We start from the raw sequence: 114,752 nt of genomic DNA, 5'->3' as shown, positions 1-114,752 counted from the left end.
TTGTCCGGCCAGAAAAGCCAATAAATTCTCGGTGGCCATGTTGCCCGTCAGCTCATCGGCCGCCATGGGGCAGCCCCCTATGCCGCCAATCGCGCCATCGAAACGGCGGCAGCCGGCCGCGTAGGCGGCGGCCACTTTCTCGCGCCAGGAGGTGGGCGTGGTGTGCAAATGCGCCCCAAACTCAATGCCGGGGAAAGCCGGAATCAGCGCCGAAAACAGGGGTTCAATCGTCGCCGCCGTGCTGGCCCCGATGGTATCGGACAACGCCACGATGCGAATGCCCAACGCCGCCAGCTTAGCCGTGAAATCGGTTACGATTTCCGGGTTCCAGGCATCGCCGTAGGGGTTGCCGAAACCCATGGAGAGGTAAGTAACCAGCGTTTTGCCGTGCTGCTCGCAGCGCTCGTGCATGGCGGCTACCTCGGCCAGTGCTTCGGCTGGGCTCTGGTTGGTATTGCGCCGCTGGAAGGTTTCGGAAACCGAGAGGGGGAAGCCCAGGTAGCTGATTTCGGGATGTTGCAGGGCGGCTTCGGCCCCACGCAGGTTGGCCACGATGGCCAGTAGCTTGGTGCGGGTAGTGCCGAGGTCGAGGCCGGCCAGCACTTCGGCGGTGTCGCGCAGCTGCGGAATGGCTTTGGGCGACACGAAGGAACCAAAGTCCAGCGTATCAAACCCCACCTGCAGCAGCGAGTTGAGGTAGGCAGTTTTGACGGCGGTGGGAATGAAGTCGGGCAGGCCCTGCATGGCGTCGCGCGGGCATTCAATAAGCTTCATGGGCAGCAGGAGTGAGGGGGCGGGTTTGGGAGGCCCCAAAGGTAGCAGCCCGCGCCGTGGGCCGTGCGCTAGCGCATCTTGCTCAGCACCCGGCTTTGCAGCAGATGGCCGTTGCTATCGTAATAATCGGTTTTGATAAGGCCGACAGTGGGGTCGTAATAATCAACCTGCTTGCCGCCGCTTTTCACCATCGGACCGGGCCGGAGCGTGGCAGCATGTGTGGATTGACTCTCAATTGGGTAGCAGCTGAAAGTGCCAGCCGGAACGGTTACCAGCGTTGGAGCCGCGCCCGCCCGGCATTGTTTCAGCAGGGGCTCCAGCTCATTCTTTGCCCGCGCAGTGCTGCCAGCCAAGGCAATTGCCCCGGTCGGGCCTGCCATGGTCTTGCCCTGAGCATCAAGCAGCACATATTTCAGATTTGAGCCTTCGTGCACTCCCATCGTAGCGGCCTGGCTGGCAAATGGACCACTGGGCTCAAAAGCAAGGTCTGAAATGTCGGCAACGCGGGGAGCATGAGCAGATTCGGCAGAAAGCTGGGCCTGTGCAGGAACCGAAATCAACAGGAGAAAGGCTGCCGCGTGAAGCGGGCGGATAGTGGGGAAATGCATCGAACGATAAATAACAACAGCGGTCGGAGGTACTCTACGCAGGTTTCCTGCGTGGCGGATGAAACAGCAACTCTGGCCTGCGCGTTGCGTTAGCAGGGGCAAAGGTCGTACTTTGCGGCCGGTTGGCCCGCGCTGACGGGCGTTTTGACCCCTCGTTTTTCACCACCCATTTGCTGTTTTATGCCTGATTCTTCCTCTCCCAACTGGGCCGATATGGCCGCCTCGCTGCTCGGCAAGCTTTCGGGCGGTGTGGAGCTAAGCTGTGCCTTCGACCAAATGGAGCTGCAAGTGCCCAACCCGCAAAACCCCAACGCCCCGGCCGCCACCTGGAAGCTGAACGGCTCGCTGCGCATCCGCACGCGGGGCGAGCAGCCTGCCTCGACGCCCCAATTGCCCACCAGCAGCACCCCCAACCCCGGTGCCTAGCACGCTCGAAATCGAGGCTCAGCTGGTCATCAACTGGAATGGCCACGCGCTGCAGCTGGCCGCCGCCGGGACCTACCTTATTTTGAATATCCCCAGCCAGCAGGTGCTCGACGAGCTCACGGCCGGCCCGCCCAAGCCGCCGGGCACCCCCAAAGCTCCTAAATCCAGCGGCCCCGACCCGCTCCAGCAAATCAACGACCTGGCCCGGCAGCTGGGCTGGGTGCTCGACCTGCGCGTAGGCGGCAAAACCTACGTCACGTTTGGCATGCAGCGCACCCCCAAAATCACGCTCAATGCCGTGCTGGGCAAGATTGGCTCGTTCTTCAAGTAGAGCGCAACTTTCGGGCAAATCCGGGCCGGTGTGCAACTAATTATCACCGCGTTAGTTTTGGTAGTATCTCCCTTGGTGCTACCCCATGAACTCCGAATTCGAACGTGATAATCAGGTTGGAGCGCGGCGAAACTCGTCGTCGTTTGGCCGTATCGAACGCCTGCCTCCGCTCCTGGTGGCAGGCTATCTGGCCATGGTTGCCATTGCCATTATGTTCTTAATGCTTGTAGCGGCCTACGTTACCACCCGCCTGCGGAGTGGGGTGCCCACCGGGCTGCATCCGCTGCCCCGCTACTTTTCCCTCAGCACCATTGTGCTGCTCCTGAGCAGCTATACCATCGGCCAGGCCCGGCGCCTCTACACTCAGGACGACCTGGGCAGCCTGGCCCGATGCCTGGGAGCCACCCTGCTGCTGGGCTGCGTATTTGCCGGTCTGCAAGTGCTGGGCTGGCGCGAGTTGATGACGCAGGGCGTGTTTTTTCAGGGCCGCACCAGCACCAGTAGCGGCCAGTTCATCTACCTGATATCGGCGCTGCACGTAGCCCATTTGTTGGGCGGGATGCTGTTTTTGCTGGCGTTGCTGCTACGCGTAACCCACGCTGACCGCGACGCCGTGCGCTCGCTCGTGTTCATCCGAAACCCGTATTACCGGCGCCAATTACAGCTCATGAACACCTATTGGCATTTCATCGACGTGCTGTGGGTTGCGTTATTTGCCGTCTTTCTGTTTATGTATTAAAATTGGAATTTCGGGCTATATAATATTGGTTTTCAGCAAGAAGTCCCGCTACAGTTGTAGCGGGACTTCTTGCTGAAAATGGAGCGAGTCTAAATCAGATTAAGGCTTCACTTCCAGCCAGCCTTTGAAAGTGCGGCCGTCGGTGTAAGTCACCAAATAATAGTACAGGCTGCCGCTTCCTTCCCCGGGCCACCGGAATTCCCGGTCGTGCGACTCGAACAGCTGCTGGCCCCAGCGCGAGAAAATCCGGATGCTGGCAAATTGCTCATCGCAGAAGTTGAGCGGCAGCTCCGGCAAGCGGAACTCGTCGTTCACCCGGTCGCCGTTCGGAGTGATGATGTTGTAAAGCTTCAGCTCCGGCGACTCGGGCCGAATGACTTCGAAGCGCACAGTCTGTGTCTGGGGAACGGGCCGGCAGGTGGCGTCCACCAGCCGGAAGGTCACATCCAGGGGGCGATGCAACACCACGGCATCGCAGCTCACGTCCCAGCGAAAAGTGCCGGCCGCCACGCCCTCGCCGTTCTGAGCCGTGAAGCTCATGCCAGCTTCGGCCAGGGCAAAATTCTCGCTGGTGGCCGTCAACGTCAGGCCGTCGCGGTCGGCATCGGCCCCGGCCAGCGCGGTGGTGAACGTAGCGCCCAGCGGCAGGCGCACCACGGGCAGCACTCCAGGGCTGGCAGGCAGCGGAAAAAGCGGACTGGCCGTGAGCACCGGCGGGGTATTGGCGTAGCGCACCACAACGGGCACCGAAATCATAGCGGCCTGCCGCTCGGTACACGGCGAAGTTGCCGCCGCGAACTGAAATACCAGCAGCGAATCTGGCCCCACGGCCCGGCAGTCCACTCGCCAGGAAAAGCGCCCCTGCTGCTGGTTGCCCGCCGGGGCCTGCGTGAGGGTGGCCCCCAGGCTGGCAGGATTGAAGCCCTGGCCGGTCATTTCCAGCTGGATGGGGTCGTTGTCGGGGTCGTTTCCGGTCAGGTTGAAGGTGACCAGGTCGCCCACCCGCACATGCAAAGGCAGGCCCGGCCCGGCCGTGGTGGTGAGCGTAGGCGGCGAGTTGGGCGGTGGCACCGACGTGAAAGCCACGCGCACGGTATCGCGCTTGGGCAGGCTACAGCCGTCGTCGCCCACCACCACATCCAGTAGGAAAACCCGGCCCCGGGTATTGATGCAGTCAGGAAAACAAAGGGTGGCCGTGAGCGTATCGGGCTGGCCGGGGCTACGCACCGCGCCGCTGGTGGCGGTGGTGAAAGCCGGCAGCAGACCCGAAAAATTGACCGGGCTAAGCGACAGCGTTAGGCGCGAGTTCGGGTCGGGGTCGGTGAAGCGCAGGCGCACGCAGTGGTTACTGCCCGGCACCAGATGCAGGGTGTCGCGGCCCGGCCGGTAGGGGGTATTGCCGGTAGTAGCCGGCAGCAGTACCATGCTGGGCTTGGTGTTGGTGGGGCAGTTGAGCACCATCAACTGGAAATCGCGGCGCGACTCGCCGATTTTTTCGCCCTTTCGGTATTCCGAGCAGCTCACGCCAAACACAAACAGCCCCAGATTGCTGGGGCGCACCGTGAGCCGCCCCGTGAAGCGGTTGATTTGCAGCGTGGGCGTGCCCGGAATCTGGTTGAGCGTGCCCAATGGCGGCAGTGCCGGCTGGCCCGGCAGCGCTGGGGCGGGCGGCTGCCAGGTGATAGGGGCGTAGGGTGCTGGCGAAGCCGAAGCCGGCTTTGGCTGGTTGGCGGTGGAGTGCCCGTTGAGCGGGGTCACCAACTCGTACACCAGCGAGTCCTTATCGGCGTCCTGGCCGCCAAAATCGTAATAGAACAGCTCGTCGCGGCAGGCGTAGTCGGCCAGGGGTGGAAAGATGCGCGGCGTGGAATCGTAGAAAGTCTGGCCGCGCCGCACCACCGATGGAAATTCGAGGTAAAAGGTTTGGGCCGCCGCACCGGGGTCCACGATGTTGCTGATGGAGTTGTTGCGACAGCAGCGTTCCACAGCCGCGTAGTAGCCCTGCGGGCCGTTGTAAACACTCGCCGGGAGCGAAATTACCTTGCTATACACCAGCTTGCGGGTGCTGAGCGTGGGCTTGGCGCAGGCCGGGTTGGTGTAGCTGACGAAGGTGTTGCTGGTGAGGGGCAGCAGCACGTTCAGCATCCGGGCGTTGGTAGCCTTGTCGAAAATGCTGGCTGTCAGGTCGGCATCGAGGGCGCTGGGACTGCCGTTGTAGGCATCAAAGTAGAGGTTGAGCAGGAGGGTGTAAGAATCACCGGAATTGTGCACCAGCTCCATTTCGCCCCCCACAATGTGCGTAGCGCGCGCCGGCTCTGCCAAACCCATCCAAGTTGCTATAAACAGCAGGAAACCAAGCGGGCACGGGTGGAGCAGGCGGGAGCGGTAGAGCATGCCAAAAGGAAAAAAGCAAATTAAATCCTGATAAAGCCGAAATATACGTCTGCCCAGGGCAATAGTAAGCCGGACAATGGCCGAGACCAATAAAGCCATTTTTACCTTAGCCAACGTACCTTCGAATGCTTGATTCGTAACCGACCCAAACCGGCTTTTATTTCTCCGCATTTCCACGTTTTTTCCTTATGCGTCGTCATCTCTACGCTCTCTTTACCAGTGCCTTGCTTGGTGCTCCCGGGCTGTTGCTGGCCCAATCTACGCTCACGGCGCCCCGCCAGATTGCGGTGGGGCCGGATGCCGGTCTGGTGTGCGCGGCGGGCCGCATCGCCAACGCCCAGCGCACGGCCACTTCCTCGGTGGCCCACCGCGCCAAAATGAACCGCTACGATGTCAAATACTACAAGCTCGACTTGGCATTGGAGAATACCTCGCTGAACGTGTCCGGTTCGGTACTAATGCGCGTGCGGGTGGGCAGCCAGGCGCTTGATTCGCTGGCGTTTGAGCTGTACCAGGCTCCAGTGGGCTCGCCCGCTGGCACTGCCACGCTGCTCATCGACTCGGTGGTGGTGAACGGGAGACGCTCGCCCGGCATCCGGCGGGTGGGGCAGGACGTGAACGTGAAGCTGGCCCAGGTGGCCCCCGCCAATGCCTTGGCCGATGCCCGCATCTACTACCACGGCACGGCCCCGAGCGGCAATTCGGCCGCCATCGGCAACGGCCTCAGCAACCGCACCGAGGGCCAGATTGGCTATACCAACATCATCCCGTACAACATCACCTACAGCCTGTCGGAGCCGTTTTCGGCCCATGAATGGTTTCCCTGTAAGCAGGTGCTAACCGATAAGGCCGATTCCAGCGACGTGTGGGTGACCACCACGCTGCCCAACAAAGTGGGCTCCAACGGCGTGCTCGCACGCACTGTGAGCCTGCCCAATAATAAGGTGCGCTACGAATGGAAATCGCGCCATCCAATTGATTATTACCTGATTTCGGTATCGGTAGCGCCCTACGTGGAGTATGTGAACTACGCCCACCCGACGGGCGGCCCTACGGTGACCATCGTCAACTACCTGTATAATCAGGATGCCCTGACCTACTACCAGAGCGAAGTTGACCGCACGCCCGGCTTCATCGAAAACTACTCCAATCTGGTCGGCCTCTACCCGTTCGCCAACGAGAAATACGGCCACAGCATGGCCCCGCTGGGCCTGGGCGGCGGCATGGAGCACCAGACCATGACCACGCAGGACGGGTTTTTCTTCAACCTCACGGCCCACGAGCTGTTCCACCAGTGGTTCGGCGACAACGTAACCTGCGCTTCCTGGGAAGACATCTGGCTGAATGAGGGCTTCGCTTCTTACGGCGAATACATTTCGTATCAAACCTTTACTACCCCCGCCACGGCCCGCACCTGGATGGACAATGCCCACGCCACGGCCCAGCAGAACTCCGGCAGTGTGTACGTGGCCGATACCACCAACGTCAATCGCATTTTCAGCACCGCCCTGACGTATAAGAAGGGCGCGGCAGTCATCCACATGCTGCGCTATCTGTTGAACGACGATACGAAGTTTTTCCGGGCGCTGCGCACCTACCAGACCACGTACCGCGGCTCCACCGCGCACACCGCCGACCTGCAGCGCATCTTCGAGGCCGAAGCCGGTTTCTCGCTCACTTATTTCTTTCAGCAATGGTTTCGGGGCAATGGCTACCCCACCTTCAACGGCCGGTGGAACCAGGTGGGCAATACCGTTGTGCTTCGCGTGACCGAAACGGCCTCGGTGCCCACCGTCACGCCGTTCTTCGACACCCAGGTTGACTACCGCCTCACCTTCACCAACGGCACCACGCAAACCGTGCGCCTGCGCCAGTCGCAAGCCGTCCAAACGTTTCAGTTCGTGGCGGCCGGCACGGTATCCAGCATCGCCGTCGACCCCGACCAGTGGATTCTGGACCTGCCAGCCGCTGCGCCTGTGCGCGACAACAGCCTCGCCCTGGCCACCCGCGCCACCGTCGGCGTGGCCCCGCTCACCCTGTTCCCCGTGCCCTGCCACGACCAGCTGCAGCTCGCCGCCGTGCCCGCCACCACCGCCCGCGCCGAGGTAGTGGATGCTACCGGCCGCGTGGTGCTGCGCCAGGCCCTGCGCACCGCCCAGCCGCAACTCGATACCCATGCCCTCGCCCCGGGCCTGTACTACCTGCGCCTGCTTGGCTCCGAAGGCGACATGCTGGGCCGGGGGCAGTTCGTGCGGGAGTAGTTTTTCGCTTGCGCATGAAAAAAGCCGCTCCCAATGCGGGAGCGGCTTTTTTGTGTTTGAAACAGTCGCACTGAGCCGTCAGAACTGACTGTGGTACTCGGCTATCAAAGCCTGAGTGGCCGGTGTGGGCGGCGGGGCATCGAGCAGGTGCTGGAGCAGCTCATCGAACGAGCTGGCGGGCGTGAAGCCGGGTTGCAGTACCGCGTTGCTGCTGAGGCGGATGAACATGGGGTTTCCATTCACCGCCACTAAATCAATGGTAACCAGGCCGAAGCGCTGGTTGCAGTTGCCGGTTTCGGGGCAGTCGGTGGGGTTGGGTTTGAAGAGCTGCTTGAGGACGGTTTCGCGCAGGTGCTGCTTGCGCTGGGTGCATTGGTCGGCGCAGGCACGGTGGTAGCCCAGCCCGAGCAGACGCTCGCCCAAGTACTCATAGAAGTGCCGAAAGTTGCCCGGCCCGATGGTGGGGTCGAAGAAAAACATGGCCCCCTGGCGGCCCGCCTCGTGCAGGATTTGCACTTGCAGGCCCCGGCTGCCGCCGGCCCCGCCTTTGCGCAGGTGGTAGGCTTTATAGTAAGGCTCCAGCCAGTTCAGAAACACGCGCTGCTCTACCCAGCGGGCGTGGCGCCGGGCCTGCGCCGCCGTGAGGGCTACGGCGTGCCAGGCCGCCGGGGCGGCCGCTTTGGGGCGAAACAACTGCTGAATGAAATCGAACAAAACAGGGGGCGTTAGTGGAGTCGAAACACCGGCTTGGGCAAATAGTTTAGGCGCGGCGGGCGGCTTGAACCTTCAAATATGCTCAAATAAGCCCAATCAGACGCCGCAATACCGATACCGTGCCACAAAAAACGGCCGGCCTTCTGGAGAGAAAGCCGGCCGTAGCACAAACGAGGCAGCAGTGAAGTTACCGGGACTATTTCACCCGTGTCCAGGTCTGCGATTTGCCGATGAGCGAGAAGCCGATGTAGCCTTTCACTTCCATCGTGTTCTGGCTTTCCATCTTCATGTAGCAGGAGTAGGTTTTGCCGCTTTCGGGGTCGTAGATTTTGCCATCGTCCCACTTGTTGTCGCTGTCGTACTTGAAGCCCTGCATAAACACCAGGCCCAGGCGGGGCCGGCTACGCAGCTTGGGGTCGGGGTTTTGCGAGTCGGTTTTGGGCTTGCCGGTGGTGGGGTCGTTGGGAATGGTCAGGCTCACAATTTTACCGCACAGCTTGTCGCCGCACTTGTAGATTTCAAAGGTGGCTTTCTTCTCCGAATTGGTCCAGATGCCCAGCGGCGACATGGTTTGGGCGGAGGCCATGCCAGCGAGGCCCAGCACAAGGGCAACCAGTAAGAGCAAGGTTTTTTTCATTTCTGAAGAATGGATGAGGTGGGTTTGAGGGGAAAAGGTAAGCAAAAAATTCAGAGGCCAAGCAGGCGGGTAGCCTATCAGCGATATGGCAAGTTTACGGCCAAGTTTATGCGCCGCGCTGCTTACAAGAAATTCAGTAGTTAATCGGAAAAATAATAAGGCTGTTAATCAGCCCTAAAGCCACTTTTTGAGCCGTGCCGCCCCAAAAAAGGCGGGCAAATTTTGAACCTTAGCCCCCGCTATTAACTTTACCGCTCAGTAGTGAGTGCTACGACCCCATTTGAGCGGCTCTAAGGTGCTGGGCTGCGAAATTGAGGCAATGTCGAACGTAAAGAAAGGAGGTACAAAATGTCTAGTAGTCCCAAACAAATCCTGCCAAGCCTGTCGAATGTCGTACGCTTCACCGCAGTACGCGCCTAACAACAGCTTCGTGGGGTAGCTCCTAAGGCTGCCCACATTCGGCCAGGTCTTATCTGAAGACGCCGGAACTGCACCCCAGTTTCGCCGCTTGGTAAGATTTGAAGGATTAGATGCCCGGTTTGCCCAGCCGCCCTTCAGTGGGACGGCAAAGGCAGGCCGGGCATCGCTGCGTTTAAGCAGTTTTGGGATTTAGTTAGCCTTGCTGGCCGTGCGCTTTTTAGCAGCGGTATGAGCAGCCCTGACTGGCGCCTTATGCTTGACGGAGGAAACCGATTTCTTTTTTGCCGTTACGGGGGCCCTGGTAGCTGCTTTCGTAGCCGCTGCTTTGGCAGGCGCTTTCTTCACCGCCGTCTTCCTCTTCACAATAGTTGAAGATGTTGAGTACTTCTTCGTCGCCAGCCGCTGGGGGAGCGCGGGGATGGGCGCGGCCACTTCCTGCACGGCCACTTGGCGGGGGAGCAGCGTGGCCACGCGCGGCGTGCTGGCTGGCACTGGCAATGCCTTCGGCCGTGCCGTAGCTACGATGCCCGTGCCCGGCCCCAGCACCCGCCGTACCTGCATAAAGCGCCGCTCATAGTCGGAGTTTTCTACCTGGCTTACCTTCACAAAGGGCTCGCGGCGCGAGGAGGAGGCGTGTACAAAGCGCAGCGGCAGCTCGCCCCGGTTCGAAATAACGATGCCGGCGTGGCCTGGCGTGGTGCTGGTAGCAGCCGTGCCGGTGAACACGACGATGTCGCCGGGCTGGGCCTCGGCGCGGGCCACGGGCCGGCCTACATCGATGAGCAGCGCGGTGGAATGCGGCACCGGCACCCCAAAGTGGGCGAAGGTGTACATGATGAACCCCGAGCAGTCGAACCCGGTGAGTGGCGAGGTGCCGGCGTACACGTAGGGCGTGCCGCGCTGGGCCAGCCCGAAGGCCACAATGCTGTCGGCACGGGGCGGGAGGGCGGTGCTGGTGGCGGTGCGCAGGGAGGCCGGCTGGACGCGCAATGTGGAGTCGGCCAGCGGGGTGTTTGTCGCAGGTTGAGCGGGCTGGTGCTTGCCCAGGCGTGGCAGAATAGCCACCATCGCCAGCAGCAGCCCCACAAAAATCATCCAGATATATCGCATATAAAATTCCGGCAAAAAGGGCGGGGCCGCCGGATAGGCGCCACGCTAGCTCCTAACGGCAGGGCCGTCCGCTAGGTTGGAGGCAACCCGTGGGGCTTACTTTGTGCCCTTGCTTCCAATTCATACATTTTCCGAATGCTTAGAAATTCAAACGTATTGATGAGTGCCGCTGTTTTGGCGGGGCTGCTGATGTTGACTACTGGTTTAAACGCCCGCCCGGCGGCCGTGGTGCCCACGTTGCGCTACACGCTGGCAATGCCGTTGCCGCAGTCCCATTACTTCGAGGTGAAAATGGAGTTGGGCGGTTTTCCGGCCGACTATACCGACGTGAAAATGCCCGTGTGGGCACCCGGCTCGTACTTGGTGCGTGAGTACGCCAAGAACGTGGAAGGCTTCCAGGCCCAAACCAGCGGCGGACAGGCCCTGACGGTGGAGAAAATCAACAAGAATACCTGGCGGGTGCGCCACCCCAAGCAGGCCAATTTTCGGGTGAGCTACCGGGTGTACGCGTTTGAGCTGAGCGTGCGTACCTCGTTTATTGACGGCGACCACGGCTACCTCAACGGCAGCAGCGTGTTTATGTATCCGGCCGATAACAAGATGCTGAGCAGCTCGCTCACCGTGCAGCCCGCTGCCGGCTGGGAGAAGGTCAGCACCGCCCTACGCCCCGGCCCCGGCAAGTTCACCTACAAAGCCGCGAGCTACGACGAGCTGGCCGATTCGCCGATTGAAATCGGCAACCAGAAGGTGTTGGAATTCACCGCCAACGGCACCCCGCACCAGGTGGCCATGTACGGCACCTACACCGCCGACGACACCAAGCTGGTGGCTGATATGAAGCGCGTATGCGAAGAAGCGCACCGCGTGGTGGGCCAGAATCCGCTCGACCATTATGTGTTCATCGTGCACAACCTGGAGCGCGGCGGCGGCGGCCTGGAGCACCTGTACTCGACTACCCTGGAAGTGGGCCGCACCACCTACGGTACCGATGCCGGAATGAAGTCTTTCCTGGGCCTGGTGGCGCACGAGTATTTCCATCTCTGGAACGTGAAGCGCATCCGGCCAGTGGCACTGGGGCCGTTCAATTACGACCAGGAAAACTACACCCACATGCTGTGGGTGAGCGAGGGCATGACCGAATACTACTCCAAGCAGATTCTGGAACGCGCTGGCGTGTTGACCCGCGACGAGTACCTGGGCAAGCTGGGCAACGCCATTACGGAGGTGGAAAATACGCCTGGCAACCGCATTCAGTCGGCCGCCGAGTCCAGCTTTGACGCCTGGATTAAGTATTACCGGCCCAATGAAAACGCCAACAATACCCAAATCAGCTACTACTCGAAAGGCGACCTGATTGGCACCTGGCTCGACCTGAATATCGCCCAGGCCACCAATGGCGCGAAGCACCTCGACGACGTGATGCGCCTGCTCTACGACACGTATTATGTGAAAGCCAAGCGCGGCTTCACCGACCAGGAATACCAGGACGCCGTGGCCACCGTGGCCGGCCGCCGCTTCGATGAGTTCTTCCAGAACAGCGTGTACGGCACCAAGCCCATCGACTTCAGCACTGCTCTCGGCTATGCCGGCCTCACCCTGACCAGCGCCCCGCTGAGCACCGACGGCACGCTCGGGGCTAACTTCTCGAACCGCACCGGCAAGCTGCTCGTGGCCAGCGTAGTGCGCGATGGGGCCGCTTGGAACACCGGCCTCAGCGCCACCGACGAAGTGCTGCTCATCAATGGTGCCGCGCCCAGCGACGAAACGGTGAAGGCCCTCGTCAACAGCCCCGTGGGCACCGACGTGAAGCTGCAAGTGCGCCGCGACGGCCTCACCCGCGACATTACGTTGAAGGCGCAGCCGAACCCGGACCGCAAGTTCACGGTGCAGCCCGTGGCCAGCCCCACCGCCGCCCAGCAGAAAGTGCTGGCGAAGTGGCTGGGCAAGTAGTGGTTACCGGCTAATGATTAGCATTTAACTCGTTGCCACTATCGGCAAAAGAAACGGCCCCGCGCGAATGCACGGGGCCGTTTCTTTTGCCGATAGTGGAGCCGGAATCAGGACATTACTTAATCCGTTTCAGCGCCACTTCTCGCACCGGCGCAATAACCAGCGGCACCTTTTCCACTTTCACCGATGAAGTGTCGAGACCAAAGTACTGGTCCTCAGACGCGATGAATTGGCGGATGTAGAAGTATGCCTGCATCACTAGCTTCTCCACGGTGGGGAAGTCGTTCTCGATGCTGAGGAATTTTTCCAGCACCACGAAGCGGAAATCACCTGTGACGTGCTGCTTGCTGAGCGACTCGTAGCGCGAGGTGATGTCCACTTCCTTGTTGCGCACCAGGTCCTCAATCACCTTGCGGAAGTAGAGGTTGATGCGCTGCTGCACCCGGAAACCCAGCCGGAAGTTGATGCGAAACACGTCGTCTTTAGCTACTTCCGTTACTTTGTATTCCATCGTGTACGGCTCGTCGGTGGTGTCCACGTGGATGAACCAATAGATATCTGCCCGCTTGGGCCGCTTCTGGAAGATGGAGTAGATGATTTTCTGCTCGATTTCGGTGCTGCGCTCGGCTGAGGTCAGGAACACGAGGTGGGTCGAGTATTTCGGGATGGAATCGTCGTCGCTGAGCTGCTTGAGAGCATCCACGTAAGGCTCCAGGCGCACGAATTCCGTGAGGCGGCGTTTGATGTAGAAGGCCTTGAGCCACACGTACATCACGGCCATGAGCGTGCCGCCGATGGCCAGCGAAACCCAGCCACCGTGCGGAAACTTAATCATGTTGGCAATCAGAAATGAGCCTTCAATAATGCCATACACCACCGCGAATAAAATGATGAGCGGCAGGGTCACTTTCTTCATCTTCAGCCACATGGTGAGCAATACGGTGGTCATCAGCATGGTGAGCGTGATGGCCAGGCCATAGGCCGCTTCCATGTTGGTCGACTCGCGGAAGTAGAGCACCACCCCGATGCAGCCTATTAGCAGCAGCCGGTTCATGCTGGGCACAAAGAGCTGGCCCTTCACGTCGGTGGGGTAGTTGAGCTTCACCTTGGGCCACATATTCAGGCGGATAGCCTCGGCCACCAGTGTGAACGAACCCGTGATAAGGGCCTGCGACGCGATGATGGCCGCAATCGTAGCTACGCTGATGCCGATGAGCAGAAACCACTGCGGCATGAGGGCATAGAACGGGTTTTTGCCGTTCAGCATCTGGCCCTGATGGGCCAGCAGCCACGCGCCCTGGCCCAGGTAGTTAAGCAGCAGCGTGGTCTTCACGAAAGTCCAGCTGATGCGGATGTTGCCCTTGCCGCAATGGCCCAAATCGGAGTACAGCGCCTCGGCCCCGGTGGTGCACAGAAAAACCGAGCCCAGCAGCCAGAAGCCGCCGGGGTAACGCACCAGCAGGTCGTAGGCGTAGTAGGGGTTGATGGCCTTCAGAATGACGGGGTTCTGGATAATCCAGCTCGTGCCCAGTACGCCCAGCATGGTAAACCACAGAAACATAATCGGCCCAAATGCTTTGCCCACAATCTGAGTGCCAAAGCTTTGCAGTAGAAATAGCCCCGCGATGATGCCGATAACGATGTAAACGACAATGTCCTGCGTGAGCGTCGGAAATACGTTTTTGAGCCCTTCCACGGCCGACGATACCGAAATGGGCGGCGTAATTACACCATCGGCCAGCAGCGCCGAGCCACCGATGATGGCCACCGCCGAAAGCCAGGTCCCGCGCCGCCGCACCAGGGCGTAGAGCGAGAAAATGCCGCCTTCCCCGTTGTTGTCCGCATTCAGCGTGAGCAGCACGTACTTGACGGTGGTTTGCAGCGTGAGCGTCCAGATAACGCAGGAGATGCCGCCGAGCACCAGGTGGGCGTCAATCAAATCGGGTACCCGGCCGCTTTTGAGGATGGACGACATTACGTAGAGCGGCGAGGTGCCGATGTCGCCGTAGATGATGCCCAGGGCAATCAGCAGCCCCGCCCCGGAAATGGCGGTGTGCGAATGTTTCGAATCGGAACTCATAGTGGGGTAAGGGTCGGGTATCGGGGGCTACAATTGGTTTACGGGGCGCGAAGGTAGCAGATGCGCCCCAGCTAGCAGCCTTACGGGAGTGTGCCGGTAATCGGCTAAATCAGGCACCAGTATGATAATCGGTCGGGGCAGAAGGGCTCGCTGGATTAGCGGGAAGTGGCGCTTCAGACGCAGCGGCCGTTTCGGCGGCTTGCTGGGCGGCCAGGCGCATGGCTTCGTCGTGCGCAGCCAATGCAGCGGCAGCCTGGCGGGCATCGTAGTCGTGCACCCGGAAAATGCGGCGGTTCAGTTCGCCGGTGAGGCGCTGCCAGGGCGCGGTATCGCTGGGCAGGGCAAAATTGACGACTTCGCGGCCCAAGCGGTGCAGGCGCAGGCGGTTGGTGCCGCGGTGCCCGTAGGCCAGCAGGAGGGCCGTGGCCACCATGCCCAGCATGGCCGGGCCGGTGCGCAGCTGGTTTTGCAGGAAGGCAATCATGACAAAGGCCAGGCCCAGGCCGCCCAGCAGATACCACAATATCCACTTCACGGGCGTGATTTCGGCCCGCTCCAGCTCGCGCAGCGAGAACTGCCGGCCCCGCACCGTCACGCTGCTATCCGTGAGGATTACGCGGCCGTCGGCAGACCGCTCCTCGGGCAGGGGCGGTAGTTCCGGCAGTGGCTCGAGGGGCGGGGCTGGCTGGTAGTAGGGCGCGGCTGGTGCGGGAGTCGCTTCCGCGCCGGGTGTAGGCAGCAAAGAGGCCCCGGAAGGTTGTTCCGGGGCCACGTTGGGCTGGTCAGCGGGGGGCTGAGCTTGTAAGGGATTCATGGTCTTGGAAACAGCCGGGATGGTGCTGGTAGGGCGGCTCCAGGTGGGGGCCGCCGTGCGGGTAGCGGCGGGAGATGCTCCCGCCGGTACGCTCGCTCAGTTGTTCACTTTCAGTAGCTCCACGTCAAAAATCAACGCGGTATCGCCGGGGATGTCGCGGCCCGCGCCGCGCTTGCCGTAGGCCAGGTCGGAGGGGATGTAGAGGCGGTATTTCGAGCCTTCGTTCATCAGCTGCAGGGCTTCGGTCCAGCCGGCAATCACGCCGTTCACGGGGAAGGTGGCGGGCTGGCCGCGCTGGTAGCTGCTGTCGAACACAGTGCCGTTAATCAGGGTGCCGTGGTAGTGCGTGGTTACCGACGATTTCAGAGTGGGCTTGGCACCCGTGCCCTGGGTGATTACCTCGTACTGGAGGCCGCTGGGGAGGGTGGTGACGCCGGGCTTCTTGGCGTTTTCGGCGAGGAAGGCTTCGCCTTCGGCTTTGTTGTTCTTCATGGATTCGGGGTCTTGGTTATCGTCTTCGTCGGCGCCGCCCATTTGCTCCTGTAGTTGCTGCATGGCGGCCTGCATCTGCTCCTGGGTGAGGCGACTGGGGAGACCCTGGAGGCCTTCTTTCAGCGCGCCGGCCAGGGTATCAACGTCCAGTTCGAGGCCCTGCTGGGCGAAATTGCGGGCCAGGTCGCGGCCAATGATGTAGCTCACCTGAGCTTGGTGGGAATCGAGGTTCATAAAACCAGGAGGGGGATTGGTGAAGCTGCGGCGGGGGCAACAAGTGCGGCCACCGGCAGCCAGTGAAAAAAGTCTTGAACGGGTTACGCCGTTGCCGGGGCAAGGTTCCAAAAGCCGCGCCGAACCGCCCGGCCCCGCCGCTTTGGCCGGTGCGATAACAAAAAAGCCCGGCTAATGGGCCGGGCTTTTTGAGGTAATAACGCGGATAGGACGCTGCGTAACGATAAAATAAGGCTTAGCAGTAGTGGTGCTGGTCGTCGTCGCCGTCGAAGAAGAACGTCAGGTCCAGGTCGGCCAGTTTGGCAGCCAGGTAGGTCATGCCGCCCAGGAGCAGCAGCGAGGAAACCGAGAAAGCAGTGGTTTTTTTCATATCAATAGGGCATAGGGCTAGTGTCGAATGCTGGGGCAAAGATACGACACGTGTTGTTAAATGTTATGCATGCAGCATAAAATAATGATTTAATAATGGGAAAATGGTGGGGTACGACTCTGCTCCCTACAACCCGAAGTCCGGTACTTCCACTACTGCGCCCGGGGCCAGGTCGCCGAGCCAGATATCGCCCACCCGGACCCGAAACAGCCGCAGCGTTGGGAAGCCCACGGCGGCCGTCATTTTCCGAATCTGACGGAATTTGCCCTCAGTAAGGGTGATGCTGACCCAGGAAGTGGGGCCGTGCCGGTCGTCGCGGATTTTGCGGGTGCGCGGGGCGAAAGCCGGGGCGGGGTCGAGGCGGCGGGCGGCGCAGGGGCTGGTGATAAACTTCTCGCCGTGGATGCCGATTTCGACTCCGGCCTGCATCTGGTTTAACGCCGCTTCGGTCATCAGGCCATCGACCTGAGCAAAGTATTCCTTCTCGACCTTTTTGCTGCGTACATACTCGCTCATTTGGCCGTCGGTGGTGAGCAGGAGCAGGCCTTCGCTGTCCTCGTCGAGCCGGCCGATGGCCATGATGCCTTCGGGGAAGTCATGGAATTCGCCCAGCTTTTTCTTCTTGGCTTCGCCCACAAACTGGCTGAGGTAGCCGTAGGGCTTGTGGATAAGAAAGTGGCGATGAGGCATACGTAATGTTATTTTATTTCCTCCACCTCCACGCGCCGGTTGCGGGCATCGGGCGAGGGGTGGAGCGGGCGCGAGTCGCCGTAGCCGATGGTGCTGAGGCGCTCGGGCGCGATGCCGGCTTTTACCAGATAGGCTTTCACGGCCTCGGCGCGCTGCTCGGAGAGAAGCTGGTTTTTGTCGGGCTCGCCGATTTTATCGGTGTAGCCGGCAATGCGCAGGCGCAAGTTAGGGCGGGCTTTGAGCTCAGTGGCCAGCTGGTCGAGGGCCGGGGCGGCGGTGGGCATCAGCTCGGGCGTGCCCAGCTGGAATAGCACCGTGGGTAGCACCACCGGGCCAGGTGCGGCCGGCAGAATGGGAGCAGCCGGTGCCGGCGCTTTGGCAAGCGAGTCGGCCGGGGGCGTGGGTGGCGGTGGGGGCGTGGGGGCCGGAGTCGGTTTGGCCCCGCTCACCTGAATGGTGATGGGTACCACCGGGCTTTGCTCGGTGGGATAGTAGGCCTGCTTGAGGTAGAAAGTGGTGGTTTTGCTGAGCTTGGTGCGGTAAGTATTGCCGGCGGCCAGGGGCTGCTGCAGTTCGGCATCGGCGTACCAGAGCACGTTGCGCCCCGACACGCGGATGGTGCTTTCGGTGCCGGCGGGCACGGTGGCCGACGATTTCAGCTTGACGCGGTAGAAGGTGAACGTGCCTACGCTGCAGTCGCCCACGGGGCGGTAGGTGGCGTGGCCGGTCAGTTTTTCCAGGGCGGGGTCGTAGGTGAAGGTGATGGCGCCGTCGCACCAGTAGCTGGTGAGGCTGCGGCCGGTTTCGTTGAGCTTGCTCTGGTGGGCGAGGCGCAGGCCGGTGGCGCTGCCGCTGCCCTTCATCTGGAAGGTGACCGAAACGCCGGGGTTGCCGCCCACTTCTTGGTACAGCACTCCAAACACGTCGGTGCCCTTGCTTTTCTGCAGGCGCAGCACGGCGGGCCAGTACCCGTTGGGCTTGCCCGTTTCCGATTCGACTCCCTGCCATACGCCCGTCAGGGATTGGGCGTGCGCCGGGGCAGCCAGTAGCAGCGCCCCGAGGCCATACCAAAAGCGGCGTTTCATGCTCTCAGATAAGCTCAGAAGTTAGGTTTACTCCTGAAAAGACGCGCAGGCCGGGCTGAAAGTTGCCCGGCCTGGACTCGAAAAAATGCGTTCAGGATTTCCCGGCTACGCCTTATTTATTAACGTCCAGCAAGCGCCGGTGGTAATTAATCTGGCCCAGATGGTACGCTAGGTGCGTGGCCAGATGAATCAGAAAATATTCGGTGGTGGTGCGGGCCTCAAACACCTGCAGCGGGTATTCAGCGGCCAAAGCGCTGGCCGGCAGGCGGCTTAGGGCCTGGTCTACCTCGGCGCGGGTTTTTTCAATTTGCCGAATTAACTCGGTTCGGGGAAGGCCTTTTTGCGAAAACTCCCGGTCCCGGTCCCGGGTGTACGCCACGCCCCCCAGCTCCGCGCTGATGTAGGTGGTCAGGTTGCCCACCAGGTGCAGGCACAGGTTGCCCGCCGAGTTGGCAACGCTCTGCTCGACGTGCCAGATGCGGTGCTCGTCATTATACAGCTCAATTTCCTGTTGCAGGCGGTCTAGGTCGCGGGTGAAAAGCTGGCGGAGCGTATCAAGTAGCATGGTTTCGTGGGCTAATTCGGTCATAAAGCTAAATAAATCGAAAACGTCGTGCTGAGCGCAGTCGAAGCATCCCTACCGCAAAACAACTTGCACGGTAGGGATGCTTCGACTGCGCTCAGCACGACGTTATTTCATCCCATAAAATCTGCCTGATTACCCCAGGTACGCCATGTCCTCCGCGCTCAGCTTGATGTCGGCCGCTTTCATGTTTTCCTCGAAATGCGCCAGCGACGACGTGCCGGGAATGGGCAGAATCCAGGGCGACTTGTGCAGCAGCCAGGCAATGTTGAGCTGGGCTTCCGTGGCGTTGTGCTTGCGGGCGATTTCGGCCAGCTTATTGCCCGCGTTGGGCAGGCCGTGTACCAGCGAAAAGAAGGGAATGAGCGGAATGCCATGCTGCTCGCAGAGGGGCAGCACTTCCTCGCCGCCCCGGGTTTCGCCGTAGGGGGCGCTCAGGCTGGTGCGCTGGGCGTAGCCGTACATATTCTCGACAGTGGCAATTTCGCCCAGTTTCAGGCCGGCTTCCAGCTCTTCGCGGTTCACATTGCTCAGGCCTACGTGCAGGATTTTGCCTTCTTTTTGCATCTCAAACATGGCCCCGAGCTGCTCGTCGAGCGGCACCGCGCCGTGGCCCATCAGCCGCAGGTGCACCAGCTGAATCTGCTCGCGCCGCAGGGTGCGCAGGTTGTTGTCGATGCTGGTGCGCAGGTTTTCGGGGGTATTGAAGGCCACCCAGCTTTTATCGGGCTTGCGGGTGGCGCCCACTTTGGTGCAGATAACGAGGTCCGCCGGGTAGGGGTGCAGGGCTTCGGCGATGAGGCGGTTGGTCACGTCCTCGCCGTAGTAGTCGGCCGTATCGAGGAGGTTGACGCCCGATTCAACGGCTTTTTTGAGGATGGCCAGCGCCTGGGGGCGGTCGGCGGGCTCGCCCCAGATTTCGGGGCCGGTAAGGCGCATGGTGCCGTAGCCGAGGCGGTTGACGGTGAGCGGCTGCGCGGAATTTTGAGCGATGGTGATAGTGGGCATGAGCAGGGTTATGGGGTTAGCTAATCAGAAGACGGTTGATGGGCCGTGATGTTTGACCAATGCCAAAATGAAGTATTGGAAAGCACAATTCCTGCGTAATTCGCACTCTATGCATTCCAATTCTTCGCCCTGGCGGCGGCCATTGCAACGGTTCTACTGGCATTCGGTGCTGGCGCTCACGCTGTTTTTTGTGTTGGGCACGCTGCTGCTGGTGTTGCTGGTGCGCGGCACGCTGTCGGGCCTCGATGTGCGGCTGGCGCTGGAGGTGGGCGGGCCGGTGGGGCTGCTGGTGGCCGCACTGGAAGTGTACGTGTACCCGCAGCTGTTTGCGCGGGTGCGGCTGGTGGCGCGGTTGGGCCTGGGCATGCTGTTTTACCTGGCGGGCTTCTGGCTGCTGCTCTTCCTCGTCCGCCGCATCTTTGGCAATGCCGTCGACAATACCCTGCTGGCCGCCCTCGATGCCGAGGGGTTCCAGAGCTGGCGCGCCCTGGCCATCCGGCCCGAGGGAAAGGCCTTCGTGCGGCTGCTCACGGGCTACGGCATCCTGAGTTTGTTTACCTCCCTGCTCTATCAGCTCAGTAATAAAATAGGCCGACCCGCGCTGCTGCGCTTGTTTCTGGGCCGCTACCACCACCCGGTGGCCGAGCAGCGCATTTTCCTGTTTGTTGATGTGAAGGGCTCAACCGCGCTGGCCGAGGAGCTGGGCAACGAGCGGTACAGCCACCTTATCCGCGACTTTTTCTTCGACATGGGCGCGCCCATCGTGGCCCACCGGGGCGAGATTTATCAGTACGTGGGCGATGAAGTGGTGGTGACCTGGGAGTGGCGGCCCGGCATTGCACAGGCCCGCTGCGTGCGCTGCTTCTTCGCCATGCAAGAGGCCATCGACCGCCGCCGCGACTATTACCTGCGCACTTACGGAGCTGTGCCCGCCTTCAAAGCCGGCCTGCACGGCGGCCCCGTGATGGCCACCCAGGTGGGCGCGGTGAAAATCGAGCTGGTTTTTCACGGCGACGTGCTGAATACTACCGCCCGCATCGAGGCCCAGTGCAACGCCCTGCATAGCCGCCTGCTGCTCTCAGCAGCGCTCTACGAGGCCCTGCCGCACCCGCCCGAATTTCGGTTCCAGGCCCTGGGCGCGTTTCCGTTGCGGGGCAAGGCGGGCACCGTGGCGCTGTACTCGGCCGAAATAGCGTGAATGGTTTGTGGCCGGTTACCTGTTATTTTCGTCTTCGTGCCCCTTGGCACCGATTTTCTGAACCAGGCTTTTATGTCTACCTATTTCGATGATTTTGCGGAGCCCGATGCCGCTCTGCCTGTCCAAGGCAGCGAGCTGGAGGCAGCAGGCGCGAAGTCCCGCCGGGCCAGCCTCACCGGCGCGGTGGCCACTACTGCCACCAGGCTGCTGCCCCTGGTGGCGCTGCTCGATTCCATTCAGCCCTCCGTCAGCAAAGAGTCAGTGTGCCGCATCCGGCGCAAGAAAATCAAGCAGCACTTTGTCGAATTGTACGCCGAATTGCACGCCGAGCGCCCCCGCCGCGAGGCTATTGTGCACGCCTTCCAGGCGCTGGCCGAGCTGGTGCAGGAAGAAACCCGCGACATCAGCAAAGACGAACTGAAGCAGGCCGCCAAGGAAGTGGTGCTGGCCACGCTCCAAAATGCGCCCGCGCTTATCAACATCGCGCACCAGGCCCGGTTGCTGGCGTAATCTGCAATAAAATCGGAGGCCTGATGGCCTGATGTCTTTTTACTGGTAATAAGCAAACCAGCGGGCGGCGGCCTCCCGAAACTCAGCGGCCTGCACGGCGTCATCCGTGGCCCAGGCCACAAACCCATCGGGCCGCACCAGCACGGCGCACAAACCCAGTTGCTCCTGCGCCCGGCCCGCAACGTATTCGAAGCCGGCAAACTCAGAAGCCAGCGCTTGCAATGCCGCATTTCCCGCAAAATCGAGCAGCAGGCCGCCGCCAGCGCGCAGGCGCTCACCAACCGTGGTGCCGTCCTCCAACGCGAAATTGGGCACGCTGCGGCCCACCAACGGATGGGTACGTCCGAGGTCGTAGCGCAGGGCAATGCCCCACACCCGGCCGGCAAAGTACGTGGTGCCGTCGCGCGTGTCCAGCAAATCGCGGATGATGCCTTGCAGGGCGTGGGCCTGCGGGCCGGGGCGCATAATGGCCACCTGAGCGCGGGACCAGTCCAGCACCTGCGCGCCCACGGGGTGCCGCTCGGTGCCGTAGCTGTCGAGCAGGCCGGCCGGGGCCTGCCCCTGAACGGTGGCCGCCAGCTTCCAGCCCAGGTTCATCGCGTCGCCCAGGCCCAGGTTAAGGCCCTGGCCGCCCAGGGGCGAATGGATGTGCGCGGCGTCGCCGGCCAGCAGCAGCCGGCCGTGGCGGTAAGCGGTGGCCTGCCGGGCCCGGTCGGTCCAGGTGGTGGCCACGTGCAGGGCCTTGACGGTGACATCGGTGCCCGAGATGCGGCGCAGCACGGCCTGCACGTGCTCCCGCGTCGCGGGCTGGCCGGATTGGTGAAAAGCCCCGCCGTCAAAATCCTGGAGCATTACGTAGCCGGGCTGCGATTGCAGGTACATGCCGGTGGGGGTGAGGTTGCGGCCGGGCCGGAGCTTTTCCGGGTCGGCCAGCTCCAGCCAAGTGGTATAGCCGGTGAACTCCGGCTCCGTGCCGGCAAATTCAAACCCGCCCAGCTTGCGCACCACGCTCCGGCTGCCATCGCAGCCCACCAGCCACCGGCCGCTGAAAACCTGGCCGCCGGCCTGCACCGTCACCCCGTCATCGGTTTGCTGGAAGCCGCTAACGCCCAGCCCGCGCCGGATGGTCACGCCCAGTGTTTCGGCGCGCCGCGTTAGCACCGGTTCCAGCTCCGCCAGGGCCGTTAGCAGGCTGGTTGCGGTCGAGCTGGGCAACCGAAACGGCCATTGGGCAGCATCAATATGGCCTTCTTCAAACGGAATGCCGGCGAAGTGCCCCACCTGCCGGCGCGGCCCTTGCCCGGCATGTTGGTGCGGGTTGGTCAGGCGCTTGTGCAGTTCCAGCTCTTGCAGCAGCCCCCGGCGGTCCAGCGCTTCAATGGATACGGCATTGAGCCCACGAATGCCGAAAGGCAGCTGCTTCAGGGGCGAGGTCGGGTTCTCCGCTTGCTCCAGCACCAGCACGGTGCAGCGGGCCAGGGCCAGCTCGGCGGCCAGAAACAGGCCCACCGGCCCCGCGCCGGAAATAATAACATCGTAGGCCGGGGCAGATTTTTCGTTGTTCAGTGTCATGTTCATGCTGCAAAGCTCCGGCCGGCTTGCGCGTCAGGCTTGTACAAACGCGACAAAATCGGGGCCGGCCGCCTGCTGCCGGTTCCGGGCATTGCGGGCAAAGGCGGCGGGCGTGGTGCCGCTGTACCGCTTGAATTCCCGGCTCAGGTGGGCCTGGTCGGCGTAGCCGAAGTCCTGCGCCAGGCCGGCCAGGCTGGCCGCCGGATGCTGCCACAAGTGGTTGCGCACCTGCTCGAAGCGCATCAGGCCCGACACGTCCTTCACCGTGTGGCCCGCCGCCTGCTTAAACTTCCGCTCCAGCGTCCGCACCGTGGCATGGGCTGCTGCCGCCACCTCGCTTACCGGCAGGGTGCCGTGGGCGGCCCGCAGGGCATCGCCGGCTTTGCCGAGCAGTTGGTTAGGGGCCGTTTCCGGCAGGCCGTTCAGGAAATACTGCCTTACTGCCGCTATGGCTGCGGCAATGTTGCCCGCGGCCATGAGTGGCGTCAGGGTAGCTTGCAGCCGGGCAATGGGGTGTTCCACCACGCGCACGCCGTCCTTCCCGGCCGGCAAGCCAAGCAGCTCAAACACCGTCCAGGGAAAGCACCGGATGCCGATAATTTCGAGCCGGTGTTGCGCCTGAAAATGTATTGGCTGGTTGAGCAGGCCCACCAGAAACGGGGAGGGCAGGGGCTGCTGGCCGTTTGGGGTGGCCATGCTACACGCGCTGCCGAAACTGAAAATGATTTCCGCGTAGCCGTCCGGCTGCACCTCAAAGCTCGCGGGGGAGGCGCCGAACTCTATCCGGTCGTACCAAAAGCACTTGATGGTAGCCTGGAGCGCTTCCGGCGGTTCGAATTCCTGATGATGCATGCGGAAAGATAGCGCCCCGGCGGACGTGGGCGGACAGCTTGTCAATCGTGCAAACCCGAAGCCGGCCCTTCGAACACCAGCCAGTTCGACTGCCGGTTGGTGTCCGTGCGCCGGTGGCCCAGCTTCACCACCTGGCTGCTGGCTCGGTACCAGCCTTCGTCCCAGCCGCCCATGTCCAGGTTGATGGCATTGAGCGCGCCCAGTTCCAGCAGGTCGGCCGCAAATTGCTGCATCGTGAGGTCATCAGCCAGGCTTTCCACCACCGCAAACCGATGGTTTTTCAGTTCCACCAGGGCCCGGCGCTGGAAAAAGCTGCCCCCGGCCTCCCGCACATTCCGGCCCCGAAACACCAGTAGCTCTTGCAACAGCAGCGTTCCGTGCTGCCGCTGCACCCGCGCCAGCTCCGCGCCGGGCGGCGACTGCCCTCTGGGAATCCGGGCAATGCGCAGCGAGTCGCCGGTAATTGTCAGTACCCCATCCAAAAAGCCCACCGTGGCCTTCGGCTGCACAGCGCGGCCCGGGCTCACCAGCAGGTCGAGCGGCTGGTCGGTATCCAGGTCGGTGTAGGCTGCGGCCACGCTCAGCTGGACGCGAAGGCCGGTTACCGCGGGCCGGCTCGCCAGAATCTTAATGGACAGATTTTGAGGGTGAAACATCGAATACTGATTGCCTCTTGCCGTGGTTCGTCCTTCTAACTCCACCTCTTGTGGCGAGTGGCTACAAGCGAAGCAACCAGTTAGCAACCAAATGAACAGGCAGTATTTAAAGGCGTGCATTTGAGGTAATGGGTGAGGAATAAGCTTAAGTCCTTAAACCCTGTTCATCTGTATAAAATTGTGTTCACGCCCGCCACCGCCTGAGTGACTTATGATGCGACAGAAGCTGCTGAGAATAGCAACTCACTTTTTCTGGGTTCGCAAAGTGCGAACTTTTGCTGTAGATTTGGCGTACCTACTATGAAAGTTCACCTCATCAAGCGGCAAACCGTTGAAGACTATGCGGCCCGGCACGCCCGTAGCCGCGCCGCTTTCGCACTGTGGCTGACGGCCGTGAAATATGCCGACTGGAATACGCCCGCCGATATTCAGCAAACCTTCGGCGCTGCCGATTTGCTGGGCAACGGCAGCAACCGCGTAGTGTTTGACATTGGCGGGAACAACTACCGCCTTATCGCCAGCTACGCCTTCGGCCAGCATCAGGTGCATCTGTTTGTGTGCTGGCTGGGCACTCATGCCGAATACAGTAAGCTGTGCGCCAAGAACCAGCAGTACACCGTCATACTATTCTAATCCCGCTAATGGACACCCTGAAATACACCGTTATTAAGGACGCACAGCAGTACCAAGCCTACTGTGCGCAGCTAGAACAGCTCGTTATCCAGCCGGCGCCCTCCGTTGCCATCCAGGAGGAAATCGACTTGCTCACGCTGCTCATCGAAACCTGGGACCAGGCCCACGCCACCCTGCCCGAAACCGACCCCATCGACCTGCTGCGCTCCCTCATGGCCGGCCGCCAACTGCTGGCCAAAGACCTGGCCACCGCTCTTGGCATAGGCAAAGGTGCCGTTTCGGATATCCTCAACCGCCGCCGGGGCCTGTCGAAAGAAGTAATCCGGCGCCTCGCCAGCTACTTCCACGTCTCGCAGGAAGCATTTAATCGGCCGTATGAGTTGGCCGTATCGGCCGCTACGCTACCCTAGAATGCGCAGGTGGTTCACATAAACGGCGGCATAAGCTACAAAACACGCCCCCCGCGCCCGCGCCGCCTCTTGCGTGGCTGGAGAGGCAGCAGAAGCTATTGCAGCGGCTCCCGACATTGCGGCGCAGTTTTCAGGTGGCCCTTGTAGGACGCCGGGTGCCCTTAGCTCAGCGTATAATTAAGCCCTGGGCCGTTGCCGTGCCGTGCAATCAGGCCGCGGTCAACCAGAATAGCCAGTATCTTTTTCACCGTAGGCGCGGGAATGGCCAGCCGCTCGGCGATGACCCCAGACCGGCAGCCGGGATTGTTTTCCACGAATAGCAAAACTGCTTTTTCGCGGGGCTGCAGTTGGCTGTCTGCGCCTTCGGCCGTGAGCTTCTGCAACAGTTGCTGCTGCACGTTGCCTAACGCGCTGAAAAAGAACGTCAGCCACGACGAGATATTCTCGCCCGGCCGCTGCGACTGGCACCGCTGCAGCTCGCGGTAATACTCGGTTTTGCGGCTTTCTATTTCGTGCTCCAGGCTCACGTACTGAATCCAGACGTAGCCCTGCTTCAGCAGGAGCAGGGTGGCCAGCAGCCGGCTGAGCCGCCCGTTGCCGTCCTGAAACGGGTGGATGCTCAAAAACTCGTAGCAGAACAGGGCGCATTTCACCAGCGGGTGCGTAGCCGTGTCTTGCGCATACCAGGCCAGCAGCGCCCGCATGGCGTCCTCGGTGGCGAAGCCCGGCGCGGTGATGGCAAACACCAGCCGCTTGGTGCCGTCGGGCAGGTGGGCTTCCACCGAGTTCGGGTGCTGCTTGTAGTTGCCCCGGTGCCACTCGTCTTTGCGGCTGAAGCGCAGCAACTGGCTGTGCAGTCCTTTCAGGCTGTTTTCGGTGAGGTCGATGTCGGCGTAGGAATCCGCAATCAAATCCAGCGCCTGAAAATACCCCACCACCTCCTGCGAATCCCGGTCTTCGAGCTTGGTAATGTCGGTGTTGCGCAGCAGCACGTCCACCTCCGCGTCGCTCATCCGCGAGCCCTCAATGCGCGTTGAGGCCCCCACGCTCCGCACCGTGGCAATGGCTTTGAGTTGTTTCAGGCTCTGGCCTTCGCGCCGCTCAATGGCCGACCACGACGCATCAAACCTATCCAGCTTGCTCACCGCCGCCAACAACCCCCAATCCAGCGTCACCGTCACCGTATGTACCTGCGTTTCCACGCCGCAAAAGTACGCGCCGCCCGCCGCGCCAGATACGGTACGATACGATAGGAGCTAGTAGCGATACGATAGAATGGTGCTTACCCGACCACCCCGCGCGCCCCCGCCGCCTCTTGAGTGGCGGAAGAGGTGAAGGAAGCTGCTCAGAAGTTCCTTAATCCGAACAAGAAGCTGTAAAGGGTCGCTAGTCCAAATGTCCCTTGCAGCCCGTAATCTTCAATTTCTTTGGTTTGGCCGTTAGTATAGCGAATGGTTAGATAAGCAGTTTGCGAATCGGTATAATCGACTTGATAATTATCTTCTAGATATGGCAAGTTAAGGTTTGCCAATAGTTTATTTAAATAATTGAGTTCTGACTTTGTCATAATTAAATTAAAATCACCCTTTTTTTCGACGTACTCAATTCCCTTATAGCTAACCGAGCCGTCCTGTTTGATTACAAGTTGAAAAACAGGGCATGTCCCAAAACACTGTGTTGTCGAAAACTTGATTGATTCGATTATGAGTTTTGAAGGATGAGTGGCATGAATTATAGGTTTGGCATCTATCACAAAAAGTGTGTCATGAGTTACACTATATGCAAGTCGGTTTCCCCAACCTCCGGTCTTCAAACGAGGAATCTTTGATGTCAAGCAGTGCATAACTAGGTAATCCCGATTTGACTTCGAGTAGATTGCCCAAGAAGTTGTGCCTCCGTGCATCCAATAATCAAGTGGATGGCCAATATCTACTTTGGAGTAGTGCTTGTGGTCGCTTGCAAGTACGAGGAATAAGTCATGAACTCCTCGTTTGCCCTCGTCAACAGATGCAGCTACAAAGAGGTCTATTTTTTCATCATGATTGAAGTCGGCTTTTAACCAATACTTCGGGTCAGAAGCCGGCAAAGCGGTACTATCTTTTATGATGGAATTTACTTCTTTTAGTTGAATAGACTTGTAATGATATCTGTGCTTTAGGTAAGCTTCAATACCAACCTTACTGCGCAAGGTGTCAATCTGAGCATTTGCAGCTAAGTACAGAAGAATCAGTAAAAGTGTTAGTAGGGATTTCAGTTTCATAAATAACAAACTGCCTGTAAAAGAAAAGGAAGCTGCCTATACCTAGACAGCTTCCTTTCAGATGCCAAAGACTATAAGATTACATATTCCGCCGGTACTGGCCCCCAACCTCAAACAGCGCGTTCGTAATCTGGCCGAGCGAGCAGAATTTCACCGTTTCCATCAGCTCGGCGAAGAGGTTGCCGTTGGCCACGGCCACTTGCTGCAGGCGCTTGAGGCGGGCCTCGGTCTGGTCGGCGTTGCGGGTGTGCAGGTTTTGCAGCATCTCGATTTGGTACTGCTTTTCCTCCTCCGTGGCCCGAATGACCTCGGCCGGCACCACCGTGGGCGAGCCCTTCGACGAGAGGAAGGTGTTCACGCCGATGATGGGGTACTCGCCGGTGTGCTTCAGCATCTCGTAGTGCATGCTTTCCTCCTGGATTTTGCCGCGCTGGTACATGGTTTCCATGGCCCCGAGCACGCCGCCGCGCTCCGTGATGCGGTCAAATTCGGCCAATACGGCCTCTTCCACCAAGTCGGTGAGCTCCTCGATGATGAAGGAGCCTTGCAGCGGGTTTTCGTTCTTGGCCAGGCCCAGCTCCCGGTTGATGATGAGCTGAATGGCCATGGCCCGGCGCACCGATTCCTCGGTGGGCGTGGTGATGGCCTCGTCGTAGGCGTTGGTGTGCAGGGAGTTGCAGTTGTCGTAGATGGCGTACAGCGCCTGCAGCGTGGTGCGGATGTCGTTGAAGTCGATTTCTTGGGCGTGCAGGCTGCGGCCCGAGGTCTGGATGTGGTACTTCAGCATCTGGCTGCGGGCGTCGGCGCCGTACTTCAGCTTCATGGCCTTGGCCCAGATGCGGCGCGCCACCCGCCCAATCACGGCGTACTCCGGGTCGATACCGTTGGAGAAGAAGAAGCTCAGGTTCGGCGCGAAGTCGTTGACGCTCATGCCGCGGCTCACGTAGTACTCCACAAACGTGAAGCCGTTGGAGAGCGTCAGGGCCAGCTGGGTGATGGGGTTGGCGCCGGCCTCGGCAATGTGGTAGCCGGAGATGGACACGGAATAGAAATTCCTTACCCGCTGCTGGATGAAGTATTCCTGCACGTCGCCCATCAGGCGCAGCGCAAACTCGGTGCTGAAAATGCAGGTGTTCTGGGCCTGGTCTTCCTTCAGGATGTCGGCCTGCACGGTGCCGCGCACCTGCGTCAGGGTGCGGGCCTTGATGTCGGCGTACACGTCGGCGGGCAGTACCTGGTCGCCGGTCACGCCGAGCAGCATCAGGCCCAGGCCGTCGTTGCCGGCCGGCAGCTCGCCCTGGTAGCGGGGGCGGGAGAGGTTTTTCTCCGCGTAAATCTGGTCGATTTTGGCGTCGACCTCCGCTTCCAGGCCCTGCTCCTTAATATAGAGCTCGCACTGCTGGTCGATGGCCGCGTTCATGAAAAACGCCGCCAGCTGCGCCGCCGGGCCGTTGATGGTCATCGACACCGAGGTGCTGGGGTTGGCCAGGTTGAAGCCCGAATACAGCTTCTTGGCGTCGTCGAGGCAGCAAATGCTCACGCCCGCGTTGCCGATTTTGCCATAGATGTCGGGCCGGTGGTCGGGGTCCTCGCCGTACAGCGTCACCGAGTCAAACGCCGTGCTCAGGCGCTTGGCCGGCAGGCCCATGCTCACGTAGTGGAAGCGGCGGTTGGTGCGCTCCGGCCCGCCCTCGCCGGCAAACATGCGCGTCGGGTCCTCGCCCTCGCGCTTGAAGGGGAACACGCCGGCCGTGTAGGGGAATTCGCCGGGGAAGTTCTCCTGCATGGCCCAGCGCAGGCGGTCGCCCCAGCCCGAGTAGCGCGGCGTGGCCACCTTCGGAATGTCGTTGCCCGACAGCGACTTGGTGTGCGTCTTCACCCGGATTTCCTTGCCGCGCACCGAGTACACGTACTCCGGGTTGCGGTAGTTTTGCAGGGTGCTTTCCCAGTTTTCCAAGATGGCCTGGCTGTCGGCGTCGAGGCGGCGGAGCTGGGTTTGCTTGTTCTTGGCAAACTCCTCCACCATGCTATCACTGCTCTTCTTCTCGTCGCGGTAGTGCTCTTCGAGCTTGGCAAAGGCGCCGGCCACTTCCGCAATCTGGGCCTGCTCGCGCACGCGCTGGTCGTAGGCGCGGTTGGTCTCGGCAATCTCGGAGAGGTAGCGGGTGCGGTGCGGCGGGATGATGTAAATCTTCTCCGAGTCCTCGGCGCTGGTTTCCAGGTGCGAGGCGAAGGTGGCGCCGGTTTTGGTTTCCAGCATCTTCAGCACCGCCCGGTACAGCCGGTTCATGCCCGGGTCGTTGAACTGCGAGGCAATGGTGCCGAACACCGGCATCTGGTCTGTGGGCGTGTCCCAGAGGCCGTGGTTGCGCTGGTATTGCTTGCGCACGTCGCGCAGGGCATCTTGCGCCCCGCGCTTGTCAAACTTGTTCAGGGCAATGACGTCGGCGAAATCGAGCATGTCGATTTTCTCCAGCTGCGTGGCCGCTCCGTACTCGGGCGTCATCACGTAGAGGCTGGCGTCGGAGTGCTCAATGATTTCGGTATCGGACTGCCCAATGCCCGAAGTCTCCAGAATAATCAAATCGTAGTTGGCGGCGCGCACCACGTCCACGGCATCCTGCACGTAGCGCGAGAGGGCCAGGTTGCTCTGGCGCGTGGCCAGGCTGCGCATGTACACCCGCGGCGAGTTGATGGAGTTCATCCGAATCCGGTCGCCGAGCAGGGCGCCGCCCGTCTTGCGCTTGCTGGGGTCGACGGAGATAATGGCAATGGTCTTCTCCGGAAAGTCAAACAGGAAGCGCCGCACCAGCTCATCCACCAGCGACGACTTGCCCGCGCCGCCCGTGCCCGTGATGCCCAGAATAGGAGCGGAGGACTTGGAAGAAAGCGTTTGGTTTTGATTGGACTCGCTGTGCTGAAACTCCTGCACCAACTGGCCTTTCACCCGCTCAAACTCCTCGGGGAAGTTCTCAGCAGCCGAAATCAGGCGGCCGATGCTGCGGGCGTCCTTGTCCTGAATGTGGCCGGCCTCGCCATTGAGGTTTTGGCCAGTGGGGAAGTCGGCCTGCTCCAGCAGGTTGTTAATCATGCCCTGCAAGCCCATCGCGCGGCCATCGTCCGGCGAGTAGATGCGGGTAATGCCGTAGCCCATCAGCTCGGCAATCTCGGTGGGCAGAATCACGCCGCCGCCGCCGCCGAAGATTTTGATGTGGCCCGCGCCGCGCTCCTTCAGCAGGTCATACATGTACTTGAAATACTCGTTGTGCCCGCCTTGGTAGCTGGTAATGGCAATGGCCTGGGCATCTTCCTGAATGGCACAGTCCACGATTTCCTGCACCGAGCGGTTGTGCCCGAGGTGAATCACCTCCGCGCCACTGCTCTGAATAATGCGGCGCATGATGTTAATAGCAGCATCGTGGCCATCAAACAAAGCGGCGGCCGTGACGATGCGAACGTGGTTCTGGGGCTTATAAGGCGCGGTGGGAGCGGGGTGCATACTATAAGGAGTAGGGCGGGACTTTCAGTCCGCGGCCGTGAGGGTGGAAACCGTGGGCGAAGGTACGAAAAAGCCCCGGCGGGGTCGGCCGGGGCAGAGTTTACAGCTAGTGACAACCGTAATAGCTTAGGCAGCGGCGGCACGATAAGCTTCTAGTCGTAATGAGGCATCGGTTAGAACAAAGGGAAGCTGGCCGGCTTGCGAGAGGGCTGACTGAATAGCATCAAGGTCCTGCTCTCCAGCTTGGTCCGTGAGATGACGCGGAAATTCCACCCACTCAATTTCCCGATAATCATACCAGCCGCGCGGCTTACCAGTAATCATTGCTTCCATTGACTTGCAGTAATAATTGAACTGGTAATCGGTATACTCATTTATGAGAAGCCATCGACCAAGGTATTCCTGCTCCCAAATCAATTTGACCTGACATTCCCTAATTAAGTTGTGATTCTCGACCATTACATGAAGCAGCTTTACCCACTTCGGATTGCTCATGAGGCCGACCAATCTACGGTTGGTAACAACCCGTTCCAGGAAGGCATCATCTCGAAGGATTTCTTGGCTTTGCTTCCGTTGGAAGAAGGAATGTGACATTTGAAGTAGTGTAATATGGTAAGCAATATAAAAGGTGCGAAAAACGCCCCGGCGGGATGGCCGGGGCGTTTCGGTTTTGTATATCTCGCGCTCATTGCCTAAATCAGCCAAACGTCAGCGGCGGGCTCAGGGCCAGGCGCCAGACCACGGCCACTACAATAGCTAAGCCCACCAGGCCCCAGGCCACGCGCGTGGCCTGCGGGCGCTTCACGGTTTCCGAGAATACTTCGTTGAGGCAGCCCAGGGCCAGTGGGGTCACCAGCAGGCCCATCATGGCCAGGTGCAGGGTTTCCTGCACGGTGAGGTAAGGCATTTTGGTGAGGGCAATGAAGATGCCGCCCGCCACCCAGGGCACGATGAGCGTGCTTACTACCATCAGTTGGCGCTTATCGTAGCGCATCACGGTGTGCGAGTCGTGGGCCTGCAGGAAGGCGATGGCCCCGAAATAGCCCAGGCCCAGCTGCACCAGCCCGGCTAGCAGCGCCAGTATCACGTTCATCACATTGCCAAGGCCCAGGAGCCAGTCGGGAACGTACCAGAAACCCGATTGCGTGAACGTATCGGCCAGCAAGGCCCCGAATACCGCGTTGCAGGCGTGAAAAGCTACCCACAGCAGCAGCAGCTTGAACTGCCCCCGCCGGGCCCGCTCGCCCCGCCAATACCAGCGAAACGCCACCAGGCCCAGCACCAGGCAGACCACCGGCCCGCTGCCATACACCGCGATGATGGCCGTGCGCCACCACTCGTTATCGGCCAGGGTGTAGCGGATGGTGCTGGGGTCCCAGATGCCGCGCAGCTGGAAGTGATGCGACACGGCCAGCTTGGCCGCCTGGTGCAGCCCCCACACCAGATAATAGGCCAGCACATACAGCGCCGTGCCGTTGGCAGCCACGATGTAGAATTTGCGGCGGTCGGTTTTAAGGGAAGAAAGAGTAGCGGTTTCCGGTTGCATAGGCAGCTTTACTGAAGCGGGCAAAATTGGGGAATCAGCAAAACTAAGCAGTTGGGCTGCAATTGCGATGCCGCGCTATGCTGGCAAAGCGCAATATGCCTTCTGTAGCGCCACTTGGGTGGCGTGGGGTAGAGCCGCGGATGGGGTAATCAAAATCATAGAAATATATGATTGTTGTCACCGCGCCAGAGCGGCTGCAGGGTGCAACTTGCAGTAATTGGTAAACTACCGATTGACACTGTTCTGCTGGCCTTTAAATCGCACGGTTATGGTTACCTCCTCGCTTCTGTTTTCCCTGATGCTGGTGCTTGGCTTGCTGGCAATTAGCCTGCGCAAGGGCACCTCTTCCTCGTCACCTTCCCCGGCTTACTAAGCCGCCCGGCACGGCCCAATTGGTCGCGGCCGTGGGCGGCGCACCGAGCGCCTCCCGAGCACTCCTCCTTGTCTTTGTCTCTTCGCCATGAAAAGCCAACCCGCCACCCTCAGCACGGATGAGCATTTGGACGATGCCGACATCACGGCGGCCGTCGAGCTGCTGTTTATGCTCAAAAAGGGCGTCACCTCGCACCTGGTGGATGTGGCCACGCACGATGGCATTGTGGTGCTCAGCGGCTTCACCGACAACCTACTGGCGCGGGAGCGCGCGGCCGAAGTAGCCAAAGCCGTGCGCGGTGTGCGCGGCGTGGTGAACGAGTTGGTTATCCGCACGCCCGACGTGCCCAATGCCGAGCTTCAGCGCCGCGTGGTGCGGGCCCTGCAAAACGACCCGGCCGTGCGCCGCTACCAGGTGCGCAGCTACGCCAACGACGGCGAGGTCATCCTGGAAGGCAGCGTGCAAACCTGGGCCGAAGAACTGCTGGTACTGCGTGCCTTGCGCGGCGTGCCCGGCGTACGCCACGTGCACAACCGCCTGGTGGTGCAGGGCGGCCCGGTAACCGCGGCCGATGAGGACATTGCCGCCCATATCCGCAACTGCCTGGCCTGGGACCTGCGCGTGAAAAGCCCGCTGGTATCTGTCGATGCCGACCACGGCGCGGTGCGCCTGAACGGCACCGTGGGCACGGCGGCCGAGTTCGACCACGTGCTGGCCACTGCCCACCGCGCTGGGGCCACCAGCGTGGATGCCGCGCAGCTGCAAGTGGCCCCGTGGGCGCTGGACAAAGTGCTGCGGCACCAGCGCTACGCCCCGAAAGCCGACGAGGACGTGGCCCAGGCCGTGCGCGATGCCCTGCGCTACGACCCCCGCTGCCACCCCGATACGCCCACCGTGCAGGTCGACCACGGCACCGTGACCCTGACCGGCGCGGTGGGCAACCTGCGCGCCCGCCGCGCCGCCGGCCAGGATGCGCGCAACGTGCTGGGGGTGACAGATGTGCACAACCAGCTCGAAGTTCACCCCGCCAAATCCGTGGACGACGACGTGATTCGGCAGCAGGTGAAAGCGGCCCTGGCCGCCGATGCCTACCTGACCGGCTACAACCTGCTGGTGAGCGTGGACCAGGGCCGGGTGCAGGTGGGCGGCTCCGTCGATTCGCATTTTGACCAGCAGCGCACAGCGGAAGTGGCCAGCGGCATCAACGGGGTGGTGGGGCTGGAAAACCACGTGCGCGTAGCCCCGGCCCGCGCCGAGCCCGGCGATGACGACGACACGGCCAACCTCGAAGGCCCCGCCGCCGACCTGGCCCTGGAGCAGCGCATCCGGCTGCATTTCTACTGGTCGGCGCTGCTGCACGACCAGGAAATCGAGGTGCGCGTGGCCAACGGCCGCGCCACCCTCACCGGCACCGTGGACACATGGCTGGAGCGGCAGCGCGCCGCCGCCGATGCCCGCGACTGCGGGGCCCGCGATGTGAACAACCATTTGCAGCCCCTGCACTGAAGGTGGTGGGCTGATTATAAAACTATAATACCCATGATGATACAAGTACGGCTTGATAATCAATTTGCTGATAAGCCACTTTTTAAATTATGACCCAGCCAACTCAAAAAACCGCTTTCTCAACCATTTCCCAGTCCCCGCTCACTGCTGACTCACCCGCCATCGGCCGCACCGCCTTCCCGTATCATCCGGCCCCGGAGCGCTACTGGGAGCCCCGCCTGCTGACCGAGTTTGACTACCGACTCGACGATATGCTGACCGAGGAGGCTGGCATGGCCCGCAATCCGGGCGCGCTGGGCGCATACGCCGGCTCGTTTTGACGCGGCATAGCCGGGTTCTTTGAACAGCTTCCATAATTCATCCTGCAATGAAAACGGCCCGGAAACTCTCCTTCATTGTCCTGACCAGCTTTTACCCCGAGGCCCAGCGCGCCGTGCTCTACGCCGACGAGCTGGCCGGCGGCGTGAACGGCCGCCTGCTGCTGCTGCACGCCAACCGCATTTCTTTCTTTGACCCCTACATTTTCACGGGGGAAAGCTGGCGGCGGCAGGAGTTGGCCGATGAGCCGGGCATCAAGGCCATGCTGGCCCACCTGGCCGCGCAGCTGCACACGCCGGCCACGGTAGAGCTTATCACCGACCTGCTGCCCACGGCGGCCCAGGCCCTGACCCGGCAGCACAACCCCGCGCTGTTCGTGGTAGGCCGGCCCGCCGATGACGCCGCCACCCCCGACCAGGTGAGCCTGATGCTGCTGGAGCTGCTACGCGCCGTGCAGCTGCCGCTACTGCTGGTGCCCCAGCGCACGGCCGCCGCCACGCCGCCCCGGCGCGTGCTCATCGCCGCCGACAGCGAGCCGTTTACCCTGCCCCCGGCCATCGAGGGCGTGAAGCAGCTGCTCCACCAGCTGGCTCCGCACGTTACCATCGTGCACGTATCGGGCATCGAGGACGATGAAAACTGCGCCCGTGCCCGGCACGCCGTGGAGCTGAGCGGCCTGACCACGGACCTGGCCGATGTGGAGCCGCGCGGCTATCAGTACGCCCGCCCGGCCGATGGCATTCTGGCCGCCATCGACGACATGGGGGCCGATTTGGTGGTGCTGCTCACCCGCCAGCGCAGCTACCTCGGCGAGTTGTTCCATCACAGCGTGACGGCCGAAGTGCTGCGCCGCAGCCCCGTGCCGGTGCTGGCCGTGCCGGCCGCTGAGCCGCCGGCCGCTCAGCGCCGACAGGCCCATCACGTAGCCGATAATGTGCTGGCTTAGTGTATGGCTGATTGCGCGGCAATTAACTGGCTTTCATAAAATTGTGATAAATAGATTGCCATAGCTGGTATCAGCTGGATTCTTTCCCACTGCCGTCGTTATGCCCGAGCTCATCGAACCGCCACCGTCGCCGACCATTGCGGCCCGCGTGGTAGGCCTCACCGAAGCAGAGGCCCGGGCCCGGCTCCAGCAATACGGCCCCAACGCCGTGGAGCCCGTAGTGCCCGACAGTTGGTGGCAGGTGCTGCTACGCCAGTTTCGCAGCCTGATTGTGCTGGTGCTGGGGGCGGCGGCGGGGTTTTCGTTTGCCTTCCAGGACCACGCCGAGGGCATCGCCATTCTGGCCGTCATTGCCCTCAATGCCGGCATTGGCTTCTGGCTGGAATGGAGCGCTCAGGCTTCAATGACGGCACTGCGCCGCCTGGGCCTGACCACGGCCCGCGTGCTGCGCGACGGCCGGGTGTGCGCCGTGCCCACCCACCACGTCACCATCGGCGATGTGCTGCTGGTGGAAGCCGGCGAGGTAGTGGCAGCCGACGCGGCGCTGTTCGAAGCCCAGCAGCTCCAGGTAAACGAGTCGGCGCTGACCGGCGAGTCGATGCCCGCCGGGAAGGCCGTGGACCCGGCCATTGGGGAGGGATGCGATTTTAAAACCACCGAAGCGGCCTGCCAGCTGTTTAAGGGCACGGCCGTGGTCAATGGCACGGGGCGGGCCTATGTGACGGGGGTGGGCAGTGGCACGCAGCTGGGCGAAATCACCCAGCTGGTACAGCACGCCGCCCGCGCGGCCACCCCGCTCGAAGCCAAGCTCGACCGGCTGGCCCGGCAGCTGGTGTACATCACGGTGGGGCTGGCGGCGGCCTACGTAGCCATCGGGCTGCTGAAGGGCCAGCCGGCATTCGGGCTCCTGAAAATTGCCATTGTGCTGGCCGTGGCGGCCATTCCGGAGGGCATGTCCATTGTGGCCACGCTGGCTTTGGCCTTCGGGATGATGCGCCTGGCCCGTCACAACGTGCTGGTGAAGCGCCTGGCCGCCGTGGAAACCCTGGGCGGAACCGACGTCATTTTTACCGACAAAACCGGTACCCTCACCCAGAACCAGATGGCCGTGCACACTGTGTGGCTGCCCGAGGGCCAGCTCCGGTATCCGCTGGCCGCTGCGGGCGGCCCGCCGGCGGCCCTCACGGGCGCGGCCTACCAGTTGCTGCTGCGGGTGGCGGTGCTGTGCAACAACGCCACCTACTCGCCAGCCGCCGCCGATGCTGCTCTTGGCGACCCGCTCGAAGTGGCGCTGCTGGCGCTGGCCCACGGCGGGCCGTTTGATGTGCCGGCGGCCCAGGCCCACCAGCGCCTGGCCGAGCAGCCCTTCAACTCCGATACCCGCCTCATGGCCACCCTGCACCGGCAGCCCGATGGCCGGCCCTGGGTAGCCGTGAAGGGAGCTGCCGAAGCCGTGCTGCAGCATTGTACCGGGCAGCAGCTGGCCACGGGCCCCCAACCCTTTGGCGCGACCGAGCGGGCCGAATGGCTGAAGCGCGCCAATGAGCTGGCCGCCACCGGCCTGCGCGTGCTGGCCCTGGCCTGCCGCGAGCTGCCCGATGCGTGCCAGCCCGATTGGGCCGATGAGCTGACCTGGCTGGGCCTGGTGGCCTTCCTCGACCCGCCCCGCGCTGAAGTAGTGCCCGCCCTGGAGGCCTGCCAGCGCGCCGGCATCCGCGTACTGATGGTGACCGGCGACCATCCCGCCACGGCCCGCACCGTGGCCCACCAGGTGCACCTGATAAAGGATGCCGACACGACCGTGGTGACGGGCGACGAGTTGGAAAGCCTGCTCACACACCCCAACGGCGAAGGCCGGCACCGCTTGTGGCAAGCCAGCGTATTTGCCCGCGTGAGCCCGGCCCAGAAGCTGGACCTCATCAGCCTCTACCAGCAGGGCGGCCACGTGGTGGCCATGACCGGCGACGGCGTAAACGACGCCCCGGCCCTCAAAAAAGCCGACATCGGGGTGGCCATGGGCCGGCGCGGCACGCAGGTAGCCAGCGAAGCCGCCGCCCTGGTGCTGCGCGATGATTCGTTTGCCTCCATCGTGGTGGCTGTGGAGCAGGGGCGCATCATCTTCACCAACATCCGGCGCTTCGTGCTCTACCTGGTGTCGTGCAACCTGAGCGAAATCCTGGTGGTGACGGCTGCCGGCCTGCTGGGCCACGGCGCGGGCCTGCTGCCCCTGCAAATCCTGTTTCTGAACCTGCTCACCGACGTGTTTCCGGCCCTGGCGCTGGGCGTGGGCAAGGGTAGCCCCCGCGTGATGCAGCACCCCCCGCAGGACCCGCAAGGCCCCATCATGCGGCCCGGCGACTGGCGGCTGGCGGTGGCTTACGCCGCACTCATGACCGTGGCCCTGCTTGGGGCCGACTACCTGGCCCGTCACCAGCTGGGCCTAACCCCGGCCGCCGCCAATGCCGTGCTGTTTTTTGGGCTTTCGGCCGCCCAGCTGGTGCACGTTTTCAATATGGCGGGCGGGCGCACACCGCTGTGGCACAACGATGTGCTGCGCAACCGCTACGTGTGGCTGGCGCTGGCCCTGTGCTCCGGGCTGATAATTCTGGCGTATGTGGAGCCGTTGCTGCACCGCCTGCTGGGGCTGCAAAAGCTCACGTCGGTGGCCGTGCTGCTCATTGCCGGGCCGGCCGTGGCCACGCTGGTATTTGGCCAGTTGCTAGGCTGGCTGATGGCCGGCAAGCGACCTGCCAGTACAACGCTTCCGGCTGGCTAAGCGGGGGAGAGGCCCGTGCCGCAAAGCGGGCTAAGATTTCAGAGGCAATGTCGGCAATGATATAATTCATGCCTTGGATTGATAATTCTTATAGGGCCGGAGCGCCGGGCTGCTGAAATTGAAGACGAAGCTGTTCAGGATTTCGGTCTTCTAATCAGTTGTCATCCTGAGCGGAGCGAAGGACCTTATCACGCCAGCACGTTTCAAGTTCTACTTGATGCAAATTGATGCAAACATGAGAAGGTCCTTCGCTCCGCTCAGGATGACGAGCCTTGAAGAAACCGACATTATCCCGAATCCTCATCCATATCAACCCTAACTCTCCTGCGGAGCTAAGGCTGCTCCCCTGTATTCGGTTGCGCTCCCCGCCTGGCTCATTGCCGGAACCGGCGGGGCCAGCGCTCACCCATTCTTTCCGGCTTCCTGCTATGCAACCAACTTTCGTCGTTCTCTCCGACCTGAACAGCGCCACCGATGCGGTACTGCGCTACACCAGCCAGCTGGCCACGCAGCTGCCGGAAGGCCACCTCGTGCTCATGCACGTGTTTCAGGACCCGCTGCTGTTCCCCGAATCGGCCCTGATGGTGCCCGTGACCACGCCCAGCCGCCACGCAATGATGGCCGACCTGGCCCAACGCGCCGGGCAGCTGCCCGTGCCCGCCGAGCCGGAGGTCACCGTCGACACCCTGGGCTTGGCCCTGGCCGATGCCGTGCAGCGCCACCACCCGCTGCTGCTGGCCGCCGGCCGCGAGCAGCCCACCAATCTCATTGACCGCGTGCTGAGCAACATGGCGCTGCCCGTGTTGCAGGGTGCGCACTACCCGCTGCTGCTGGTGCCCGAAGAATGCCACGACCCCGAGCTGCCCCGCCGCGTGGTGGTGGCCGCCGACGACCAGCCCTTCTGGCTGACGCCTCCGTCGCTGGCCCTGGCCGACTTGTTTGAGGCCCTGAACCCCACCACCACGGTGGTGCACGTAGCCGCCGCACAAGGCCCCTCAAAAGCCGGCATCGGCCTCGATGCGGTGCGTCGCACGGGTTTGTTCGGGCCTATCGACAACAACAGCCTGTACGAAGTGCGCGAAGAAGCCCCCGCCGATGGCATCCTGCACGCGGCGGCCGAAGTCAACGCCCAGCTCATCGTGGTGATGGCCCGTCCGCACACGCTGCTCGGAGGCCTGTTCCATCGCAGCGTGACGGCCCAGCTGCTGCACCGCAGCCCCGTGCCGGTGCTGGTGCTGCCCACCACCGACTGAACGGGCTGCCTGACCGGTTCCGCTCGCTAATCTCCTCGCCAGCTCTTGCCCATGACTCCCGAACTCACAACCACCGCCGTGCCCCAGGCCACCCGCCTGGCCCGGCTGCACCGCTACTGGCTGGCTGCTAATTACCTTGGGGCGGCCCAGCTGTATTTGCGCGACAATTTCCTGCTGGAGCGACCCTTGCAGGCCGCTGACATCAAGCCGCGCCTGCTGGGGCACTGGGGCACACAGCCGGGTCTGAACCTGGTGTACGCCCACCTCAACCGCCTGGTGCAGGACACCGAGGCCAGCGTGCTGCTGGTGACGGGGCCGGGCCACGGCGCGCCCGCCATTCTGGCCAACCTGTTTCTGGAAGGCACCCTGGGCGAAGTAGACCCACAATACCCCCTCAACCGCACCGGGCTGGAGCAGCTCATTCGGCAGTTTTCGTGGCCCGGCGGCCTGCCCGCTCACCTGGGGCCCGGCACCCCCGGCCAGATTCAGGAGGGCGGCGAGCTGGGCCACTGCCTAGCCCACGCCTACGGCGCGGCCCTCGACACCCCCGACCTTATCGTGGCCTGCGTGGTGGGCGATGGCGAGGCCGAAACCGGCCCGCTGGCCGCCGCCTGGCATTCCAATAGATACCTGAACCCGGCCACTTCGGGAGCCGTGCTGCCCATCCTGCACGCGAACGGCTACAAGCTGTCGGGCCCCAGCATTTTTGGGCGGATGAGCGACGACGAGCTGCGCCACCTTTTCACCGGCTACGGCTACCAGGTGCGGTTTGTGAGCGGCAGCGAGCCCCACCAGGTGCACGCCGCCATGTGGCAGGCCCTGGACTGGGCACACGCCGAAATCCGGCGCATTCAGGAGCACGCCCGGCTGGGGCTGCTCGACGGGGTGCCGGCCTGGCCCATGCTCATCCTCCAAACGCCCAAGGGCTGGACCTGTCCGCTCGCGGTAGATGGTCAGGCCGTTGAAAACACCGCCCACGCCCACCAGCTGCCCGTGGCCGACCCAGCCGGCCAACTGCCCACCCTCGAAAGCTGGCTGCGCAGCTACCGTCCGCAGGACCTGTGCCGCCCCCTCACCGGCGCCCTGTGCGAGGAGCTGCTGAGCGGCTGCCCCACCGGCGAGCACCGCCTCGGGCTGAACCCCCACGCCAACGGCGGCCAGCTGCTGGTGCCCCTCAAGCTGCCCAACCTCTGCGATTATGGCGCGATGGTGTCTGTGCCGGGCGGCGCGACGGCGGTGGCCACCCACAAGCTGGCCACCTTCCTGCGCGATGTATTCCGGCGCAACGAGGACGCCCGCAACTTCCGCGTGGTTTGCCCCGACGAAACCACTGCCAGCCTCCTGATGCCGCTGTTCGAGGCCACCCAGCGGGCCTGGCTGGGGCCATTGCACGAAACCGACGAGGATTTGGCTCCCGAGGGCCGCGTGATGGAAATGCTGAGCGAGCAAACGTGCCAGGGCTGGCTCGAAGGTTATCTGCTCACCGGCCGGCACGGGGTGTTTTGCTGCTGCGAAGCCTTCATTCCCTTGGTCGATTCCATGCTGAATCAGTATGCCAAGTGGCTAAAAGTGAGCAAGGAAGTGCCTTGGCGGCAGCCTCTGGCTTCGCTCAACTACCTGCTCACCTCGCACGTGTGGCGGCCGGACCACAACGGCCACGCCCATCAGGTGCCCAGCTTCCTCGGCGCGGTGGCAGCCAAAAAAAGTTCGGTGGCGCGGGTCCACCTGCCGCCCGATGCCAACTGCCTGCTGGCCGTGATGGACTCCTGCCTGCGCAGCCGCGATGCCATCAACCTGGTGGTGGCCTCCCAGGCTCCGCAGCCCCAATGGCTGGGCATCGAGGCCGCCCGCGAGCATTGCAAGCGGGGAATTTCGGCCTGGCACTGGGCCGGCAACGAGAGCAGCAGCGACTCCCACCCGCACCCCGACCTAGTGCTGGCCGGCGCCGGCGACGTGCCCACCCAGGAAATCATCGCCGCCGCCGCTCTGCTCCGGCAGCACCTGCCCGCGCTCCGCCTGCGCGTGGTGAACGTGATGGATTTGCTTACCCTGATGGCGCCCGATACCAACCCGCACGGCCTGCCGGAAGCTGCATTCCTGGGCCTGTTCTCGGCCGATGCGCCGGTGGTTTTCGCCTTCCACGGCTACCCCGCGCTCATTCATGAGCTGCTGCACCATCGGCCCGCCCCGGCCCGCTTCCACGTGCGCGGCTACCTGGAGGAAAGCCAGGCCACCACTCCCTTCGATATGCTGGTGCTCAATAATATGAGCCGCTACCAGCTGGTGATGGCCGCCCTCGACCGCATCACGGCCCAACCCAACAGCCCGGCCCTGGCCCAGTTCTGCCAGCAAAAACTCACCGAGCACGCCGCCTACATCCGCGAACACGGAATTGATATGCCAGAAGTGCGAGGCGGATAAGGTGCCGCGGGGCCTCAGCCTCACTCCGCCGCCGCCCGCGCCTTATTCTTCCTGGCCTGCTTCCGGAAATACCCCCGCAGCAGAAAATTGTGCTTCAGCGCCTCCATGTTCTGGCTGAAGCCGGCCGTACCCAGCTCCACATTGCGCAGGCTCTGGCGCAGGTTGCGGGCCGTGGCCGTGTCGGCCAGCAAGGTATTGAGCGGGCCGTTGGGGGTCTGAATCTGGTGCTTGAGGCCGGCCAGGGTGTGGGCCAGGGTATCGGAAGTGCTGGCCAGCTGGCGCGTGGCGTGGCGCATGCGGCCGGCAAAAGCCGTATCCGTGAGCAGGTAGCCGGCCGGCCCGCGCCCCTGGCGCAGCCCGTGCGTGAGCTGTTGCATATCCGTCGCCGAGCCTTGCAGTTGGGCCGTGGCCACCGCCAGGTTTTGCAGGCTACGGTGCATCTCAACTGCCAGCTGCTGGTCGTTCAGTAGCTTCCAGAGCGCGTCGCTGCCGTTGAGCTTATGGGTAATCTCGCGCAGGTCTTTGGTGATGCCCACCAGGTTTTTGTTCGATACGTTGAGCGTGCCCAGCATGGCATCCAGGGCCAGCGGGGTGGTGGTGCGCAGCACATCGCCGTTTTCGATGGCCGGGGCCGGGGTGGGCACCGCCTTCAGGTTGATGATGGTATTGCCCACCAGGCCATCGGTGCCGATGGAGGCGATGGCGTTTTTCTTCACGTAGGGCTGCACCTCGCGGTCCAGGCTCAGGCCCACGCGCACGGTGCTGTCGTTCAAAATGCGAATTTGCTTCACCGTGCCCACGCTGATGCCGCCCAGGCGCACGTTGTTGCCCGTGAGCAGTCCCGACACGTTCCGAAAATCAGCCTGCACTTCCAGCGACGAGCCAAACAGATTCTGCTTGCGGCCCAGCATAAACAGCACGGTCACCAGGCAGCCCAGCCCGACGAGCACAAACAAGCCCAGGCGGAAATAAGTACTGGCGGGGCGCTGTGGCATGGCGGCGAGAGGTTAGAGGATGGTTATTCGGAGAAAAACTCGTGGATGGCTGGGTCAGTACTCGCTTTTAGCTCGGCGTAGGTACCCAGGGCGTAGCAGCGGCCCTCTACCAGTAGGGCCACGCGGTTGGCGGTGAGGCGCACGCAGTTCATGTCGTGCGAGATGATGAGCGAGGAGGTGCCGTATTTCTGCTGCACTTCCCGGATGAGCTGGTCGATTTCGCGGGCCGTCACGGGGTCGAGGCCGGTGGTGGGCTCGTCGTAGAGAATGATGTCGGGCTGCAGGATGAGGGTGCGGGCCAGGGCAATGCGCTTGCGCATGCCCCCGGACAGCTCGGCCGGCATCATGTCGATGGTGTGGCCCAAGCCCACGTCGTCGAGGGCCTGGCGTACCAACTGGTCCTCTTCGCCGGGGCCGTGCGTCAGCCAATGCCGCCGCAGCGGGAACAGCAGGTTTTCGCGCACCGTCATCGAGTCATACAGCGCGTTGCTCTGAAACAGAAAGCCCACCCGGGCCCGCAGCTGGTCGAGGGCGGCGTGGTCCAGCGTGGCCACGTCCTGGCCCAGCACCGTGATTTGGCCCGCATCCACCGGCAACAGCCCGATAATGCACTTGATAAGCACTGACTTGCCCGCGCCCGACTTGCCCAGCACCACCACGTTTTCGCCCCGGCGCACGTCCAGCGAGAAGTTGCGCAGCACCTGGTTGGTGCCAAACGCCTTGCTGACGTTGGCCACCGTGAGCACGATTTCGGCAGCGGCGGGGGCCGGCGCGGGCGCGGCCACGGGAGCAGGGGCGGGCAGCATCGGCAGCGGTTTAGTTGAGGCCCAGCAGGCCGGTGGTTTGCACGGCCAGCAAATCGAGAATGAAGATGACCAGCGACGAGGCCACTACCGCCGAGTTGGCGGCCTGGCCCACGCCCTCGGTGCCCTTGTCGGCATAGTAGCCCTTGTAGCAGCCGATTATGCCCACGGCAAAACCAAAAAAGAAGGTTTTGATAACCGCCGGCACCACGTCGCCAAAAGTCAGGGCCGACACAATGTTGTTGGTAAACAGGGCCAGACTGGTCACGCCCTTCAGGTTGATGCCGAGGAACGACGCAAACAGCCCAATGGCATCGGCCAGCACCGTGAGCACTGGCAGCATGAGCGTAGTGGCCAGCACCCGCGTGGCCACCAGGTACTTAAACGGGTTGGTGCCTGATACTTCCATGGCGTCAATCTGCTCGGTCACGCGCATCGAGCCCAGCTCGGCCCCAATGCTGGACCCGATTTTGCCCGCGAAAATCAGGGCCGTGATAATCGGCCCCATCTCGCGGATGATGGTGAGGCCCACCATGGTCGGAATCCACGACTCAGCCCCGAACTGGGCCATGGTGGGCCGGCTTTGCAGCGTGAGCACCATGCCCATGATGAACCCCGTGATGCCCACCAGCGGCAGCGACTGGTAGCCCACCACAAAGCACTGGTGCAGCAGTTCCTGCACCTCGTAGCGCGGCCGAAATCCCTCCTGAAAAAACCGCCCGGCAAACCGGGTAATGGCGCCGGTTTCGGCAACGGTGGTACTGGTGGCCATGGTGGGAAAATAGAGTAGAAATTACGCCTGATGCTGGGGCGAAAACTCCCTGCAAGGTGACAGCCAAATGAGGCCGGAACCCATGTGCAAAGTCATGGTACCGATTGATTTATGTCATGGATTGTGCGTCCGCCAACCGACAATTTTGGGTATCGGTTGGCGCCCCCGGCAACCGGCCTTCCGGCGCGCCGCTGCTGCCGGCTAAAACGCTTTATTACGGGCTTTTAAATGCCAACCTGCTCGGTTGTAGTTCGATGCAGGCCATAAGTTGGACGCTCTTTTCCCCTTCGGCGGGCCACCCGCGGGCCTGCTGTTCCACACAGCTTTCCATTTTATTCACCCCAAACTCTTAAAACGCCATGAGCAACATTCAAAAATCTCAGGATTCGTTTTTCGACGTAATGCCTGCCCGCTTCAGCACCCTGCTCGACCGGTTTTTTGACGATAACATGCCCATGCGGGGCCAGATGAACCGGTTCTTCCCCAAAGTCGACACCTACGAAACCGATTCGAGCTACGACATCGACGCCGCCCTGCCCGGCATGAAGGAAGACGACATCAACGTGAGCCTCGACCAGGGCCGACTCACCATCTCGGGCGAGCGCAAGTTTGAGAACGAGCGCAACGACCGCCGCTACCACGTCATCGAAAGCTCCTACGGCTCCTTCATGCGCACCTTCCAGCTGCCCGATGCCGCCGACGCCGCCAAAATTGACGCCAGCTTCCACAACGGCGTGCTGCACGTGCACGTGCCCAAAGGCGCGCCCAAAACCACCCAGCAGCGCATCCCTGTGCACAACGGCCAAGGCAAAAACGCTGACCAGGGAAAAACCATTGACCAGGGCCAAAACGCTAAAAAGTAAGCCCTGAAAATTTGCCTGCTACGTCCCATCCCCAGGCGCCACGAAAGCTCAAGGTTTCATAGCGCCTGCGGATAGGACGCCGCCGGTAGTTAGGAGGGTGGCCAGTCCCAAATGCAGGTGCCCAAAGATTGTGAATGATATAAATCAATTAATTGGGTGATTGTTGCCATGACAACCGAGGGCGGAAACGCCCAAATTTGCGCGCTTACCACCCGATTATTGAATCATGACCGCGCACCTCCCTTCTGATTTGGCTACTCCTTCGCAACGGCACCGCTTCGTCGAGCTATTCGTGGCCCGCATTGCCGAAGACGAGTTATTGGGGCCGATTTTCGGGCACGCAGGGCACGTCTCCCGGGGCGAGTACGCGTGGTGGGAGCAGGCCCTGACCGGCATGCGCTACTACGGCCGCCTCCTGGCCGATACCGCCGCCCAACTGCCGTGCAACACCTACTTTGAGCGCTGGTGCGCACTGCTGGAAAGCACCTTTCGGCAGTATTTCCACGGCCCTGGCGCGGCCGAGGCCCAGGGCCACGTGCGCAACGTGGCCACCATGCTGGGGCACTGGCACCTGGCCCAGCAGCGACACCCCGCCCTGGTTCAGCCTAATCGTACAGCGTCGAAATCTCAATTAGCCGCTTGATATCCAAGATGGTGATGATGCTGCCCTTGGTACTAAGCACGCCTTCCGCTTTGAGCTCGGCCATGAACCGGCTGGCGGTTTCGCGCACGGTGCCCACCAGCGCGGCTAGGTCATCGCGCGAAATCGTGAAGCTGGGCGGCCCGTCGGCCGGCGGCTGGTAGGTGCGCAGCAGTAGGAGCAGGGCTTCGGCCAGGCGCTCACGCACGGGCTTGTAGGCCAGGTGCAGCATCCGCTCCTCGGTCTCGGCCAGCTCGTTGGCCATCAGCTTCATCAGCGAAGTGGCAAACCCCGGGTTGTGCTCGATGAGCTGGAAAAACACCGATTTAGGGATAAAGCACACTTCGGCCTCGTCGAGGGCCAGGGCATTGGCCATGTGCCCACTCCCCGCCAACAACCCCCGGTAGCCCATAATATCGCCGGCTTTGGCCAGGCGGATGATTTGCTCCTTGCCGTCGCCGCCCACCTTCGTCACCTTAAAATGGCCGGAACTGACGCTGTACAGCCCGGCCGCATGGTCGCCTTCCCGGAACAGTATCTGCCCGCGCTGGTAGTGCTGAAACGTTTTTGCTGCGTCAATCAGCGCTACTTGCTGACTGCTGGCCAGCAGGGTATCGGACCAGCTGCGGTGCTCAGGCGGCTTAGTGGAGACAAATGATTTCACGACAGGACTTTTATAATTATAAATGCAATATATATTATTTTAACTATAATTATAAAATACTGTTGTTGGACCACCTGAAGACAAGTCGATAGAACGCGAATTCCTTATCCGCTGCCACTGCTAAAGCCCTCTGCCGGAGCTGCCTTTGCAGTGCGCGAAGTTGGAAATTGGGAAACCCGAATTAGCTCGCCACCTGCTAATCTTAGTCCCGCTGCCCGGCGAAGGCGGCATCACCGGCTCCGGTTGCAGGTGCCTTCCGGCGTTGGCTGAGGCTTGCCGGCATGCTGCGTTGGGCCGCTTTCTGCATATTCAGCAGCTGCCGGCGCAGGGTGGCATCCTGCCCATACACATCGGGGTAGAAGCGCAGCCGGCCCGCCTCCACCGCGCAGGTTGCGTAGCGCACGTGCAGCGGCAGGGGGCGTTTCAGGAAGATGGTGCGAGGTTGCGGGTTGGCTTCGCACTGGGCCTCGGTGGGCAGGGCGGCGCTGGTGCTGTCGGGCCCCAGCAGGTAGGCCGCCAGGTGCATGGGGCGCTCCAGGTTCATGCAGCCTTCTTCCAGGGCGCGGTAGGGGTGCGCAAACCGCTTGGGCTCGGGCGCATCGCTGAGGTACAGGCCGTAGGGGTTCGGAAACCGGAAGATGATGTTGCCCAACAGGTTGCCACACCCCGGGCTCTGGCGAATGGTGTACGGGAAGTTCTGAGCCGTGATGGCCTGCCAGTTCACAGAGGCCGGATTCACCGGCCGGTCCTGGGCGTCAAATAAGCGGTAGTTGTTATTGGCCAGAAAATCCTGCTCGGGCGAGTAGCGGGCGTTAACCTTGAGGTAGGGCAGAATATGACGCACCGCCACGCTACGGGGCACGTTCCATTCGGGCGCAATGGTGAAGGATGTAAGCCGACTGTTCAAGGTAGGAGTGGGCTGGCCCGGCCGGCCAATTATAATTCGCTGACTGAGCCGCACCCGGCCCCGGCGCACCACCTCCAGCCGATACGCCGGCAGGTTCACCAGCACGTATTCGCTCTCCGGGATGGCCTGCCAGCGCCACCGCTCCAACGTCAGGGCCATTTGCTGGGCACGCCGGTTGCGGGCCGATGGGTTGCGCCCGGCAGGCTGCCGCCGCCAGCGCGCCAGCGCCTGCTGCAGTTCCCGGTACTCGCGCTGCGGCGGCTGGCAGCGCAGCAGCGCAGCCGCAAAGCCGGGCGCGGCCAGCGCCCGGGCCACCCACACCGCTGGCTTGAACGGTGCCCCCGTTTTTTCCAGCGGCGAAGGCGTGAAAGCATGCAGCTGCCCCCGCCGCAAATGCAGCGCAAACTGCACCACCCCGTCAGTCAGCAATACTTCAAAGCGGGCCAGGCGGGCCACCTGCCCGGCCGCGTTAGCCGGATGAGCCAATGAATCGGCCAGCGCCCGGAGTTGCGGTACATGGTATCGGGCCGGCACCAGGCCGTAGTCGCCAGCCCGGGCCAGCAAAGCCAGTGCTGCCCGGCCTTTTGCCCCGGCCCCGGCTCCTGCGCACCAGGCAGCCGAGTAGCTGCGCTTGGCATAAAAGGCCCGCAGCGCGGGGCCATCGGCCAAAGCCAACGGCAGTGCCGGCCCGGTTGCTGGGCTGTTCAGCAGGCTCTTAATGCGGCTGGTCAACGAGTCCGTGGGGTAGTTATTTGCCAGCCCACCGGGCGCTACCGGGCAGTTGGCACTGCACAGACCAGAAAGGCTGGTTGTGAGTGAAATCGCCAGTAGCAGGGGCTTTAATGCACACATGGACAGGGTTTTTGGGTGAGGATAACAACTGGTAAAAGTGGCAGCCTCACCGCTGCAGTCCCGTGATGAAGGTCATGGCAATGGATGAGATTTCTCATCGACAGGCTGTTGCCGCCCGCCCCGCTCAGGGCAAGGACGCTGTAGCCTTCCTAGGTCAGAAATTATGGCTTACTGAATGAGCAACGCCGCGCAAAATCCCCGCTTCCAAATAACCACTGCCCGCCAAATCGCGCAGACTAGATATTCTGGTCGTAATTTGCAGGCTCAAGCTGGTAAAACGGGCACCAGGGTAGCAGTAGGTCGGCCATCGGCTCACCCAACTCCCTTCAATTCCAACCGCCCCGCCAGCAGCCCCGAAGAAGAAATACCCGTGAAGAACATCCGCAACTTTTGCATTATTGCCCACATCGACCACGGCAAAAGCACCCTGGCCGACCGCCTGCTGGAGTTCACCAGCACCGTGGCCAAGCGCGACATGCAGGCCCAGCTGCTCGATAACATGGACCTGGAGCGTGAGCGCGGCATCACCATCAAGAGCCACGCCATCCAGATGCAGTACCCCTACAAAGGGGAAATGTATACGCTGAACCTGATTGACACCCCCGGCCACGTCGACTTCAGCTACGAAGTAAGCCGCAGCATCGCCGCCTGCGAAGGCGCCCTGCTGATTGTGGACGCCTCCCAGGGCATCGAAGCCCAAACCATTTCCAACCTCTACCTCGCCATCGGGGCCGATTTGGAAATCATCCCCGTGCTCAATAAAATCGACCTCCCGCACGCCATGCCGGAGGAAGTGACCGACGAAATCGTGGACCTGATTGGGTGTAAACCTGATGACATCATCCACGCCTCGGGCAAGGCCGGCATCGGCATCGAGGAAATCCTGAATGCCATCTGCGAGCGGGTACCTGCGCCTTCCGGCGACCCCGAAGCGCCGCTTCAGGCCCTGATTTTCGACTCCGTATTCAATTCCTACCGCGGCATCGAAGTCCTGTTTCGCATCAAGAACGGGGTGATGAAGAAGGGCGACAAGCTGCGCTTCATGGCCACGGGCAAGGAATACGGCGCCGACGAAATCGGCATCCTGGGCCTGAACCAGGAGCCGCGTCAGGTGATGGAGGCCGGCAACGTGGGCTACCTCATCTCGGGCATCAAGGAAGCCCGCGAGGTGAAGGTGGGTGATACCATTACCCACGTCAACCGGCCCACGCCGGAAGCCATCCAGGGCTTTGCCGACGTGAAGCCGATGGTTTTCGCCGGCATTTACCCCGTCGATACCACCGAATACGAAGAGTTGCGCTCCAGCATGGAAAAGCTCCAGCTCAACGATGCCTCGTTGGTCTGGGAGCCCGAAACTTCCGTGGCCCTGGGCTTCGGTTTCCGCTGCGGTTTCCTGGGCATGCTGCACATGGAAATCGTGCAGGAGCGACTGGAGCGTGAGTTCAATATGACGGTTATTACCACGGTGCCCAGCGTGCAATTTCACGCCACCGGCACTAAGGACCAACTGCTGACTATCAACGCGCCGAGCGAAATGCCCGAGCCGAACCTGATTAAGCACATTGAAGAACCCTACATCAAGGCCCAGATTATCACGGCTTCGGAGTACGTGGGTGCCATCATCACGCTGTGCATGGACAAGCGCGGCATCATCAAAGGCCAGAGCTACCTGACTTCCGAGCGGGTAGAAATGAGCTTCGAGCTGCCGCTGTCCGAAATCGTGTTCGACTTCTTCGACAAGCTCAAGTCCATCAGCCGCGGCTACGCTTCGCTTGACTATGAGCTGATTGGTTTCCGCGAGTCGGATATGGTGAAGCTGGATGTGATGCTGAACGGCGAGAAGGTCGATGCCCTCTCGGCCATCGTGCACCGCTCCAAGAGCTACGAATGGGGCAAGCGCCTCTGCGAGAAGCTGCGCGAGCTGCTGCCCCGCCAGATGTTCGACATTGCCATTCAGGCCTCCATCGGCCAGAAAATCATTGCCCGCGAAACGGTGAAAGCCCTGCGCAAAAACGTAATTGCCAAGTGCTACGGCGGCGATATCAGCCGCAAGCGCAAACTGCTTGAAAAGCAGAAAGAAGGCAAAAAACGCATGCGCTCCGTGGGCTCCGTCGAAATCCCGCAAGAAGCCTTTCTGGCAGTGCTTAAAATTGATTGATTTGAAAAAGGCGGCTTTCGGGCCGCCTTTTTTTATGCGCCATTTCAACAGTCCTATGAACTCAACCACCACCTCCAACCTCATCGACGGCAAGCAAACCGCCGAGGACATCAAATCCGAAATTGCTATCGAAGTAGCCGTCCGCAAAGCTGCCGGCCAGAAGGTGCCGCACCTCGCCGCCATCCTCGTGGGCCACGACGGCGGCTCCGAAACCTACGTGCGCAACAAGGTGCTGGCCTGCGAGCGGGTCGGCTTCGCCTCCACGCTGCTGCGCTACGAGGACGACATTACCGAAGCCGATTTGCTGGCCAAAGTCGACGAGTTGAACCGCGACCCGGAGATTGACGGCTTCATCGTGCAACTCCCGCTGCCCGCCCACATCAACCCCGAAAAAGTCATTGAAGCCATCCGCCCCGAGAAGGACGTCGACGGTTTTCACCCCATGAACATCGGCCGGATGGTGGCTGGTTTGCCCGCCCTGTTGCCCGCCACCCCGTCCGGAATCGTGGAATTGCTGAGCCGCCAGGGCATCAAAACCAGCGGCAAGCACGCCGTGGTTATCGGGCGTTCCAATATTGTGGGAACCCCAGTTAGTATATTGCTAGCCAAGAATTTGGATACGGCCAATTGCACGGTTACTTTATGCCATTCGCGCACCGAAAACCTGGCTGAAATCTGCCGAACGGCCGACATCGTGGTAGCCGCCATCGGCCGCCCCGAATTTGTGACTGCCGACATGGTGCGGCCCGGCGCGGTGGTGATTGACGTGGGCACAACCCGCGTGCCCGACGCCTCCAAAAAGAGCGGCTACACCCTAAAAGGCGACGTAAATTTTGCCGAGGTAGCGCCCTTGGCCTCGGCCATTACCCCGGTTCCCGGCGGTGTGGGCCCCATGACCATCGCCATGCTTTTGCTGAACACCCTGCGGGCGGCGAAGGGCGAAATCTACCCGCACGCAGCCGGCTGATTTTTAGGAATATTTGGTTATGCATGCCTCAGACCGTACTTTTAAAGTCCGGCCTTGGGAACAGTGCGTCCCATAGTTGGTGTTCAGGTTGCTTCGCTTCCTGAGGCTTTTTTGTGATGATACCCGTGACGTTACTTACCCCCGAAATAATTGCATCTTCCGATGATGTGACGGCTGCCCCCGCCGGCACCTTTCTGCCCGTAATGGAACAATTCTATACCATTCAGGGCGAAGGGTATAACACCGGCCGGGCCGCCTACTTTATCCGATTGGGGGGCTGCGACGTGGGCTGCGTGTGGTGCGACGTGAAAGAGTCGTGGGATGCCGACGCGCACCCCCGCCAGTCCGTGGCGCAGTTGGTAGAAGCCGTTTTGGAGTACCCTGGCCGCGACGTGGTCATCACCGGCGGCGAGCCGCTGATGCACAACCTGGGCCCGCTCACAGCCGCTTTGCAGGCGGCCGGCTGCCGCACCTGGCTCGAGACCTCGGGCGCGCACCCGCTTTCCGGCACCTGGGATTGGGTGTGTTTATCACCCAAAAAATTCAAGGCCCCACTGCCCGAAGTGCTGGCGGCGGCGCACGAATTGAAAGTGGTCGTATTTAACGGGCACGATTTTGCGTGGGCCGAAGAGCACGCGGCATTGGTTCCGGCCACTACGCGCTTATACTTGCAACCCGAGTGGAGCCGTGCTGCGCGCATGACGCCCGAGTTGGTTGACTATGTGAAGCAGCACCCGCGCTGGCAGGTGTCGCTCCAAACCCATAAATACCTTGACATTCCCTAGCTTACCGTATGCGTCGCATTTCAGTGTTGGGGGCCCTGCGCCTCGGAATGATGTGTCTGCTGGGGCTGGCCTCTGCCGAAACGGCTTGGGCTCAGCTACCGCCCAAAGTGCAGACGCCCACCAACACCAAGGCCCGCAGCCTGCTCGAAAAGGCGCAGCAGCAAACCAAGGAGCGGGATTTTATCAAGGCCGTTGAGACGCTGAATCAGCTCAACCAGAAGTTTCCCTCCTTCGGTGAAGCCTTCCTGCTGAAGGGCTCGTTGATGAAAGCCATGGGCGACAACCGCGGCGCGCTGGCCGCCTACCGCGACGGCCTGGCCAAAGTCCCCGTCGAGGCCGTCCATGCCTCTGAATACCAACTGTTGGGCGACCTCGCCCTAAGCTACGGCGAATACCAGACCGCCCTCGAAGCTTACCAAAAGCTGATGAAGGTGGCTCCCAAAGCCCAGAAAAACCTGGCCAAATCGCAGCGGCAGCTCCTCACCTGCGAGTTTGCCATTGATGCCATGAAGCACCCGGTGGGCGAAGCGCCGATGCCGCTGCCCGCTCCGCTGAATAGCTTCAAGTTCCAATACTTTCCGGCCCTCACCGCTGATAACCGGTTCTTGCTTTTCACGGGCCGGCCGGCGGCCAGCAGCGGCGAAGACTTGTACGTGAGCCGCCAGAACAAAGACGGCTCGATGGGCGAGCCCGTGCCCATTTCGCCGGCCATCAATTCCAGCTACAACGAAGGCGCGGGCTCGATTTCGGGTGATGGCAAAACGCTGGTTTTTGCCTCCTGCGACCGGCCCAAGGCCATTGGCAACTGCGACTTGTACATCTCGCGCCGCACCGGCAACAACTGGAGCGCGCCCGTCAACCTGGGCCTCAACGTGAACTCCACGGAGTGGGACTCGCAGCCCTCGCTCTCGGCCGACGGCCGCACGCTGTACTTCACTTCGACCCGGCGCGGTGGTCAGGGTCAGGAAGACATTTACGTAACTACCCTGCAGCCCGATGGCAACTGGAGCCCCGCCCAAAACGTGGGCACGCCAGTGAACACCGCCGGCAAGGACATGGCCCCGTTTATTCACGCCAGCGGCACCACGCTCTACTACGTCACCGATGGTCTGGTGGGCATGGGTGGGCTCGACGTATTTCGCTGCGAAAAGCAGCCGGCCGGCACCTGGAGTGAGCCCCGCAACCTGGGCTACCCGTTGAACACCTTCGAAAACGAAGCCTCGCTATTCATCACTTCCGATAACCAAAAGGGCTTTTGCTCGCGCAGCCGCGCTTCGGAGGAGCCACCAGGGGGCTACCGGCTATCGCGCGAGCGGCCGGTGGAGCTATTTGGGTTTGCGGTACCGCCGCCCGTGAAGGCCCGCGAAACCAGCACGTACACCCAGGGCCGCGTGTTCGACGCCAACACCAAAAAGCCGCTCAAGGCTGATGTGAAGCTCTACGACCTGGATACTGATGTGCTTACTCAGTTCGTAACATCTGACCCCGAATACGGTGATTACACGGTAGTGCTCAACGAAGGCCACCACTATGCTATGTACGCGGCGGCCGATAAGTACCTGCTCAAAAGCCTCAGCTTCGACTACTCCAGTCAGCACAACTTCAATCCCACGGCGCTGGATATCTACCTGGAGCCCGTGCGCTCCGGCCGTAGCGTGGTGCTGAATAACCTGTTTTTCGACACCAATAAGTACGACTTGAAGCCGCAGTCGCGCACCGAGCTCAACCGCCTGATTGAGTTCCTGCGGCAGTACCGCGACGTGCAGATTGAAGTATCTGGCTATACCGACAATGTGGGGGCACCCGATGCCAACTTGCAGCTCTCGCAGCGCCGTGCCCAGGCCGTGGTCGAATACCTGTCCGGTCACGGTATTTCGGTTACCCGGTTGCGCTCCAAAGGCTACGGCGAAGGCCACCCACTGGCCGCCAATGATTCCGAAGCCCACCGCCAGCTCAACCGCCGCATCGAACTGCACATTCTGTAGTAGCTGAGCTGCCCCATTTTTGGCAGTTCAGCCATAATAACGAACGGGCTGCTGGCTTTTTAGCCAGTAGCCCGTTTTTGTTATAGGACAGTAGCCGACTTCATCGGGTTTGCCTTTGGCGATTAACTGGCTGAAAACCGGGTAGGTTTTCCAGTCTAATAACATAAAGAGGGCTGTTTGAATCAGGCTTGAGGGCGCAAAAAGGTTCTGTTAGGCTCTATGCGGTATTGGCGGTATCGCGAATCTGGCGTTGCAACTGCATCGACCAGGCATTTCAGGTACCTAAACCAGCAGTTAAAATGAAGGTTCAAAAACCCCTTTTTACTTAAAGTAAGGCTTTAGGTGAAGCAAAATATAATTGGATTCGGCAGGAAAAATATATGGTTCGCCTACTGGCTGGCTTTTTTTTTGCCTAAGCAGACAATTTTTTTAACGAAATCAAATAGCTATTAATCAGGTATCTATCAAACAATGCAAAAACCTTGAAATTAAAAAAGTGCCAGAAAAAATATTTTTCGTTCAAATTAATTATTTGTCTATGTTTGATGAGCCCAATTGCACTCCAGCAGGGCGCTTGACTTATCTCATCACCATAACCCCCACATCCCATGAAAAATTTGTTCTTGGCTACTTGCTTTGCTGCGGGTGTTACTGTTGCTCCGGTGGCCGTGGCCGGCCCCGGCGACGGCGCTTACTCGCACGCCATGATGGCGCGGGCCACCACGCTCACCCGGGCACTGGCGCAACACGTGCATTTCAACGAGGCCCAGTACCTCGCCGTGCGGCAACTGCACCTGAATATGCTCACCGAGCGGCGCGACCTGGAAATCATCCTCAACGGTGCCAGTGCCGAAGAGCGTGATACCCAACTTGCCCAGGCGCAGCAGCGCTACGAAACAGAGCTGGCTAGCATCTTGCAGCCCCAGCAGCTGATTGCCTATCAGAACCTCCGCACCAACTTTACCGCGCACCGCCTGAAATAGGGGAGGGCAACCTTTCCGGCCGGACACGAAAAAGCCCGCTCCATAGAGCGGGCTTTTTGTTTTTTAGCCTGATTGAGTTCGAGACTAACGGGCGTTGATGGCCGTGTAGTCGCGCTCCAGTTCGCCGGTATAAATCTGGCGCGGGCGGCCGATGGGCTCCTTGTTCTCGCGCATCTCTTTCCACTGAGCAATCCAGCCGGGGAGGCGGCCCAGGGCAAACATCACTGTGAACATCTCGGTGGGGATGCCCAGGGCTTTGTAAATGATGCCCGAGTAGAAGTCCACGTTCGGGTACAGCTTGCGCTCGATGAAATACTGGTCGGTGAGGGCGGCCTGCTCCAGCTCCTGCGCGATTTTCAGCAGGGGGCTGTCCTGCATGCCGAGGGCTTGCAGCACCTCGTCGGCAGCCTTTTTAATGATTTTGGCGCGCGGGTCAAAGTTCTTGTATACGCGGTGGCCGAAGCCCATGAGGCGGAACGAGTCGTTCTTGTCCTTGGCTTTGGCGATGAACTTGCTGGTGTCGCCGCCATCGGCTTCAATGGCTTCCAGCATTTCAATCACCTCCTGGTTGGCGCCGCCGTGCAGGGGACCCCACAGGGCGTTGATACCAGCCGAAACTGAGCCGTAGAGGCTGGCGTTGGCCGAGCCTACGAGGCGCACGGTGCTGGTGGAGCAGTTCTGCTCGTGGTCGGCGTGCAGGATGAGGAGCTTGTTGAGGGCGCTAACTACTACGGGGTTGATTTCATACTTCTCGGTGGGGAAGCTGAACATCATGTAGAGGAAGTTGGCGCAATAGTCCATGTCGTTGCGCGGGTAGTTCAACGGATGGCCCATGTTGTTCTTATAGGTCCAGGCCGCGATGGTCGGCATCTTCGCCAGCAGGCGAATGATGTTGAGCTCCATTTCCTCGGGGCTGAGGTCGGGCGACACGCTCTGCGGATAGAAGCCGGTGAGCGCGCAGATGAGCGACGACAGGATGGCCATGGGGTGCGTCGCCGACGGGAAGCCGTCGAAAATCTTGCGCATGTCCTCGTGTACCAGCGTGTGCTTGGTAATCTGGCCGCTGAAGTTGTCGAGCTCGGCCTGAGTGGGCAACGCGCCGTAAATCAGCAGGTAAGCTACTTCCAGGAAGCTCGACTTTTCGGCCAGCTGCTCAATGGGATAGCCACGGTAGCGCAGGATGCCTTCTTCACCGTCGAGGAAGGTGATGGCGCTTTTGGTGGCGCCGGTGTTTTTATAACCCGAATCGAGGGTGACGTAGCCGGTCTGGTCGCGCAGTTTACCGATGTCAAATGCCTTTTCGTGTTCGGTGCCTTCGATTACGGGCAAGGTGATGGACTTGCCGTCGAGGATGAGTTCAGCAGTTTCTGCCATGGGCGGGAGGGGTGTGAGGGAAATAGAGTGCGAAACTAAGCCATAGGCCGTAAGCCGGGAAATTTTAACCAGACTTTAACCCGGAGTATTACAATCCTGGGGGCACTAAGTTTTGTAAAAACGGCTTAAAAAGCCGGAATACGCCGTTTGGCAACGTTTGCGTCGATTTAGCCTGCAAGTTCACAATGGAGTATGAAGAACGGATTATTTCCCGATGCAGAACTGGGTGAAAATGCTGGTGAGCAAATCTTCGGAAGAAATTTCGCCGGTGATTTCTCCCAGCGCCGCCAGGGCGTGGCGGAGGTCGGCGGCCAAAAGCTCGGTGCCAAAGCCGGTATCGAGGCCGGTTTGCACGGCGGCGAGGTGGGCGGCGGCGGTTTCGAGGGCGCGGGCATGACGCACGTTGGTCACAATGGTAGCGGAGGCGTTGTTTTCGAGCGTGGAGCCGCGTACCTGCTTTACCAAGGCCGTTTGCAACGCTTCAATGCCTTGATTCTGTCCGGCAGCCAGCAGTATCAGCGGTATTTCAGCGTTTTTGCCCGCGAGGCTGTCCTGAAACTCAGTTTCAAAAGCGGCAATAGATTCAGCGGAAGCCAGGTCAGTCTTATTGCCCACCGCCAGCACGGGCAGCTTTAGCCCAGCGGTCAGCACCTGGATTTCGGCGCTTACTTCTGTCGGCGTCATTTCTGTTAAATCAAACAAATAGAGCAGCAACGACGCCTTGCGCACCCGCTCCCGGGTACGGGCCACGCCAATGGCTTCCACTTCATCGGCCGTGTCCTCACGCAGACCGGCGGTGTCAACGAAGCGGAAGCGCAGGCCGTCGATGCTCACCTCGTCCTCAATAAAGTCGCGGGTGGTGCCGGGAATGGCCGACACAATGGCGCGCTCTTCGCGCAGCAGGGCGTTGAGTAGCGTGGATTTGCCGGCGTTGGGCCGACCGGCAATGACGGTGGTGATACCATTTTTGATGACATTGCCCAGCTCGAAGGAGCGGAGCAGGCCCAGCACTACGCCGCGCACTTCGGCCAGCAGCGCGGCCAGGCCGGTGCGGTCGGCAAACTCCACGTCTTCTTCGCCGAAATCCAGTTCCAGCTCCAGTAGCGCGGCAAACTTAATGAGGCGGGCGCGCAGTTCGCGTAGCTCCTGCGAAAAGCCACCGCGCAGCTGGTTTAGCGCTATTTTATGGCTGAGGGCGGAATCGGCGGCAATGAGGTCGGCCACGGCTTCGGCCTGGGCCAGGTCCATGGCTCCGCTGATGAAAGCGCGCTTGGTGAACTCACCGGCTTCGGCCAGGCGCGCGCCGTGGCGCAGGAGTAGGGCCAGCACCTGGCGCACCACGTAGTCGGAGCCGTGGCAGCTGATTTCGACCACGTCTTCGCGGGTAAATGACTTTGGGGCGCGGAAGAGGCCGACCACGACTTCGTCGAGTATTTCGCCGCCGTTGGGGTCGCGCAGGGTGCCGTAGTGCAGGGTGTTGCCGGCCGCTTCGGCGAAGCTCTTTTTGGAGAACACGGCAGCCGTGATGGCCACGGCGGACGGTCCGGAAAGGCGGATGACGGCCAGCGCGCCCGCGCCCGGCGGCGTCGACAAGGCGACGATGGTGTCGGAGAAAATTGTCTGGACCACGGTTTTTTCGGATTCGCCGGATTAATCGGATTTTGTAGTTGCCGGGCTCGTCGTAAGCCTACGCAGTTACAAACAGATTGCGGCTTACTTCGGCTGAAATGAGGGCGGTGCGCTCACGGTTTATTCTGAGCTCAAATGAATTATCGAAGGCTACCTTATCCAGTACTTCAATCATGGCTCCGAGCTGTAGGCCCACTTTGTCGAGGTATTGCAAGAAGGGTGCAGAGGTGTTTTTGACGGCCGCCAGGGTGCCAGATTCGCCCGTGCAGAGGTCGGCGAGCAGGCGGTGGGCGGGGCGGCGGATGGCCCCGTCCTCGGCCGGAATGGGGTCGCCGTGGGGGTCGAGGGCGGGGTGGCCCAGGAAGGCATCGAGGCGGCGCATGAGCAGCGGCGACTGTACGTGCTCCAGCTCCTCGGCCACTTCGTGCACCTCATCCCAGTTGAAGCCGAGCTGCTGCACCAGAAAAACCTCCCACAGCCGGTGCTTGCGGATGGTGAGCAGGGCCAGCCGCTGGCCTTCGGCCGTGAGCTGCACGCCACGGTATTTCTCGTAGTTCAGCAGGCCCTTTTCGGCCAGGCGGCGCAGCATGTCCGTGACGGAAGCGGCGCGGGTGTCCAGCGCCGCCGCGATGCGGTTGGTGCTCACGCCCGCCGTGTCCGGCTCGGCTTCGGCCAGCTTGAAAATGGCTTTGAGGTAATTTTCCTCGGTGTGGCTGGGCAGTTTGGCGGATGGTATTGTAGACGGGGAGTCGCTCATGCTGACAGGGCCGGAACAGGAGGGCCAGTGCAAAGCTGCATGTAAAAATGCGTGCTTCACACCGGCCCAAACTGCTCAACCTAAAAATTAGCTACTTAAAATTTCAACAGCGCCGAAGCCCAGGTGAAGCCCGAGCCAAAGGCAGCCAGGCACACGAGGTCGCCGCGCTTGATTTTGCCTTCCTGCACGGCTTCGCTGAAGGCCAGCGGTACCGAGGCGGCGGTGGTGTTGCCGTAGCGCTGGATGTTGCTGAACACCTTGTCATCGCCGAGGCCCATTTTCTGCTGCACGTACTGGGTGATGCGCAGGTTGGCCTGGTGCGGGATGAGCATGTCGATGTCCGAGGCCTGCAGACCATTTTGGTCGAGCGCCTCCTTGATGACCTGCGGAAAGCGCACCACGGCGTGCTTGAACACGTTCTGGCCGTTCATGTAGGGGTAGAGCTCGGCTTTGTTGGCCATGATGTATTCCACGCGGTTATCGCGGTTCGAGCTGGGCTCTTTCACGATGAGCTCCTCGGCGTGCTCGCCCTGGGCGTGGAGGTGCGTGCTGAGGATGGCGTGCTCATCCGACGTGCTGGGGCGGAGCACCATGGCACCCGCGCCATCGCCGAAAATAACGGATACGCCACGGCCTTCGGGCGTTTTATCGAGGCCGGAGGAGTGGATTTCGGAGCCCACCACCAGCACCGTGTCGTACATGCCGGTGCGGATAAACTGGTCGGCCACCGAAAGGGCATAGATGAAGCCCGAGCACTGGTTGCGCACATCGAGGGCCGGGCAATTGTTGGTCATGCCCAACTCGCGCTGCATGAGTACGCCGGAGCCGGGGAAAAAGTAGTCGGGCGAGAGCGTGGCAAACACAATCATCTGCACGTCGTTGGCCTCCACGCCGGCCATGTCCAAGGCTTTGCGGGCGGCGTTGGCGCCCATGTTGGCGGTGGTGTCGGTGCCTTCCTCGAACCAGCGCCGCTCCTGAATGCCGGTGCGCTCCTGAATCCAGGCATCGGAGGTGTTCATCATCGGCTCCAGCTCGGCGTTTTTAACCACGCGAGAGGGAACGTAGTGGCCGACCCCGGCGATGAATGAGTGACGTAAAGTTGCCATGGATGGTGGGAGAAAAAAAGTGGACTAGGGAGTGAGAACCGCCGCGAGGGCCGGAATAAAATCAGTGAAGTAACTACGTGCTACGGGCAAATTGGGGCGCAAAGGTGGCAGGTTAAATCACAGTATCCAGCAAATGCCACAATTTTTTGCCTTCGCCGGCCCAGAGTACGTCGGTGGGGATACCATTAGGATAGAAGAAGTGGCTTTGCAGCCGGGCTACCAAAGCAGATGCATCAACTGGCTGTCCGAAGCCAACCGACAGGCCCGCACCGTGGGCATCCAGCAGCTCCTGCCACAGCGGATTAGGCGAGGCCAGCACCGGCAGCCCGTGCGCCAGATACTCAAACAGCTTGGTGGGCCGGCAGCGCTCCGAGCTGGGGTGCGGCCGGTAGGCCAGCAAGCCCAGGTGGCTGCGGTTGATTTCAGCCACGATTTCATCGTGGGGTACCGGTTCAAACCCGCCAATGAGCGTGAGCCAATCGGCGTGCGCCGTGGCCTTTTGCTTTAACTGCCGCAACAGCTCCGGCTGCTGGCAGAAGCCGATGATGGTGAGCCGCGCCCCGCCGGGCCACGCGACGCGGAACTGCTCGGCCAGGGCAATGGCTTCCCACACGCCGTTGAGCTCGGAAATGGTGCCGGAATACAGCAGGCGAAGCGGCTCGGTGGGGGGCGGCATCTGTATCGGTTGCTGGCGTAGCGTTTCGCCTGAATGGGGCTGGTACTTGTTTTCGAGCACCACCGCACGGCCCGGCGGCAACTCATTCAGGAATGGCAGCTCGGCCGCGTAGCTGGCTTCGGCCAGGACAACGCCCGCCGCCCGCCGCGCCGCCCGCGCCTCCACCCAGCGCAGCCCGGCCGCCAGCCAGTGCCGCGTGAGGCCCTGGTACACGCGCTGCGTCGAAACATTCAGCGCGTAGTTTTCACGGATGTCGTAGATAAACTTACGGCCCCGGCCCAGCGCCTGCCACAGCAGCGTGAGCGGCAGCAGCTCTGGGGCGTGTACGATAACGACGGCGGGTTTTAATACCCGCAGCAAGCGCCAGTAGTGCCCCTGCGCGGCCAGCCGGTTCAGGCTCAGGCGCGAACCCCGGAAGATGCCGTGCTGAAAAATGCCGCGTGCATCTGAAGTAGCCAAAGGCGCTGCCGCATCCCGGCCCGCTACGTGAACCTGCACCTGCGGCCGTTCTATAAGCGTTTCGGCAAACTTGCCCCGCATGCGGGTATCGTCCACGGGCTTCAGCACCGAGGCCAGCAAAACCACAAATTGAGAAGAACCGAAGCCAAGCACACTCCAAAGATGGTAGTTTTGCGGCTTCCAAGCCGCTTCCGCCATTGCCGACGGCTTTTCCCATTCATCTTTTTCGCCTCGTCCGATGTCCGACCTGCAAACCCAAATCGAAGCCGCCTGGGCCGACCGCGCCCTGCTCCAAACCCCCGAAACCAAAGCCGCCATCGAGCACGTCATCGAAGAGCTCGACAAAGGCCGCCTGCGCGTGGCCACCCCGCCCGCCGAAGACGGCGGCGAGTGGACCATCAACGAATGGGTGAAAAAGGCCGTGATTCTCTACTTCCCCATCCGCCAGATGAGCACGCAGGAAGTGGGCCCCTTCGAATACCATGACAAAATGCTGCTCAAAACCGACTATGCCGGCCAGCTGGTGCGCGTGGTGCCGCCCGCCGTGGCCCGTTACGGTGCGTTTTTGGCCCCCGGTGTCATTCTCATGCCCAGCTACACCAACATCGGTGCCTACGTGGGCGAGGGCACGATGGTGGACACCTGGGCCACTGTGGGCAGCTGCGCCCAGGTGGGCAAAGGCGTGCACCTGAGCGGCGGCGTGGGCCTCGGCGGCGTTCTCGAGCCAGTACAGGCCGCCCCCGTCATCATCGAAGACGGCGCTTTCATTGGCTCGCGCAGCATCCTCGTGGAAGGCTGCCGCATCGGCAAGGAGGCCGTGATTGGTGCGGGCGTCACCATCACCGGCAGCACCAAAATCATCGACGTAACCGGCTCTGAGCCCAAAGAGTACCGCGGCTACGTGCCGCCGCGCTCGGTGGTCATTCCCGGCTCTATTCCGAAGCAGTTCCCGGCCGGCGAGTACCAGGTGCCCTGCGCCCTCATCATCGGCCAGCGCAAGCCCAGTACCGATTTGAAAACGTCGCTCAACGATGCGCTGCGGGACTTTGGAGTGAGCGTATAATTGGATTCGGGATGATATTCAGGATTGGGTATTGGCGGTTGCTGGCGACTCTATTGCTTCTAAATTTAGTAGCGATAGTTCTGACAGCAGGACCAGTATTGTATTCCGAGCCTCATCATCGTTTCGCCTATGCTGAATTCTCCGGCGGAATTGGCTATATGAATTTCGCGTTTTGGTTATTTTTAGCATTTGAGGGGCCGCTATTGTTTATCTATGTCGATAGGGCTGCGGGTGTGGTGAAATACCAACGCTTATTTCGCAGCTTCACGGAAGTTGTATTGAGATATGACCGTGTGGACGGTAGGTTTATTATTCGCAGCATAGGTCGCAACCGAACCGCTAGAGTCTGGGCATTATTTTATAATGGCCAAGAGAAGTTCTATGTAAACTTTGGCACTGGCTGGACTGATGCAAAGTTTGAAGCCGTGAATGATATGCTTAATCGTAATGCATGGTAATAAAAAAGCCCGCTAGTTAGCGGGCTTTTTTATTACAACAAAGCGGATAAATTACACGCCCGCTTTCAGCTTCTCGCCAAACAGCGCCTTCACTTTATCTACCTTGGGCCGGGCCACAAACTGGCAATAAGGCTCGTGGCCGTGCAGGTTGAAGTAGTTCTGGTGGTAGTCCTCGGCGGGGTAGAATGCGGGGGCGGGCAGAATCTCCGTCACCACCGGGTTGGGGAAAGCGTGGTTGTCGTTGAGCTTCTTTTTATACTCCTCGGCCAGCTGCTTCTGCTCCTCGTTGTGGTAATAGATGCCCGAGCGGTACTGCGTACCCACGTCGTTGCCCTGGCGGTTGAGGGTGGTCGGGTCGTGGGTTTTCCAGAAGATTTCGAGCAGCTCCTTGTAGCTGATAACGGCCGGGTCGAAGGTGATGTCGATAACCTCGTTGTGGCCCGTGAGGCCACTGCACACTTCCTTATAAGTCGGGTTGGCGATGCGGCCCCCGGCGTAGCCGGACACCACTTTCTCCACGCCCTTCAGGTTCTGAAATACGGCCTCGACGCACCAGAAGCAGCCGGCGCCAAATGTTGCTTTTTGCATGGGTAGGAAATTGATTCGTTGTGTTTGATAACAACGCGGTAGACGTGGCGCAGGTTATTTCCTTACAGCTATGACCTGCTACTAATTGGTGGCCGGCGCACGGGCGTGCAAGGCACTTCCTGCAAACCAAAAAGCCGTTCGCATGGGCGTGCGAACGGCTTTCTTTCCATCGATAGCTTCTACTTCCGAAACCGCGCGGCCACCACCAGCTCCTTCGAGCCCGCCGTGTGCTGGTAGAAGCCCTCGCCCGACTTCACGCCCAGGCGGCCGGCCATCACCATGTTCACCAGCAGCGGGCAGGGGGCGTATTTGGGGTTGCCCAGGCCCTCATGCAGCACCCGCAAAATGGCCAGGCACACATCCAGCCCAATGAAATCGGCCAGCTGGAGCGGGCCCATCGGGTGGGCCATGCCCAGCTTCATCACCGTGTCAATCTCCTCCACGCCCGCCACGCCCTCAAACAGCGTGATGATGGCCTCGTTAATCATCGGCATCAGAATGCGGTTGGCCACGAAACCGGGGTAGTCGTTTACCTCCGTCGGCGTTTTGCCCAGCTGGCGCGAGAGGTCCATTACCTGCTGCGTCACCGCATCCGAAGTGGCGTAGCCCCGAATCACCTCCACCAGCTTCATCACCGGCACGGGGTTCATGAAGTGCATGCCAATCACCTGCTGGGGCCGCTTGGTCACGGCCGCAATTTTGGTGATGGAAATCGACGACGTATTAGAAGCCAGAATGGCATCGGCGGGCGCGTACTGGTCGAGGTCGCGGAAAATTTGCAGCTTGAGGTCCACGTTTTCGGTGGCGGCTTCCACCACCAGGCCCACACCCGCCACGCCATCGGCAATGGAGGTAAACGTCTTCAATCGGCCCAGGGTGGCCGTCTTATCGTCTTCGCTCAGGGTGGCTTTGGCCACCTGGCGGTCCAGGTTTTTGGTGATGGTGCCCAGGGCGCGGTCCAGGGCCGGCTGGTTGATGTCGATGAGAGAAACCGAAAAACCGTGCTGCGCAAATACGTGGGCAATGCCATTGCCCATGGTGCCGGAGCCAATAACGGCGACGTTCATAAGTATCGGAAAAAGAGTGGGTGGGATAAGAACAGCAGCCCAGCGGGCCGCCGCCACAAAGCTACGGTAGCATTAGTAACCGGCGTTTTTGTTTGCGATTAATGAAATATTTTTTCAATTAATATATCCTTTTAATAAACACCCCGTACAAAGCCCCAGAGACACTTCTCTAACATTTTTTCACCTCCCCTTCATTCTTCTTAATACCTCCAAGCCATGGGCAACCTTCTGTATATCATCGCCGTCATTCTGGTCATCATCTGGGCTGTTAGCTTCTTCGGTGGCTACTTCACCGGCGGCATCATTCACGTCCTGCTGGTTATTGCCATCATCGCCATCCTGCTGCGTGTTATTAGTGGCCGAAGCGCTGTCTAACGCACCCCCAAGGGTTAATTTAAAAACACAAAAAAGCCGCGCTGGTATATCCAGCGCGGCTTTTTTGTGTTTGTTTGGTTTTGCTATTTTCCAATGTTGAATAGCAAGCTGAAGCGCAGATTGAATCCGGGATAGAGCGAGAAAACGGAATTGCCAAAATTATACAGCCCCAATACATCAACGGCCACGTTCTCGCCCAAATACGAGCGGTAGCCAATGCCCGCCAGCGGTGAGCTCACGGTGCGGTTGATTTTTACCAGGTAATTGTCGCGGTCGTAGCCAGCTAGCTGCGCATTGGTAACCTCGTATTCGCCGTGAATAAAGAATTCCTTGTACACGATGTACTGCGCAAAAACCTTAAACCCCAGGCTGCTGCTCGAAAGGCTGTTGGCCCCGGCGGCCGTCAGGGTACCACTGGGGGTGGGGTAAGGGAAGCCGTAGGTACGGTAAAAGTTGTCGGGCGAAAGCGAGTAGTTGTTGTAGGCATATGAAATGCCTGGCCCCACGGCAAACTTATCGGTGATGCGGTAGCCCAGCGCGGGTGCCAGGCTGACGTTGAAATTACTGATGCCATCCACCGAAGTGTAGCCCAAGCCCAGGTTGGTGTACAGAAACTTCTTCGTCGGCGGCTTGTCTTCGGCACCGCCGGCTTTGGTATTCTTGCGGTTGGGGAAATCAAGGCCCGAAGGCGCGTCGGGGGTCGACTGCACCGGGGCGTTGTACGTTGGCTCGGGCGCGGGTTCCGGGGTGGTGGCGGGGGCCGGCGTGGGCTCCACGGGCCGGGGCTGGGCGGGCTGTGGCGCAGGCGGGGCCGTGTTCAGCACAGGCTTGTCCTGGGCCTGGGCCCGGAAGGTGGGCAGCCCAGCCGCCGCAACCAACAGCAGCACCGGAAGCAAATGACGTTTCATGCGAAGGGAGTAAAGGGACGTAAGAAGGGTAAATGTACCTGGCCAGATAACGAAAGCGGCCGGAAAATTATTCATTTTCCGGCCGCCATTCGTCGATTGCTTAGGCTATTTGGTACATTTTCTGGCGCTGGGCCTTCAGCGTTTCATCGGCCAGGTATTCTTCGTAATTCATGCGCCGGTCGATGATGCCATCGGGCGTGAGCTCGATGATGCGGTTGGCCACCGTGTCGATGAACTGCAAGTCGTGCGAGGCAAAGATGAGCGAGCCGGTAAATTCCTTCAAACCATTGTTCAGGGCCTGAATGCTTTCCAGGTCCAGGTGGTTCGTCGGGTCATCCAGCACCAGCACGTTGCCGCTTTCCAGCATCATTTTCGAGAGCATGCAGCGCACTTTCTCGCCGCCGCTCAGCACGTTGGGCTTTTTCTGCGACTCTTCGCCCGAAAACAGCATCCGGCCCAGCCAGCCGCGCACAAAGCTCTCGTCTTTGTCTGTCGAATACTGCCGCAGCCAGTCCACCAGGTTCATGTTGTCGGCCTGGAAGAAGGCACTGTTTTCCTTCGGGAAATAGCTGGGCGTGATGGTGGTGCCCCACTTATACTCCCCTTTGTCGGCCTTGGCTTCACCAAAAATGATGTCGAACAGGAGGGAAGCCGCTCGGTCGTCGCGGCCCACGATGGCCACTTTATCGCCTTTGTCAAGCGTGAAGGTCACGTTTTTCAGCACCGACTGGCCATCCACGGTCTTGCTCACGCCTTCCACGGCCAGCAACTGGTTGCCGGCTTCGCGCTCGGGCTTGAAGGCGATGTAGGGGTAGCGGCGCGAGGAAGGCTTGATTTCCTCCAGCGTTAGCTTTTGCAGCAGCTTCTGGCGGCTGGTGGCCTGCTTCGATTTCGAGGCGTTGGCCGAGAAGCGGCGCACAAACTCTTCGAGCTCTTTGCGCTTGTCCTCCGTTTTCTTGTTCACGTCCTGGCGCTGGCGCAGGGCCAGCTGGCTGCTCTCGTACCAGAACGAGTAGTTGCCGGGGTACATTGTGATTTTCGAAAAGTCCAGGTCGGCCATGTAGTTACACACGGCGTCGAGGAAGTGGCGGTCGTGGCTCACCACAATCACCGTATTCTCGAAGTTGTCGAGGAAGTTCTCCAGCCAGAGCACGCTCTCGGCGTCGAGGTTGTTGGTTGGTTCATCAAGCAGCAGCACGTCCGGGTTGCCAAACAGGGCCTGGGCGAGCAGCACACGCACTTTTTCGCTGGCGCCGAGGTCGGCCATCAGCGAATAGTGCTTGTCTTCGGTGATGCCCAGGCCGGAGAGCAGCTCGGCGGCCTGGTAGTCGGCGTCCCAGCCGTTCATATCGGCAAACTCGCCTTCGAGCACACCCAGGCGCTCGCCGTCGGCATCGGTGGCGGTGCCCGCGTCGTACTTGGCGTAGAGGGCGTCCTTTTCCTTCATCACCTCCGCCAGGCGCTGGTGGCCCTGAATCACGGTTTGCAGCACGGGCTGGTCGTCGTAGGCAAACTGGTTCTGCTTGAGCACGGCCAGACGCTGGCCGGCCGGCATTTCCACCGAGCCAGTGTTGGGCTCAATTTCGCCCGAAAGGATTTTCAGGAAAGTCGACTTGCCCGCGCCATTGGCCCCAATAAGGCCATATACGTTGCCTGGCAGGAATTTAACGGTAACATCTTCAAACAGCACGCGCTTCCCGTAGCGCAGGCTCACATTGGAGGTGGAAATCATTCAGTCAGAAAATAGTAGCTCACAAAAACCGCGCATTTGGCACGCGGCAGCCCGGCAAAATTACGCAACAGGACCCCCGTTGGAATCGTTGCGAAAAAAGTAGTTGACAAGCCTGACGAAAATAACTAACTAGCAGGGCAATTAGTGCCCGGGGGCACCCACGGCGTGGCCCCGCCCCCGAGCCTTTTGGATACAACCCTCGGCCACCGGGGCAAGTATAGCTAAGCATAGCAGTAGTTGCCGGCAAGCCGGCCTATTCTTCACTTTTTACCTCTTACGGGCATGGCAGACAATCAATTGACTTCCGAAAGCAACGGCTTCCGCATGGGCGCAATTACGGCCGCCGTGTTGGTAGCCTACACCGGTATTGCCGCGCTGGCCGGCTTTCTGGGTAAAATAGAAGCTGGTACGCTCGATATCTTCATTCTGGCGGCGGGCGTGGTGCTTTCCATTCGCCGGCTCAAGCAAGCAAAGGGGCGGCACATGTCTTACTTCCAGGGGTTTAGCACCGGCATCATCACGGCCCTGTCAGCCTCGGTGTTGCTGGGCGCATTCTTCTGGTTGCTGGGCGGAATTAGCCAGGCGGCGGTGCGGCAAATTCAGGCCCGGGACTTGTTCGGTGCCGACCTTGGAGTGCTCATTGGCGGCTTGGGCATCATCCTACTGGGCACCATGACCGGGGTGGTTACGTCGCTCATTGCCATGCAATACTTTAAAGTCTCTGAACATCAGGCTATAGCCGGTATCGAGTAGCTGGCTGTAGATGCTTTGCGAGTAAATATTCCACGAAAAAAGGGCCCTTTCAAGGGCCTTTTTTGGGGCCATGCAGTATTGTGTTTTTTAGATTTTATAAGAAAAATTAGACAAAACAGAAACTAAATAATAACTTGCAGGCGTTTAGGAGAAAATCAGCACTTGTTTGCTGACAAAAAGATGTCTTTTATGTCCAAGTATTCTCTCATAATCGTTTTCGCACTGGCTTCTTTCTCAGCCCGTGCACAGATGGCTGATAGGCTTTCCGAACACCCAGCAGTAAAGAGCGGCATAACGCGGAAATCGTCCGCTGAGGAAGCCGCCGTAGCCGAAACCCGGGAGATGACCAAACGCCTCCAACTCAATGAGGGGCAGTTTTTGAAGCTGTTGCCCCTGAATCGTACCAAGCTTGCTGGCCTGCACAGCATCGACCAGCAATACAAAACCGACGAGGCCACCCGTGCCGCCAAGGCCGCCGAGCTGGAAGCGCAGTTTGAGCAGGAATGCAGCCGCATTCTCACGCCGTCGCAGCTCAGCCAGCTCCAGCAGCAAAACGGCCAGCCCAACAGCACCCCGGTCAATACCGGCAACGGACTCGGCTAATAACTTCTCCATCAAAACGAAAAGGCCCGCCATTCATTTGGCGGGCCTTTTTTATTTTGATGAGAGCGGGTCGGTCAGCACTTCGGTGACGGTGCCCAGCGGGCCAAAGCGCAGGCTGATGCAGGGCGCGCCCGAACGGGCGTGGCCCGCGTTGCATTGGGAGCCGGGCTCCAGGTAGTAGTAGTAGACTTTTTCGGTGCCGGCCCGCAGCTCTTCTTCATCGGGGGGGCCGAGCAGGGCATTCACGTCGTCGGCCCGGGCCTCGTAGAGCTGCTCTTTGGCCTGGGTGAGGGCAGGCACAGCCGCACGGCGCTGGTTTTTGCAGGCATAGGGGTCGGCGCGCCACGCAGCGGCATCAAAACCAGGCACCCGGGGCAGGGCGTGCCCACAGCCAAGTAAGAGGACGCTGCCAAACGTAACGGCGGTCAGTTGCTTAAAAAAAGAAGAAAAAAAAGCGGCTGACATCAGAAAAAGCGGAAATAAACGTTTGGGAGAGGTAGTGACTTAGCGAAACTAAGCACTATTTTTGGCTTGGCGGTGTATAGGGGCTTGTATAAAAATTATTCAAATCTCATATAGCTTTAATTATTTGATGACTAGAAAGTTTTTTTCCACTATTGCGCTATTGGGCTTTTTTGCCGCTGCCAACCCCGTGGCGGCCCAGAGCCAAAAAGCAGCCGTAGGGGCGCTGCCGGGACCTGCCCGGCGGGCCTACTACCAGGTGGCGTTTATGCAGCAAGCCGTGGCAATGTATGCCAAAATGGGCCTGGGGGCATCCGGACTATCATTGCCGGTGTTTCAGGAAGGCTTGGTGGGCTATTACAACCTGCGCTCAACGGGTAACTATGCCACCACGCCACCGGTACTCACGCTAATTGACTTTAGCCAATCCAGCCAGCAAAAGCGGCTGTGGGTAATCAACGTAGAAAAATGCAAAGTGCTGTTTCATACGCTGGTGGCGCACGGCAAAGCGAGCGGGGAAGACCGGCCGCTGGCTTTTTCGAATAAGGACGGTTCGGAGATGAGCAGCTTGGGATTTTATCGCACGGCCCCAACCACTTACATGGGCAAACACGGTCTGTCGCTGAAAATCGCGGGCATGGACCCGGGCTTCAATTCCAATGCCGAAAGCCGGGCGGTGGTGGTGCACGGAGCCGAGTACGTGTGCGAAGATTTTGTGAAAGCCCACGGCCGCCTGGGGCGCAGCCAGGGCTGCCCGGCCCTGCCGGTAGCCGAGACGGCGGCCATTGTGAAAACCATTCGGGGGGGCAGCGTGATATACCTGCACGGCCCGGCGGGGGCGGGCTACCGCTCGCAGTGGCTGAACGTGGACACGGCGGCTTCGGCGTTTGCCAGCCAGCGCGGGGGCTCGGGCCGAATGCAATAAAAGCAGGCACCGGGAATAACCAGAACGAAAAGGGTGCGTTTAAAGCGCATCGGGCGCAGCCCGTAGCAGTGAGCTATGGCTGCGCCCGTTTCTTTTTCACCCTTTTTCTTCCCCTGTCATGCGCTTAAATCTCCGCTTCATCATTGCCATCATCGTGGCGGCGGTGTCACTATTCGGTTACTTTTTCCATACCTCCAAAAATGAGGTAACCGGCGAAACCCAACACGTTAACATGAGCGCCGACCAGGAAATTGCCCTAGGCGTGCAGGCCGCCCCCGAAATGGCGGCTCAGTACGGTGGCGAGAGCCCCGATGCCCGCGCCACGGCCGCCGTGCAGGCGGTGGGACAGAAAATCATCAGCAGCACGAAAGCCGGCCAGACGCCCTACAAGTTCCAGTTCCACCTGCTGGCCGACGACCAGACCATTAACGCCTTTGCGTTGCCCGGCGGGCAGGTATTCATCACCCAAGGTTTGCTGAAAAACCTGACCTCGGAAGGGCAGCTGGCCGGTGTGCTGGCCCACGAAATCGGCCACGTGGTGGGCCGCCACTCGGCGGCTCAGGTGGCCAAGTCGAACCTGACGCAGGGCCTGGCGGGGGCTGCTACCATTGCCTCCTATGACCCCAACAGCCCCGGCAGCTCGGTGGCCAAGGCGGCCGTAGCCGCCGCCATTGCGAAGGTTATTACCCTGCGCTTTGGGCGCAACGACGAGTTGGAGGCCGACAAGCTGGCCGTGGATTTCACGCCCCAGGCCGGCTACGACCCCCGCTCGATGATAAAAGTGATGGAAATGCTGCAAAGCCAGGAAGGCCGCAGCAGCACGCCCGAATTCCTGAGCACGCACCCCGACCCGGGCAACCGGATTGGCGAACTGCAAAAGGAAATTGCAGCCGAATACCCGCAGGGTGTACCGGCCGGGCTGAAGCAATAAGGACCACGGATTCGCTCGGATTTTTCGGATTTCACGGATTTTGTGGACGATTAACCGAAGCTAAAAAAGGCCACTCATTCGAGTGGCCTTTTTTTGTCAGTCAACGAAAGTTGTGCATTTCGCGACGTCCACAAAATCCGTGAAATCCGAAAAATCCGAGCGAATCCGTGGTCAGAAGTTAGGCGGTGTCAGGTTTTTAAAGTGGCCATTGAGCCGCACCCGGTCCTTGAGGCGTTCGGTTTCGAGGACGACGGGCAGGATGGTGTCGAGGTGTTCGCGCACCATTTCCTGGCGTTCCTGCTCGCTGGTGGTGGCCAAGAGCTGGTATTCCTGCTCGGTGCTGAAGCCGATGTGATGGGCCACATCGAAAATGCAGTAATCGGCAGGCAGCTCCAGCAGGAGCTTGCGCAAGCCGAGGGCTTCGTAGAGCTGGCGGACTTGTTTGGTGATGATTTCACGCAGCACCGGGTCGGGCTCGTCGTCCTGCACCACGTCTTCGACGAGGCCGCCGGCGTAGAGCTTGCCGGGGGCCTGGCGGTAGAATTTGTTGATGCGAAACACGCCCACGGCCTTGGTGCGAATGTCGAGCTCGCCGCTGGCGTAGGTTTGCTCCACGCTCACCAAGCGCATTTCGGTGCCCAGCTCGCTCAGGGAATTATCGAGGTAGGGCGGAATGCCGAAGGTGGTATTCTGCTCGATGCACTCGCGCACCAGCTGCCGGTAGCGGGGCTCGAAGATGTGCAGGTTCAGTTTTTCGCCCGGAAAAACGACCAGATTTAAGGGGAACAGCGGAATCAGGCGGGCCATGGGCAGCGAAACGAAAGAGGACGGTAACTACCAACCCAACAACGGGAGCGGGCGGTTGGGTTTTGGGCGGCCGAATGGAACCCGTAGCAGACGAAGCCGCGGCAAGGTAGGTGCGAAAGCCGAAACCCCGCCGGGCGCGCTATTTTTGTGCCCCATGCCTTCTGCCAAGCTGATTCCCGACGTTTCCATACTGCTCAAAAGAACAGGACGCTTGTTGCTGCAAGTAGCGGCCGCGCTGTTTCTGGCTTCCATTGCCTGGGTGCTGATTTACCGCTGGGTGGCCCCGCCCGCCACCTGGCTGATGCTGGACCGCCGCGCCCACGCGCCCGTGGGCCTGGGCTACTACGGCATTCAGGAAGAGCCCCGGCACATTCGCTACCGCTTTCGCACCCTCGACGAAGTTGCGCCCAGTGTGCCGCTGGCGCTGGTGGCCGCCGAAGACCAGCGCTTCCTCATCCACCACGGCTTCGACCTGGATGCGCTCACCAAAGCGGCCAAACGCAACTGGAATGGCGACGGCAAGCACATTGTGGGCGGCAGCACCATTTCGCAGCAGGTGGCCAAAAACGTGTTTTTGTGGCAGGGCCGCAGCTATGTGCGCAAAGCGGCCGAGGCGTATTTCACGGTGTTGATTGAGACGCTGTGGAGCAAGCGCCGCATTATGGAAATGTATCTGAGCGTGGCCGAGATGGGCGATTGCACCTTTGGCGTGGAGGCCGCCAGCCAGCGCTATTTCGGCAAGCCGGCCAGCCAGGTGAGCCCGGCCGAGGCGGCGCTGCTAGCCGGCGTGCTGCCCAATCCGCTCCGTTTCCGGGCCTCAAATCCCGGGCCGGTGGCGCGGGCCAAGCAGCTGCGGGTGCTCCGGCTGATGCGCAACCTGGGCGGGACGCGCTACGTGGCCGAGATGCTGAAGTAGAGACGCGACCCATCGCGTCTCGGCGGTCGCGCCGTTTGGGGGCGTTCCAATTAATCGTTCAACGCCGAGACGCGATGGGTCGCGTCTCTACAATCGTTCAAATTATGCAGCAGATGTTGTACCTAATATGCCTGTGCTGCCTGAGCCTCGTCGGCTGCACCACCGCGCGCCCTACCGCCACCACCGACCCAGCAGCGGCCCGCCAGGCCATTGTGCGGGTGCTCACCACCCAAACGGCCGCCTGGAACCGGGGCGACATCCCCGGCTTTATGGAGGGGTATTGGAAATCCGATTCGCTGGTCTTCATCGGCCGGAAGGGGCCGACGTATGGCTGGCAGCCTACGCTGGCCAACTACCAGAAAAATTATCCCGATGCGGCCGCTATGGGCCAGCTCGATTTCAGCGGTTTGCGCGTGACGCTGGTGGCGCCCACGGCGGCGCAGGTGGTGGGGCATTGGCACCTGGCGCGGCCGGCTGCACTCGGCGACTTGCAAGGGTATTTCCTGCTGGTGCTGCGGCAGATGGATGGGAAGTGGGTGGTGGTGGCCGACCACACGAACTAGCGCTGGGGCTGCACAGAAACCGAGCCGAACTATTTAATTGAATAAAGTCTGAATTTTATATAATTATTCTTTTCTTTGAGGCAGTGGTGCTTATTGCCCACGGCTTTTTCTGTAGAGAATAATGGTGAGCAAACAGTGTTGCCAAAGCCTTAGCCCGGCAAAAAGGCGGTTGAAATGGGTGAGCGGGGGGAATTGGCTGTTGCTGGCGGGCTTGCTAGGCCTGGGCCTGCGGGCCAGCGCCCAGAACCAAACACCGCTGGCTGCCCAGCCGCTCGATTCGCTGGCGGAGCTGCGGGGCACGGTGCTGGATTCGGTGGGCGGGCGTCCGGTGAGCGGGGCAACGGTGGTAGTGAAAGAGAAAAACGTAGGAGTGGCCACCGATGCCAACGGGCACTTCAGCCTATTGCTGCGCAAGGGCAGCTATACGCTGACGATGAGCTACCTGGGCTATGCCTCGCGCACGTACAAAACCGGGGAAGAGGATTTTGCGGGCCAGGAGCTGTTATTCCCTACCTATTACCTGCTGTCGGGCGACAAAAAAGTGGAAGTGGTAGCGGGCAATGTGGGCAGCGCGGGACCGAAAGACCGGAACACGACCTACACGAAGGTGCAGGTGTTCTTCGCCACCGACCGCCGGCCGGGCAAGCCGGTGGGGCCGGTAAGCACGTTTACGGGGGCGCGGGGGGCGGCCGTGCGCTACGGAACGGCCGAGGTAACCATTCCGGGCATTCACCAGATGGGCGAAGTGGAGCGGCCGCGATTCGGGCGGGAAAACCCGTATGCGGACGTGGTGCTGCAACGCACCCAGTTGCTGGCCAAAGACGCTTTTTTTGCGCAACTGCGCGCACAGGTAATCAGCAGCGCTAAGCCGGCGGCGTTTGTGTTCGTGCACGGCTACAACGTGGCGTTTGACGAGGCGGCCCGGCGCACGGCCCAGATGCACTACGACCTGCGCTTTCCGGGGGTGCCCACGTTTTTTAGCTGGCCTTCCCAGGCCGAGCTGGTGCCTTATGTGGTAGACGAGCAGAACGCCGAATGGGCGCAGGACGATTTTAAAGCCTTTCTGGTTGATTTTCTGACGCGCACCAACGCGCAGCAAGTGTACATCATCGCGCACAGCATGGGCAACCGGCCGGTGGCGCGCGCCATGCGCGACGTGCTAGTGGAGCACCCCGAGCTGGCCGCCAAGGTGCAGGAGCTGATTCTGGCCGCGCCCGACATCGATGCCGACGTGTTCAACCGGAACATTGCCCCCGTGCTGGAGAAGAGCCGCATTCACACCACGCTCTACGCGTCGAGCCAGGACCGGGCGCTGCAAGCCTCGCGGCAGATACACGGCCACTACCCCCGGCTGGGCCTGGTGGAAACCACGGGGCCGTACCTGATGCGCGGCATGGAAACCATTGTGGCCTCAGATGCCGACCCCAGCGCCCTGGGGCTGAATTTTGGCCTGGGACATTCATATTTCGCCGATGTTCCGCTGGTGCTCACGGACCTGGGGGGCCTGCTGGTGGGCCGGAAGCGCCCGGACCAGCGCCCCTCGCTGACCAGGGTGAACCAGGGCGGGCAATATTACTGGAACCTGAAGCCGGCCAGGTAACGGTTCAATCGCCTCAAACGCCAAGCAACCCGCGAGTGGATTCGCCGCTGAAGCAGGGGCGGCGGGCCGGACCGAGCCTACGAACAGCCCATAAAAGCAGGCTCCAATAACATGCAAAAAGCCCGCTCCAGTCTGGAGCGGGCTTTTTGCATGCGAAAGATGGAGGCTACAGCTCGGCGCGGCGAGTGGTGACGGCCGTCACGAACGTGTCGAGGGTGGCAATGTCGCTGGTGAGGGTGTCACGGTCCAGCTCTTTTTCGAGCTTGGCAGTGGCGCCGTAGTTCTCCATTTTGCTGGTGAGGTTGTTGACGCGGGTTTCGTAGCGGTTGAGCTGGTTTTGGTTGCGGCGCTTGTCGTCGCCATCGGGCAGGGCGGCTACTACGGGCGTGAGGCCGGCAATCAGGGCCTGGGTGGCGGCGAGCTCCGTGCCGGCGCTGGTGGAATCGTCCCAGTTATCGAGCTGAAACTGGAGGTTGTTGAGCCGGTTGTTCAAGCCGGTGCGCTCGCGCTGCTTGGTGGCGAGCAGCGCGTCGCACTCGGCCTGGGTGGTGAGGAGGTTGGTGGAAAAAGCCATTTTGTAAACAGTAAAAGGGTAGGTGAAACTGCCGGCTCGCTCCCGCGCTCCGCTGCCCCCTAAACAGCTGTATACTAGTAGATATTGCACAGTAACCCAGCACAATCTTTTCAGGCGTTTTCCGTTGCGGCCAGCTCCTGCGCTACGGCCGCGGCTTCGGCCCGCAGCCCGGCAATGCGAATGCGCAGCCGGGCCTGGGCCGTGCTGCCGCTGCGGGCCACCTCGGCGCGGGCATCGGCCGCGAAACCGGCCAGCCACGCCGGCGGCGCGGTGCCCGCCGGCGTGAGGGCGGCCGTGAGCACGGGCAGGGCCGCCAGCCGGCGCCGCGCCCAGGTGGCCCGCGCCGGCAACTGGTCCAGCTCGTGGCTGAGCTGGTCGGCCCGCAGTCGGCAGGCGCGCTGCTGCTTGTGCAGCGCGTGCGGGTCGGGGGCTTCCGGTTCGGGCTCGGCCGGGGTGTTGTGGTAGGCCAGGGTGAGAGCCGCTTGCGGCAGGGCGGCGGGGAGCGGCAGGGGACGGATGCCGCGCTCGACCTGGGATACCATTTGCTTACCCAGCCCCAGGCAATGGCCCAAGGCCGTTTGGCTAAGGCCAAAGAAGCTGCGGAGGCGCGGAAACAGGAGAATAGTATCGGTCGGCATCACAAGTAATTTGCTTTACGCTTCTACGCAACGCTGAAAAGGTAAAGCAAATTGTAATCCGACAGTGCTTTACGTTTTTCGAACCCGCCGAAAAACGTAAAGCACTGCGGCTACCTTTGTCCAGAGGCCAGCTTCGGCAGGCCTATCCCGAAAAGCCGACTGGTTACGTGAGGGCGTTGGCCTTTCTTTTTTGCCTGGCCAGCTGGACGTGAAAAAGCCGTTCCGGCAGAGCTGAAGCGGCTTTTTCGTGACAGGGTAGGGTGCTGGCGGCACCGGCTATGCCGGGGCGTGGGCTTCGTCCCAGTCGCGCATGAGGCGCTCGGTGCCTTGCAGGGCGGCGAGCAGGCGCTGGTAGTGGCGAATTTCGTCGAAGGTGAGGGTGCGGCCCTGGCGGTCTTTGAGCCACTTCTGGGCCGGCTGGTAGCCGCCAATGGGCAGGGCCCAGACGTCGGGGGCCACGGGCTCGACGAACTGGGTGGGGTTGAAGTAGACGCGCTGGGTGGCGGCGTTGTAGCGGGGCTTCTCCACGGTGCCGGGGCCTTCGCCGCCGGTGCGGGTGGGGAGGGGGTGGGGCAGGGCGGCCGGGCGCAGCAGGTGCAGCTCGCGCAGCTGGTGGCCGAAGGCGACGACGGCGCGGAACGCCTCGGCCGAGGCGGGCAGGGGCACGCGGGGGAAGTCGATGCGCAGCAGCTCGTGGTAGCGGCGGCGGTAGGCGGGCTGGTGCAGGATGCCGTAGACGTAGTCAAGCACGTCTTCGGGGGCGAAGGTGTCGGGGGTGGCTTCGGTTTCGGGCACGAAGCGCAGTCCGGTGGCGGTAGCCAGCCGCGCCACGGCTTCGGGCTTGAGGTTGGGGCGGCGCTGGGCGGGGGCGTAGAGGTCGGTGGTGTCGGGGTAGAGGTAGAGGGGGAAGACGGTGCCGCCGCCACGATAGAACGAATTGTAGTCGACCATGTACTCGGAAACAAAAACCAAATTCCACTCCGAACCACCAACAACTTGGCCTTGCCGGCCAACGATTAGACCTGCGTTTTCTTCTCGGACTTGAGACATTATTTTGCGCTGTGGACTTGAATATAAGCCTCGCGAAGTGCCTGTATAATAAGTAGAGCGATAATCAAAAGGCCGATAGAGCACACGCTTAATCAGCTCTCTGTCAAAATTGGCTTCAACATCAGCCTTTGCTGTCGCTGCAGTCCAGTCTCTGGAATCCTTGCCTAGCTCGTACTTCTCACGTAATTCCGCTATTGATAATTTATTAAAATCTTCAATAGTGCGCCAAATTTCCTCTTGCTCGAAAGCTATGCTAATTTTATCACGGGCTGATACGAAGCCGGAAGAAGATTGCCCAAAAAGGTCATTTAGCTTAATAGCTAATTCAAAGCTGGCGACGATTTCTTCATTTTGGTTTATGAAAAAATAATCAGGTGCTTTTAACCTGATTTTGTCAAATTTGACCTTCGAAAAGATGGCTGCATCCAACGCGTCGTATTTAGCTTCCCGTCGGCCAAATAAGTCAGCGTGGTACACTTCGCCTAGTCCCTTCTTTTGCGCTTTGGTCCGTACAGCAATGATGATGGCAACCCCTGGTTGAATATCGAAAACGTTTTCGTCCTTGCTACCGTCTGGTGCGGTTTCTTTCTTGAGAGTGTTGCCATGTAAATCCAGTACATATAGTTTATCAAACGTATTGAGTAAATGCCAGCGCATCCCGCGAAACGTCGGATTCTCCAGGTAGCCATGGTTAGTGATGAAACCTAGCACACCTTCGCCGTTACGCTCCACATAGTCTTCGGCGAGGCGAATGAACTTCACATAGTCGTCTTGCAACCAGTGTTTACGCTCGCCGAAGTGCTTGCCATCAACGTATTTATAATCCTCAATCTTTTCAGTAATCCACTGACCGTTATTAATTGAAATCCCCGAATACGGCGGGTTGCCCAGCACCACCATCACGGGGGCATCGCGCTTGATGGTGTTGGCGAGGTTGGATTCGTCGGAGAGCCAGGAGGCGAACAGGGTGTGGGTATCGGGGTGCGACTCTTCGAGGGCGTTGGTGAGGTACACGCTCAGGCGGGGCGGGGTGGGCTGCTGGCTTTTGTAGCCGAGCTGCTCCAGCAGCAGGCCGAGCTTGAGGTGGCACATGGCGTAGGAGGCCATCATAATCTCGAAGCCGTGCAGGCGCGGAATGAGGTGCTGCTCGACGTACTGGTTCCAGAAGCCCGCGCCGCCGCCCAGGCTGGCGTGAATGTGGCGCACCACCTCGGCCAAGAAAGTACCGGTACCGGTGGCGGGGTCGAGGACCTGCACGCGGGCTACTTCTTTCTTGGCCTTCACCGATTTGCCGGTGGCCTTGCCGTACTTGATTTCGGGCACCATGATATCGACGGTGGTTTTGGCGGTGTCGGCCAGGCCCTCGGCCAACCCGAAATCGCGCCGCAGCACCTCGTCCACAGCCCGTACAATGAAGCGCACGACGGGCTGCGGGGTGTAGTACACGCCCCGGCTCTTCTTAAGGGCGGGGTTGTAGCGGCCCAGGAAGGTTTCGTAGAAATACAGAAACGGGTCGGTCATTTGGGTGCTTGCCCCAAAGCCCTTGAGCAGGGCGGCCACGTCGGCCGCGCGAAAAAGCTCGGCCAGGGCATCCACTATCCATACCACCCGGTCGTCGAGGTCGGTGCCGGCCACGTAGCTGAACAGCTTGCGCAGAAAGGGGTTGGAGGCGGGCACCAGCGTGAGAGCCTCCTGGCGGGAGAAGGTATCGGGAGTGGCGTCGTGCAGGCGGGCCGCAAAAAGGCCGTAGGCAATGGTCTGGGCGTAGATGTCGGCAAACTGCTCATGCGTCAGGTCGTGGATGAGCATCTGCCGAAAGGCTTCGTACTGGCTTTCGAGTGAGCCGGCCGTGGCTGTGTTCAGGCCGGAGGGACTCACCGTCACTTCGGGGTGCGTGAGGGCCTGCAACAGCACGTATTGGAGCAGGCGGGCCTTATCGGCCATGAGCTGGGCGAGGGTTTCGGGCGAGTTGATGCGCTGCCCTTTAGCCGCCGTGAACACGCGCAGCATTTCCTCGAACTGGGCATAGTCCTGCGGCCGTGCCTTCACCGGCTGGCCCTTGGTATAGTCGCCGATGCGCACTTCCATCACCTTTTCGCCGCGCTGCCAGAGCTGCCAGTGCAGGTAGTCGGTGATGAGCAGATTGTCGAGGGAGCGGCGGTAGCGGCCAAACTGCTCCTGATGCTTGGGGTCATCGATGTTTTCGGGCAGGTCCTTAGCTTCGATGTAGCCGATGGCCACGCCATCGCGCTGCACCAGAAAATCGGGGGCACCGCAGGCCTGGCGGCGTGGCTCGTTGGTGATGGCCAGCTCGGGGTAGCGGCGCTTGAACAGGGCTTCGACGGCGGCGCGGTAGCTGTGCTCGGTGGCTTTGCCGGTAGCCTCGGTAGCAGCAATGGAAAGGAGGTAATCTTTCATGAAAAGGGATTTAGGGCCGGCAAGATAGGGCCATTCCTCCCGCCAATATACCGGTTACCCCACCAATCCCAGCCCCGCCGCGTGCGCGGCGGCCGTGGCATAATCCGCCACCAGCAGCATGGGCACTTGCTCGGCGCTCAGCTCCTCGATAATCGGCCCGACCAGTGCAGCCCGCTCGGGCACCTGCACATCTCTGATATAAATCGCCTTAATCCGGCCGGGATGCCGCCGCACCACTTCGCGGTAGATGCGGGCATCTTCCTGGCCGCTGTCGCCGAGCAGGACGAAGGGCAGCTTGGGGTAGGTGGTGAGCAGGTCGTCGATTTCGTGCAGCTTGTGGGCAAAATGGATAGCGGCCGAGCCGGTGACGCCGGGCGGGGGCGTGGTTTTGGGGCGGGCAATGCTGAGGTCGCGCAGCAGGAGCGGGCCGGTGGGAATGTCGTGCAGCTTGAGAAACTCCGCCAGCATATCGTAGAGATTCCAGGGGCTGCTGCTGACGAAGAAAAACGGGTTGTCGGGCCGGCCGGTGCGGCCGTGCTGAAGCCGGCGGTAAAACTCGGCCACGCCCTCGAAGGGCTGTTTCGACTGGGCATTGCTGAACAGCACGCGGCCCAGCATCTTGAAAATATTGGTGGCGCTGGTTTCAAACACCGTGTCGTCGAGGTCGGAAATCACGCCGAATTCGGCACTGGTGGGCGGCACCAGCACGGCGGCTTCGGTAGCAATAGCCTTGGGGGGCAGCTTGAGAAACCGGGGCAGCCGGGCCACGCGTACCGGCACGGGGTACCAGAGGTAATCCACGGGCGCGGGCAGCGCCTGCGGCTCGATGACGAGGGTGAAATAACCTTCGTCGTCGGTGCTTACGAGGTGCTGGCTGCCGTCGGGCAGCTCCGCCACCAGGTCGGCCCCGGCTACTTCGCGGCTGTTGAAGCGGCGCACCATGCTGCGGAAGTTGCGCCAGCCGGAGTCGGTGGCGGTGGCGGCCACCAGGCCCGGGTCGGCTAGCAGGCGGCCTTTGATGTAGAACTTAGTGGTGGTGCCGTAGCTGCGGTAGGCGTCGATTAGCAGGGGCCGCAGCCAGCCGCGCCGGGCCGAAAAACGGGTATATAGATGGTCGGTCCACTCAGAGAAATTGGATAGGGCAGCAGGCAGCTTCATGGGACAAACCTACGGCTGGCCGCCGGCAATGGCTGATGTAGCGCGGATTGGTAGTCCACGAGTGAAGGTTGTCGAGACGACGAGCGGTTGTTTGAAATCGCGGACTACAAAGTCCGCGCTACAGTGGTACGGCCGCAATTGTCCTTTTTCCGTAGAACCCCGACGCCCAATTCCTGTGCTGCTTTCGTTCTATCCATGCCCACCGCCACCGCCCACCCCAAAACCCGCAAAAAGAAGCTTCTGCCCCAGGAAGAGGCGCATATTGTGTACAAAGACCCCGCCCGGCAGGCCGAAATGGCCGGCCTGCGCTACGCCACCGACAGCGGCCCCGGCCTGACGCGCAAGCCCACCCGCAACGGCAACTTTGTGTACCACGACCCCAAAGGCCAGAAAATAACCGACCCGAAAACGCTGGCCCGCATCAGCAGCTTCGTGATTCCGCCGGCCTGGACGGAGGTTTGGATTTCGCCTTCCGCTACCACGCACTTGCAGGTGACGGGCAAAGACAACCTGGGCCGCAAGCAGTACCGCTACCATCCGGCCTGGGACGAAATGCGCAGCCTCACCAAGTTTTCGCGCCTGCGCACCTTCGGCGAAAAATTGGGGCCGTTGCGCCAGCAGCTCAGCAAAGACCTGCGCCGCGCCGCCCTCGACCGCGAAAAAGTGGTGGCCCTGGTGCTCACGCTCATGGACCAGTCGTTTATCCGCGTCGGCAACAAGGAATACGCGAAGAAAAACGGCAAATCGAAGCCCAGCTACGGCCTGAGCACCTTGCAGGACAAGCACGTGGCCATCGAAGGGGCGAAGGTCAATTTCAGCTTCGTGGGCAAAAAAGGCGTGCCGCATGACGTGACCCTGCACGATGCCAAACTGGCCCGGCTGGTGCGCAAGTGCAAGGAAATTCCGGGCCAGCACCTGTTCCAATTCTACTCGGCCGATGGGCAGCGCCACGCCCTGGAATCGGGCGACGTGAACGACTACCTGCACCGCCACACCGGCTTGCAGCTCTCGGCCAAGGACTTCCGCACCTGGGGCGGTACCGTGAAAATGGTGAGCTGCCTGGAGGCGGTGCTGAACGAAGAGCCGGACCTGGCTCCCGAAAAAGTCATCAAGAAAGCCGTGAAGGAAGTGGCCACCGGCCTCGGCAACACGCCCACGGTGTGCTCGAAATACTACATTCACCCGCAAGTGGTGGAGCTGTTCAAATCGGGCCAGCTGATTGAATTCCTGCGCAAGCACAACGCCGAAGCCCAGTCCGACGACCCCCTGACGCCCGTGGAGCGGCTGGTGCTGAAGATGCTGGCGCAGGCGTGAGGACAGGCCGGCTGGTTTGATTTTTATACTTATTGCTTCGATTTTTATAACGCGACCCCATCGGCGCGGCCGGAGCTTTGTGTTGTCGTCGGCCCGGGAAGGATGGTCTGGCCGGGCGGCTTGATGAGCAGGGATGCAAACATCACTGCGAGGCCGGCAGTTTGGAGTTCGTTCCGAGGCGTTGAAAAGTAGAAGCATTAATGAAAAAAGGATGCCTTTTCCTTATTTTGGTTATATTTCTTACGAGTAGTGGCGGCGGTCCAGTGCTTTGCCCGGCTGCCCACCCTGCGGTAAAGCGGCCCTGAGCCGGTAAGCCTTTCCTTTCATTATTAATACACGCCATGCAAGAAGACCTTTTTCCGGCCTCCGACGCCCCGCAGCCGGCCGACGACTCGCGCCGCACGTTCATGAAGCAGGCGGGCGGCATTTTCGGCTTTGCGCTGGCGGCTCCGCTGGCCGGGCAGGCCGAGCGCCTGACCGCCTATTCCAAAACCACCACGGGCGTCACCACCCTCACGCTGCGCATCAATGGCCAGTCCCGCACGGTGCAGGCCGAGCCGCGCGTGACGCTGCTCGACGCGCTGCGCGAGCGCCTGGACCTGACGGGCACGAAAAAAGGCTGCGACCACGGCCAATGCGGGGCCTGCACGGTGCTCGTGGATGGCCAGCGCGTCAACAGCTGCCTGACGCTGGCCATTACCACCCAGGGCAAGGACATTACCACCATCGAGGGCCTGGCACAGGGCGAGGCGCTGCACCCAATGCAGGAGGCTTTTCTGAAGCACGACGGCTTTCAGTGCGGCTACTGCACCCCCGGCCAGATTATGAGCGGCGTGGCCTGCGTGAAAGAAGGCCACGCCACCACCGACGACCAGGCCCGCGAGTGGATGAGCGGCAACCTCTGCCGCTGCGGGGCATATGCCAACATTCTGGCCGCCGTGCGCGAGGTGGCGGCGCAACAAGCAAAAGGCTAAAACAGGCAATTCCATGAACGACTTTAGCTACACCGCCGCCGCGACGGCCAAGGAGGCCACCGGCCTGCTCAAAGACCAGCCCACCGCCAGTTACCTGGCCGGCGGCACCACCCTGCTGGACCTGATGAAGGCCAACCTGCTGGCCCCGCCGCACCTGGTGGATGTGAACCCGCTGCCCCTCACCGGCATCGAGCAAACCCCGGACGGGCTGCGCATTGGGGCCATGGCGCGCATGAGCGCTGTGGGCGAGCACCCGCTGGTGGTGCAGGGCTACCCGGCCGTGTCGAAATCCCTGCTGCTGGCCGCCTCGCCGCAGCTGCGCAACATGGCCAGCATCGGCGGCAACCTGCTGCAGCGCACCCGCTGCGGCTACTTCCGCGACGCGGCCTTCCCGTGCAACAAGCGGGTGCCCGGCTCGGGCTGCCCGGCCCTCGACGGCGACAGCCACAACCTGGCCGTGCTGGGCGTGAGCGAGAGCTGCATCGCCACCGCCTACCCGGGCGACCTGGCGGTGGCCCTGGCCGCGCTGGATGCCGTGCTGACGCTGGAAAATGCCAAGGGCAAGCAGCGCCGCGTGCCCGTAACCGAATTTTACCTGCTGCCGGGCCGCACGCCGCACAAAGAGAACGTGCTGGAGCCGGGCGAATTAATCGTGGCCGTCACGATTCCCCAGGCCGCCCACGCCCAGCGCTCCACCTACCTGAAGGTACGCGAGCGCAGCAGCTACGCCTACGCCCTAGCCTCGGCCGCCGTGGGCCTGGACGTGCAGGGCGGCACCATCCGGTCCGCCCGGGTGGCCCTGGGCGGGGTGGGCGCGCAGCCCTGGCGCTCGCGCGAGGCCGAAAAAGTGCTGACCGGCCAGCCCGCCACCGAGGCCACGTTCCGGGCCGCCGCGGCCGCCGCGCTGCGCGAGGCGCAGCCCCGCAAGGAAAACGCCTATAAGGTAGACCTGGCCCAGAGCACGCTGGTGCGGGCCTTGCAGGAAGTAGCCGGCTAGCGGGCGGGTTCAGCGCCGCCGCATTCACCCTCATTGAAAGTACGTTATGGAAATGGAGCCGAATTTTGCTGATACCAACCCCAAAGCCGGGGTAGTGGGCCAGCCCCTGAGCCGCGTGGACGGCCGGGCCAAGGTGACGGGCGCGGCCAAATACTCGGCCGAGTACAACCAGCTGCCGGGCCTGGTGCACGCCGTGCTCAAAACCAGCGACGTGGCCAGGGGCCGCATCACGGGCTTCGACGTGAGCGCGGCCCGGCAGGTGCCGGGCGTGCTGGCCATCCTCACCCACGAGAACATCCCGAAGCTGGCCAAAACGCCCAACAACCCCCAGGACCAGCAGGCGATGGGGCCGGGGGCGCACATGGGCTTCCTGCCCCTTACTTCCGACCAGGTGCATTATGCCGCGCAGCCGGTGGCCATTGTGGTGGCCGACACGCTGGAGCGCGCCCAGCACGCGGCCGCGCTGCTGCGGGTGCAAGTAGCGCCCGAAACGCCCGTGGCCTCGTTTCGTGACCCGCGGGCCGAGGTGTTCAAGCCCAAAGAAGGCCGGGCGGCCCAGCTGCCCAAGCCGCGTGGCAACGCGCAGGCGGCTTTCGCCGGTGCGCCCATCCAGCTCACCGCCACGTATGAGCACGCCATCAACCACCACAACCCGATGGAGCCGGGCGCGACCACGGCCCACTGGGAGGCGCCCGACCGCCTCACCTTGTATGATGCGACCCAGGGCATTGTGTGGACGCAGCAGGCGCTGAGTGTGATGCTGGGCCTGTCGGCCGACCAGGTACGGGTAGTGAACAAGTTTCTGGGGGGCGGTTTTGGCTGCAAGGGCAGCGTGTGGCCCCACACGGTACTGGCCGCGCAGGCGGCCCGGGCCGTGGGCCGGCCGGTGAAGCTGGTGCTCACCCGCCCGCAGCAGTTCACGGGCATGGGCCACCGCGAAGACCAGGACCAGACCCTGCGCTTGGGCGCAACTTCGGAGGGCAAGCTGCTGGCGCTGCTGCACGAGAAAACCTCGACCACCTCGCCCTGGGATGCCTACGCCGAAACAAATAGCAAAATTGTGGACCTGCTCTATGCCTGCCCCGCCTTCGAGGCCTCGGCCAAGCTGGCGAAGGCCAATGTGATGACCAGCACCTTCATGCGCGCCCCTGGCGAGGCCCCCGGCTCGTTCGCCATCGAGAGCCTGATGGACGATTTGGCCTACCGCGTGGGGGTAGACCCGCTGCAGATTCGCCTGCTCAACTACGCCGACCGCGACCCCAGCACCGGCAAGCCCTGGAGCAGCAAGAGCCTGAAGGAATGCTACGCCCGCGGGGCTGAGCTGTTTGGCTGGGCCAAGCGCAACCCCAAAAACGGGCAGATGCGCCAGGGCAAGCTCCTGGTGGGCTACGGCATGGCCTCGGGCACGTACCCCGTGCACAGCGGGCAGGGCAATGCCCGCGTGCGCCTCTACGCCGACGGCCACGCCGTGGTGCAGGCCGCAGCCACCGACCTGGGCACCGGCACCTACACCGTCATCACGCAAACGGCGGCCGACGCACTGGGTCTCGCGCCGGAGAATATCCGCTTCGAGCTGGGCGACAGCCAATTGCCCAGCACCATCGTATCGGGCGGCTCGATGGCGGCCGGTACGGTATCATCGTCGGTGTATCTGGCGGCGCAGGACGTGTGGCAGAAACTCACCAAAGTGGCGGTAATGGACAAAAAGTCGCCGCTGTTTGGGGCTAAGCCTGCCGATGTGGAAGCCACCGGAGGGCGCTTGCAGCTCAAGGCCAACCCGGCCAAGGGCGAAGGCTTTGCCGAGGTGATGAAACGCGCCATGATGACCGACCTGGAAGGCAGCGCCACCGGCCGCTACGGGGCGGGCTACGAGTCGGCGCAGGCCGCGCTCAACGCCAAGCCGGACGCAGCCGGCGGCAAAGACGACGCGGGCGGGCACTCAATGCACTCGTTCGGAGCGCACTTCTGCGAGGTACACGTGGACCCCGAGCTGGGCACCGTGCGCGTCAAGCGCTGGGTGAGTGTCATCGGCGGCGGCCGCATTCTGAACCCCAAAACGGCCCGCTCGCAGATTATGGGCGGGGCCATTATGGGCATCGGCGCGGCCCTGATGGAGGGCACCGTGCGCGACCAAAACCTGGCCCGCTACACCAACGCCAGCCTGGCCGACTACCACGTGTGCGTGAACGCCGACATTCCGGAAATGACCGTAGAATTCATCGACGAGAAGGACCCCTACATCAACGCCATGGGCGTGAAGGGCATCGGCGAAATCTCTATTGTGGGCACCTCGGCGGCCGTGGCCAATGCCATCTACCACGCCACCGGTCGGCGGCTGCGCAGCCTGCCCATCACCCCCGACAAAATGCTGGCAGCCCTGCGCCAGCCAGCATAGGGGCAAATTACTGACGAGGACATAGGTTTGAAGCTGTCTAAAAAGTCAAAATCGTTGTCATCCTGAGCGCAGCGAAGGACCTTCTCACATTAATAAGTTTTCTAACGTGAGAAGGTCCTTCGCTGCGCTCAGGATGACAGATGTATATCCCAAACAGACTTTCTAAACAGCCTTTTTATATAAAAGCTGCGGCCAATAGTGATAATCATTCGCTGGACTATTCTTCCGGCGGCTTATCGTAGGCGCGTTTGGCCGGCACGCTTTCCTGCGTGAAACGAATGCCCCGGCTGCCACCGACAGCGCGAAACTCGTCGTGGCCCGCTCCGCCGTAGATGCGGATAGCTGGCTTGCTGGCGGGTTTCGCGCTGTGCGTTTCCACGGTGAAAACGTCATCGCCCGCCAATCCTTCCAACTGAATGAGCCGGGTTTCAGTCGGCAAAAAGGCGCGGTGCAGGAGCGGGGTGGCGGCAGCGCCGGCCGCCAGTGGCTCAACGATGACCACCGTCGAATCGGCGTAGCGCCGGATGGTGAACCGCTCGGCCTGCGCCGTGCCGCCAATGCGTGGGCGCTTGGCTAATCCCAGGTAAAAGCCGTCGGCCAGGGCGGGCAGGGCGGCCCGGCGGGCTTGCAGCGCCGCGATGGTGCGCGGGCCTTCCAGGGCGAAGGCGGACGCGGGCAGCCGGCGCACAGCCCGGGTAATGAGCGTATCGGGCAGGCGCTGCTGCATGGCCACAGCGGCGGCCTGAAACTGCGCGCGGCTCAGGCCATTCAATATGCGCTGGTCGAGGTAGTGGCCGGAGGACATCAGCCCCGATGGATTTTTATATTGAGGAGCAAAGGTGGCCCAGTGCCGCAGAAATACGTGGCCGATGAGCCAGCCCAGTGCGCCATCATCGAGGCGGTAGAGAACCATGTCGCGGTCCTTGGGCAGCGGTACCAGCGTGGCGGGGCCGGCTTCGGTGGGCCGGACCACGGCCCAGCTCCATTGGCCGGAGTGGCGGTCCCAGTCGCCCAGCCAGCCGTCGAGCAGGCGGGCGCGCAACAGCTCGGCCGGAGCGAAGCGCTGCTCGGGACTGGCGAATGCGGCGGCGAAGGCCTTGGTACTGTTGATAACGGCAGCGGGCGGCGGGGTGGTGGGAGCAGCCTTTTCCTCCAGATAAGCCAATTGGCCCCGGAAGTGCCGCAGCGAATCGGTCTGAAAAGCCGGGTCATCGGCCCGCACGTAGAACAGGCGCGGATTGGAATGCGGCACCCCGGCGGCGGCGGCCAGCGGCGGCACCACCAGCGCCGCGTAGGGATTGGTGGAGGAGATGTTATCGCGCAGCACATTCACCAAAAAAGTGCCCCGCACCAGTTCCGGCGTGGCCCGGATGGGGTCCTTGTCCACGGTGCGCACCACGTAGGCGCGGCCGTCGGTGCCGGTCAAGTTCAAGCTGGTGCTGTTGAAGCCGCCGCCCACTTTGCCGGGCGTGAGGCCGCCGGGGTGTGCGCTGGTCAGGCGCAGTACCGGTGCGGCCACCGGAGCGGCCCAGGTGGGGCGGTGGTGGCGGCCCACCAGCGCGTTGTAGAGGCCGCCGTGGCGGGCATATTGCCGGCCGGCGGTGGCCCCGCGCACGCTGTCGGCCGAAGCGGGCAGGGGCGCGGGGGCATCAAGCCGGGCATCGGGCTGAAAAAACTGCCTGCGCACGCAGCCGGTGCCGAGCAGCCCAACCAGTGCGCCCCCCATCAATGTATAAAAGCGCAAACGGAGGGGCATCAGGAGCAAGCAGCGTAATAGGGTTGGGCTTTGAACGGGAGGGGGCTGAAAAAGGCTGACCGGGAGCGGTGGCAACTGCAAATAATCGGCGGTGAATTGTAACGCGGACCTTGTCGTCCGCGACCCACAAACGATACACAAACGGCGTAGGGACGCGGACCACAAAGTCCGCGCTACACCTAATCATCGTTGAGCCGGTTGTAGGCGCGGTGTTTCTTTCGGGGCAGGCTGGGGCGGAGGCTGCCGGCGGCCGTCACGTCGGAGGCTTCGTCGAAGAGCCTGAGGCGCTGGCTGTTGCCTTGCAGCAGCAGTTGGTCGTGGCCCTCGCCGCCGTACAGCAGCACGGGCATGGGCCGGCTGGCTGCGGTGGTGGTTACTTCAAATACATCGTCGCCACCCAGGCCATCAAGGCTCAACGCTTTGGTTTCGGCAGTGAAATACGTGCGCCGGAAGCGCAGGGAGTCGCCGGCTGAAAGCTGGCTGAGGGCTTTCGAAAAAACCCGCACGGTGGTGGAGTCGGCGTAGCGGTGCACCACAAACCGCTCGGCCTCGGCCGTGCCGCCCAGCGTGGGCGCGTGGGCCAGGGTCAGGTAATATTCCTCCGCGGCGCGGGGCAGGGTTTCGCGCCGGGCCTTGAGGGCGTTGCCGATGCGGGTCCCTTCGAGGGCAAACACGGCGGGCGGCAGGCGGTGCAGGGCGCGGTCAATCACGGAATCGGGCAGGCGGCGCTGCAGGTCGCGGGCGGTGCGCTGAAAATCGGCCCGCGTCATGGCCGAGAGGCCGCGCTCGTCGATAAACTTGGCCTGGTACACCAGCCCGGCCATGTTGTTGTACTGGTTGCGAAACGTTTGGAACTGCGGCGCAATGAACGGCCGGGCCGCCAGCCAGGGAATCACCCCGTCGTCGAACCGAAAATACACCTGGTCGCGGTCCTTCGGAATGCCGACGTAGCGCACGCGGCCCCCGGCTTCCGGAAATTGCGCCCAGGTCCACTGCGCCTCGTGGCGGTCCCAGTCGCCGAGCCACACATCGAGCAGGCGGGCACGCAGGAAGGCGGGCTGGTCGATGGAATAAGAAGGGTGGTGGTACACCTTTTTCAGCATGGCCTCGCCGCCGTCAAAATCGACGGCCGCGGCCAGGTCGGGCGTGCGTGCGGCGGGGTTGTTATACTTTTCTTCGAGCAAAGCCAGCTTGCCCTGAAACCGGGCGGAGGACTCGCCCAAGCCGGTTTCATCGGGGCGCACGTACACCAGGCGCGGGCGGGTGTGGGGCACGCCGGCCGCCTGCGCCAGCGGCGGCACCGTGAGCGCCCCGTATGGGATGGCCGCCGAGGTGGCATCGCGCACCACGTTGAGCACGAAGGTGTGGCGCAGCACCAGCGGCAGGGTTTTGTAGGGCTCCTTGTCGAGGGCGCGCAGGGCGTATTCGCGCTTCCCGGCGCCTTCTAGGGCCATGCTGATGCTTTGGTAGCCGCCGCCGGCCTTGCCCGCCGTGAGGCCGCCGGGCGCGGCGGTGGCCAGGTTCAGCACGGCAACCCTGACGGGGGCGGCCCACGCGCGGCGGTAGTGCCGCCCCATGAAAAAGCGGTAGAAGCCTGAGTGGCGATTGTATTGGCGGCCGGCCGTGGCCAGCACCGAGTCGGCCGGGGCCGGCAGGGCGGCCGTACTGCCCGGGCCCACGCGGGCATCGGGCTGGAAATAGTTGTGACGGGCGCAGCCGCCAGCGGCCAGCCCCAGGCCCAGCAGCACCAGCAGGCGCGGGCAAAAACCGGGGCAGCGAACAAATTGGTAAGGCATTCGGGGAAGGCGGCAAGCGCGAATGAGCCTTTAACGCAACTTCCCCGTAAAGGTGGGCAGCGGATAGCCTCAACTGTGCGTTGGACGGCTTTTTCTGCCGGGAAATACTTGCTTTTTAGGCCCGATGAGTGCTCCGTTTTCTGGAAAATTGCTGCTTATGCCGGGTTCGACTGCTGAATGGAAGCCGTGGGCACGGGGCTGGTGCGTCGGCGCGGTGGCCGTGGTGTTGGGGGGCTGCGCCGAACACAAGGCCCCGGGCATGGCAGCTCCGCAGTGGAGCGCCGATTCGACCACGGTGCGGCTGGCAGCCGGACCGCAATATGCCCGTAGCACCGTCTGGAAGTTCTTTTTTGGGAAGCACTACCGCAGCGTATGGGCCACGTCGGTCACGGTGCCAGTGCTGCGGCTGGCCACCGCTGTGCCCGGCGGCTTGGTGCCCGTGCAGGCCGGCGGCAGCTACCAGAGCCACACCCTGCGGCTGCGCGCGCCCGATTGCCGCGAGTACGTATTGCGCTCCGTGGACAAGGACATGAGCGCCGCGCTTAGCCCCGGCTGGAAACGGAATCTGCTACGCCCCCTGCTCAAGGACCAGACCAGCGCCACGCAACCTTTCGGGGCCTACCCGGCGGCCTTCCTGGCCGAGGCAGCCGGGGTGCTGCACGCCAACCCCCGGTTGGTATTTGTGGGGCCTGATGCGGGCCTGGGCAAGTTCAAAGCCAGCTATGCCAATGCGCTGTACCTGTTTGAGGAGCGACCCGATGGCGACCAGCGCCCGGTGGCCAGCTTCGGCCACGCGCCGCAGGTAGTGAACTCGCACCACATGCTGGCGGCGCTGCGCCGCTGGCCCAGCGCCCACGTGCCCGCCCGGGCTTTTCTGCGCGCCCGGTTGCTCGATGTGCTGGTGGGCGACTGGAGCCGCCGCGAAGACCAGTGGCGCTGGGCGCAGTTTCCGCAGGCGGGGCGGCTGGCGTTCCGGCCCGTGCCGCGCGACCGCGACCAGGCATTTTTTTTGTTCGATGACGGACTGGTGACGCGCTTGGTGTCGTGGTTTGCGCCCAAGTACCAGACTTTTCGGGCCACCATCCGGCTGGAAAACGTGGACGGCCTCACCACCACCGCCCGCGCCCTCGACCGCACCCTGCTCACCAGCCTCAGCGCGAATGATTTCCGCGAGGTGGCCGACTCCGTGCGGGCCAGCCTGAGCGATGCCGTGCTGGCCCAGGCCTTCAATTCCGGCCCGGCCGAAATGCGGGCCAGCCTGGCGGCCAAATTTGTGCCCATGCTGCGCACCCGGCGCGAGCAGCTGCCGGCCGTGGCGCAGCAGTATTATGCCCTGCTGAACAAGCAGGCCTGGCTGATTGGCACCGACCAGGCCGAACGATTCATCCTGAGCGAAGTGGGCGGCAGCCTGCGCGTGCAGCTACTGGCCCAGCGCCCCGGCCGGCCCGACAGCCTCGTGACCGACCGCACCTTCAACCGAAAAATCACCCCCCAGCTCGACCTCTACGGCCTGGGCGGTGACGACGTATTTGAGCTGCGCGGCGCCTTGCCGCAGGGCATTGCCGTGCGCCTATACGATGGCGGCGGCCGTAATCAAGTAATCACCGGCCCCGGCGCTACGCCGGGCAATGTTACCTGGTATACTGGTCCCGGCGAGCGAATTATTGCGCATCCGGCCGGCGTGCAGGTGGAGGCCGACCCAGCCCCCGAACTCACGGCCAACGGCCGCGCCTGGCTGCATCGCTACAATCTGCGCGACTAGTCCGGCGGGGGCAGCAGGCCTGCCAGTGGCTCCCGGCCATCAATTGTGCCCTCGCTGCTCAGCACCCCGAAGCGGGCGAACAACTCCTCGGCGTACCAGTTTTCACGGCGCGTGAGCTTGATAACTTCGCGATGCCTGGCGTCTTGGTACGCGTATTCCTGCATGGTCCGGGCCGAGTCCCATATGCTGAACGTGGCCTGCCGCACCAGCGGCAGCTCGCCCAGCCCGATGGCGGCCCGCACGCCCGTGGCATGGGCCAGCGCCGCGCTGGTGGGCTCCACAAATTTCCAGAAGCGCGGCACTTTGCGCCAATGGATGCTGGCGCGGGTGAGTACGGCCACGGGCGCTTCAACTGGGCTTGGAAGTGGGTTGGCGTTATAGTCAAAGGGGTTTTTGCCATCCCACAAGCCCTGGGATTTGATGGGGGCGAGGCGCACGGTCCACTGCTCGGCGCTGCGGTGCTGGTAGGCGGCCCACACGGGATTTCGGCTGAAAAATGCTTCGGCAAAGGCCACATCCTCCCACACGGCCAACAGGCCGTAGCGGTCGAAGTTGGGCCACGCGCCAAAGCCATTAGCCGCCCCGCTGCCCAGCAGCTTGCTAAACCGCAGGCCCGGCACGCGCTGCAATTGCGGGGGGACGGTGCCCATCCGGGCCAGTGCCCAGCGCCGGTGGCCGGGTTGCAGGGTGAAAACGGTGAGGGTGGTTAGATGCATTCGAACTAAGGGCGGGTAGGCCGCCGGGCAGCGGGTTTCAAGCAACAAAAAAAGGCCGGAATTGCTTCCGGCCTTTCCAAATCACAGGTTCAGGACTACTTCACCTGCACCTGGGCGTGCTGGTTCACGTCGTCGTCCTTGCTGCGCTCGCCGGTGACCACGGCGCGCACGTAGGCGTAGGCCTGCACCAGCAGACTGCTGGGGGAGTCCCAGTATTCGGCTTTTTCAATCTCGACTTTCAGGATGTTGATGTGCGGGTCGTCCTTGCCTTTGGGAAACCAGCCGCGCATGGGCTCGCTCCAGAGCTCGGCAATTTTGGCTTCGTCGCGGTAGGCATTGGCCTTGCCCGATACCGAGGCGTACACGTTGCCGCTCGGGTCGGAGTAGCTCAAGTTGACCTGGCTGTCCTTTTTGATTTCGTAGACTTTGGCCGATTCCGAATCGGTGAGGAAGTAAAGGGCGCCGTCTTTGCCGGGCTTGATGGTGGCCATGGGGCGGCTGTGCAGGCTGCCGTGCTCGTCGGTGGTGGTGAGCATGGCCATGCGCACTTCCTTGATTTTATCGAATAGCTGGGTCAGGTCGTGGGTTACGGGCGACTTTTCGGACATGGGAAAGAGAATTGGGGAGGTGAAAGAATAGGCCGCGACCAAAACATGTGGGCGGCGTATTGGCTTACGGCAGCCAGGCGGCCGGGGTTGAATAATTGCCCGTTCCGGCCCGTACCTTGCCCGCCATCATGAATTTTCTGGCCCATCTTTTCCTTTCCGGCTCGCCCAATTCGGCCACTTATTCCGACGTGCTGCTCGGCAACTTCATTGCCGACTCGGTGCCCGGCCGGCAGCTCGAAAACTACCCGCCCGCTGTGCAAACCGGCATTCGCCTACACCGCGCCATCGACACCTTTACCGACCAGCACCCGGTGGTGCGCCGCAGCACCCAGCGCCTGCGCGAAGCCGGCTACGGCAAATACGCCGGCGTGATTTCGGACATGTTTCTGGACCATTTCCTGGCCCGAAACTTCCCGGAATTCTCCCCCGAAAACCTGCCCGATTTCACCCGCCGCGTGTACGCTTTATTGAATTCGCGCGAGGCCGAAATGCCGCCCCGCGTACAGCAGATGCTGGTGTACATGGTGCAGCACAACTGGCTGCTGGGCTATGCCGAAATCGAAGGCATCCGCCGCGCCCTCAGTGGCCTGAGCCGCCGCGCTTCGGCCGGCTCGGGCATGGAAACCGCGGCGACGGAGCTGGTGGCTAATTATGCGGAGTATGAGGCAGATTTTCGGGCGTTTTTCCCGGAGCTGCAGGCGTATGTGGCGTTGTCATTGCGAGCCTAGCGAAGCAATCCGACTTGTGCAATGTGGTAAGCCTAAAAGTGTGAAAAGCCCCGGTACTGTGCAGTGCCGGGGCTTTTCGCTAAATAAAGGGGTTGGTTTTGACAGTGCCGCCTCTCAAGTATAGAGAACCCTAGTGCTGGTGCCCGCCTTCGCCGTGCACGTGGCCGTGGGCCAGCTCCTCTGCGGTGGCTTCGCGCACGTCCTGCACCTTGCCGTGGAAGTGCATTACCATGCCGGCCAGCGGGTGGTTGAAGTCCATTTTTACGGCCGAGTCGCCGATGCTGACCACCTTGGCCTGCATGTGGTTGCCTTCGTTGTCGGCCATGGGCAGGAAGTTGCCGGGCTGGAGCATTTCCTCGTCCAGCTTGCCATCGATGAGGAAAACGTCCTTGGGGATTTCGACCAGTGCCTGCTCGTCGTAGTCGCCGTAGGCCTGCTCGGGGGTGAGGCTGAACTGGAACTCGTCGCCGGGGTTTTTGCCATCGAGCTGGGCTTCAAACTCTTCGGGCAAACCGCTGTGGCCGAACAGGAATACCATGGGCGCATCAGCTTCGGCCGATTCGACCAATACTTTTTCCTGGTTTTCGTCGGTCACGCTGAGGTCGTAGGTAATGGTGACGACTTTTTTATCGCTGATTGCAGCCATGAGAGTAATATGGGGATTGGGGAGGAGAAGGTGCCAGCCCGGACGGCTGATGCACAAAGAAAGGAAGTTCTACCGGGAATGGCGGGCGCTTCAAGAAAAAATGGAGCCTTCATGCTGAGCGCAGTTGAACATATCTACTGCGCAGCAATGGCTAGAACGCGTAGGGGCGGGGCTTGCCCCCGCCCGTTATTGCACAGCTGCCCCAGAGCCGCCACAAACAACGGGCGGGGGCAAGCCCCGCCCCCATATATTTCATTTTAAGCAGGCATGGCTTTCAGCTCACGGCTCCAGAAGCGGTGCTGAGCAATGGCCGTGATAAACTGCGTGGCCAGGCCACTCACCTGCGCGTCCTGGCTGGTTACTACCCCGTCGGCCTTCAGAATATCCTCGGCCCCGGGGTAAGCGGCGGCTTTCAGCAGCTCGATACCCGCGCCCGAAGCCGCGATGGGCTTGCAGTGCCGGAACGCCTCGTTCACGAAGCGCACGGCGTCGGCATTCTGCTTAAGGGCGGCCACGCTGGCATCGCCGCCGGCCACGTACACGGCATCGTACAGCACCGACGCGGTAGAATGGAACGTGCCGTTTACCAGCAACTCCTCGCCGCCCGCACCTTTGATGCTGCCCAGGTGCGTAGCCACAATAGCGGCCTGCGCGCCTTGGTCCATCAGCGCTTTCATGAGGTCGCCAATGGCGGCTACGTCGGCGCCATCAGTAGCCAGCACGGCGATGTGGCGGGTTTTGATGCCGGTTTTGCCCTGGTTGATTTTGGCGTTCGGGGCCATGCTTAGGGCCGAGTCTTTGCCGATGTTGCCGGCCGCAGGCTTCGACTGCAATGAAGCCACGTCGGCATCGGCGCCCACTTGCAGGTTGAGCTGCACGCCCTCGGCCGAGGGCACGGCCACGCCCAGGCCTTCGGCCACGCGGCGCACCAGGTCGCTGTCGATTTGGGCCAGCTGCACCAGCGTGCGGGTGCGCACAAACTCCTTCTGCACGTGGCTGAGCTCGAAGCGTAGGGCCTTCACAATGTGCATCTTCTCGGCGTCGGACTGGCTGTTCCAGAACAGTTTGGCCTGGCTGTAGTGGTCCACAAAGCTCTTGCTGCGGAGGCGGATTTTGTGGCCTTCCACGCGCTCGTGCACCGTGTTGAAGCCGCCTTCGCTCAGCTTGGCCTGCTTGGGGAAGTTGTCGTTCAGCAGGTTGGGGCCGTAGCTGGTCTGGCCCTTGTTGATGGTCTGGCGCATGTGGCCGTCGCGCTGCCCGTTGTGAATGGGCGCAATGGAGCGGTTAATCGGAATCTCGTGGAAATTGGGCCCGCCCAGGCGTGTGAGCTGGGTATCGGTGTAGGAGAACAGGCGGCCCTGCAGCAGCGGGTCGTTCGAGAAATCAATGCCCGGCACCACGTGGCCGAGGTGAAAAGCCACCTGCTCGGTTTCGGCAAAGTAGTTGTCCACGTTGCGGTTGAGCACCATTTTGCCCAGTAGCTGCACCGGCACCAGGTCTTCGGGGATGAGCTTGGTGGAGTCCAGAATATCGAAATCGAACTTGCGCTCATCCTCTTCCTCCACCACCTGCACGCCTAGTTCCCACTCGGGGTAAGCGCCCATCTCGATGCAGTTCCAAAGGTCGCGGCGGTGGAAATCGGGGTCTTTGCCCGAAATCTGCTGCGCTTCTTCCCAGGCCACGGCGTGCGTGCCCAACTTCGGCTTCCAGTGAAATTTCACAAAGCGCGACTTGCCCTCGGCGTTAATCAGCCGGAAGGTGTGCACGCCGAAGCCCTCCATCATGCGAAGGCTGCGCGGCAGGGCGCGGTCGCTCATGGCCCAGAGCAGCATGTGCATGCTCTCGGGGTTGGTCGAAATGAAGTCGTAGAACGTGTCGTGGGCCGAGGCGGCCTGCGGAATTTCGTTGTGCGGCTCCGGCTTCACGGCGTGAATAAAGTCGGGGAACTTGATGGCATCCTGGATGAAGAACACCGGAATATTGTTGCCCACAAGGTCAAAAACGCCTTCCTGAGTGTAGAATTTCACGGCGAAACCGCGCACGTCGCGCGCCAAATCCGACGAACCCCGCGAGCCCGCCACCGTGGAAAAGCGCGTGAACACCGGCGTTTGCACGCCGGCCTGCAGGAAGTCGGCGCGGCTCAGGTTGGCATTGTTGCCGTAGGCTTCGAAGTAGCCGTGGGCGGCCACGCCCCGGGCGTGCACCACGCGCTCGGGAATGCGCTCGTGGTCGAAATGGGTGATTTTTTCGCGCAGAATAAAGTCCTCCAGCAGCGAGGGGCCGCGCTCGCCGGCTTTCAGGGAGTTCTGGTCGTCGTTGACGCGCAGGCCCTGGTTGGTGGTCAGGAACTGGCCGTAGCCGTCTTCGCGGTTTTGGGCCAGCTCGTCGGTTTTGGCGGTGCTCACGGCGTCCTCGTGGGTTTTCTTGGCAGTGGGTTTCTTGCTCATCGAAAGTAGTGGGTTGGTTTTAGGGCATCAAGGTGAACGGGGTTTTGCGGTGGTGGTTAGCTATTTGTTGGCGAATAATTCGGGCTTTTTTTGGGCGTTGCCAGCTATTGGCTGACTGTCAGGTATTGCGGCGGCCTTAGCGAGGAGCCTGTTTTATTGGCTTCAAAAAGGCAACGGGGTATTTACGGGCTTTTTCTGGGGTAACCCGTTTAAAATCAGCCGGCCACCAGCAGCGCAAACAACCTCGTTTTGACGCTGTGCGTACCGATGGGCAGTTTCTTTCAACGCCCGCCTTTTCTTTCAGCCCCCTTCCCAATGCCCAAACAGTTGAATAATGCCGTGGCCGCTGCACTGCTGAGTAGCAGTCTGTTGGCCGCCTGCCAATCCAATCCGCCCACCACGCAGGACGAGGCCGTGAACAAGGAAGCCGTGGTGAAAACCGACTCAGCGGCCGCTCCCGTAGCCAAAGCCGATTCGGTGCCCACCATCGGCAGCCCGCAGCTTCTTTTTACTCTCGACGACGCGCACAACACGCCCGACGGCCTGGCGCTGGCCCCCAACGGCCACCTTATCCTGTCGGTGCCCAACCTGGCCGACAACAGCCAGCCGGCCTCGCTGATGGAGATTGATGGCACCACCATCAAGCCCTTCGCCACCGACCTGCCCGTGGAGCCCACCACCAAAAAAGCGGCCCCGATGGACCTGGCTTTTGGCCCCGATGGCAACCTCTACTACGCCGAAAACCAGTACGAAAACAGCAAGGATTTTAAATCGCGCCTGATGAGGGTGGCGATGAAAAACGGCAAGCCCGGCGCTATCAGCACGGTGGTCGACAACTTCGCGCTGGCGAATGCCGTGGTGTGGAAGGGCAACACGATTTACGTGACCGACAGCCAGTGGGACCTGCCCGATAACGACAACGGCAGCGCCATTATGAAGTTTTCGTTGGCCGAGCTGAACAAGGGCACCGTGCACCTCAGGCCCAAAACCATGGACCCGCACGTGCTGGCCACGTTCACGACGACCGTAAACGAAACCGGCGTGGACAACGGCGCCGACGGCATGGACTATGACAGCAAAGGCAACTTCTACACCGGGTCCTTCGGCGACGGCAAGCTGTACAAGGTGTCGCTCAAGCCCGACGGTACTTTAGCCAGGCAGGAAACCCTGCAGCTTAAAGGCAAAGCCATTCCTTGTGTCGATGGCCTGATTATCGACCGCGCGACCGATAAAATGTACCTCTGCAACTCGCGCGAAAACGCCATTGAAATCGTGGATTTGCGCAACGGCAACGCCGTGACCACGCTGGCCCAGAACGGCGACACCGATGGCACCGGCGGCAAGCTCGACCAGCCCGCCGAGGTGCTGCTGAAAGGCAAGCGGCTGTACATCTCAGACTTCGACAAGCCGGAAAAACACTTCGTGAACTCAAAGTCAGACGCGCCGCACACGATGTCTGTGATTGAGTTGCCGTAACTCAGCGCAGCCATCATTTTAAACTGGAATCCCCGTTGGCGTCCGCCGGCGGGGATTTTTGCTTGAAAAAGGGGATAAATTTGGTGCTGCAACTTTTCGCCTTCGTTCTCATCTTTTCCAGCATGATTCAACCTTTTGCCCGCCGTGCCGCTCTGGCCGGGGCCTTTTCGCTGCTAACCACAGCCGCCGCCTGGGCCCAGACCCCCGGCACCCAATGGACCAAAGACGGCTACGGCTACCTGCAGGTGCGCCCCGACTCGGTGGTGCAGCTCGATATTCGCCAGCCCGGCAAGGTGCGCACGCTGCTCAGCAAGCGCCAGCTCACGCCGGCCGGCCAGACGGCTCCGCTGGACGTGCGCCGCGTGGCGCTGTCGGATGATGGCCGGCTTATCCTGCTTAATTCCAACACTAAAAAAGTGTGGCGCTACGATACCCGGGGCGACTACTGGGTGTACGACACCGGCACCCGCCAGCTCACGCAGCTGGGCAAGGGCCGGCCCGAGTCGTCGCTGATGTTTGCCAAGTTTTCGCCCGATGGCCGCCGGGTGGCTTACGTGAGCGGCCACAACCTGTACGTCGAGAATCTGGCCGACCACGCCATCACCCAGCTCACCACCGACGGCACCGATAAGCTCATCAACGGCACCTTCGATTGGGTGTACGAGGAGGAACTGGACTGCCGCGACGGCTTCCGCTGGAGCCCCGACGGCCAGCACCTGGCCTACTGGCAACTCGACGCCAATAAGACGCGCAACTACCTGATGCTGAATACCACGGATGCGTTGTATCCGTTTACGGTGCCCGTGGAATACCCCGTGGTGGGCGAAGACCCTAGCCGCTGCCGCGTGGGCGTGGTGGCCGTGAGCGGCGGTGCCACCAAGTGGATGGACGTGCCCGGCGATGCCGTGCAGCACTACATCCCGCGCATGGAATGGGCCGGGGCCAACGAGCTGATTATTCAGCAGCTGAACCGCCGCCAGAACGAAAGCAAGCTCATGCTCTGCACCGCCGCCACTGGCGCGGTGAAACCCATTTACACCGAAACCGATAAGGCCTGGATAATGGCCAAGGACGAGCCCGTGGGCTGGGATTGGTTGAAGGACGGCAAAAGCTTTGTGTGGGCCAGCGAGAAGGACGGCTGGCGCCACCTCTACCAGATTGACCGTACCGGCAAAGAGAAGCTGCTCACGCCCGGCAACTACGACGTGGTCAGCCTCGAACGCATTGACGAGGCCGGTAAAACCCTTTATTTCCTGGCCTCGCCCACCAACGCCACCCAGCGCTACCTCTACAAGGTGCCGCTGAAAGGCGGCAAGGCCGAGCGCGTGACGCCCGCCGCCCTCAGCGGCACCAACACCTACGAAGTCTCGCCCAACGGCAAGGTGGCGCTGCACCGCTACGCCAGCGCCAGCAGCTATCCGGTATCGGACGTGGTAGCACTGCCCGCCCACCAGCGCCTGAGCGGCGGCGAGCTGCCGGAGCAGGCCAAAAAAGTGAAGCTGCCCAAACCCGAGTTTTTCCAGGTGAAAACCGCGGATGGCGTGACGCTCGATGGCTGGCTAGTGAAGCCTACCAACTTCGACCCCGCCAAAAAATACCCCATCGTGTTCTATGTGTACGGCGAGCCGGCCAGCCAGACGGTGACCGACAACTTCGGCACGGGCTTCAACCGCCTCTACCAGGGCAGCATGGCCGATGACGGCTACATCTACGCCTCCATCGAGAACCGGGGCACGCCGGCCCCGCGCGGCCGTGAATTCCGCAAATGCATCTATCACAACCTGGGTAGCCTCAACATCCGCGACCAGGCCATGGGCGCTAAGGAAGTGTTCAAAAACAGCTGGGTCGACACCAGCCGCGTGGCGGTGTGGGGCTGGAGCGGTGGCGGCGGCTCCACGCTGAACCTGCTGTTTCAGTACCCGCAGATTTATAAAACCGGCATCTCCGTTGCTGCCGTTGATAATCAGCTCAACTACGACAACATCTACCAGGAGCGGTACATGGGCCTGCTGCCCGAAGACAAGCATTATTTCGTGGACAACTCGCCGCTGGCCCACGCCAAAAACCTGCGCGGCAACTTGTTGCTTATCCACGGCACCGGCGACGACAACGTGCACTACAACAACGCCGAGCAGATGATAAACGAGCTGGTGAAAAACGGCAAAACCTTCCAGCTGATGGCCTATCCCAACCGCACCCACGGCATCTCGGAAGGCGAGGGCACCAGTAAGCACCTGGCCGCTACCTACACCAAGTTTCTGAAGGAAAATTGCCCGCCCGGCGGCCGGTAGCAGCCCTCTAAGCGGCGCTCAGTAGCTGCTTGAATTAATAAGCCAATAGTCACAAAAAAGAGGCGTGGGAATTTCTTCCACGCCTCTTTTTTGTGACTGATTACTAACAGCTCATGATTGGGCTGGAGGCCATTGAAGCACGATTATTCACGTATAATCTTAATGGTGCGATGAAAGGCGTAGTGATTGATGTGGCACACGTACATGCCCGAAGCCAGCGCGGCGGCCTCGGGTAGGGGCAGCGTGTTGCTGCCGGGCACCAGCGCCGCCACGCGCCGGAGCACCGTGCGGCCCACCCCATCAAGCACGACGATGGTAACCGGGCCCGCCTCGTTGGTGCGCAGCAGCAGGTTCAGCTCGGTACCAAAGGGCTGCGGGTAGGCCTGCACGGCGAAGCCACCAGTTGTGGGCACCTGCACCGTGCGCACGGGCGAGTAGCTGAAAGTGCCGTCGCGGTCCACTTGCCGCAGGCGGTAGTAAACCACGTCGGCGGCGTAGCGGGCCAGGTTGGGGTCAGGCAGCGAATAGTCGTGGCGCTGAGTGCTGCTGCCCTGGCCGGCCACCGTGCCGATACGCCGGAAGGTGCGGCCGTCGGGGCTGGATTCTACGTCGAAATGGTCGTTGTTTTTCTCTGAGGCGGTGGTCCAGCGCAGTAGCGCATCATCGCCCTGGCGCTCGGCGCTGAAGCTGATTAACTCCACCGGCAACGGGTTGGCGAGGTTGCTCACCGTCCAGCGCGAGAGGCCGACGGTGCTCACCGTGAGGGTGCGGGCCGCGCCACTGGTAGGGCTGCCCACCGCCTGCCAGGCGGCGCTGTTGTCGGGCATGCGCCACACCTGGGCCTGTCCGAAGGCGAGGCCGTTGTCGTCGTCGGGCAGCCAGGCCAGGGTGAGGTCGACGGGGGCGATGGGTTGCTGGTCGGGCACCACGGTCCAGATACGGTCGATGCCTTTCTGGCTGGCGTTGGCGGGGTTCTGGCCGAAGCTCACATTGGCGGTTTGCAGGCCGGCGGTGCGCGTGACACGCACGGTGCCCAGGGCATTGCCGTTGGGGTTCAGGCCGAATCCGTTGCCGAAATCGACCGGGGTGCTGCCGCCCACGTTGGCGCGGTCGGCGCGCAGGTTGCCCTGCACGTAGCGGCCGGGCACTTCGCCCGCGAGGGTGGCGCCGTCGGGCAGGAGCAGGGTGGCGGCGGGAGCGGTGCGCAGCAGGCCGCTGGTAAGCAGGAGTTGCTGCGTCACGGTGAGGTCAGCGGGCAGCAGCACGCGGTTCTGGCCCGGTGCGCCGGTGTTGCGCACTTCGAGGTTGGCGAGGCTGGCCCCGCCGGGCGTGAGCGTCTGGTCGGTGCTGCCGGCCATCACTACCGTGCCGGTGCCGGACGCGATGGTACCGGCATTGGTGAGGTTGCCGGCCACCTGCACGGTGCCGTTGTTGGTCAGCGTAGCGCCGGCCTGGTTGCTAAGGCTGCCGGGCAGCACCAGCGTAGTGCCGGCCCCCACCGTGAGTTGGGTGCCGGTGTTGGTAAGGTCCTGGGCGACAGCATTGGTGAAGGCCAGAGCCGCAGCGGTGGCCAGTGGGATTGACTTCCGCATGATTATTTCGCTTCGGCCTTGGCACCCAGCATATTTTCCAGCGCCTTCAGGCGCTCGCTGAAGCTAGCCGTGGTGGCGGTGGTTTCGGTTTGTAGGGTGTGCAGGGCCTGCTGCTGCTGCTGGCTCTGCTGGCGCAGGGCGACGTTTTGGGCTTCGAGGACGGCTACTTTGCGGGCCAGCTCCTGGGTGGCGCTCACGTTCAGCATCGACAGGGCTTCGTAGTCGACGGTGCGCACATCGGTGTGCTCGAGACCGAAGACAAAGACTTCCTGACCGGCCAATTGCCGTGCCCCGCGCAAGGTGAGGCTATTACCGCTGGCCGCTTTCACGGTACCAATAACTTCCCCGGTCTTGGTGATAAGCTTGATGCGCTGACCCGCTTTGGCGGCCGTGGCCGGCGCGGCAGGCAGGGTCAGCACGAGCAGCGAATCGGCTTGTAATTCCGCCGAAACAGCATTGACGTACACGTCGGGCAGGAAGCCGCTGTGCTGCTGCACGGCCTGCGGAAACACCTGCTCTACTTCCTGGGCAATGACTTTCTTGAACTGGCGTTGGCCGTAGACGGCCCGGTCGCGCATGGTGTAGTCGGTGATGCGCAGCTTGTTCAACAACGTCAAATCGGCGGCGTTATCTGAAAGGCCGATGACGTTTTTGAGGCGGCGGTCGGAAGTGGCATTAAACTCGGTCGCGATAACCCGGCCGGTTGCCCGAATGCTGACCGCCCCCGTGCTGCTGCCTGTCGAGCCGGTGTAAGGGCCGCCGCTGTAGGCGTAGAAGGCATACGAGTAGTTGCCCGGCGTCGCGGTGCTCTGCACATCGAGCGGGAAAGACGGGCTGGCCGTGCCGATGCCCACTAGGCCGCCGTTATCGGCCATGACGGTGGTGCCGCGCAGGTAGTTCTTGTTGTCGCCAAAGTAATTAATCCACGAGTCGCCGGGCAGGTGAACGGAGCCGGCGGCCACGTCGAGCGCCGCAATCGGGCTGGAGGTGCCGATGCCGAGTTGGCCGCCTTTGAGCACCATCTGGGTGGTGCCCCCGCCGGCGTTGAACTGGTTGTCGTTGTGCGTGCCGCCGGTGTACCAGGCAAAGGCCTCGCCGGTGCGGAAATACTGCGTGCCGCCCTGCACACCGATGCCGTAATCGCCGTTGAACAGGTTAATCATCTGCCGGACGGTAGCCCCGAAATTCACGCTGCCGCGCACTATCGCCACGCCGTTTACGTCGAGCAAAGCGCCGGGCGTGGTGGTACCAATGCCCACGCCGCCCGTGCCCTTGGGCATCAGGTTGAGGTGCTGGTTAGTATTGTTGCCGGCCGCGTAGAGGGAATTGAAGCCAATGCCCACGCCCTGCGTGGCGTTGGTGTGGCGGAATTCCACGCCATTGCTCGCCTCGTTGAAGGGGCCGGTCACGTACAGCGCCAGGCCGGTGGCGTGGCCGCCGCCGCGGGGCTCCATGCGGATGTCGAGGCGATTGAGCGGGGTCGAAGCGAGGCCGTCGCCGAGGCCCACGTAGCCGTTGTTGGCCCAGCGCAGGGCCGTAATGAAGCCATTGCCGTCGCCCTTGTTGTAGCCCAATACGCCGCCGTTGTAGCCAAAAAGGGCCGGGCCATCGGTGCCGCTTTGGTATTGCAGGCCGTGGAGGTTGTCGGTGCCGCCGCGCAGGCGTAGCAGGTTGTCGTTCAGTGTCAGCGTCTGGGTGGCCGAGTGGTTGCCCAGGTTGTCGGCCGAAGATGGCACCGTTACCGCACCACCGTTGGTGAGGCTGATGGTCGAGCCGCTGATACTGAGCTGCTGCGCGTCGTTATCAACCGGCACAGCCTGGGCCGCGAGCGTGCCGTTGGCGTCGGTGGTCACCATGCGGGTGCCGCCGCCGGCCAGCGCATCCACGCGGGCCGAGCCGGCCACGTGCAGCTTGGCCTGCGGGCTGCTGGTGCCAATGCCCAGGCGGGTGCCGGCATCATCCCAATAAAGCTGCCCGGCGTTGCCGGCCAGCTTCGTGCCGTCGCTATAGATAACGCTGCCCGCCGCCTGCGACACCGTGGCGTTGCTCAGGCTCAGATTGGGCGCTTCGGGGGCCTGCGCAAAGGAAATGATGGCGTAGCCGTTGCCGTTGCGGTAGCCCTGGGTGTGGATGACACTGGCCGCCAGGGTGGGGTCGGCATACGAGCTGCCGCCGCCGCCGGAGCCATCGTAGCCGCCACCACCACCGTAGTAGCCGCCGCCGCCACCGGCCGAGTAGTAGGAGCCGCCGCCCACGCCGCCACCTACTCCCAGCCCGGCGGCCGTGGGCGAGCAGTAGCAGTACTGGAACGGCACGCCGGCATCCTGTCCGCCCGCCGCCTGCGTGCCGCCGGTCGAGCCACCGCCGTTGCCACCGGTGAGGCCGCCGCCCGCCCCGCCCCGGCTGCTGCGGTTATAGGTGCTGAACGCGCCGCCGCCGCCGCCCGCCACCAGCACCCGGTTGGTGAGGGCCGTGCCGCCGATGCGGATATCGGTGGCCCCGCCGCCGGGGCTGGCACCGCCGCCGCCGCCGTTGTAGCCACCGGCCTGAGTGGTATAGCCAGTGGCGATGCTGCCGCCCACCTCAATGGTAAGCACCTGGCCCGGCGTTACGGCCAGCGTGGCTTGCACCCGCCCGCCCGAGCCCGAGGGGAAAGGGTAACAGCCGGGGCAGGGCTGGTAGCCCTGTGCCCCGGCCATGTCCACCTGCAGGCTGGTCACGCCGCGCGGCACGGTGAAGGTCTGCGAGCTGCCCGTATAATTAAAGGTGAGTTGCGCGGTGCCCGGCGTCACGTTCTGCACCGCTTCCGTCCAACTGTAGCCGTTGTAAGTATTGAGCCGACCCGCGTTGATGTTGTACAGCGTCAGGCCCGTGGCCGGGCTCTGAATAGCGTCGCGCTGAGCCTGGGTCAGGCGCGGTGGCAGCATCCCCTTGCTGCTCGAGGTCATATCCACCAGCGCCGACGCGGCCGGGTCGACAGTACCAATGCCCACGCTGCCCGTGCCCTTGGGCAGCAGGTTCAGATTTTGGTTGGTGTTGGTACCGGCCGCGTAGAGGGAGTTGTAGCCAATGCCCACGCCTTGCGTCGCATTCGAATGCCGGATTTCTACCCCGTTTGCAGCTTGGTCAAAGGCCCCGGTGATGTACAGGGGCCGGCCGGTGGCATGGGTGCCCGAGCGGGCCTCGCCCTGAATATCAAGCCAGTTGGTGGGGGCTACGCCGCCCAGGCCCACCTGGCCGCTGGCGCTGATGCTCAGGCCCTGCGTCCCGCCGTTGCCGACGAGCTTGTTGGCTCCCAGATTTAAGTTCTGGGTGGCGGTGTGGTTGCCCAGGTTGTCGCCGGCAGCATTGGGGCTGAGGTAGGTCCAGGCCGCGCCGGTGTAGTACCAGAAGCCCGGCTGCACGCCATCGGTCTGGTACACCAGCAGGCCGGCGTCCGGGCTCACGATGACCGTGCGCTGCGTGGCCGTCATGCGCGGAGCCAGCAGGCCCCGGGTGGTGCTGGTCAAATCCAGCAGGGCCGAGGCCGCCGGCGTGGCGGTGCCAATGCCCACGCCGCCTGTGGTTTGGGCGCGGGCCGTGTGGTGGAGGGCGAGGGCGGCGCTCAGCGCCAGCGAATACTGTAAAAGTTTGCGCATAGGGAAGAAGGTGTAAAGCCAGGGTAATCAGCCGGACCTGATACCGCGCACTGATTCCTGATACAAACTTCCCGCCGCTCCCGGCCGGCCGCAATTTTTGCCTGTACCGCAATTGGGGGTATCGGTTTAGAGAATTGAACTGCCCGAAAAAAGCAACGCCCCTCCAGATGCTGAAGCGGCGTTGTTGAACCTGTTTAATTGATTCTCTTGTCATCCTGAGCGCAGCGATGGACCTTATCACGTTCGGGCAAGCTGTTCTGGCGTGATAAGGTCCTTCGCTGCGCTCAGGATGACAGCCAATTACTGTCACATTGAGCTAGGCTACTCGCGCAGCAGCCGGCTGGTGGCCTGCTGAGCGCCCTGGCGCACCGTGAGCCGATACAGGCCCGGCCGCAGGGCTTCGGTAGCCGTGGCGGGCAGCGTGACTCCGACTCCCGTCAGCGGCAGCGCCTGGCTGAGTACGGCCCGGCCCAACGCGTCCTGAATCGTGAGCTGCACCGGCTGGCCGGGCAGCGCGCCCGGCAGCGCCAGCTGCAACGCCTGCCCGGCAGCCAACGGGTTGGGCCAGGCCTGCCAGTTTTCGGCCAGGGGTGAGGAGGCACGGGTGGCCAGCACGGTGCTTTCGGTGGAATAGTCGGCAAAGTTGGGGATGGCGTACTGGCGGTTGGGGTAGTACAGCTCCAGCAGCGGCTGGGCCGAGCCTGTGCGCCAGAAAGCATCGTAGGCCGTCACCGAAATGGCCCCCTGCGTGATGCCAAACGCTGCCAGCAGAGCAGCCGGGGCCGGCGAGCCGTTCAGGTACACGCTGTCCTGCCGCAGTACGCGGCTGCGCACCAGCAGCGCCGGCAGCGGGTTCGAGCCCGTGCTGCGACCCGCCACCGGAATGCGCACCGTGCCCCAACCCGCTACAGAATCTACATACGTGTAGCGCTGCACAATGCGGAACGGCGTGCGGTTGAGCCCCGCTGCCGCTGCCGTAATGGTGCCCGTCACGCCAAACCGGAAAAACGTCTGGTTGCGGCTGCCCGCCGTGAGCGGCAGCGGAAAATCGACAATGCCGGCCGTACCGGCACCATAGCGGGCCGTCTGCGCATTGATAACCAGCGAGTCGTTGGCCCCGCCGGTGCTTGCCCGAATGGAAGTGGCCTGACGCGGCACGGTGCGGCCCAGCCCCATGCGGCCGGTGGCGGCCAGGCTCAGGTAAGCCGTGTAGTTGTAGGCAATGGTGCCGAAAACGGCCTGGCGCGCCCGCGTCCACTGCGCGCCGGCGATGCCGCCACTGGCCGGCACAGGCAGGTAAGCGACGCTGTAAGGTGCGCCGCTGGCACCCAGCGTGCGGTAGTCCCAGGCCTGGTTGGCCCCGGTGGTGGGGCTGGCCACGCCGCCGGGGATGGTCGCGTCCTGGTATTGCTCCAGGGTGCCAGCCGAGGCCGGAAAGGTGGCCTGGGTGAGCGTAATGGGCGTTTGGGCCAGCGCGGGCAGCGTCAGCAGCGAGGAAAACAGCAGCGTAAAGTGCTTCTTCATAGGATTAGGAAAAGAGATGAGAGAAATGGGCCTGAGCAGCAGGTCGATGCGACTGCAAACCTAGCGGGGGCGTTTATGGCGATAGCAAGCAGGCGTGTACCGCATTTGGGGGGTAGGCATGGGTTGGCCGGCCATTTCCGGCGGCCGACCTTTGCCATCATGAAACCCATCCGGTTAGCCCTGGTCGAAGACGACCCCGAGGTGCGCGAGCTGCTGCAGGGCTACCTGTGCCAGCAGCCCGAATTTGACTGCGTACTGGTGGCCGACTCGGTCGAAAGCTTTCTGCGCCAGCTCCCCGATTTATTCCTGCTGCCCCAGGTGGTGCTGCTCGATATTCACCTGCCCGGCCTGAGCGGCATCGAAGCCCTGCCCACCATCAAGCAGCGCCTGCCCGATGCCGACGTGCTCATGCAAACCGTGTTCGACGATGCCGACCGCATTTACCAGGCCCTGTGTGCCGGGGCCAGTGGCTACGTGCTCAAAAACACGCCTTTGCCAGAGCTGAAGGCTGCCGTGCTCGAAGTGCACCGGGGCGGCGCGCCCATGAGCCGCGCGGTGGCCCGCAAAGTACTGGCCCATTTCAAGCCCTCGCCCGTTGTGCAGCCCGATTTGCTTTCGACCCGGGAGCGCGACGTGGTGCTGGCAATCATCGACGGTCTGGGCGATAAGCAAGTAGCCGCCCGGCTCGATTTGTCGGTCGAAACCGTGCGCACTTACGTCAAGCGCATCTACAAGAAGCTGCAAGTCACCAGCCGCACCGAGCTGGTGAGCCGGCACGCGCGGGGGCATCTGTAGGTAGGGAAAAGGCATTCCATCGGTCATGCATGGCATGACGGGTAAGCGCGGACTGATTCCGCTCGCCTAAAACGGCACCACCAGCCGTACCCGGAAGCCGCCTTCCGGCTCTGGCCCGGCCTCCAACCTGCCGCGCAGGGCCTCGGCGCGCTGGCGCATGCTGCGCAGGCCCATGCCGCTACGCGAGGTGCCGGCCGTCTGCCCGTTGTTGTGCACTTCGAGGCGGAGCTGGCCGTTGGCGCGGGTCAGGCTCACCCACAGGTCGGTGGCGTGGCGGGCGTGGCGGGCAGCGTTGGTCACGGCTTCCTTGAAGACAAGGTAGAGGTGCTGGCGCAGCTCCGGGGGCAGAGCCAGCGCGTCGGGCAGGCCGTTGGTGGTCAGGTGGGTGTCGAGGCCGGCGGGCGCGGCAGATTGGTCGAGGTGGTCGCGCATGCGGTCGAGCAATGCGCCCACGGTATCCGACTGCGCATCGATGCCCCACACGATGTCGCGCATGGTGCCGGCGGCGGCCCGGCTGTTGGTCAGCAGGCGGTCGAAGGCCGGGTTAGGGCCGGGCTGAGACTGGTGCAGCAGCTCGGCCTGCATGCTCACGCGGGTAAGCAGCGTGCCCACTTCGTCGTGCAAATCGGCGGCAATGCGGCTACGCAGGCGCTCATTGTGCCGCACCCGTGCCAGCCGGCGGCGGTGAATGACGTAGAGCCCGGCCGCGATCACCGCCACCGCCAGCAGCCAGGCCCAGGGCTGCCGCCACCACAGCGCCTGCACCCGCAACGGCACACGCAGGTGGTTGCGCGCCGCCTCGCCCCGGGCCGAGACGCCCTGCATTTCAAGCACGTACTCACCGGCGGGCAGGCCCTGCAACGCCACTACGTGAGCGGTGCCCAGCGCCCGCCAGCGCGAATCGCCGCTGCCTTGCAGGCGGTACTGAAAGCGGGCCCGCTCCGGGGCCAGATAGTCGGTCAGGGCCAGGTTCAGCTCCAGAAAAGCATCGTGCGGGGCCAGCACCAGCGTGGGCGCTTTGTCGCCGGCCAGGTAGGTGGTACGGGTGGTGTCCAGCGCGCTCAGGTGCTGGGTGTAGGCCGTGAGCAGCAGGCGCGGGGGGCGGGGCAAAATACTGGGCGTAGGAGCCGGCCGCACGCGGCACACGCCCCCCACACCTCCAAAAAGCAGGGTGCCGTCGGCCTCGCGCCAAGCCGAAAGGCGGTTGAACTCGGCATCGGCCAAGCCGTCTTCTTCGGTCAGCACGCTCAGGTGGCGGGTGCGCACGTTGTAGCGTAGCAGGCCGGCGTAGGTGCCGCCCCACAGCTCATCGGGGCCGCCGGGCAGCAGGGTGCCCACGGTGTTGCTCAGCAGGCCGCTGGCGGTGGTGAGGCGCTGCACCACGCCCCGGGCGGGGTCGAGCAGCAGGAGGCCCTGGTCGCGGGTGCCGGCCCACACGGTGCCTTCAGGCGTGGGCCAGAGGCAGAGAACGTCGTCGGCGGGGAAGCGGTGGGGACCGGTTTCGGCGGGGCCGTAATGGTCAAGGGCATTGGTGGCGGGGTTGAGGCAGTAGAGACCGTGCTTTGTAGCCAGCCAGAGGTGTCCATCCGGCCCGGCCGCGAGCTTCTGAATCTCCTGGCCCGCCAGCGCCCGGGCCACGGCCGAGTCGGGGTAGGGCCGGGCCTGGCGGCTCGTTGCATCCAGCACGTAGAGGCCCCGGGTGGTGCCGCCCCACAGCCGGCCGCGCCGGTCACGCAGTAGGCAGACGCTGGCCGTGAATTCGGGAGCGGTTCCGGCCCACGGCAGCCGGGTTACCTGCCCGGTGCGCGGGTTTAGCTGTCCAAAGGCATGGTTTTCTTCCGCGAAAAATACCTGCCCGGCGGGCGTGGTGGCCACGTCCAGCAGCACGGCATCGGTGGGGCGGCCGGCTTCGGTGAGGGGCAGGGGCCGCAGGGGCGCGCGGGGGCTGTCGGCCGCCTGCACCAAGGTGGCTCCGTAGGCGCCCACCAGCAGCCGGCCATCGGGCAGGCGGCCGATGGCGCGGGTGCTGTAGCTGCGCAGCGGCCGGGTGGGCAGCATGTCGATGCCCGTAGCGGAGGCCCGCTCCTTGAAGCAGCCGCGCTGGCCCGGGCTGGCGCTCCAGCGCAGGCCGCTGGCGTCGGTGTACACGGCATATTGCCGGCTGAGCTGGCCTTCGCGCTCAAAAGCCACGGGGTGCAGGGCCACGGTGGGCAGGCGCTGGCCAGCGGTCCAGGTGAGCTCCACAAACTGGCGGGCCACCACCCATTGCCAGCTACGGGGCGTGGTGCCGGGGCTGAAATTGTTGACATTGGGCCCCGGCAGCCAGCGCCGCACTTCGCGCAGGTCGCCATTTGGCTGGGCTTCGTACAGCGCATTCGACCCCACCAGCTGCAGGGGCTGGGTGCCGGGCACGGGCTGCAGCTCTCCCAAATAGGTGCGCACCGGCACCGCCGCGACCGTCGTCGGCGAACCGTGGGCCAGCTCGTGCAGCACCGAAACCAGCCACATATCTGCCGTGCCGTCGGGCCGCAGCCAGGTGGCCGGTGCGCGCAGGGGCGTGGCCACCAGCCGCGCGGGCAGCCGGCCGCCCGGCAAGTAGGCCAGGTGGTTGTCGTAGCTCACCCAAATATCATGCGAGCGCGGGTGCTGCGCCAGGGCGTAAATGCGCGGCGGCACTGCGCCCTGTTCCGGCAGCGCAACGCGTGTGAGCTCGCGGCCGCGCAGGCAAAACAAACCGTTGGCACTGCCAATCCACAGGTTTTGCTGCGTGTCAAACACCAGTGCCTGCGCGTAGCCAATGCCGGCCTGGTTGGGCCGGGAAGTGAGGGCGGGCAGGGGTACCAGCTCGTAGCCATCGTAGCGAAACACGCCTTCATCGGCAGCCACCCACAGCAGGCCGGCAGGGTCCTGCACCAGCTCATGAATGAGCAGGCGGCCCAGCAGCGGGTCGCGCTGCCACGTCTGGGCACGGCCTGAACCAGCCGTGCTCAGTGCAATCAGCAGCAAAAACAAGATTCGACGCACGGGCAACAGAAAAAGCCAGCGCGAAAATAACGACCATGGCGTTACTCGCCCACGCGCTTATTTGCTCGTGACGTAACAAATTGCCCCAACTACAACGAAGCCCATTAATGGCAGGAAATGCCGATGGACCGTTGCCTGCCGGATGGCCCGGCAGCGCCGCGTGATGACTAATGGCTATTTGCAGAATTTGGCAAGCCAGTCATCAGCATCTCGGGAACCTAGCGATTTTACTCGTTGCCAATCGGTACAGGCGTTTTGCAATTGGCTATTCTCTTTGTAGCAAATGGCGCGATGATAATAGGCGTCAATATCGAATTGGTCAAGCTGAATACAGGCCGATAAAAACACTATTGCAGACTCATATTCTCTCTGGGTTTTCAATTTAATTCCCATATCATATTTTCTGCTATAATCCATCATGCTAGCAAAAGTGAAATACCGGAACCGGATTTCTTTCTCTACTGCAACCGGCTGGCCATCAATCATGGCCGGTTTCCATAAACCGTCTGTTCGTTGAACCGCTTTGACGAATTGCCGGTCGAATAATTCATTCCGGCCTTTGTGGATTTGAATAGTATCCAGCTTGCCCGAGGGCAACACCACGAAGCTGGCCACGAAAAAGCCGTTTTCTTTGGCTGATTCCTGTAGCACGCTCATGTTGTCGTGCAGGAAATCAGAAAAAGACGACTTTGCCAGAAGCTCCGGCGTTGCCTTTTCGCTTTCCTTGTAAATGAGCTTGCCCCGGCGAAAAACGGCGGTTTCCTGGTCCGCTGGCAAGCTGTTTTGGTAGATGGTTTCCCGTGTGAATGTATAGCGAACCGATGGCTCATCGTAGCCATTTCTTGCTTCTTCCAGCAGAACCAGGTGCACGCTATCTATTGCTTCAATGGTGTAGGTGTTGATGCCAAAAACAAGGGCATTGCCTTTGACATTGTACGTCATTGGATAGCCCTTGTCCTTGAAATCAGTGCTTTTAAAGGCTTTGCCATTTTTATAAAAGGCAAAGCGCAGGTAGCTCCGCTTGGAACGGAAAGTAATGGGTAGTTCCGCGCCGGTTTTAGCTTCTAAACGTGTTTTTACCCACGAACCGAGTAATAATTGCGGAGTGGACTGCCCCCAGACTTCAATGCTCGGTATGAGCGTAGTGAACAAAAGGAAGATGAAAATGCGGATAAAATTGTTCATGCCACGAGCAGCTGTTGAATACTTCAGCAGCGCAAGTTCGGCAGCGGTGGGCATTACGCGGATGGAGATTTAATCCTGCAATTCCCAAGCGGTACGGTAGCCGCCGATGCTTTCCACGTACTCAATGAGCGCCTTGAAAAACGGGTGTGCGCTCAGCGTCGAAGAGTCGCCGACGAGCAGCAGCTTTTTCCGCGCCCGAGTCATGCCCACGTTCATGCGGCGGATGTCGCTCAGGAAGCCGATTTCGCCGTGGTTGTTACTGCGGGTGAGGGTGATGGCGATGATGTCGCGTTCCTGGCCCTGGAACGAATCCACGGTGCCCACGCTGAGCTGGCGGTGCAGCATGAAGCCGCTTAGCTCGTCGTTTTCCTCGATGGCGTCCTTCAGGTAATTGATTTGGGCGCGGTAGGGGGCGATGACGCCGATGCTGAGCGGGTCTTCCTCGTGGTCGGCGGGGTCGTAGGGTTCGAGGAGCTGGGCGAGGCGCTTGAGGAGCAGGTCGGCTTCTTCGGGGTTGGCGGTGGAGCGGCTTTCGGGGATGGTGATTTCCTGGAAGCCGAAGCCGGCAGTGTCGAGGAATTCGACGGGCAGGTCGGGGGCGAAGCGCAGGTCGTAGGCGTCGAGGCCGGCGTGGGCCACGGTTTCGTAGGCCACCAGCTTGCCGTCGTAGAACTGGTCGGAGCTGAACTGCATAATTTGCTCGTGCATGCGGTACTGCACCGTGAGCATGCGGGCCGTGGCGGGCTGGCGCTTGATGGCTTTTTCGAACAGCGTTTCGCGCAGGGCACCGGCCTTGTCGCTCTTCACGGTGGGCGGGAGTTGGTGGTGGTCGCCGGCCAGAATTACGCGGTTGCCCTTGGCAATCGGAATCCAGCAGCCCGGCTCCAGCGCCTGGGCGGCTTCGTCAATAAACACCGTTTCGTAGGTGAGGTGGCGGATGTTGCGGTTGCTGGCGCCCACCAGCGTGCACGTTATCACCTGCACCGATTCCAGCAAATCTTCGGTGATATAGCGCTCCAGGTCGTCGGCCTGCTGGAAGAGAATCCGCGCTTCTTCCTTCAGCTGGCGGCGGTGCTGCTGCTCCTCGTAGCCGAAGTTGCGCACGTACTTGCTGGCCGTTTCGCGGTACTGGTCGGCCGTCTGGCGCATCGAGCGCATCTCGTTGTAGCTCTTGTGGTTCATCACCTGGGCATCGAGGGTGTGCTCCAAGAGCAAGTCTGAAACCCGCGAGGGGTTGCCCATGCGAATGACGTTCACGCCGCGCTCGGCCAGCTTTTCGGTCAGCAAATCGACGGCCGTGTTGCTCGGGGCGCACACCAGCACGCGCCGCTCGCGCCGGATGGTTTCCAGAATGGCCTGCACCAGCGTGGTGGTTTTGCCGGTGCCGGGCGGGCCGTGGATGATGGCCACGTCCTTGGCGGCCATCACGTGGCGCACGGCGGCCAGCTGCGAGTCGTTCAGCGGGCTGGGATAGAATAAATCGGTGGCTTTCTCTTCGCGGAAACGGGCTTCCTTGGCCCCTAGCAGAATGTCGCGCAGCTCGGCGAGGCGGTCTCCGTAGGCGCCCATCACCTTGCCCAAAGCGTAGTCCATCTCGCGGTAGCTCACCTCGTCGAAGGTGAGGTCGATGCCCATTTTATGGCCTTCGGTTACCCAGTCGGGCAGGTCTTCCTTG

Annotated in this window: 95 protein-coding genes (2 of these 95 only partly in view); 41 read left to right on the top strand and 54 right to left on the bottom strand. The window is 61.9% G+C overall.

The features are described from left to right. Together ACYVM5_RS18825 and ACYVM5_RS18820 are read right to left on the bottom strand one after the other, a co-directional pair. Positions 1-774 carry the 5' portion of a hydroxymethylglutaryl-CoA lyase gene (locus ACYVM5_RS18825; RefSeq protein WP_460619635.1) on the bottom strand. 78 nt of this gene lie to the left of the window's left edge, so 774 of the gene's 852 nt are visible here — the first part of the coding sequence; its start codon is at positions 772-774; its stop codon lies beyond the left edge, outside the window. Positions 775-842: 68 nt separating this feature from the next. Continuing rightward, positions 843-1,484 carry a TapB family protein gene (locus tag ACYVM5_RS18820; RefSeq protein WP_460619634.1) on the bottom strand — a complete coding sequence of 214 codons (642 nt, stop codon included), beginning with the start codon at positions 1,482-1,484 and terminating at the stop codon, positions 843-845. A gap of 78 nt (positions 1,485-1,562) precedes the next feature. Here ACYVM5_RS18820 and ACYVM5_RS18815 point away from each other — a divergent pair, with 78 nt between their 5' ends. The 3 genes from ACYVM5_RS18815 (at position 1,563) to ACYVM5_RS18805 (ending at position 2,878) form a co-directional block, all read left to right on the top strand. After that, positions 1,563-1,808 carry a hypothetical protein gene (locus ACYVM5_RS18815; RefSeq protein ID WP_460619633.1) on the top strand — a complete coding sequence of 82 codons (246 nt, stop codon included), beginning with the start codon at positions 1,563-1,565 and terminating at the stop codon, positions 1,806-1,808. Next, positions 1,801-2,139 (top strand): hypothetical protein, encoded by a 339-nt coding sequence (locus ACYVM5_RS18810; RefSeq protein WP_460619632.1) that lies wholly within the window; start codon positions 1,801-1,803, stop codon positions 2,137-2,139. The genes ACYVM5_RS18815 and ACYVM5_RS18810 overlap by 8 nt, the downstream gene beginning before the upstream one ends. Positions 2,140-2,224: 85 nt before the next feature. Further along, positions 2,225-2,878, top strand: coding sequence for a cytochrome c oxidase subunit 3 (locus ACYVM5_RS18805; protein WP_460619631.1), 654 nt, complete (start codon positions 2,225-2,227; stop codon positions 2,876-2,878). Positions 2,879-2,977: 99 nt separating this feature from the next. On the opposite strand, the gene ACYVM5_RS18800 is transcribed toward ACYVM5_RS18805, so the two are convergent. Continuing rightward, on the bottom strand, positions 2,978-5,272 hold the full coding sequence (locus tag ACYVM5_RS18800) for a T9SS type B sorting domain-containing protein (protein ID WP_460619630.1): 2,295 nt from the start codon (positions 5,270-5,272) through the stop codon (positions 2,978-2,980). Between the two features lie 188 nt (positions 5,273-5,460). On the opposite strand from ACYVM5_RS18800, the gene ACYVM5_RS18795 reads away from it, so the two are divergent. After that, positions 5,461-7,533, top strand: a complete 2,073-nt coding sequence (locus tag ACYVM5_RS18795; protein ID WP_460619629.1) for a M1 family aminopeptidase — start codon at positions 5,461-5,463, stop codon at positions 7,531-7,533. Between the two features lie 78 nt (positions 7,534-7,611). Here the strand turns inward: ACYVM5_RS18795 and ACYVM5_RS18790 are convergent, their stop codons facing one another. From ACYVM5_RS18790 to ACYVM5_RS18780, 3 genes are all read right to left on the bottom strand, one after another. Continuing rightward, positions 7,612-8,247: a hypothetical protein gene (locus ACYVM5_RS18790; RefSeq protein ID WP_460619628.1), complete on the bottom strand. Its 636-nt coding sequence runs from the start codon at positions 8,245-8,247 to the stop codon at positions 7,612-7,614. Between the two features lie 196 nt (positions 8,248-8,443). Next, on the bottom strand, positions 8,444-8,884 hold the full coding sequence (locus ACYVM5_RS18785) for a DUF2147 domain-containing protein (protein ID WP_460619627.1): 441 nt from the start codon (positions 8,882-8,884) through the stop codon (positions 8,444-8,446). Between the two features lie 609 nt (positions 8,885-9,493). Continuing rightward, complete coding sequence (locus ACYVM5_RS18780; protein WP_460619626.1) at positions 9,494-10,414, bottom strand: C40 family peptidase; 921 nt, start codon at positions 10,412-10,414, stop codon at positions 9,494-9,496. 135 nt (positions 10,415-10,549) lie between these two features. On the opposite strand from ACYVM5_RS18780, the gene ACYVM5_RS18775 reads away from it, so the two are divergent. Beyond that, positions 10,550-12,364, top strand: a complete 1,815-nt coding sequence (locus ACYVM5_RS18775) for a M61 family metallopeptidase (protein ID WP_460619625.1) — start codon at positions 10,550-10,552, stop codon at positions 12,362-12,364. Between the two features lie 115 nt (positions 12,365-12,479). Here ACYVM5_RS18775 and ACYVM5_RS18770 read toward each other — a convergent pair whose 3' ends face one another. The 8 genes from ACYVM5_RS18770 to ACYVM5_RS18735 all read right to left on the bottom strand — a co-directional run bounded on the left by ACYVM5_RS18770 (position 12,480) and on the right by ACYVM5_RS18735 (position 19,720). Further along, positions 12,480-14,444, bottom strand: a complete 1,965-nt coding sequence (locus ACYVM5_RS18770) for a KUP/HAK/KT family potassium transporter (RefSeq protein ID WP_460619624.1) — start codon at positions 14,442-14,444, stop codon at positions 12,480-12,482. 109 nt (positions 14,445-14,553) lie between these two features. Further along, the gene (locus tag ACYVM5_RS18765) at positions 14,554-15,258 is read right to left on the bottom strand and encodes a hypothetical protein (RefSeq protein ID WP_460619623.1); all 705 of its coding nucleotides are present in this window, start codon (positions 15,256-15,258) and stop codon (positions 14,554-14,556) included. Positions 15,259-15,354: 96 nt separating this feature from the next. Then, on the bottom strand, positions 15,355-15,984 hold the full coding sequence (locus ACYVM5_RS18760; RefSeq protein WP_460619622.1) for a peptidylprolyl isomerase: 630 nt from the start codon (positions 15,982-15,984) through the stop codon (positions 15,355-15,357). A 235-nt stretch (positions 15,985-16,219) separates the two neighbouring features. Then, complete coding sequence (locus ACYVM5_RS18755) at positions 16,220-16,354, bottom strand: hypothetical protein (protein ID WP_460619621.1); 135 nt, start codon at positions 16,352-16,354, stop codon at positions 16,220-16,222. A gap of 126 nt (positions 16,355-16,480) precedes the next feature. Next, complete coding sequence (locus tag ACYVM5_RS18750) at positions 16,481-17,044, bottom strand: pseudouridine synthase family protein (RefSeq protein ID WP_460619620.1); 564 nt, start codon at positions 17,042-17,044, stop codon at positions 16,481-16,483. Between the two features lie 8 nt (positions 17,045-17,052). After that, complete coding sequence (locus ACYVM5_RS18745) at positions 17,053-18,129, bottom strand: OmpA family protein (RefSeq protein ID WP_460619619.1); 1,077 nt, start codon at positions 18,127-18,129, stop codon at positions 17,053-17,055. Positions 18,130-18,241: 112 nt separating this feature from the next. Beyond that, positions 18,242-18,718, bottom strand: a complete 477-nt coding sequence (locus ACYVM5_RS18740; protein ID WP_460619618.1) for a DinB family protein — start codon at positions 18,716-18,718, stop codon at positions 18,242-18,244. Positions 18,719-18,847: 129 nt separating this feature from the next. Further along, entirely contained in the window at positions 18,848-19,720 is an 873-nt protein-coding gene (locus ACYVM5_RS18735; protein WP_460619617.1) for an aldo/keto reductase, read from the bottom strand. A gap of 109 nt (positions 19,721-19,829) precedes the next feature. Here ACYVM5_RS18735 and ACYVM5_RS18730 point away from each other — a divergent pair, with 109 nt between their 5' ends. Together ACYVM5_RS18730 and ACYVM5_RS18725 are read left to right on the top strand one after the other, a co-directional pair. Then, positions 19,830-20,918, top strand: coding sequence for an adenylate/guanylate cyclase domain-containing protein (locus tag ACYVM5_RS18730; protein WP_460619616.1), 1,089 nt, complete (start codon positions 19,830-19,832; stop codon positions 20,916-20,918). 72 nt (positions 20,919-20,990) lie between these two features. After that, positions 20,991-21,428: a hypothetical protein gene (locus ACYVM5_RS18725; RefSeq protein WP_460619615.1), complete on the top strand. Its 438-nt coding sequence runs from the start codon at positions 20,991-20,993 to the stop codon at positions 21,426-21,428. Between the two features lie 39 nt (positions 21,429-21,467). Here the strand turns inward: ACYVM5_RS18725 and ACYVM5_RS18720 are convergent, their stop codons facing one another. The 3 genes from ACYVM5_RS18720 to ACYVM5_RS18710 are packed head-to-tail and all read right to left on the bottom strand — an operon-like array spanning position 21,468 to position 24,508. Further along, the gene (locus tag ACYVM5_RS18720) at positions 21,468-23,006 is read right to left on the bottom strand and encodes an FAD-dependent monooxygenase (RefSeq protein ID WP_460619614.1); all 1,539 of its coding nucleotides are present in this window, start codon (positions 23,004-23,006) and stop codon (positions 21,468-21,470) included. A gap of 27 nt (positions 23,007-23,033) precedes the next feature. Next, positions 23,034-23,852, bottom strand: coding sequence for a DUF6597 domain-containing transcriptional factor (locus tag ACYVM5_RS18715; protein ID WP_460619613.1), 819 nt, complete (start codon positions 23,850-23,852; stop codon positions 23,034-23,036). 41 nt (positions 23,853-23,893) lie between these two features. Then, positions 23,894-24,508: a hypothetical protein gene (locus ACYVM5_RS18710; RefSeq protein ID WP_460619612.1), complete on the bottom strand. Its 615-nt coding sequence runs from the start codon at positions 24,506-24,508 to the stop codon at positions 23,894-23,896. A gap of 300 nt (positions 24,509-24,808) precedes the next feature. Here ACYVM5_RS18710 and ACYVM5_RS18705 point away from each other — a divergent pair, with 300 nt between their 5' ends. Continuing rightward, on the top strand, positions 24,809-25,141 hold the full coding sequence (locus ACYVM5_RS18705; RefSeq protein ID WP_460619611.1) for a type II toxin-antitoxin system HigB family toxin: 333 nt from the start codon (positions 24,809-24,811) through the stop codon (positions 25,139-25,141). Positions 25,142-25,149: 8 nt separating this feature from the next. Next, positions 25,150-25,551, top strand: a complete 402-nt coding sequence (locus ACYVM5_RS18700) for a helix-turn-helix domain-containing protein (protein ID WP_460619610.1) — start codon at positions 25,150-25,152, stop codon at positions 25,549-25,551. Between the two features lie 161 nt (positions 25,552-25,712). On the opposite strand, the gene ACYVM5_RS18695 is transcribed toward ACYVM5_RS18700, so the two are convergent. From ACYVM5_RS18695 to ACYVM5_RS18675, 5 genes are all read right to left on the bottom strand, one after another. Then, entirely contained in the window at positions 25,713-26,753 is a 1,041-nt protein-coding gene (locus ACYVM5_RS18695) for a Fic family protein (protein WP_460619609.1), read from the bottom strand. Positions 26,754-26,896: 143 nt separating this feature from the next. After that, on the bottom strand, positions 26,897-27,811 hold the full coding sequence (locus ACYVM5_RS18690) for a DUF6438 domain-containing protein (protein ID WP_460619608.1): 915 nt from the start codon (positions 27,809-27,811) through the stop codon (positions 26,897-26,899). Between the two features lie 79 nt (positions 27,812-27,890). Next, entirely contained in the window at positions 27,891-31,310 is a 3,420-nt protein-coding gene (locus ACYVM5_RS18685; RefSeq protein ID WP_460619607.1) for a methylmalonyl-CoA mutase family protein, read from the bottom strand. Positions 31,311-31,436: 126 nt separating this feature from the next. Next, a complete protein-coding gene (locus ACYVM5_RS18680) occupies positions 31,437-31,904 on the bottom strand; it encodes a hypothetical protein (RefSeq protein WP_460619606.1) in 468 nt (155 codons plus the stop codon). 103 nt (positions 31,905-32,007) lie between these two features. After that, complete coding sequence (locus ACYVM5_RS18675) at positions 32,008-32,856, bottom strand: hypothetical protein (protein WP_460619605.1); 849 nt, start codon at positions 32,854-32,856, stop codon at positions 32,008-32,010. 460 nt (positions 32,857-33,316) lie between these two features. On the opposite strand from ACYVM5_RS18675, the gene ACYVM5_RS18670 reads away from it, so the two are divergent. The 6 genes from ACYVM5_RS18670 to ACYVM5_RS18645 all read left to right on the top strand — a co-directional run bounded on the left by ACYVM5_RS18670 (position 33,317) and on the right by ACYVM5_RS18645 (position 42,449). After that, positions 33,317-34,735, top strand: a complete 1,419-nt coding sequence (locus ACYVM5_RS18670; RefSeq protein WP_460619604.1) for a BON domain-containing protein — start codon at positions 33,317-33,319, stop codon at positions 34,733-34,735. Between the two features lie 89 nt (positions 34,736-34,824). After that, a complete protein-coding gene (locus ACYVM5_RS18665) occupies positions 34,825-35,055 on the top strand; it encodes a hypothetical protein (RefSeq protein WP_460619603.1) in 231 nt (76 codons plus the stop codon). A 47-nt stretch (positions 35,056-35,102) separates the two neighbouring features. Then, complete coding sequence (locus ACYVM5_RS18660) at positions 35,103-35,999, top strand: universal stress protein (protein WP_460619602.1); 897 nt, start codon at positions 35,103-35,105, stop codon at positions 35,997-35,999. 100 nt (positions 36,000-36,099) lie between these two features. Then, positions 36,100-38,775, top strand: coding sequence for a cation-translocating P-type ATPase (locus ACYVM5_RS18655; RefSeq protein ID WP_460619601.1), 2,676 nt, complete (start codon positions 36,100-36,102; stop codon positions 38,773-38,775). Between the two features lie 428 nt (positions 38,776-39,203). After that, positions 39,204-40,028: a universal stress protein gene (locus ACYVM5_RS18650; RefSeq protein ID WP_460619600.1), complete on the top strand. Its 825-nt coding sequence runs from the start codon at positions 39,204-39,206 to the stop codon at positions 40,026-40,028. Positions 40,029-40,079: 51 nt separating this feature from the next. Then, positions 40,080-42,449, top strand: coding sequence for a phosphoketolase family protein (locus tag ACYVM5_RS18645; protein WP_460619599.1), 2,370 nt, complete (start codon positions 40,080-40,082; stop codon positions 42,447-42,449). A gap of 20 nt (positions 42,450-42,469) precedes the next feature. On the opposite strand, the gene ACYVM5_RS18640 is transcribed toward ACYVM5_RS18645, so the two are convergent. Genes ACYVM5_RS18640 through ACYVM5_RS18630 form a run of 3 tightly spaced genes read right to left on the bottom strand, consistent with a single transcriptional unit; the run spans position 42,470 to position 45,019 of the window. Continuing rightward, positions 42,470-43,444 (bottom strand): MlaD family protein, encoded by a 975-nt coding sequence (locus ACYVM5_RS18640; RefSeq protein ID WP_460619598.1) that lies wholly within the window; start codon positions 43,442-43,444, stop codon positions 42,470-42,472. 23 nt (positions 43,445-43,467) lie between these two features. Beyond that, positions 43,468-44,250 (bottom strand): ABC transporter ATP-binding protein, encoded by a 783-nt coding sequence (locus ACYVM5_RS18635; RefSeq protein ID WP_460619597.1) that lies wholly within the window; start codon positions 44,248-44,250, stop codon positions 43,468-43,470. Positions 44,251-44,260: 10 nt separating this feature from the next. Then, entirely contained in the window at positions 44,261-45,019 is a 759-nt protein-coding gene (locus ACYVM5_RS18630; RefSeq protein WP_198068245.1) for an MlaE family ABC transporter permease, read from the bottom strand. A 359-nt stretch (positions 45,020-45,378) separates the two neighbouring features. On the opposite strand from ACYVM5_RS18630, the gene ACYVM5_RS18625 reads away from it, so the two are divergent. Further along, entirely contained in the window at positions 45,379-45,882 is a 504-nt protein-coding gene (locus tag ACYVM5_RS18625) for an Hsp20/alpha crystallin family protein (protein ID WP_460619596.1), read from the top strand. Positions 45,883-46,108: 226 nt separating this feature from the next. Next, on the top strand, positions 46,109-46,525 hold the full coding sequence (locus ACYVM5_RS18620; RefSeq protein ID WP_460619595.1) for a globin family protein: 417 nt from the start codon (positions 46,109-46,111) through the stop codon (positions 46,523-46,525). On the opposite strand, the gene ACYVM5_RS18615 is transcribed toward ACYVM5_RS18620, so the two are convergent. Beyond that, positions 46,488-47,186: a Crp/Fnr family transcriptional regulator gene (locus ACYVM5_RS18615; protein WP_460619594.1), complete on the bottom strand. Its 699-nt coding sequence runs from the start codon at positions 47,184-47,186 to the stop codon at positions 46,488-46,490. The two genes, ACYVM5_RS18620 and ACYVM5_RS18615, sit on opposite strands and share 38 nt — an antisense overlap. A gap of 202 nt (positions 47,187-47,388) precedes the next feature. Beyond that, positions 47,389-48,945 (bottom strand): L,D-transpeptidase family protein, encoded by a 1,557-nt coding sequence (locus ACYVM5_RS18610; protein ID WP_460619593.1) that lies wholly within the window; start codon positions 48,943-48,945, stop codon positions 47,389-47,391. A 370-nt stretch (positions 48,946-49,315) separates the two neighbouring features. Here ACYVM5_RS18610 and lepA point away from each other — a divergent pair, with 370 nt between their 5' ends. From lepA to ACYVM5_RS18585, 5 genes are all read left to right on the top strand, one after another. Continuing rightward, positions 49,316-51,103: an elongation factor 4 gene (gene lepA / locus ACYVM5_RS18605; protein WP_460620202.1), complete on the top strand. Its 1,788-nt coding sequence runs from the start codon at positions 49,316-49,318 to the stop codon at positions 51,101-51,103. Positions 51,104-51,158: 55 nt separating this feature from the next. Then, positions 51,159-52,070 (top strand): bifunctional 5,10-methylenetetrahydrofolate dehydrogenase/5,10-methenyltetrahydrofolate cyclohydrolase, encoded by a 912-nt coding sequence (locus ACYVM5_RS18600; protein ID WP_460619592.1) that lies wholly within the window; start codon positions 51,159-51,161, stop codon positions 52,068-52,070. Positions 52,071-52,273: 203 nt separating this feature from the next. Further along, positions 52,274-52,855, top strand: a complete 582-nt coding sequence (locus ACYVM5_RS18595; RefSeq protein ID WP_460620201.1) for a 7-carboxy-7-deazaguanine synthase QueE — start codon at positions 52,274-52,276, stop codon at positions 52,853-52,855. 8 nt (positions 52,856-52,863) lie between these two features. Then, positions 52,864-54,840, top strand: coding sequence for an OmpA family protein (locus tag ACYVM5_RS18590; RefSeq protein ID WP_460619591.1), 1,977 nt, complete (start codon positions 52,864-52,866; stop codon positions 54,838-54,840). Positions 54,841-55,448: 608 nt separating this feature from the next. Continuing rightward, on the top strand, positions 55,449-55,823 hold the full coding sequence (locus tag ACYVM5_RS18585) for a hypothetical protein (protein ID WP_460619590.1): 375 nt from the start codon (positions 55,449-55,451) through the stop codon (positions 55,821-55,823). A gap of 84 nt (positions 55,824-55,907) precedes the next feature. On the opposite strand, the gene ACYVM5_RS18580 is transcribed toward ACYVM5_RS18585, so the two are convergent. The 5 genes from ACYVM5_RS18580 to ACYVM5_RS18560 all read right to left on the bottom strand — a co-directional run bounded on the left by ACYVM5_RS18580 (position 55,908) and on the right by ACYVM5_RS18560 (position 61,950). Then, complete coding sequence (locus tag ACYVM5_RS18580; RefSeq protein WP_198068253.1) at positions 55,908-57,197, bottom strand: citrate synthase; 1,290 nt, start codon at positions 57,195-57,197, stop codon at positions 55,908-55,910. A 204-nt stretch (positions 57,198-57,401) separates the two neighbouring features. Further along, positions 57,402-58,826 (bottom strand): tRNA modification GTPase, encoded by a 1,425-nt coding sequence (gene mnmE / locus ACYVM5_RS18575; RefSeq protein ID WP_460619589.1) that lies wholly within the window; start codon positions 58,824-58,826, stop codon positions 57,402-57,404. A gap of 58 nt (positions 58,827-58,884) precedes the next feature. Then, positions 58,885-59,583, bottom strand: a complete 699-nt coding sequence (locus ACYVM5_RS18570; protein WP_460619588.1) for a metal-dependent transcriptional regulator — start codon at positions 59,581-59,583, stop codon at positions 58,885-58,887. A gap of 95 nt (positions 59,584-59,678) precedes the next feature. Further along, positions 59,679-60,689 (bottom strand): 3-oxoacyl-ACP synthase III family protein, encoded by a 1,011-nt coding sequence (locus ACYVM5_RS18565; RefSeq protein ID WP_460619587.1) that lies wholly within the window; start codon positions 60,687-60,689, stop codon positions 59,679-59,681. A 112-nt stretch (positions 60,690-60,801) separates the two neighbouring features. Next, on the bottom strand, positions 60,802-61,950 hold the full coding sequence (locus ACYVM5_RS18560; protein ID WP_460619586.1) for a glycosyltransferase: 1,149 nt from the start codon (positions 61,948-61,950) through the stop codon (positions 60,802-60,804). 112 nt (positions 61,951-62,062) lie between these two features. On the opposite strand from ACYVM5_RS18560, the gene ACYVM5_RS18555 reads away from it, so the two are divergent. Together ACYVM5_RS18555 and ACYVM5_RS18550 are read left to right on the top strand one after the other, a co-directional pair. Continuing rightward, positions 62,063-62,887: a 2,3,4,5-tetrahydropyridine-2,6-dicarboxylate N-succinyltransferase gene (locus ACYVM5_RS18555; protein ID WP_460619585.1), complete on the top strand. Its 825-nt coding sequence runs from the start codon at positions 62,063-62,065 to the stop codon at positions 62,885-62,887. 11 nt (positions 62,888-62,898) lie between these two features. After that, positions 62,899-63,345, top strand: coding sequence for a hypothetical protein (locus tag ACYVM5_RS18550; protein ID WP_460619584.1), 447 nt, complete (start codon positions 62,899-62,901; stop codon positions 63,343-63,345). Between the two features lie 51 nt (positions 63,346-63,396). On the opposite strand, the gene msrA is transcribed toward ACYVM5_RS18550, so the two are convergent. Next, entirely contained in the window at positions 63,397-63,933 is a 537-nt protein-coding gene (msrA, locus tag ACYVM5_RS18545; protein ID WP_460619583.1) for a peptide-methionine (S)-S-oxide reductase, read from the bottom strand. A gap of 179 nt (positions 63,934-64,112) precedes the next feature. After that, positions 64,113-65,000: a 3-hydroxybutyryl-CoA dehydrogenase gene (locus tag ACYVM5_RS18540; RefSeq protein ID WP_460619582.1), complete on the bottom strand. Its 888-nt coding sequence runs from the start codon at positions 64,998-65,000 to the stop codon at positions 64,113-64,115. Between the two features lie 216 nt (positions 65,001-65,216). Between ACYVM5_RS18540 and ACYVM5_RS18535 the strand changes: the two genes are divergently transcribed. Further along, positions 65,217-65,375, top strand: a complete 159-nt coding sequence (locus tag ACYVM5_RS18535) for a lmo0937 family membrane protein (RefSeq protein WP_198068261.1) — start codon at positions 65,217-65,219, stop codon at positions 65,373-65,375. Positions 65,376-65,458: 83 nt separating this feature from the next. Here ACYVM5_RS18535 and ACYVM5_RS18530 read toward each other — a convergent pair whose 3' ends face one another. Then, entirely contained in the window at positions 65,459-66,283 is an 825-nt protein-coding gene (locus ACYVM5_RS18530) for a hypothetical protein (RefSeq protein WP_460619581.1), read from the bottom strand. A 100-nt stretch (positions 66,284-66,383) separates the two neighbouring features. Next, positions 66,384-68,015, bottom strand: coding sequence for an ABC-F family ATP-binding cassette domain-containing protein (locus ACYVM5_RS18525; protein WP_460619580.1), 1,632 nt, complete (start codon positions 68,013-68,015; stop codon positions 66,384-66,386). Between the two features lie 282 nt (positions 68,016-68,297). Here ACYVM5_RS18525 and ACYVM5_RS18520 point away from each other — a divergent pair, with 282 nt between their 5' ends. After that, positions 68,298-68,768: a hypothetical protein gene (locus ACYVM5_RS18520; RefSeq protein WP_460619579.1), complete on the top strand. Its 471-nt coding sequence runs from the start codon at positions 68,298-68,300 to the stop codon at positions 68,766-68,768. 342 nt (positions 68,769-69,110) lie between these two features. Continuing rightward, positions 69,111-69,371 carry a hypothetical protein gene (locus tag ACYVM5_RS18515; protein ID WP_460619578.1) on the top strand — a complete coding sequence of 87 codons (261 nt, stop codon included), beginning with the start codon at positions 69,111-69,113 and terminating at the stop codon, positions 69,369-69,371. 51 nt (positions 69,372-69,422) lie between these two features. Here the strand turns inward: ACYVM5_RS18515 and ACYVM5_RS18510 are convergent, their stop codons facing one another. Next, on the bottom strand, positions 69,423-69,836 hold the full coding sequence (locus ACYVM5_RS18510; RefSeq protein ID WP_460619577.1) for a hypothetical protein: 414 nt from the start codon (positions 69,834-69,836) through the stop codon (positions 69,423-69,425). 127 nt (positions 69,837-69,963) lie between these two features. Here ACYVM5_RS18510 and ACYVM5_RS18505 point away from each other — a divergent pair, with 127 nt between their 5' ends. Further along, positions 69,964-70,758 carry a murein L,D-transpeptidase catalytic domain family protein gene (locus ACYVM5_RS18505; protein ID WP_460619576.1) on the top strand — a complete coding sequence of 265 codons (795 nt, stop codon included), beginning with the start codon at positions 69,964-69,966 and terminating at the stop codon, positions 70,756-70,758. Between the two features lie 118 nt (positions 70,759-70,876). After that, positions 70,877-71,689 (top strand): M48 family metalloprotease, encoded by an 813-nt coding sequence (locus tag ACYVM5_RS18500; RefSeq protein ID WP_460619575.1) that lies wholly within the window; start codon positions 70,877-70,879, stop codon positions 71,687-71,689. 171 nt (positions 71,690-71,860) lie between these two features. On the opposite strand, the gene ACYVM5_RS18495 is transcribed toward ACYVM5_RS18500, so the two are convergent. Further along, positions 71,861-72,496: an LON peptidase substrate-binding domain-containing protein gene (locus tag ACYVM5_RS18495; protein ID WP_460619574.1), complete on the bottom strand. Its 636-nt coding sequence runs from the start codon at positions 72,494-72,496 to the stop codon at positions 71,861-71,863. A 154-nt stretch (positions 72,497-72,650) separates the two neighbouring features. Between ACYVM5_RS18495 and mtgA the strand changes: the two genes are divergently transcribed. The 3 genes from mtgA (at position 72,651) to ACYVM5_RS18480 (ending at position 75,575) form a co-directional block, all read left to right on the top strand. Continuing rightward, entirely contained in the window at positions 72,651-73,412 is a 762-nt protein-coding gene (mtgA, locus tag ACYVM5_RS18490; RefSeq protein ID WP_460619573.1) for a biosynthetic peptidoglycan transglycosylase, read from the top strand. Between the two features lie 104 nt (positions 73,413-73,516). Further along, entirely contained in the window at positions 73,517-73,975 is a 459-nt protein-coding gene (locus ACYVM5_RS18485; protein ID WP_460619572.1) for a YybH family protein, read from the top strand. A gap of 178 nt (positions 73,976-74,153) precedes the next feature. Further along, positions 74,154-75,575, top strand: a complete 1,422-nt coding sequence (locus ACYVM5_RS18480; protein WP_460620200.1) for an alpha/beta hydrolase — start codon at positions 74,154-74,156, stop codon at positions 75,573-75,575. A gap of 166 nt (positions 75,576-75,741) precedes the next feature. On the opposite strand, the gene ACYVM5_RS18475 is transcribed toward ACYVM5_RS18480, so the two are convergent. The 4 genes from ACYVM5_RS18475 to ACYVM5_RS18460 form a co-directional block, all read right to left on the bottom strand. Then, positions 75,742-76,149, bottom strand: a complete 408-nt coding sequence (locus ACYVM5_RS18475; protein WP_460619571.1) for a hypothetical protein — start codon at positions 76,147-76,149, stop codon at positions 75,742-75,744. Positions 76,150-76,259: 110 nt separating this feature from the next. After that, complete coding sequence (locus tag ACYVM5_RS18470) at positions 76,260-76,787, bottom strand: helix-turn-helix domain-containing protein (RefSeq protein ID WP_460619570.1); 528 nt, start codon at positions 76,785-76,787, stop codon at positions 76,260-76,262. A 276-nt stretch (positions 76,788-77,063) separates the two neighbouring features. After that, positions 77,064-80,255 (bottom strand): type ISP restriction/modification enzyme, encoded by a 3,192-nt coding sequence (locus ACYVM5_RS18465; RefSeq protein ID WP_460619569.1) that lies wholly within the window; start codon positions 80,253-80,255, stop codon positions 77,064-77,066. A 54-nt stretch (positions 80,256-80,309) separates the two neighbouring features. Further along, complete coding sequence (locus ACYVM5_RS18460; RefSeq protein ID WP_460619568.1) at positions 80,310-81,413, bottom strand: App1 family protein; 1,104 nt, start codon at positions 81,411-81,413, stop codon at positions 80,310-80,312. A gap of 195 nt (positions 81,414-81,608) precedes the next feature. Here ACYVM5_RS18460 and ACYVM5_RS18455 point away from each other — a divergent pair, with 195 nt between their 5' ends. From ACYVM5_RS18455 to ACYVM5_RS18440, 4 genes are all read left to right on the top strand, one after another. Beyond that, complete coding sequence (locus ACYVM5_RS18455; protein ID WP_460619567.1) at positions 81,609-82,727, top strand: DNA topoisomerase IB; 1,119 nt, start codon at positions 81,609-81,611, stop codon at positions 82,725-82,727. A gap of 341 nt (positions 82,728-83,068) precedes the next feature. Next, on the top strand, positions 83,069-83,701 hold the full coding sequence (locus ACYVM5_RS18450; protein WP_460619566.1) for a (2Fe-2S)-binding protein: 633 nt from the start codon (positions 83,069-83,071) through the stop codon (positions 83,699-83,701). A 13-nt stretch (positions 83,702-83,714) separates the two neighbouring features. Next, entirely contained in the window at positions 83,715-84,698 is a 984-nt protein-coding gene (locus tag ACYVM5_RS18445) for an FAD binding domain-containing protein (RefSeq protein ID WP_460619565.1), read from the top strand. Positions 84,699-84,750: 52 nt separating this feature from the next. Next, positions 84,751-87,093: a xanthine dehydrogenase family protein molybdopterin-binding subunit gene (locus ACYVM5_RS18440; RefSeq protein WP_460619564.1), complete on the top strand. Its 2,343-nt coding sequence runs from the start codon at positions 84,751-84,753 to the stop codon at positions 87,091-87,093. Positions 87,094-87,310: 217 nt separating this feature from the next. Here ACYVM5_RS18440 and ACYVM5_RS18435 read toward each other — a convergent pair whose 3' ends face one another. Together ACYVM5_RS18435 and ACYVM5_RS18430 are read right to left on the bottom strand one after the other, a co-directional pair. Further along, on the bottom strand, positions 87,311-88,849 hold the full coding sequence (locus ACYVM5_RS18435; RefSeq protein WP_460619563.1) for a hypothetical protein: 1,539 nt from the start codon (positions 88,847-88,849) through the stop codon (positions 87,311-87,313). A 179-nt stretch (positions 88,850-89,028) separates the two neighbouring features. Next, positions 89,029-90,645: a hypothetical protein gene (locus ACYVM5_RS18430; protein ID WP_460619562.1), complete on the bottom strand. Its 1,617-nt coding sequence runs from the start codon at positions 90,643-90,645 to the stop codon at positions 89,029-89,031. A gap of 157 nt (positions 90,646-90,802) precedes the next feature. Between ACYVM5_RS18430 and ACYVM5_RS18425 the strand changes: the two genes are divergently transcribed. After that, complete coding sequence (locus tag ACYVM5_RS18425) at positions 90,803-92,407, top strand: hypothetical protein (RefSeq protein WP_460619561.1); 1,605 nt, start codon at positions 90,803-90,805, stop codon at positions 92,405-92,407. On the opposite strand, the gene ACYVM5_RS18420 is transcribed toward ACYVM5_RS18425, so the two are convergent. Together ACYVM5_RS18420 and ACYVM5_RS18415 are read right to left on the bottom strand one after the other, a co-directional pair. Continuing rightward, positions 92,404-93,123 carry a spheroidene monooxygenase gene (locus tag ACYVM5_RS18420; protein WP_460619560.1) on the bottom strand — a complete coding sequence of 240 codons (720 nt, stop codon included), beginning with the start codon at positions 93,121-93,123 and terminating at the stop codon, positions 92,404-92,406. The genes ACYVM5_RS18425 and ACYVM5_RS18420 overlap by 4 nt on opposite strands. Before the next feature lie 95 nt (positions 93,124-93,218). Continuing rightward, positions 93,219-93,731, bottom strand: a complete 513-nt coding sequence (locus tag ACYVM5_RS18415) for a pyridoxamine 5'-phosphate oxidase family protein (RefSeq protein WP_460619559.1) — start codon at positions 93,729-93,731, stop codon at positions 93,219-93,221. A 128-nt stretch (positions 93,732-93,859) separates the two neighbouring features. Here ACYVM5_RS18415 and ACYVM5_RS18410 point away from each other — a divergent pair, with 128 nt between their 5' ends. Beyond that, on the top strand, positions 93,860-94,459 hold the full coding sequence (locus ACYVM5_RS18410) for an acyl carrier protein phosphodiesterase (RefSeq protein WP_460619558.1): 600 nt from the start codon (positions 93,860-93,862) through the stop codon (positions 94,457-94,459). Positions 94,460-94,589: 130 nt separating this feature from the next. Here ACYVM5_RS18410 and ACYVM5_RS18405 read toward each other — a convergent pair whose 3' ends face one another. Next, positions 94,590-95,105 carry an FKBP-type peptidyl-prolyl cis-trans isomerase gene (locus ACYVM5_RS18405; RefSeq protein ID WP_460619557.1) on the bottom strand — a complete coding sequence of 172 codons (516 nt, stop codon included), beginning with the start codon at positions 95,103-95,105 and terminating at the stop codon, positions 94,590-94,592. 257 nt (positions 95,106-95,362) lie between these two features. Next, positions 95,363-97,552, bottom strand: coding sequence for a catalase (locus ACYVM5_RS18400; protein WP_460619556.1), 2,190 nt, complete (start codon positions 97,550-97,552; stop codon positions 95,363-95,365). 315 nt (positions 97,553-97,867) lie between these two features. Between ACYVM5_RS18400 and ACYVM5_RS18395 the strand changes: the two genes are divergently transcribed. Then, on the top strand, positions 97,868-99,028 hold the full coding sequence (locus ACYVM5_RS18395) for an SMP-30/gluconolactonase/LRE family protein (RefSeq protein WP_460619555.1): 1,161 nt from the start codon (positions 97,868-97,870) through the stop codon (positions 99,026-99,028). A gap of 122 nt (positions 99,029-99,150) precedes the next feature. Next, on the top strand, positions 99,151-101,319 hold the full coding sequence (locus ACYVM5_RS18390) for a S9 family peptidase (RefSeq protein WP_460619554.1): 2,169 nt from the start codon (positions 99,151-99,153) through the stop codon (positions 101,317-101,319). Between the two features lie 143 nt (positions 101,320-101,462). Here ACYVM5_RS18390 and ACYVM5_RS18385 read toward each other — a convergent pair whose 3' ends face one another. The 3 genes from ACYVM5_RS18385 to ACYVM5_RS18375 form a co-directional block, all read right to left on the bottom strand. Continuing rightward, positions 101,463-102,911: a T9SS type A sorting domain-containing protein gene (locus ACYVM5_RS18385; RefSeq protein ID WP_460619553.1), complete on the bottom strand. Its 1,449-nt coding sequence runs from the start codon at positions 102,909-102,911 to the stop codon at positions 101,463-101,465. Between the two features lie 2 nt (positions 102,912-102,913). Beyond that, a complete protein-coding gene (locus ACYVM5_RS18380) occupies positions 102,914-106,549 on the bottom strand; it encodes a glycine-rich protein (RefSeq protein ID WP_460619552.1) in 3,636 nt (1,211 codons plus the stop codon). 321 nt (positions 106,550-106,870) lie between these two features. Beyond that, positions 106,871-108,073, bottom strand: a complete 1,203-nt coding sequence (locus tag ACYVM5_RS18375) for a hypothetical protein (RefSeq protein WP_460619551.1) — start codon at positions 108,071-108,073, stop codon at positions 106,871-106,873. Between the two features lie 159 nt (positions 108,074-108,232). On the opposite strand from ACYVM5_RS18375, the gene ACYVM5_RS18370 reads away from it, so the two are divergent. Continuing rightward, entirely contained in the window at positions 108,233-108,868 is a 636-nt protein-coding gene (locus ACYVM5_RS18370) for a response regulator (RefSeq protein WP_460619550.1), read from the top strand. A gap of 66 nt (positions 108,869-108,934) precedes the next feature. Here ACYVM5_RS18370 and ACYVM5_RS18365 read toward each other — a convergent pair whose 3' ends face one another. The 3 genes from ACYVM5_RS18365 to ACYVM5_RS18355 form a co-directional block, all read right to left on the bottom strand. Beyond that, positions 108,935-111,892, bottom strand: a complete 2,958-nt coding sequence (locus tag ACYVM5_RS18365) for a sensor histidine kinase (RefSeq protein ID WP_460619549.1) — start codon at positions 111,890-111,892, stop codon at positions 108,935-108,937. A 174-nt stretch (positions 111,893-112,066) separates the two neighbouring features. Continuing rightward, complete coding sequence (locus tag ACYVM5_RS18360) at positions 112,067-113,131, bottom strand: energy transducer TonB (protein WP_460619548.1); 1,065 nt, start codon at positions 113,129-113,131, stop codon at positions 112,067-112,069. A gap of 15 nt (positions 113,132-113,146) precedes the next feature. After that, on the bottom strand, positions 113,147-114,752 hold the 3' portion of the coding sequence (locus tag ACYVM5_RS18355) for a DEAD/DEAH box helicase (RefSeq protein WP_460619547.1). It continues 386 nt past the right edge of the window; only the last 1,606 of its 1,992 coding nucleotides appear in the window; its start codon lies off the right edge, out of view; it ends in the stop codon at positions 113,147-113,149.

This window comes from Hymenobacter ruber, assembly GCF_054783255.1.
Note: the sequence above shows the minus strand (reverse complement) of the source record. Positions and strands in the feature narration are given on the sequence as shown.

What these genes read in the sequence shown, in the direction of transcription:
- ACYVM5_RS18815 (WP_460619633.1), top strand. Translation starts at nt 1,563, where the DNA reads ATGCCTGATTCTTCCTCTCCCAACTGGGCCGATATGGCCGCCTCGCTG.
- ACYVM5_RS18805 (WP_460619631.1), top strand. Translation starts at nt 2,225, where the DNA reads ATGAACTCCGAATTCGAACGTGATAATCAGGTTGGAGCGCGGCGAAAC.
- ACYVM5_RS18800 (WP_460619630.1), bottom strand. Translation starts at nt 5,272, where the DNA reads ATGCTCTACCGCTCCCGCCTGCTCCACCCGTGCCCGCTTGGTTTCCTG.
- ACYVM5_RS18795 (WP_460619629.1), top strand. Translation starts at nt 5,461, where the DNA reads ATGCGTCGTCATCTCTACGCTCTCTTTACCAGTGCCTTGCTTGGTGCT.
- ACYVM5_RS18785 (WP_460619627.1), bottom strand. Translation starts at nt 8,884, where the DNA reads ATGAAAAAAACCTTGCTCTTACTGGTTGCCCTTGTGCTGGGCCTCGCT.
- ACYVM5_RS18780 (WP_460619626.1), bottom strand. Translation starts at nt 10,414, where the DNA reads ATGCGATATATCTGGATGATTTTTGTGGGGCTGCTGCTGGCGATGGTG.
- ACYVM5_RS18775 (WP_460619625.1), top strand. Translation starts at nt 10,550, where the DNA reads ATGCTTAGAAATTCAAACGTATTGATGAGTGCCGCTGTTTTGGCGGGG.
- ACYVM5_RS18770 (WP_460619624.1), bottom strand. Translation starts at nt 14,444, where the DNA reads ATGAGTTCCGATTCGAAACATTCGCACACCGCCATTTCCGGGGCGGGG.
- ACYVM5_RS18765 (WP_460619623.1), bottom strand. Translation starts at nt 15,258, where the DNA reads ATGAATCCCTTACAAGCTCAGCCCCCCGCTGACCAGCCCAACGTGGCC.
- ACYVM5_RS18760 (WP_460619622.1), bottom strand. Translation starts at nt 15,984, where the DNA reads ATGAACCTCGATTCCCACCAAGCTCAGGTGAGCTACATCATTGGCCGC.
- ACYVM5_RS18755 (WP_460619621.1), bottom strand. Translation starts at nt 16,354, where the DNA reads ATGAAAAAAACCACTGCTTTCTCGGTTTCCTCGCTGCTGCTCCTGGGC.
- ACYVM5_RS18750 (WP_460619620.1), bottom strand. Translation starts at nt 17,044, where the DNA reads ATGCCTCATCGCCACTTTCTTATCCACAAGCCCTACGGCTACCTCAGC.
- ACYVM5_RS18745 (WP_460619619.1), bottom strand. Translation starts at nt 18,129, where the DNA reads ATGAAACGCCGCTTTTGGTATGGCCTCGGGGCGCTGCTACTGGCTGCC.
- ACYVM5_RS18740 (WP_460619618.1), bottom strand. Translation starts at nt 18,718, where the DNA reads ATGACCGAATTAGCCCACGAAACCATGCTACTTGATACGCTCCGCCAG.
- ACYVM5_RS18735 (WP_460619617.1), bottom strand. Translation starts at nt 19,720, where the DNA reads ATGCCCACTATCACCATCGCTCAAAATTCCGCGCAGCCGCTCACCGTC.
- ACYVM5_RS18730 (WP_460619616.1), top strand. Translation starts at nt 19,830, where the DNA reads ATGCATTCCAATTCTTCGCCCTGGCGGCGGCCATTGCAACGGTTCTAC.
- ACYVM5_RS18725 (WP_460619615.1), top strand. Translation starts at nt 20,991, where the DNA reads ATGTCTACCTATTTCGATGATTTTGCGGAGCCCGATGCCGCTCTGCCT.
- ACYVM5_RS18720 (WP_460619614.1), bottom strand. Translation starts at nt 23,006, where the DNA reads ATGAACATGACACTGAACAACGAAAAATCTGCCCCGGCCTACGATGTT.
- ACYVM5_RS18715 (WP_460619613.1), bottom strand. Translation starts at nt 23,852, where the DNA reads ATGCATCATCAGGAATTCGAACCGCCGGAAGCGCTCCAGGCTACCATC.
- ACYVM5_RS18710 (WP_460619612.1), bottom strand. Translation starts at nt 24,508, where the DNA reads ATGTTTCACCCTCAAAATCTGTCCATTAAGATTCTGGCGAGCCGGCCC.
- ACYVM5_RS18705 (WP_460619611.1), top strand. Translation starts at nt 24,809, where the DNA reads ATGAAAGTTCACCTCATCAAGCGGCAAACCGTTGAAGACTATGCGGCC.
- ACYVM5_RS18700 (WP_460619610.1), top strand. Translation starts at nt 25,150, where the DNA reads ATGGACACCCTGAAATACACCGTTATTAAGGACGCACAGCAGTACCAA.
- ACYVM5_RS18690 (WP_460619608.1), bottom strand. Translation starts at nt 27,811, where the DNA reads ATGAAACTGAAATCCCTACTAACACTTTTACTGATTCTTCTGTACTTA.
- ACYVM5_RS18685 (WP_460619607.1), bottom strand. Translation starts at nt 31,310, where the DNA reads ATGCACCCCGCTCCCACCGCGCCTTATAAGCCCCAGAACCACGTTCGC.
- ACYVM5_RS18680 (WP_460619606.1), bottom strand. Translation starts at nt 31,904, where the DNA reads ATGTCACATTCCTTCTTCCAACGGAAGCAAAGCCAAGAAATCCTTCGA.
- ACYVM5_RS18675 (WP_460619605.1), bottom strand. Translation starts at nt 32,856, where the DNA reads ATGCAACCGGAAACCGCTACTCTTTCTTCCCTTAAAACCGACCGCCGC.
- ACYVM5_RS18670 (WP_460619604.1), top strand. Translation starts at nt 33,317, where the DNA reads ATGAAAAGCCAACCCGCCACCCTCAGCACGGATGAGCATTTGGACGAT.
- ACYVM5_RS18665 (WP_460619603.1), top strand. Translation starts at nt 34,825, where the DNA reads ATGACCCAGCCAACTCAAAAAACCGCTTTCTCAACCATTTCCCAGTCC.
- ACYVM5_RS18660 (WP_460619602.1), top strand. Translation starts at nt 35,103, where the DNA reads ATGAAAACGGCCCGGAAACTCTCCTTCATTGTCCTGACCAGCTTTTAC.
- ACYVM5_RS18655 (WP_460619601.1), top strand. Translation starts at nt 36,100, where the DNA reads ATGCCCGAGCTCATCGAACCGCCACCGTCGCCGACCATTGCGGCCCGC.
- ACYVM5_RS18650 (WP_460619600.1), top strand. Translation starts at nt 39,204, where the DNA reads ATGCAACCAACTTTCGTCGTTCTCTCCGACCTGAACAGCGCCACCGAT.
- ACYVM5_RS18645 (WP_460619599.1), top strand. Translation starts at nt 40,080, where the DNA reads ATGACTCCCGAACTCACAACCACCGCCGTGCCCCAGGCCACCCGCCTG.
- ACYVM5_RS18640 (WP_460619598.1), bottom strand. Translation starts at nt 43,444, where the DNA reads ATGCCACAGCGCCCCGCCAGTACTTATTTCCGCCTGGGCTTGTTTGTG.
- ACYVM5_RS18635 (WP_460619597.1), bottom strand. Translation starts at nt 44,250, where the DNA reads ATGCTGCCCGCCCCTGCTCCCGTGGCCGCGCCCGCGCCGGCCCCCGCC.
- ACYVM5_RS18630 (WP_198068245.1), bottom strand. Translation starts at nt 45,019, where the DNA reads ATGGCCACCAGTACCACCGTTGCCGAAACCGGCGCCATTACCCGGTTT.
- ACYVM5_RS18625 (WP_460619596.1), top strand. Translation starts at nt 45,379, where the DNA reads ATGAGCAACATTCAAAAATCTCAGGATTCGTTTTTCGACGTAATGCCT.
- ACYVM5_RS18620 (WP_460619595.1), top strand. Translation starts at nt 46,109, where the DNA reads ATGACCGCGCACCTCCCTTCTGATTTGGCTACTCCTTCGCAACGGCAC.
- ACYVM5_RS18610 (WP_460619593.1), bottom strand. Translation starts at nt 48,945, where the DNA reads ATGTGTGCATTAAAGCCCCTGCTACTGGCGATTTCACTCACAACCAGC.
- ACYVM5_RS18600 (WP_460619592.1), top strand. Translation starts at nt 51,159, where the DNA reads ATGAACTCAACCACCACCTCCAACCTCATCGACGGCAAGCAAACCGCC.
- ACYVM5_RS18595 (WP_460620201.1), top strand. Translation starts at nt 52,274, where the DNA reads ATGGAACAATTCTATACCATTCAGGGCGAAGGGTATAACACCGGCCGG.
- ACYVM5_RS18590 (WP_460619591.1), top strand. Translation starts at nt 52,864, where the DNA reads ATGCGTCGCATTTCAGTGTTGGGGGCCCTGCGCCTCGGAATGATGTGT.
- ACYVM5_RS18585 (WP_460619590.1), top strand. Translation starts at nt 55,449, where the DNA reads ATGAAAAATTTGTTCTTGGCTACTTGCTTTGCTGCGGGTGTTACTGTT.
- ACYVM5_RS18580 (WP_198068253.1), bottom strand. Translation starts at nt 57,197, where the DNA reads ATGGCAGAAACTGCTGAACTCATCCTCGACGGCAAGTCCATCACCTTG.
- ACYVM5_RS18570 (WP_460619588.1), bottom strand. Translation starts at nt 59,583, where the DNA reads ATGAGCGACTCCCCGTCTACAATACCATCCGCCAAACTGCCCAGCCAC.
- ACYVM5_RS18565 (WP_460619587.1), bottom strand. Translation starts at nt 60,689, where the DNA reads ATGGCAACTTTACGTCACTCATTCATCGCCGGGGTCGGCCACTACGTT.
- ACYVM5_RS18555 (WP_460619585.1), top strand. Translation starts at nt 62,063, where the DNA reads ATGTCCGACCTGCAAACCCAAATCGAAGCCGCCTGGGCCGACCGCGCC.
- ACYVM5_RS18550 (WP_460619584.1), top strand. Translation starts at nt 62,899, where the DNA reads ATGATATTCAGGATTGGGTATTGGCGGTTGCTGGCGACTCTATTGCTT.
- msrA (WP_460619583.1), bottom strand. Translation starts at nt 63,933, where the DNA reads ATGCAAAAAGCAACATTTGGCGCCGGCTGCTTCTGGTGCGTCGAGGCC.
- ACYVM5_RS18540 (WP_460619582.1), bottom strand. Translation starts at nt 65,000, where the DNA reads ATGAACGTCGCCGTTATTGGCTCCGGCACCATGGGCAATGGCATTGCC.
- ACYVM5_RS18535 (WP_198068261.1), top strand. Translation starts at nt 65,217, where the DNA reads ATGGGCAACCTTCTGTATATCATCGCCGTCATTCTGGTCATCATCTGG.
- ACYVM5_RS18530 (WP_460619581.1), bottom strand. Translation starts at nt 66,283, where the DNA reads ATGAAACGTCATTTGCTTCCGGTGCTGCTGTTGGTTGCGGCGGCTGGG.
- ACYVM5_RS18525 (WP_460619580.1), bottom strand. Translation starts at nt 68,015, where the DNA reads ATGATTTCCACCTCCAATGTGAGCCTGCGCTACGGGAAGCGCGTGCTG.
- ACYVM5_RS18520 (WP_460619579.1), top strand. Translation starts at nt 68,298, where the DNA reads ATGGCAGACAATCAATTGACTTCCGAAAGCAACGGCTTCCGCATGGGC.
- ACYVM5_RS18515 (WP_460619578.1), top strand. Translation starts at nt 69,111, where the DNA reads ATGACCAAACGCCTCCAACTCAATGAGGGGCAGTTTTTGAAGCTGTTG.
- ACYVM5_RS18510 (WP_460619577.1), bottom strand. Translation starts at nt 69,836, where the DNA reads ATGTCAGCCGCTTTTTTTTCTTCTTTTTTTAAGCAACTGACCGCCGTT.
- ACYVM5_RS18505 (WP_460619576.1), top strand. Translation starts at nt 69,964, where the DNA reads ATGACTAGAAAGTTTTTTTCCACTATTGCGCTATTGGGCTTTTTTGCC.
- ACYVM5_RS18500 (WP_460619575.1), top strand. Translation starts at nt 70,877, where the DNA reads ATGCGCTTAAATCTCCGCTTCATCATTGCCATCATCGTGGCGGCGGTG.
- ACYVM5_RS18495 (WP_460619574.1), bottom strand. Translation starts at nt 72,496, where the DNA reads ATGGCCCGCCTGATTCCGCTGTTCCCCTTAAATCTGGTCGTTTTTCCG.
- mtgA (WP_460619573.1), top strand. Translation starts at nt 72,651, where the DNA reads ATGCCTTCTGCCAAGCTGATTCCCGACGTTTCCATACTGCTCAAAAGA.
- ACYVM5_RS18485 (WP_460619572.1), top strand. Translation starts at nt 73,517, where the DNA reads ATGCAGCAGATGTTGTACCTAATATGCCTGTGCTGCCTGAGCCTCGTC.
- ACYVM5_RS18475 (WP_460619571.1), bottom strand. Translation starts at nt 76,149, where the DNA reads ATGGCTTTTTCCACCAACCTCCTCACCACCCAGGCCGAGTGCGACGCG.
- ACYVM5_RS18470 (WP_460619570.1), bottom strand. Translation starts at nt 76,787, where the DNA reads ATGCCGACCGATACTATTCTCCTGTTTCCGCGCCTCCGCAGCTTCTTT.
- ACYVM5_RS18465 (WP_460619569.1), bottom strand. Translation starts at nt 80,255, where the DNA reads ATGAAAGATTACCTCCTTTCCATTGCTGCTACCGAGGCTACCGGCAAA.
- ACYVM5_RS18460 (WP_460619568.1), bottom strand. Translation starts at nt 81,413, where the DNA reads ATGAAGCTGCCTGCTGCCCTATCCAATTTCTCTGAGTGGACCGACCAT.
- ACYVM5_RS18455 (WP_460619567.1), top strand. Translation starts at nt 81,609, where the DNA reads ATGCCCACCGCCACCGCCCACCCCAAAACCCGCAAAAAGAAGCTTCTG.
- ACYVM5_RS18450 (WP_460619566.1), top strand. Translation starts at nt 83,069, where the DNA reads ATGCAAGAAGACCTTTTTCCGGCCTCCGACGCCCCGCAGCCGGCCGAC.
- ACYVM5_RS18445 (WP_460619565.1), top strand. Translation starts at nt 83,715, where the DNA reads ATGAACGACTTTAGCTACACCGCCGCCGCGACGGCCAAGGAGGCCACC.
- ACYVM5_RS18440 (WP_460619564.1), top strand. Translation starts at nt 84,751, where the DNA reads ATGGAGCCGAATTTTGCTGATACCAACCCCAAAGCCGGGGTAGTGGGC.
- ACYVM5_RS18435 (WP_460619563.1), bottom strand. Translation starts at nt 88,849, where the DNA reads ATGCCCCTCCGTTTGCGCTTTTATACATTGATGGGGGGCGCACTGGTT.
- ACYVM5_RS18430 (WP_460619562.1), bottom strand. Translation starts at nt 90,645, where the DNA reads ATGCCTTACCAATTTGTTCGCTGCCCCGGTTTTTGCCCGCGCCTGCTG.
- ACYVM5_RS18425 (WP_460619561.1), top strand. Translation starts at nt 90,803, where the DNA reads ATGCCGGGTTCGACTGCTGAATGGAAGCCGTGGGCACGGGGCTGGTGC.
- ACYVM5_RS18420 (WP_460619560.1), bottom strand. Translation starts at nt 93,123, where the DNA reads ATGCATCTAACCACCCTCACCGTTTTCACCCTGCAACCCGGCCACCGG.
- ACYVM5_RS18415 (WP_460619559.1), bottom strand. Translation starts at nt 93,731, where the DNA reads ATGTCCGAAAAGTCGCCCGTAACCCACGACCTGACCCAGCTATTCGAT.
- ACYVM5_RS18410 (WP_460619558.1), top strand. Translation starts at nt 93,860, where the DNA reads ATGAATTTTCTGGCCCATCTTTTCCTTTCCGGCTCGCCCAATTCGGCC.
- ACYVM5_RS18405 (WP_460619557.1), bottom strand. Translation starts at nt 95,105, where the DNA reads ATGGCTGCAATCAGCGATAAAAAAGTCGTCACCATTACCTACGACCTC.
- ACYVM5_RS18400 (WP_460619556.1), bottom strand. Translation starts at nt 97,552, where the DNA reads ATGAGCAAGAAACCCACTGCCAAGAAAACCCACGAGGACGCCGTGAGC.
- ACYVM5_RS18395 (WP_460619555.1), top strand. Translation starts at nt 97,868, where the DNA reads ATGCCCAAACAGTTGAATAATGCCGTGGCCGCTGCACTGCTGAGTAGC.
- ACYVM5_RS18390 (WP_460619554.1), top strand. Translation starts at nt 99,151, where the DNA reads ATGATTCAACCTTTTGCCCGCCGTGCCGCTCTGGCCGGGGCCTTTTCG.
- ACYVM5_RS18385 (WP_460619553.1), bottom strand. Translation starts at nt 102,911, where the DNA reads ATGCGGAAGTCAATCCCACTGGCCACCGCTGCGGCTCTGGCCTTCACC.
- ACYVM5_RS18380 (WP_460619552.1), bottom strand. Translation starts at nt 106,549, where the DNA reads ATGCGCAAACTTTTACAGTATTCGCTGGCGCTGAGCGCCGCCCTCGCC.
- ACYVM5_RS18375 (WP_460619551.1), bottom strand. Translation starts at nt 108,073, where the DNA reads ATGAAGAAGCACTTTACGCTGCTGTTTTCCTCGCTGCTGACGCTGCCC.
- ACYVM5_RS18370 (WP_460619550.1), top strand. Translation starts at nt 108,233, where the DNA reads ATGAAACCCATCCGGTTAGCCCTGGTCGAAGACGACCCCGAGGTGCGC.
- ACYVM5_RS18360 (WP_460619548.1), bottom strand. Translation starts at nt 113,131, where the DNA reads ATGCCCACCGCTGCCGAACTTGCGCTGCTGAAGTATTCAACAGCTGCT.